Below are 111318 nucleotides of genomic sequence, written 5' to 3'. Positions count from 1 at the left end.
TCGCCTGGGCGAGCCGGCTGCGGAACAGGGTGGCGCGGTCGCGTTTGTCGATCATATCGGGCATCTGGTGATTTTACAGAACATTGGTGATCTTTTCTTGCGTATTCTCTGAATTCCGCACAGGTCTGGCAAGTGCTAATCTATGTTAAGGACCGGAGTAGCAAATGCCCGCAAAGCAAAGAGAAATTGAATGGCCCACCCTGATCTTGCTGGCATTGACCTATTCTGTATGGGGCATGGGTACCGCACTCTGGACGCAAAGCATGCTCTGGTCGGTTCTGCTCGCCGGGATCGCCATCGCGCAATTCTCCTCGCTGCAGCACGAGGCGCTGCATGACCACCCGTTTCGCAGCCCGCTGCTGAACGAGGCGCTGGTCTTTCCGGCGCTGGCGGTCTTCGTGCCCTACCGGCGGTTTCGCGCGACCCATCTGCAGCACCACCATGACCCGGCGCTGACCGACCCCTATGATGACCCGGAATCGAATTATTTCAACCCTGAGGTCTGGGCCCGGCTGCCCGCGCCGCTGCGGGCCTTGCTGCGGGCCAACAACACCCTGCTGGGCCGCGTTCTGCTTGGTCCGGTCATCGGCACCTGGGTCTTCGTGGCCAAGGATATCGGGTTGGCCCGACGTGGGGACCGGGCCGTCCTTGCGGCCTGGGGGCTCAATCTTCTCGGGCTGTTGCCGGTTCTTTTCTGGCTGCACTGGGTGGCGATGCCGGTCTGGGTCTATCTCGTGGCGCTTTATCTGGGCTTTGCCCTTCTCAAGATCCGCACCTTTCTGGAGCATCGCGCCCATGCCGCCTGCCGCGCCCGCACCGTGATCGTCGAGGATCGCGGGCCGCTTTCCCTGTTGTTTCTCAACAACAATCTGCATGTCGTCCACCACATGCACCCGCAGGTGTCGTGGTACAAGCTGCCGGCGCTCTACGCCTCGCGCCGGGCGCATTACCTGCGGCGCAACGATGCCTATGTCTATTCCAGCTATGCCGAGGTGATCCGCCGCTACTTCTTGCGCGCCAAGGACCCGGTGCCGCATCCCTTGTGGCCCGTCCGCCAGCCCGTCGCGCAGGAAACGACGCAGGATTGTGTGCTGGATCAGGATTTACTCCGCGAGGACCGGATGGCATAGGCATGCCATGCATCCTTTCCTGCCCATCACCCTTGTCGCGGCTGCCCTGCAAACCGCAAGATTCTCGCTGCAAAAACAGCTGAAGGTCCTGGGGCTTTCGACATTCTCGGCCACTGCGGCGCGGTTTGTGACGGCTTCGCCTCTGGCGATCATAGCGACGGCGGCGCTGATGTTGTGGCACGGCTACGGCTGGCCGGATCTGGCGCCGGGCTTCTGGGTCTGGGCGCTGGTGGGTGGGGCGGCGCAGATCGCGGCCACCTTCTGCACCGTCTCGCTCTTCGCGCAGCGCAGTTTCGCGGTGGGCATTGCCTTCACCAAGACCGAGGTGCTGCAGGTCGCCCTGTTCTCGGCTGTCTTTCTGGGCGAGGCGGTGTCGGCCTCGGGCTTCGCGGCCATCCTTCTGGGGCTGTTCGGGGTGCTGATCCTGACGCGGCCGAAAGGCGGCTGGCGGGGTGATTTTCTCAACCGCGCCACGCTGCTGGGGCTGGTGGCGGGCGGGCTGTTCGGCGTGGCCTCGGTCGCCTACCGGGCCGCGACCCTGGCGGTCGGGCGCGAGGATGCCTTCTTCCGCGCGGTCTTTGCCCTGGCGGTGGTCACGACGCTGCAGGTGGTGATCCTGTCGCCCTGGTTGCTCCTGTCGCGGCGCGACGAGGTGGCGCGCATCGCCGCCGCCCGCCGCCCGGCCTTCTGGGCGGGGGTGACCGGCATGCTGGCGAGCCTGGGCTGGTTCTGGGCCTTTGCCCTGATGAACGCGGCCTATGTGCGGGCGGTGGGGCAGGTCGAACTGCTTTTCACCCTCGCCGTCTCCACCTATGTCTTCCGCGAAATCCCGTCGCGGCGCGAGCTGTTGGGCATCGCGCTTCTGGCCCTGTCGATCATCGGGATCGTGCTGTCGACCTGATCAGATGAGCCGCCGAAAGGTCGGCACCGGGCCCGCGTTGTCAAAGAAGGGCACGCCGGATTGCGGCACGCCGGCCAGAAGGGCGCGCAGTTCGGCCAGGACGATCTCGGTGATGAAGGGCAGATCGAGGCTGCGGGTCTGCGCGAGATCAACCCATTGCAGATGCGACAATTCATCCTCGGCTGCCGAGAAGTCGTCGGGCGCGCCCGCAAGATCGGCGGCATCGGCCAGCAGAAACCGCGCATCAAAGCGGCGCGCCATGCCGCGCGGCGTGATGGCGCGGAAGATGAAGCGCAAGGGCGCCCCGGGCACAAGGTCAAGCCCGGTCTCTTCGCGCAATTCGCGCCGGGCGGCGGCGATGATGGCGGCTGGCCCCGGGGACCTGGGCCCCGGCACCTCTGCCAAGGGGCAGGCCGCCAGCCGGTCGAGGCATTCCTGCGACAGCCCCAGGCTTTCGGCCGCGTCCTCCGGATCGACCCTGCCGCCCGGAAAGACGAATTTAGAGGGCATGAAGGCCGCGCCGGCCCCCCTTTGCCCCATCAGGACCCGAGGCCCGGCGCCGGTCTGCCGGACAAGCACAAGGCTTGCCGCGGCATGGATCGGCACCTCAGGCATGGCCGGGCAGGGCGGGATCCGCCTTGGGGTTGGCGCCAAAGCCATGCATCCGCTTGGCCCATTGCAGGGCCACGATCGCCCCCTTGAGGCGCGGCAGCAGGATCAGCGACAGCGTCGCGGTGCCCAGGGTGAACATCGTGGCCATCACCATCGGATCGGGGCGCAGCTCGACGAAAGCCCAGTACATCAGCGGCGCCATCAGATGGCCGACGATCAGGATCGTCAGATAGGCCGGGCCGTCATCGGCGCGGTGATGGTAGAAGGCCTCGCCGCAGACCGGGCAATGGTCGCGCACCTTGAGATAGCTTTTGAGCATCGGTCCCGCGCCGCATTTCGGGCAGCGGCAGGCAAATCCTCGGCGCAGGGCGGGCCAGAACGGACGCTCGCCGGTTTCTTCATCGTCGGTCAGCATGACCGGAGCTTTGTGATCAATCATCGCGGGTTCCTTTTCGTGATCCTTATGTAGCGCGCCTGCCGCCAAAAGGTGAGTCCTTCCGGCAGGGGGGTGCTGCTTTGTCGCGGGGTCGCGCACGGTTTCGTGAAAGGTAGGGCGACGGAAAGCCCGCGCCGCCCCGTATCACCTGCATCAAGACCGGGCGACCTGCACGGTCACTAGCAAAGGTGATGAAGATGATTTCGCACAAGAAGCTTGGGTTCGGCATCATGGCAGCTGCGGCAGTCCTGCTCGGCTCGGCGGCGATCGCCGACAACATGCGGCCGATGCCGCCGCATGGCATGGGCATGATGATGGGCGGTTTCGACTTTACCGCAGCCGACACCAACAAGGACGGCAAGGTCTCGCTGGAAGAATTCAACGCCTACCGCGCCGCCAATGCCGCCGGGATCGACACCGACAAGGATGGCAAGATCTCGGTCGAGGAACTGGCCAACATGCGTCTGAAGCAGATGCAGGACGCCGCCACCGCAATGGCGACCCGGATGGTCAAGGAACTCGACACCGACGGCGACGGCAAGCTTTCGGCCGCCGAACTGGTGGCCGGCCCGATGCCGCTGGAGGCCTTCGACCGGGCCGACACCAACCATGACGGCGTGGTCGATCAGGCCGAGGCCGATGCCTTCGCCAAGATGATGCGCCATGGCCCGCGCATGGGCGACCACGGCAAGGGCGGTCACCCCAAGCCTCCGATGCCCGAAGGCGATGAGCCGGGCCCGGACCAGGACGGTAGCGGCGGCAACTGAGCCGCCCTTGCCCACCGCGCGCCGGGTCTTACGTCCCCGATCCGGCGCGCGGGACCATGTGGTGAGCCTGGTCCCGATTGCTGAACCTGTTCCTTGTCTGTATCCCCACGGAATGCATATGCCGCGAGACACATTGGACGAGGTTTCGGACGAGACGCTGCTGGTGCTTTACGCCAATGGCGACCCCGATGCCGCCCGGATGCTGACCAGACGGCTTGCGCCGCGTGCGCTCGGCTATGCGACGCGGCTTCTGACCGACCGGGCCGAGGCCGAGGACGTGACCCAGGAGGCCATGCTGCGGCTGTGGCGGATCGCACCGGACTGGCGGCGCGGCGAGGCGCAGGTCTCGACCTGGCTTTACCGGGTGGTGACCAACCTCTGCACCGATCTGCGCCGGGCCCGGGTCCGCAGGCCGGGCGTGGGGCTGGAAGACGCGCCTGAGGTCGCTTCGGGCGGTGCATCGGCGCTGGCCGGGTTGATCGAGACCGACCGGATGGCGGCCCTGAACGCGGCCCTGGCCTGTCTGCCCGACCGCCAGCGCCAGGCCGTGGTGCTGCGCCACATCGAGGGCCTGTCGAACCCCGAGATCGCCGGTGTGATGGATCTGGGTGTCGAAGCGGTCGAAAGCCTCACGGCGCGGGGAAAACGGGCGCTGACGGCAATTCTGTCGGGCCGCAAGGCGGAACTGGGCTATGAGGGTGAAGAGGAAGAGGTGGGATGATGGACAAGCACATGGATCTGGACGCCTTGTTTGCCGAGGCGGCGGCACGGCCGGCCGAGGTCTCGCCCGATCTGATGGCACGCCTGCTTTCCGATGCCGCAGAAGCGCAGCCGCGGCCGCAAGCCCTTGCTGCGCCACCGGTTTCCGGGTCAGGTCGGCCCAAGGCCGGCTGGCTTGCCACATTGTCCGAGGCGCTGGGCGGCAGGCGGGCCTTGGCGGGCCTGTCGCTGGCCGGGCTGACCGGGCTGTTTCTGGGCGTGGTCCAGCCCGGGGGCGTGCAATCGCTGACCGTGCTGTTGTCGCAAAGCACGGTGACGGCGGACCAGATGGATCTTCTGCCGACGCCGGACACGATCTGGCCCGAAACCGACCGCACGGGGAATTGAGATGACCGAGCCGAACATTCCGCCGCAAGCCGGGCCGCGCTGCAAGGGTCTGCGCTGGGCGCTGGTGGCCTCGCTCGCGGTCAATCTGACCGTGGCCGGGCTGGCGCTGGGCGCCTATCTGCACGGGCCGCCGCCGCCGCATGGCGGCTTTCGCGATCTCGGCTTCGGCCCCTATGACGCCGCCCTGCAGCCGGCCGACCGCGAGGCGCTGCGCGGGGCGATGCGGGCCAAGGCGGGGGATCTGACGGCGCTCCGCGGTGCAATGGCGGCGGACAATGCGGCCATTCTGGCGGCTCTGCGCGCCGATCCCTTCGACCCTGCGCAGTTGAACGCCGCCCTGGGGGCGCAGCAAGAGCATCTTGGCGCGCGGATGAAACTGGGCAGCGACACGATCGGCGCCTATCTCGTCAGCCTTGCGCCGAAAGACCGCGCCAGCTTTGCCGACCGGCTGGAAAAGCGGCTGATGCGCGGGCGCGACACCCCGCCGCCTCCCGGGCCGGAGAACTGACGTCTGAGGCCTCTGCACCGCTGGCCTTTCAGGCCGCGTGGCGGACGATGGTCACCTGATTGCGGCCATGGGTCTTGGAATGCATCAGGGCGCGGTCGGCCTGCGCCACCAGATCGGCCACCGAGGTTGGATCGCTTGGCGCCGCCCCGCCCGTGGTCATCCCGATCGAGATGGTGACCGGCACCCGCATGCCATCGCCCAGCGTGATGGGGGAAAGCTCGATCGTGCGGCACAGGCGTTCGGCCGCGACCTGCGCCTCGCTCAGCAGCGTGTTGGGCAGGGCGATCAGGAACTCCTCGCCGCCGATGCGGGCCAGAAGGTCGGTCGCGCGCAAATTGGCGGCCAGCCGGGTGGCCACCTCGACCAGAACGGCGTCGCCGGCGGCATGGCCCCAGCGGTCGTTGACCGATTTGAAGCGGTCGATATCCACCACCATGACGGCGAATTCATTGCCCCCCGCCCGGGCGCGGTCGGCGATGGCGTTCAGCTGCGCGGTGCCATAGCGGCGGTTGTGCAAGCCGGTCAGCGGATCGAAAACCGCCATCCTGAGGCCGTCCTGCACCGTGGCGCGCATCCGGTCGCCCTCCTGCTTGCGCAGGACCAGGGTGTGGAGGCGCAGGGCCAGTTCCGCCGCAGGGGTCGCGGCATCGACGACATCATTGGCGCCAAGGTCGAAAGCCGTGGCCGCCAGGCCCTGCGGCGCCGCGGCGTTGAAGATGCAGAAGGCCGAATGCCGCGTCGTGCTGCGCGACAAAAGCTCGGACATCATGCGCAGGCCGCCGCCCGTTTCGCCCAGATCGGCGTGGATCAGATAGACATCCGGCACCCGCGCCCCGTGATCGGCATGCACCTCGTCCGGCGCCAGAAGCAGGAAGCGGTCCAGCCCGCTGGCCGCCAGATCGCGGCGCAGCTTCAGCCCCTGTTCGCCCTTGGGCATGATGATGGCGATTTGCCCGGGGATTTCGAACTGCGGCATCGGTTCGGCCAGACCCAGCACCTGCAGGTCATGTTCCGGCGCATGGATCCCGGCCAGATGTTCGCGCGCCCGCAAGAGGCCGCGCAGCCGGGCCAGCAGGGTCTGGTCATCCACCTGGCGGGCCAGAAGATCCTCGGCTCCGGCGCGCAGGGCGGCCATCCGCAGGCCGGCATCGGCCTCTGACGAGAACATCACCACCGGAATGCCGCGGGTCTGGGGATGCGCCTTTAGCGCCTTGAGCACCTCGATCCCGGAGCGGCCCTGCAGGAACATGTGCAGGAGGATGATGTCGGGCACTTCCTGCACCGCAAGCCGCAGGCAGGCCGCGCCCTCCGTGGCCATCACCGTCTGATAGCCGGCGGCGGTCAGTTTGACCTTGAAGACGATGCGGTTTGTCGACACATCATCAACTATGAGGATTTTGCCGATCATCCTGGAATGGCCTACCCAATGCTTGCCCAACGCTCGCCCTAAGCTCGCTTGACCATCACTCTGGGTCTCAAGTGGTTAAGAATTCCTTTCCGACTCCGTAACCAATTCGTGAAAGTTCGAGGCATCCCGTGCAGAACTCCAAGCAAAACGGCCAAATCGGGCGGGAATCCGCCGAAATCATTGCCGCGCAAGCCCTCGCATGGGTCGCAGCCGAGCCAGACCGCATTAACGCTTTCCTTAACCTGAGCGGGCTGTCCCCGGCCGAGCTGATGGCGCAGGCCGCCGATCCGCGGATTCTGGGCGCGGTTCTGGACTATGTCATGACCGAGGACAGCCTCGTCATGGCCTTTTGTGACGAGGCGGGTCTGGCCTATACCGTGCCGCAGGCGGCGCGGGGGGCCTTGCCCGGGGGCGAAGTGTGGCATTGGACTTGAAGACGGGGAAGACAGACAGATGAGCGCGACGCAGATCAGGGCCGTGATCTTTGACAAGGACGGCACGCTCTTTGATTTCAGGTTGAGCTGGGGTGGCTGGACCGCCGCGCTTCTGAAGGATTTGGCGCCCTTCACCCAGGACGATGCGACGACGCTCGCCAAGGCGCTGGGGTTTGAGCCCAAGACCATGGAATTTGCCCCCGACAGCGCGGTGATCGCCCGCACGATGTACGAGATCGCCGAACTGATCCATCCGCATCTGGAGGGGATGACACTGAAATCCCTGATGGCCACGATGGACCGTCTGGGCGTGCTGGCGCCGATGGTGCCCGCCGTGGCGCTGCGCGAGGTCCTGGGCGGCTTGCGGGCGCGCGGCCTGAAGCTGGGCCTTGCCACCAATGACACCGAAGTGCCGGCCCGGGCCCATCTGGACGGTGCCGGGGTGATCGACCTGTTCGATTTCATCGCCGGCTGCGATTCCGGTTTTGGCGGCAAGCCCGCGCCGGGCCAGCTTCTGGCCTTTGCCGCGGCGGTGGGCGTGCCCGCGCGCCAGATCGCCATGGTGGGCGACAGCCTGCACGATCTGGACGCCGCGAAAGCCGCCGGGATGAAAGCGGTGGGTGTCCTGACCGGCCCCGCCTTGCGCGCCACCCTGACCCCGCATGCCGATGTCGTCCTGGGAACGATTGCGGAACTTGGCGGCTGGATCGACGGTCTTCCGAAGGTTTGAACGGCCTCGCACTCAAAAACGACGCTTTCACGTCGCGAACGTGGTGCGCGCCGCAAGACGTTTTCCACCATCCTCTGCGCAAGGACCAAGGGGCCTGACCGCCCGCGACAGGAGGATACGCCGATGACCGAAGAGCCCGCCAAGCGCCGCAGGGCAGGGGGCCGCGCCGGCAACAAAGAGCGTGCCGGCCCTTCCGTCATCGACCAGATGCCGTGGCGGATTCCCGTCAACCCGGACCGCCCGACCGAGCCTCTGGACGCGGACGGCGTCGAGGCGATCCACCGCGGGGCGATGAAGGTGCTGCGCGACATCGGGATCGAGTTCCTGAACCCGACCGCCGTGGATTACCTGCGCGAGGCGGGCTGCATCATCAACGGCACCAACGTCCGGATGGACGAGGATTTCGTGATGGAGATGCTGGCCCGCGCGCCGGAAACCTTCACCATCACCCCGCGCAACCCCGAACGCGAAGTGATCATGGGCGGCAAGCACATGCTCTTCGTCAACGTCTCCTCGCCGCCGAGCTCGTGGGATCTGGAGCGCGGCAAACGCTCGGGCGATTTTGAGACCTTCAAGGATTTCATGCGGTTGACGCAGTATTTCAACTGCATCCACATCGCGGGCGGCTATCCGGTCGAACCGATCGACATTCACCCTTCGGTCCGCCACCTCGATTGCCTGTATGAAAAGCTGACCCTGACCGACAAGGTCGTCCACGCCTATTCCCTTGGCGCCGAGCGGGTCGAGGATGTGATGGAGATGGTCCGCATCGCGGGCGGTCTGACCGAGGAAGAGTTCCAGGCCAAGCCCAGGATGTACACCAACATCAATTCGGTCTCGCCCCTGAAGCACGACTATCCGATGCTGGATGGCGCGATGCGGCTGGCCAAGCGCGGCCAGCCGGTGGTGATCACGCCCTTTACCCTGGCGGGCGCCATGGCGCCGGTCACCATGGCGGGGGCGGTGACGCTGTCCTTGGCCGAGGCTTTGGCCGCTGTCGCCCTGCTGCAATACATCGCCCCCGGCTGCCCGGTGGCCATCGGCACCTTCACCTCCAACGTCGACATGAAATCGGGCGCGCCGGCCTTCGGGACGCCGGAATACATGCGCGCCACCCAGATGACCGGGCAACTGGTGCGCAAGTACAAGCTGCCCTTGCGGTCTTCCGGCGTCTGTGCGGCCAATGTGCCGGACGGGCAGTCGATGTGGGAAACCTCCAACAGCCTCTGGGCTGCGGTGCAAAGCCGGACCAACATGGTCTACCACGCGGCGGGCTGGCTGGAGGGCGGGCTGATCGCCTCGCCTGAGAAGTTCATCATGGACTGCGAGGTCCTGCAGATGATCCAGCGCTATTTCGAACAGGCGACCTTTGCCACCACCGAAGACGATATCGCGATCGAGGCGATCCGCGATGTCGGCCCCTCCGGCCATTACTTCGGCACGCCGCACACCCAGTCGCGCTATTCCACCGCCTTTTACGCGCCCTTCATCTCGGACTGGCGCAATTACGAGGCCTGGCAGCTGGATGGTGCCGTCTGGACCGTCGAGCGGGCGCACAAGATGTACAAGGCCATCATGGCCGAGTTCGTGCCGCCGCCGATGAACGGCGACCATCAGGAAGAGCTGCGCCGCTTTGTCGCCCGCCGCAAACAGGAAGGTGGCGCGCCGACGGACTTCTGAGGCGGCCCAAGGCGCAGGCCCCATTTCCATTTCCCCCGCTTCCGGCCTACACAGGCGCCAAACGGAGGCTGACATGGCAAAGCTACGCTTGATGATGGCGCTGATCGGCGCGCTGGCAGGGGGAAGCCTCTACGCGCTGGGCACCCTGATCGATGCCCAATGGCTGGTCGGCCTGCCGGCGCTGGCTTCGGCCGTGCTGGCGGGGGTGTTCTTCGGCGGGCTCCTGATCCTGACCGGCCCCTTGCCGCTGCACCGGGCCGTGCTTTGGGCGGCGGGGATCGCCCTGGCGGTGACCGGCCTCTTCAGCCTGGCCGACCTGCGCTTTGCCAATCCGGAGGATATCGCGGAGTCGGGCGTCGCCGTGATCAGCCTTGGCGTGCTGATCTGGCTGCCCTGGCCCTTTGTCATCGCGCAGGCGGACCGCGCAAGCGGTTGGCGCGATTACCCCAGCCTGTTTCTGGAAAGCTGGGGCATCGTGGTGCGGATCAGCGTCGCGCTGATCTTCACCGGGATCGTCTGGCTGGTGGTCGCCCTGTCGCAGGCGCTTCTGGGGCTGGTCGGCGTCGGAGTGATTGACCTGGTCTTGAAACAGGACATCGCCCCCTGGCTGATCACCGGGCTTGTGCTGGGCCTGTCGATGGCCGTGGTGAACGAGCTGGCCGACGTGCTGTCGCCAGGGCTGGTCCTGCGGCTGTTCCGGCTTCTGGTGCCGGTGGTGCTGGTGGTGATGGCGGTCTTCCTGCTCGCCCTGCCTTTGCGCGGCTTTTCGACGATCTTCGGGCTGGTATCTTCCACCGCGATGCTGCTGGCCATGGTCGCGGTGGCGGTGACGCTGGTCACCTCGGCGCTGGATCAGGAGGATGCCACGGCGGCGCATTCCGGGCTGATGGTGCAATCGACGCGGGCACTGGCCGCGATTGTCGTGCTGCCGGCGGGGCTTGCCGCCTGGACGCTGGGCCTGCGCGTCACCGACCACGGCTGGACGCCGCCGCGGTTCCTTGCCGCGAGCCTCACGGTTCTGGCCCTGGGCTATGGGCTGGCCTACCTTGCCGCCGTGCTGCGCGGGCGCAACTGGATGGAGCGGATCCGCCAGGCCAACATCTGGCTGGCCCTGACGATGATGGCGCTTTCCGTCCTTTGGCTGAGCGTTCTCAACCCTGAATCCCTCTCTGCCGCCAGCCAGATCGCGCGGATCAGCGACGGGCGTACCAAGGTCGAGGCGATTGATCTGAACGTCTTTTCCCAATGGGGCCATGCCGGGCAGGCAGCCCTCGGCCGCCTGCGCGAGATGGCCAAGACCAATGCGCCCCTCGCCGCCCGCCTGACCGCCGCTGAAACCGCCGAGGCCACCGGCATCCCGGTCCCCGCCGACACCAAGGGCGCGCAGGCGGCGCTTGCGGCCTCGCTGCCCCTGCAGCCCGACACGGCCGCGACCCAGGCCCTGCGGGCGCAAATCCTGGCGGGGGTCTCGCTTTACGACCTGCAGGCCTGGCAATCCGCCTGCGACGCCCGCCTGCCGCAGGGCGGGCCGGGCTGCGTGCTGGTGGTGGGGGATTTCCTGCCCGAAACCCCGGGCGAGGAGGCGATGCTGATCGCCCGCAACCGCGACGGTTATCTGGTGATGCAGGGCTTCAGCTTTGACGGAGCCAACCTGCATTGGCACTCGGTGACCTCGTATCAGGGCAATCTGCCGGGCTTTGACGAGGGTGCGGCCCTAATCGACGGCCTGCAAAAGGCGCCGCCGCCCTTCGCCGCCATGCCGCTGACCCAGATGAAACCGGCCGGTGGTCCGGGGATGGTCTTCGCCCCCTAGGAACCGAGGGCGCCCAAGATCTGAGGCCCCCGGATCCAAGGCCCCCGGATCTGAGGCCGTTGGAAGGTTCTTAACCCCTTGGCCCTAGCATGCAGACAAATGAGGGCACGCATGCTGGGTTTGATCAACCGATCCTTACAGTTCTTCCTGAGCGACACCTACGGGATGTCGCTTTGGGAGGCTGTTGCGAAAGAGGCCGGGATCGCGGTTTCCGGCTTTGAATCCATGCTGTCCTATGAAGACAAGGTGACGGACCGGGTGCTTGATGCGGCTTCGGTCGCCCTGCGCCGCCCGCGGGAATCGCTGATGGAGGATCTGGGCACCTATCTGGTCAGCCATGAAAGCCTGGGCACCGTCCGCAGGCTCCTGCGGTTTTCCGGGGTGAATTTCTACGATTTCCTCAATTCGGTCGAAGAGCTGCCTGAACGCGGCCGCCTTGTCCTGCCGGAACTGGAGCTGCCCGACATGGCGCTGACCGACCTCGGCGGCGGGCATTTCCGCCTGCGCTGCGTCTCGCCGCTCGGGGGGGCGGGGCATATCGTGATGGGGCTTTTGCGGGCGATGGCAGATGATTACGGGGCTTTGGTGCTTCTGGAACATCAGGGCAACGACAAGGGGGCAGAGGTGATCTCGGTGCAGATCGCCGACCAGTCCCTCTACGAGGCGCGGCCGTTCAGCCTTGGCTTGTCGGTGGGGTGAATGATCAGAACCAAGACCGCCCCCTTCCTGCCCATGCCGATCGAGGCGTTTGACCGGCTGATGCCGCTGCATGTCCGGGTCGACGGGACCGGGCGGATCACGGGTTATGGGCCGACGCTGGCCAAGCTGATCTCGGGTCAGGATTTTCTGCATCCGACCGCAGAGGCCCAACCGCAGGAGGAGGCTGCCGCCAAGGGGGCTGCCGAACGTGCGCTGATCGGGCGCCCTTTGCTGGAGGTTTTCGATCTGCGCCGACCCTCCGGCCTGACCACGATTGCCGAACTTGTGGCCCATGCCGGCGAAAGGCTGCGGCTTTCCCTGCGCCATGCCCAGCGTCCGGTGCCGTTTCGCGGCCTTGCCATGCCCTTGGCCCAGGGCGCGGGGATGATCCTGAACCTGTCCTTCGGCATCGGCGTGGTCGATGCGGTGCGCAGTTTCGCCCTGACCGACGGCGATTTCGCCGCCACCGACCTCGCCGTCGAAATGATGTATCTGGTCGAGGCCAAGACCGCCGCGATGGAAACGCTGAAAGGCTTTGCCCTGCGCCTGCAAGGCGACAAGCAGATGGCCGAAACCCAGGCCATGACCGACACGCTGACCGGACTGCGCAACCGCCGCGCTCTGGCTCAGGTCCTGGAACGGCTGACCCGCTCCGGCGTGCCCTTTGGTCTGATGCACATCGACCTCGACTTCTTCAAGGCGGTCAATGACACGCTGGGCCATGCGGCGGGCGACCATGTCCTGCGCTGGGTGGCCGAGGTTCTGAACAAGCAGATCCGCGCCGAAGACACGGTGGCGCGGGTGGGGGGCGATGAATTCGTGGCCGTCCTGCCCGAATTGATCGAACCCGCCCGGCTGGAGTCGATCGCCCGCCGCATCATCGACACCCTGACCCAGCCCATCCCGTTTGAGGATCGCAGCTGCCGGATCTCGGCCTCGATCGGGATCACGACCTCGGTCGCCTATCCGGTGCCCGAGATTGCGCGCATGCAGCACGACGCGGACGAAGCACTTTACGCCTCCAAGCGCGCGGGAAGGGGGCGGGCGCATTTTCACCGGGTGGGCGACGGCACCAATGACCCCGGCCCCTTGCGTGGGCGCCGCAAGGCCTAGGGGCGGAAAGACCCCGAACGCAGATGACCGGTAAAGCCGCTGGCAGATCAGGATGTTAAAGGGGGAAAGTGGCAGCCCGTAGGGGAGTCGAACCCCTCTTACCTGGTTGAAAACCAGACGTCCTAACCGATAGACGAACGGGCCACTGGGGCGCTGATTAAGCGAGGTCGGCGCGGGCTGCAAGAGGGGAAATTGCGGAAAATCGAAGGAATCGCGCGCGGCCGCCCTCGGGCCCCGTCGCCGCTCAGGCCCGGGCCGTCTTGCCGCCCGACAAGAACCGCGCCATGGCGGGGCCGATGAACAGGATCAGCAGGAATCGCGCCATCTGCATCGCCATGACGAAGGGCACATCCACCGGGGCCGAGGCCGCGATGATGGCAACGGAATCGGCGCCGCCGGGGCTGGTGGCCAGATAGGCGGTCAAAGGGTCGATGCCGGCAAAATGCGCGAGGATCCAGGCCGCCACCCCGCAGCTTGCCAGCAGCACCAGGATCGAGGCGAAGACCCGGGGAAAGATCCGCGCCACATGGCTCAGGATCGCGGGCGTGAAGCGCAGGCCGATCGCCCAGCCGATCGCGGCATAGGCCAGCGCCAGCAGCCAGGGCGGCAGGGTGACCTGCACCAGCCCGAGGTGGATCAGCGCCATGCCGCCCAGCATCGGCATGAGAAAGCTGCCGCCCGGCACCCGCAGCCAAAGGCCGCCATAGGCCAGCGCCGCAGCCAGGGCGCAGGTCAGGGCCAGCGAGGCGAGGGGCACCGGCGGAAACCAGACGACGCCGGGACCGGTGCCGGGGGCCACGCCAAAGGCGCGGGCCACCAGAGCCGCCGCGAGGGCGACACAGGCCACGCGCAGATACTGCATGAAGGCGACAAGCCGGATATCGGCGCCATAATCCTGTGAAATCAGTGTCATGACCGAGGCCGCCCCGGGGGCCGAACCCCAGATCGCCGTCGTCCCCGGCAAAAGTCCCGACCGTGCCATCCCCCAGCCCAGCAGCCCCGACATCACCAGCGTCGACAGCGTGCCCGCCACCACGATAGGCCATTTCAGCGCCACTTCCGCCAGAAGCGAGCTTGGCAGGATCGTGGCGATCATCAGCCCGACCACCCCCTGCGACAGGGTCATGGCCGCGCCGGGCAGGGGCACGCCCCGACCGCGCAGCGCCAGAAGGATCGCGGCCCCCATCGGCCCGAGCAACAGCGCCGCCGGCAGGTGCAGGGCCTCGAACCCAGCCGTCAGGGCGCCCGACAGCACCACCAGAAGGCCCCAGCGCAAGGCCATATCGCGCCGGATCGAGGGAGGCATCGTGGTCAATTCGGTCACCCGTTTACCGCTTTGAGCGGCCTAACAGGTCCTTGTCGCCAGCGAAAGCCAGACCGGTGCAAACGGCCCGCGCCGGCGTCCTCAGCGAAAGAAGGGCACCTGGCGGGCGAGGGGCGTCGCCCCGTATTGCGCGAGGAACGCCTGCCACGCGGCGGCGCTGCCCGCGCGGCGCGCGGCGTCGAAGGCCGCCACCGCCGGAGCCTCTGCGCCAGCAGCGGCACGGATCGCGGCCGGCGGGTCGGGATCGGGGCGATTGCGCAGATAGCTGCGCGCGTCTTCGGCAAAGGCATCGTCGGGGTGATGCCACAGAAACATGATCAGCGCGGCACTGCTGTTGGCCGCCAGGGCCTGATCCAGCACCGGGCTGCGCACCCGCTGGCCGGGCGGCCCCTTCTGGTCAATCGGCATCGGTTGCACATCCTTGGGTTGCAAAACACCCTGCTGCGTTGCGGTGTCGCCCGAGCCGAGGGCAGGCCCCGCGCCCCCAGCGGCACAGGCCAGCAAGGCCGTCATCAGGGGCAGGGTGACCATCACACAGAGCCGGCGCATCGGGGGGACCTTTCCATCTGTGCAAGCATTTTACGCGAAATTGTTCAAATTGTTGCGAGAATCAGCTCATTCGTATAAGTTTATTGCGGGGTGGGGGGCTCTATTTTTGAGCAACCAATTGATTTTCATAAGGAGTGTTTCCATCATGGCACATGACGGCGCGTCACGCTTCGATCAATTTTCGGTGTTGACGGACGACCAAGGCGCGAATTTTTCGCGCGGTGATACAGACAGCGGCGCAGATTCGGATCTTGCCGGGCCCCCGGCGGCCGCTGGCGGTTTCGGCCATCCGGGGGCTTTGTCCCTGTCGGAGGACGGCGGCTCGGAAGGGCAGGGCGGCGGCCTTGGCGGGCTGGCCGGGGACGACAATCTGGGGCTGAGCGGCAGCGGCCTTGATGCCGGGCTGACCGAGGTGGTCGCGGCGACGCAATCGCTGTCGGCGGGCACGGCCTCCTGGCTGGTGCCGCATGACATCTCGATTTCCAGCGCGATGGCGGGGACGGCGCTGCAGGGATGCGCTTGCCCGATGTGTGTGGGAGGTTCCGCCAGCGGCACCTCGAATCTTTCGGCGGGGGCCGATGGCCTCGGGGCACCGGGGCCGGCCGGCTCGCTTCAGACCCTGGCGGATTATCTGCGCGTGGGCTTCTGGAGCGATTTCAGCGGCACCGGCTCGCGCTGGTTCAACGTGACCAATTCGGGCACCGGCGCCAACAACGGCACGCTTTATTACAACGTGACGGGGTGGACCGGGTCGCTGACCACGGTCTATGGCACCGAATCCGACAGCAACGGCATCACCGCAGCCCGGGCCGAGATGGTGCGGGCGGCCTTCGCGCTCTACCACGCGGTGCTGGGCATCAACTTTGTCGAGACGACCTCGACCGGCGATGAGGTGGACTTCTTCTTCAAGGATTCCACCTCGGGTCAGGCTTACGAGGCTGAAAAGCTGATGTCGGGCACTGGCGGCGCGATGGATTACTCGGTGATCAACGTCGCCGCGGCCTGGTCGGGCTCCAGTTCCAACATCGGCGGCACCAACGGCTATACCTTCCAGACTTTCCTGCACGAGATCGGCCATGCGCTGGGCCTGGGCCACCAGGGGCTTTACAACGCCGGTTCGGGCAGCCCGACCTATTCCAATTCGGCGCAATGGGCGAATGACAGCTGGCAACAGACGATGATGTCCTATTGGGACCAGTCGGCCAATACCGAGAAATCGACCGATTCCTATGCCCAGCTCGTCTCGCCGATGGCGGTGGACTGGATCGCCCTGAACGCGCTTTACGCGGGCCAGGGCTACGGGACGAGCAATGCCTTCACCGGCAACACGGTCTACGGCGTTGGCACCAATATTTCGGCGGCGACCAGTGCGGCTTTCAACGGGCTCGCCACCTTTGCAGCGACCAATGCCTTCACCCTGGTGGATGGCAGCGGCATCGACACGGTGGACTTCTCGAACTATGCGGCCGACCAGTTCATCAACCTGCAGTTCTCGTCCGCCAGTGCGACCCATGCCACGCTGTCCAGCGTCGGCGGCCTGACGGACAACATGTCGATCGCGGTCGGCACGGTGATCGAAAACGCCACCACCGGCGCCGGCAATGACACGCTTTACGGCAACAGCGTCGCCAACGTGCTGACCGGCAATGGCGGCCAGGACTATATCTTTGCCTATGAGGGCAACGACGCCATCTACGGCGGCACCGGCAATGACACGCTCTTTGGCTATACCGGCGACGACACGATCAACGATGGCTCCGGCAGCGATCAGGTCTATGGCGGCGACGGCAATGATCTGCTGCTGGTCGGCGACAGCTCCTTTTCCGGCGACAGTTTCGACGGCGGCGCGGGCACCGACACGCTCAGCTACGAGCTGCATGACTGGGGTACCGTTGCGGGCGTCGTCTTCGACTTCAACACCCATACCGCCAGCTACAACGGCTTCAGCGAAAGCTTCACCAGCATCGAGATCTTCAAGGGCAGCCAGGGCGACGAGACGATCATCTCGGACGGCGGCAGCGAGATCTTCTACGGCCTCGACGGCAATGACAGCATGGTCTCGGGCATCGGCGGCGAAACGATGTATGGCGGCAACGGCACCGACGTCATCGACCACCGCGCCTTCAACGGCACTTACACCTTCAACATGGCCACCGGCCTGACGAACTTCTTCAACGAGCTCTATCAGGGCTTCGAGATCGTCTATATGGGCAACGGCACCAACACCGTCACCGGCACCTCTGGCGCCGAGACGATCTATGGCGGCACCGGGATCGACGTGATCGACGACGGCGCCGGCGGCGACAGCGTTTACGGCGGCGACGGCAACGACGTCTTCAACGCCGGTGATTCCAGCTTCGGTTCGGGCGATGCCTGGTTCGGCGGCAATGGCACCGACACGCTGAGCTTTGCGGCCTACAGCTGGGGCACGCCCTTCACCCCGGTCGTCTTCAACTTCCTCGACGGCACGGCGAGCTACAACGGCTTTGTCGAGACTTTCGCCAGCATCGAGATCTTCCAGGGCAGCCAGGGCGATGACACCATCATCTCCAACGGCGGCAGCCAGACCTATTACGGCAACGACGGCAACGACAGCATGGTTTCGGGCATCGGCAACGAGACGATGTACGGCGGCAACGGCACCGACATCATCGACCACCGGGCCTGGAACGGCGATTACACCTTCGACATGGGCACCGGCCTGACCAACTTCCCGGAGCTCTATCAGGGCTTCGAGATCGTCTACATGGGCAATGGCACCAATACGGTGACCGGCACCTCGGGCAACGAGACGATCTATGGCGGAACCGGCGTTGACATCATCAACGACGGCGCGGGTGGCGACAGCGTCTATGGCGGCGACGGCAACGACGTCTTCAACGCCGGCGATTCCAGCTTCGGTTCGGGCGACGCCTGGTTTGGCGGCAACGGCACCGACACGCTGAGCTTTGCGGCCTACAGCTGGGGCACGCCCTTTAGCCCGGTGGTCTTCAACTTCCTTGACGGCACGGCCAGCTACAACGGCTTTGTCGAGAGCTTTGCCAGCATCGAGATCTTCCAGGGCAGCCAGGGCGACGACACGATCATTTCCAACGGCGGCAGCCAGACCTATTACGGCAATGACGGCAATGACAGCATGGTCTCCGGCCTTGGCAACGAGACGATGTATGGCGGCAATGGCACCGATGTGATCGACCACCGCGCCTGGGACGGCGACTACACCTTCAACATGGTCACCGGCCTGACGAACTTTGTGGGCGAGCTCTATCAGGGTTACGAGATCGTCTACATGGGCGACGGCAATGATCTGGTGACCGGCACCGCCAGCGACGACGTCATTTATGGCGGGCTCGGCAATGACACGATCAACGCGGGCCTCTCGGGCACGGGCGATCAGGTCTATGGCGGCGACGGGAACGACCGGATCGTGGCGCGGCTCGGCACCTCGACGCTGGATGGCGGCGCGGGCATCGACACGCTGGATACGGCCGCCTTCTCGACCGGGCTTTTGCTCGACATGAACACCGGGGCGACCAATGTGGCCGGGCAGTCCTTTGTCGGCTTTGAAGTGGCCGTGATGGGCAAAGGCAACGATACCGTCTCCGGCTCGTCCAACGCGGACACGATCTATGGCGGGCTCGGCGCCGACAGCATCTCTGGCGGCGGTGGCCGGGATGCGCTTTATGGCGGTGCCGGCGCCGACCTGTTCCACTATGTCTTCGGCGAGGGCTATGACGACATTTACGGCGGCGCCGGGGTCGACAGCGTGGTGCTGGACAGCTTCTTCGGCGACAGCCATGTCATCGACCTCGGGCTTGGAACCTGGGTGGTGGACGGCATCTTCAGCGCCGATATGCAGGGCATCGAACAGGTGACCACCGGCGACGGGGCCGATTCCGTGACCGGGGGTGCCGTCAACAACCTGATCAACCTGGGCATCGGCAATGACACGGCCAATGGCCTTGCCGGCAATGACGTAATCAACGGCGACGCTGGCAACGACCTGTTGCAGGGCGGGGCGGGCAATGACGTGCTGCATGGCGGCACCGACAATGACAATTTGATCGGCAATGCCGGCGACGACACGCTGACCGGCGATGACGGCAATGACACGGTGCAGGGCTCGGACGGCAACGACATGCTGCTGGGCAACTTCGGTAACGATTTCATGCTCGGCGGCATCGGCAACGACACGCTGAGCGGTGGCAATGGCAATGACACGATGGATGGCGGTGACGGCGACGACACCTTCATCTTCCTTGGCGCCTTCGGCACCGACCGGATCACCCATTTTGCCACCGCCGGAACCGCGGAGGTGATCAACTTTGCCGGGGTCGCCGCGCTGACCAGCTTTGCCGATCTGGTGGCCAATCACCTGTCGATGGTGGCGGGCAATGCGGTGATCACTTCGGGCGCCAATACGCTGACGCTGGTCGGCATCCAGGCGGCTGACCTGCTGGCCGATGACTTCGTGTTCTAGGCCCTCGGACGGCGCCTGACTGGCGCTTTCCCGAAAGAACGAACCCCCGGCCCCTTGCAGGGCCGGGGGTTTTCTAATGTCGGTTCGCCTTAAAGCAAAACGTCCTGCGCGCTCAACTGCGCAAGGGTCATGCCCGACAGAGTGATGCTGCCACCGTGAAAGGCGCTGAGGTCGATGAGCAGCCCGCCGGTCACGTCCGAGGCATGCGACACCAGCGTTGACAGATCGGCGATGCCAAAGGCCCGCAGGTTCAGCTTGTCGGCATTATCGGCAAAGTCGGTGATCAGGTCATTGCCGTTGCCGAACGCGAAGAAGAAGGTGTCGGGGTTGCCGCCGCCGGTCATCGTGTCATCGCCGCTGCCGCCGTTCAGCGCATCGGCCCCGGCACCGCCGACAAGCGTGTCATTGCCAAGCCCGCCGCGCAGGGTATCCGCGCCATCGCCGCCGGTCAGAAGGTCATCGCCCGCATCGCCCAGCAGAAGGTCGTTGCCCGCATCCCCCTGCAGGCTGTCGTCGTCGTCACCGCCCGACAGGATGTCATTGCCGAGGTCGCCGAGCAGCGTGTCGCTGCCCGCCCCGCCCAGCAGCCGGTCCTCGTCGCCGCCGCCATTCAGCGTGTCCTCGCCCAGACCGCCGCGCAAGACGTCCAGCCCCAGCCCGCCCAGCATGCTGTCATCCCCGCTGTTGCCCAGCAGAAGGTCATTGCCCAAACCGCCATCCAGCGTCTCGTTCGCCGCGCCGCCGATCAGCTGGTCATTGCCGGCATCGCCGTTGACCTGCCCCTGCGTGCCAAGGGCGCCGCGGAAGATGTCGTCGCCCGAACCCAGCAGGACAGATCCGTTGATCGTGCCGTGGTTGGTCACCCGGTCGAAGCCGGAGCCCCCCTGGATCGCCGTGAAGAAGGCAGAGATCAGCCCTGTATTGGTGACCGTGCAGTTGACGCTGCCCACGCAGAGGATTGCCGTCTGTGCCCCGAGGACCGTGCCGGAGTTCATCACCCCGAGAAGGCCGTCGGTCATCGAGATGGCCGCCCCGTTGGGCGACTCGATGGTGCCGGTGTTGAAGATTTCCGCACTGCCACCGGTCAGCTTGATCGCATCGAGCCGGCCATAGATCTCGCCGTTGTTGGTGATGTTGCCAAAGAAAGAGCCGGCGTTGACGATGGCGGCGGACCGCGCGCTGGTCACGCTCCCCGTGCTGGTGACAAGGATGTCAGGAATGCCCGCCACGCTGATCGCCGCAATGTTCGAGTTGCGCGCCAGGATCGCACCTTCGACGATCACGACCCCGTCGTCCATCGTCAGCGGGGTCTCGGTGTCGGGTGACAGGGTGCTGCCTTGGGCCAGGTAGCCCGTCTCGCCGTTGCCGAGAGTCCGGGCGAGTGTGGAAAAGCCGGTCAGGTTGAAGGAGGTCATCGGATCTATCCTTTTGGCTGGACGTGCAAACGATTGGGCAGTGCAAATGCCGATCAGCCTAGCAAGCTGCCATCAGGACGCAAAGAAATTCCCCAGCCTTGATTGACCTTTTCCGCGCCGATCGGCCCTGCCCAAGGCGCGGCGCCGCGGGCGCCGAATCGTGGAGGGGCACGCCGTGCTCTGGTGCGGAGGAACGCTCATTTCTTGGGCGAGACCTCGTACAGAATCCCATTCCATAAATACGATGGATTTAGACGTGAATTTTTTCTTGCAAATCACTACAAAGACTGTCGTGATATGCGTGTAAGGCGAAGCAACGCCGGAGTTCAGGAGAAGATCATGTTCAGGACCATCACCATCGCCGGGACCATCACCGCCCAGGGCACCCAGGTGCGCGAGCACAATGACGGACGGGTGACGATTTCGACCGGCGTGCAGCAATTCACCGGCTTCCCGGTCCGCCGCATGGTCAAGGGCGCTTTGGCGGCCTTCGTGCTGGGCCTCGCCTTCCTTGGCGGCCAACCGCAGGCGGCCAGCGCGCAATCGCTCCTGAACGTCAGCTACGACCCGACCCGCGAGCTTTACACCGACCTCGACAAGGCTTTCAGCGACTACTGGGTCGCGCAGGGCAACCCCGCGCCCGAGATCAAGGCCTCGCATGGCGGTTCGGGCGCCCAGGCCCGTGCGGTGATCGAAGGCTTGGATGCCCAGGTCGTGACCCTGGCGCTGGCCGCCGATATCGACAAGATCGCCGGCACCGGCAAACTGCCGAAGGATTGGCAGAGCAAGCTGCCGCACAACTCCTCGCCCTATACCTCGACCATCGTCTTCCTCGTCCGCCACGGTAACCCCAAGGGCATCAAGGACTGGCCCGATCTGGTCAAGGACGGCGTCGAGGTCATCACGCCCAACCCCAAGACCTCGGGCGGGGCGCGCTGGAACTACCTCGCCGCCTGGGCCTATGCCGAAAAGGCGGGAATCGACCCCAAGGAGTTCGTGAAATCGATCTATTCCCACGTTCCGGTTCTGGACAAGGGCGCGCGCGACAGCACCACGACCTTCACCCAGCGCGAGATCGGCGACGTGCTGCTCGCCTGGGAGAACGAGGCCTATCTCGCGCAAAAGGAGCTTGGCGCCGATCAGTATGACATCGTGGTGCCCTCGGTTTCCGTTCTGGCCGAACCGCCGGTGGCCCTGGTCGAAGGCAATATCCATGACGATGCGCAAAAGAAGCTGGCCGAGGCCTATCTGAACTTCCTTTACACGCCGGAAGCCCAGGCCATCATCTTCAAGGACTTCTACCGCGGCTGGGACACGTCCAAGGCCGATCCGGCCGATGTGGCGCGCTTCCCCAAACTGGATCTGGTCGACATCAGCCATTTCGGCGGCTGGGCCAAGGTCCAGAAAGAGCAGTTCGCCGACGGCGGCATCTTCGACCAGATCTATACCGCGAACTGAGGCGCCAGATGGGACAGCCAATCGTCCAGCGCTCGCCTATCCCCGGTCTCGGCCTTTCGGCCGGGATCACCCTGACCATGCTGTCGCTGGTCGTCCTTTTGCCGATCGCGGCCCTGCTGATCAAGGGCCTGTCCGCCGGCCTGCCGCAGCTGATCGCCACCGTGAACACGCCGCGGACCTGGGCCGCGCTCTACCTCAGCTTCCGCCTGTCGCTGTTCGCCGCCCTGTTCAATCTGGTCTTCGGGGTGCTTCTGGCCTGGGTCCTGACGCGCTACCGCTTTCCGGGCCGCAAGATCCTTGATGCGGCGGTTGATCTACCCTTTGCCCTGCCCACCGCCGTGGCGGGCATTGCCCTGACCGCGCTTTACGCCCCGAACGGTGCCTTCGGCCATATCGCCAAGGACCTCGGCTTCAAGATCGCCTATACGCAATGGGGCATCCTGATCGCGCTGATCTTCGTCGGCCTGCCCTTCGTGACCCGCACCGTGCAGCCGGTGGTGGAAGAGATCGAGCGCGAGGTCGAAGAAGCCTCCGCCACCCTCGGCGCTTCCCGCGCCTATACGCTGCGCCGGGTGATCCTGCCGATGCTGGCCCCCGCCGCGCTGACCGGCTTTGCCCTGTCCTTGGCCCGGGCGGTCGGCGAATACGGCTCGGTCATCTTCATCGCGGGCAACATCCCGATGAAGACCGAAATCGCCCCCCTGCTGATCGTGATCAAGCTGGAGGAATACAACGACGCCGGCGCCGCCGCGATCGGCATCGCCATGCTGCTGATCTCCTTCGGCATGCTGTTCATCATCAACCTGGTCCAGGTCTGGAGCCGTCGGAGGATTGGTCATGTCTGACATCACAACGGCAAAAGCCTTCCGGTCGGTCACGACCGAGGTGCCCTGGGTGCGCTATACCCTGATCCTTCTGGCGGTGGCCTTCCTCGCCCTTCTGGTCTTTGCCCCCCTGATCACCGTCTTTGCCGAGGCGCTGAAGACGGGCCTTGGTGCGGCGCTGGAGAGCCTCGCCAACCCCGAGGCGACGGATGCGATCAAGCTGACCCTGCTGGTCGCGGTCTTTGCCGTGCCCTTGAACGCGATCTTCGGGGTGGCTGCGGCTTGGCTGATCACCAAGTTCCACTTCCGCGGTAAGGCGATCCTGATCACGCTGATCGACATTCCCTTTTCCGTCAGCCCGGTGGTGGCGGGCCTCTGCATCGTCTTGACCTTCGGCGCCAATTCCTGGGTCGGCGGCTGGCTGGTCGGCCATGGCATGCCGGTGGTTTTCGCGGTGCCGGGGATCATCATGGCCTCGATGTTCGTGACCTTCCCCTTTGTCGCGCGCGAGCTGATCCCAGTGATGATCGAACAGGGCAAGGCCGAGGAAGAGGCCGCGCTGACCCTCGGCGCCTCGGGCTGGAAGGTCTTTTTCACCGTGACCCTGCCCAATATCCGCTGGGCGCTGCTCTATGGCGTGCTTCTGTGCAACGCCCGCGCGATGGGCGAGTTCGGCGCGGTGGCCGTGGTCTCCGGCAAGATCCGCGGCCTGACCGCCACCATGCCGATCACGATCGAGATGATGTACAACGAATATGCCTCGGTCGCGGCCTTTACCCTTGCCGCCGTGCTGGCCCTGCTGGCCCTCGTCACCCTCGCGCTCAAAACCCTGCTGGAATGGCGCTATGCCGATCAGCTTGCCCTGACCCACCGTCATTAGGAGCCTGTCATGCAAATCGAAATCGACGAGATCTCGAAGGAATTCGGCACCACCGCGGCCCTGACGCCGGTGTCCTTGTCCTTGCCCTCGGGCGCGCTGGTGGCGCTTCTCGGGCCTTCGGGTTCGGGCAAGACCACCCTGCTGCGCATCCTTGGGGGCTTGGAGTTTCCGACCTCGGGCCGGGTGCTGTTTGACGGGGCCGATGCGACGGCCCTGACGGTGCAGGAGCGCCGGGCGGGCTTCGTGTTCCAGAGTTATGCCCTCTTCCGCCACATGACGGTGTTTGAGAACATCGCCTACGGCTTGCGCGCGCGCCCCCGCGCCAGCCGCCCGCCGGAGGCTGAAATCTCGCGCCGGGTGACCAAGCTCTTGGAGCTGATCCAGCTGCCGCAGATCGGTTCGCGCTATCCGACCCAGCTGTCGGGCGGCCAGCGCCAGCGCGTGGCTTTGGCGCGGGCGCTGGCGATCGAACCCCGGATGCTGCTGCTCGACGAACCCTTCGGCGCGCTGGATGCCAAGGTGCGCAAGGAACTCCGCCAGGGCCTGCGCGACATCCACGACACCACGGGTCTCACCACGATCTTTGTCACGCATGATCAGGACGAGGCGATGGAGCTCGCCGATCTGGTCGTGGTCATGTCGATGGGCCGGATCGAGCAGATCGGCCGCCCGCAGGACATCCGCGCCCGGCCCGCGACCGAATTCGTGCGCGATTTCCTTGCTGCGTGAAGGGGAATATCCGATGGACCAGATCGACCGACGTATCCTGACCGAGTTGCAGCGCGACGCGACGCTGCCGATCGTGGAGCTGGCGCAGAGGGTGGGGCTTTCCGCCTCGCCCTGCTGGAAGCGGGTTCAGAAGCTGGAAAAGGCCGGGGTGATCACGGGGCGCGTGGCGCAGGTCGATCATGGCAAGGTCGGGCTCGGGCTGACCGTTCTGGTCGAAATATCGGCCACCGAACATTCCGCCGAATGGCGCGACCGTTTCCTTGGCGCGGTGCAGCAATCGCCCGAGGTGATGGAGGTTCTGCGGCTCGGCGGTGACGCCGACTATCTGCTCCGCGTCACCGTGGCCGATACGCAAGGCTATGACGCCTTCTATCGCCGCCTGACCTCGGCTGTGGCGCTAAGGGCGGTGAGTTCGAAGTTCGTGATGGAAGTCGTCCACACCAAGCGCAGCCTGCCGCTGCTGGACGTGGCGTAAGATGGGCAGCATTGCCCATCCTACCGTTGAATGGCGCGCCTCGGATCAGGCGCGCAGGTCTGCCGGGAGCAGGGCGTCGGGCAGGTTCTGATATGCCACCGGGCGCAGCCAGCGCCGGATCGCCATGGTGCCGACCGAAGTTGCGCCGAAGTTGGTCGAGGCGGGGTAGGGCCCGCCATGGACCTGCGCATCCACCACTTCCACGCCGGTCGGGAAGCCGTTGGCGAGGATGCGGCCCGCCTTGCGTTCCAGGATCGGCATCAGGGACTGGGCGATGGCCGTATCGGCCTCGTCCAGGAAGAGGGTGCAGGTCAGCTGGCCTTCAAGGCCCTGCGCGACCTCCTTCAGACCCGCCACATCCTTGACGCGGATGATCAGGCCGAGCGGGCCGAAGACTTCTTGCGACAGCGTGTGGTTGCCGACGAAATCCCCCGCCTTCACTTCGAAGATGTCGGGCGAGGCCTTGCGGTCGGCACTCTCGGTCGCCAGCACTTTCTTCACCCCGGCCTGAGCGGCGATCCGGTCGCGACCGGCGCGGTAGGCGGCAGCGATGCCATCGGTCAGCATGGTCTGCGGGCCGATCTGGGAGGCCGCGACCTTGGCGGTCTCGATGAAGACCTCGGCTTCGGGGCTGTCGATCATCACGGTGATGCCGGGATTGGTGCAGAACTGGCCCGCGCCCATGGTGAGCGAGCCGGCCCAGCCGCGGGCGATTTCCTCACCGCGCGCTTCGATGGCGGCGGGCAGGATGAACATCGGGTTGACCGAGCCGAGCTCGCCAAAGAAGGGGATCGGCTCGGGGCGCTGGGCGCAAAGGTCAAAGAGGGCGCGGCCGCCGAAGAGGCTGCCGGTGAAGCCCACGGCCTTGATCAGCGGGTGCTGGACCAGCGCCTCGCCGATGTCACGGCCCGGGCCTTGCACCATCGAGAAGACGCCCGGGTGCAGACCCAGCGCCTTGATCGCGGCGTCGATGGCTTGCGCCACGATCTCGCCGGTGCCGGGGTGGGCCGGGTGGCCCTTGACGACGACGGGGCAACCGGCAGCCAGCGCCGAGGCGGTGTCGCCGCCGGCGGTCGAGAAGGCGAGCGGGAAGTTCGAGGCGCCGAAGACCGCGACCGGGCCGATCGGGCGCTGCACCATCTTGATATCGGGGCGCGGCGCGGGCTTGCGGTCGGGCAGGGCGGCATCATGGCGGCGGTCGAGATACTCGCCCTTGCGGATATGGCTCGCGAAAAGGCGCAGCTGGCCGGTGGTCCGCCCGCGTTCGCCTTCCAGCCGTGCCGCGGGCAACCCGCTTTCGGCCATGGCAATCGCGGTCAGTTCGGCGCCGCGCGCTTCGATCTCCTCGGCGATCTTTTCCAGAAAGACGGCCCGCGCCTCGCGGCTGAGGGCCGAGAAGCTGGGGAAGGCGGCCTCGGCGCCCTTGACGGCGGCATCGACGTCAGCCGGGGTTCCGGTGGAGAAGCTTTGCGGCTCGCCCGTGGCGGGGAAGGATTGGAAGGTGGCAGGGCTTGCAACCCAGGTGCCAGCAATCAGGTGCTTTCCGGTCAGCATTTTGGTCTCCTTGATCCGGCGGCCGGGGGTTTCGCACCCCCGGACCCCCGTGGGATATTTGGGTCTGAATGAAGGTCAGAGGAAGAAGGCGGGGACAGTTTCTCTGCGCCCCAGCGTCATTGCGTCGGCGACATGGGTCATGGGGGCGAGGTCGACCTCGGACTGGCCCCGGCTGATCAGGTCGGCCATCCGGGCGTAAAGTGCCGGGTATTCGCCCATGATCGAGTTCTCACCCGCCGCTTCGATGCCGTCGATTTCCAGCCGGTTGCCGCCCATCCTGAGGGCGAGCGTGCCCTGGGTGGTTTCAATGTCGAAGTCCCAGGTCTGCGGGCCTTCCTGACGCCAGTCGAAATCGGCGGTGACATTTCCCGAGAAGGTCAGGGCCGCGGCGATGGCGGTCTGGCAGTTTTCCGGGAAGGTCAGCGTGGCTTCGGTCAGGTGGACCGGCTTGGGCAGAATCTCGGTCATGATCGACAGGGCGTTGATGCCTGGATCGAAGACGCCCATGCCGCCGGGTTCAAAGACCCAGTTCTGGCCGGGATGCCAGCGCCGGACATCCTCACGCCAGGTGATGTGGCATTTGGTGATGGTCTTGTCGGCAAGCCAGACCTTGGCTGGAGCCACCGCATAGGCCATCCGGCTGTGCCAGGTGGTGTAAAGCGTCAGGCCCTTGGCCTTGGCCAAAGCCTCCAGCGCATGCACCTCGGCCAGGGTGGCCCCCGGCGGTTTTTCCAGCATCACATGGCGGCCGGCCAGCAGCGCCGCCTCGGCATAGGCAAAGCGCGGCACCGGCGGCACGCAGAGCGAGACTACCGACACATCGGGGCGCGCCGTGAGGAATTCGGCGAAATCGGTGAAGGCTTCGACACCTTCGACCGAACCCTTGCGGCTGATCGTCGCCGCAAGCTCCCAATCCGGGGAATTGGTGATGGCCGGGACATGCTGGTCCACGGCGATCTTGCCCACGCCGACGAGTGCGACCTTCATCAGTGCGAATCCTTGCCAACCGGGTTGCCACGGCAGCCCTTGAGGAAGTCGAGGTCGGCCCCGGTATCGGCGCCCTGCACATGGCGGTGGTGCAGCAGGGCATAGCCCGACTCCGGCGGCACGATCCGGCTTTGCCACTTGGCCAGACGCGCGGCCAGCTCCTCGTCGGAGATGTCGAGGTGCAGTCGGCGGTTCGGCACGTCGAGCTCGATCATGTCGCCGTTCTGGACGACAGCCAGGGGGCCACCGGCGGCGGCTTCGGGCGAGGTGTGCAGGACCACGGTGCCAAAGGCCGTGCCCGACATGCGGGCATCCGAGATGCGGACCATGTCGGTGATGCCCTTGCGCAGGATCTTCGGCGGCAGGCCCATGTTGCCGACCTCGGCCATGCCCGGGTAGCCTTTCGGGCCGCAATTCTTCAGGACCATGACGCAGGTCTCGTCAATGTCCAAAGCCTCGTCGATGATCTTGGCCTTGTAGTCGTCGATATCCTCGAACACCACGGCGCGGCCGCGGTGGGTCATCAGGGCAGGTGTGGCGGCCGAGGGCTTCAGAACGGCGCCCTTGGGGGCCAGGTTGCCCTTGACCACGACCACGCCGCCCGATTGGGTCAGCGCCTTTTCGGCCGGCAGGATGACGTCTTCGTTGTGGTTGGTCACGTCCTTGACCTGATCCCAGGCGGTCTGGCCCGAGACGGTCAGCGCATCCTTGTGGAGAAGGCCCGCTTCGCCCAGCCGTTTGATGACGACGGGCAGGCCGCCGGCATAGAAGAACTCTTCCATCAGATACTTGCCCGAGGGCATCAGGTTCACGATCGTCGGCACATCGCGGCCGCAGCGGTCCCAGTCTTCCAGCGTCAGGTCAATGCCAACCCGTCCGGCGATGGCCAGCAGGTGGATGACGGCATTGGTGGAACCGCCGATGGCCGCATTGGTGCGGATCGCGTTCTCGAAGGCTTCTTTCTTCAGGATGTCGGAGGGCTTCAGATCGTCCTTGACCATCTGCACGATCCGCCGCCCGGTCAACTGCGCCATCACCCGGCGCCGGCTGTCAACGGCGGGGATTGCGGCATTGCCCGAGAGGGCCATGCCCAGGGCTTCCGCCATCGAGGCCATAGTGGAGGCCGTGCCCATCGTGTTGCACGAGCCGGGCGAGCGGCTCATCGAGGCTTCGGCCTCGACAAACTCTTCCTTGGTCATCGTCCCGGCCTTCACAGCCTCGGAGAATTTCCACAGGTGCGTGCCCGAGCCGACCCGTTCGTTCTTGTAATAGCCGTTCAGCATCGGCCCGCCGGTGACGACGATCGAGGGCAGGTCGGTAGAAGCCGCCGCCATCAGAAGCGAGGGCGTGGTCTTGTCGCAGCCGACCAAGAGCACGCAGCCGTCCATCGGCTGGCCGCGCATCTGTTCTTCCACCGCCATGGCGGCGAGGTTGCGGAACATCATCGCGGTCGGGCGGAAGGCGCTTTCCGAGGTGGAAAACACCGGCACTTCGACCGGGAAGCCACCGGCCTCGTAAATCCCGTTCTTGACGCGTTGGGCCAAGTCATTCAGGTGCGCGTTGCAGGGCGTCAGTTCCGACCAGGTGTTCAGGATGCCGATCACCGGGCGCCCGTCGAACAGGTCCGGCGGGAAGCCCTGATTTTTCATCCAGCCCCGGTGATAGATATTGTCCTTCGAGGTCCCGCCAAACCAGGTTTGCGAGCGGAGTTTGCGGGGCCAGGCGGCGGGTTTGAAGGTCATTTCATCCTCACAGAGGTTTCACTGTGGTCGTGCCCGGTTGGGCAGGCGCGAAGGTCAGGGGGTTGGTCAGCGACAGACCGAACTCGGCGACTTCGATCTCGAAGACATCGCCGGCTTGGGTCTTGATGCCATCGGCAAAGGACAGGGTTGCGGTGCCGAAGAAGTGGACATGCAGATCGCCGGGCTGACGGAAGAGGTCGTATTTGAAGTGGTGGTGTTCGAGGTTGGCGAAAGTATGCGACATGTTCGCCTCGCCCGACAGGAAGGGCTTCTCCCAGATCACCTTGCCATCGCGGCGGATCCGGCTGGCGCCGCGGATGTCGGCGGGCAACTCGCCCACCAGGATCTCGGGGCCATAAGACGCCTCGCGCAGCTTGGAATGGGCGAGCCAGAGGTAGTTGACCCGCTCGGTCACATGGTCGGAGAATTCGTTGCCAAGCGCCCAGCCGATCCGGTGGACCGTGCCATCGGGGCCGACGATATAGATGCCGGCCAGTTCGGGCTCTTCGCCGCCATCCTCGGCAAAGCCGGGGGCGGTCAGGGGGGCGCCGGGGGCCACGGCGGCACTGCCGTTGCCCTTGTAGAACCACTCGGGCTGGGCGCCGACGGAGCCTGCGGCGGGGCGGCCACCCTCCAGACCCATGCGGAACATCTTCATGCTGTCGGTCAGGGTCTCGGCCCCGTCCAGTTTCGCATGCATCGCATCGCGGGCGGAAGCCGAGCCAAGGTGCGTGAGCCCGGTGCCGGTCAGATGCAGATGCGCGGCATCCGGGTGGGTGACGGGCAGCAGGAGCCGGCCTTCCGCGGCGGCGGCGGCCAGATCGACCTCCTTGCCCAGACCCTTGGCCTTCACTTCGGCGGCCAGATCATGGCCGGCGGCAATCGCCGACAGGGCCAGATCATAGACCGAGGTCGCCCCCTTGACGGCCCGGGCCACTGATCCCTCGCGGGCAACCACAACCAGACCGCTGGCGGTTTGAATTTGAGACAGATGCATGGCAGACCTTACTTGGATTTGTTGTAAACGTCGAAGATCACGGCGATCAGCAAGACCAACCCCTTGATCATCATCTGGTATTCAATGCCCACGCCGAGGATCGACATGCCCATGTTCATGACACCCATGATCAGCGCACCGACCACGACGCCCACGATCTTGCCCGAACCGCCCGTCATCGACGCGCCGCCGATGAAGACCGAGGCGATGGCGTCCAGCTCGAACCCGGTGCCCGCCTTCGGCGTGGCCGAGTTCAGACGCGCCGTCACCACCATGCCGGCCAAGGCCGCCAGAACGCCCATGTTGACGAAGCAGAAGAACACCAGACGGTCGGTGCGGATGCCGGACAGTTTCGCGGCCTTCTCGTTGCCGCCCAGGGCATAGATGCGGCGACCGGGCGTCGTGTTCTCGGTGAAGAAGGCGTAAAGGATCGTCAGAATGACGAGGATGACCATGACATCCGGCAAGCCGCGGAAATAGGCCAGCTGCCAGCCGACAAAGGCCACCCCGGCCGAGATGATCACGCTGCGGCCGATGAAGAAGCCCATCGGTTCCGGCTCGGTGCCGAATTCCATGTCGCGCGCCCGGGCCCGGAAGCCGGCCCAGAAGGTCGCCATGATCGCGACCAGGATGGCGGCCAGCGCCAGCCCGTTGGGTTTGCCGATGCCGAAGATATCGGGCACGAAGCCGTTGGCCATCGCCTGGAAAGCCGGAGGGAAGGGGCCGATGTTCTGCCCGCTCAGAAGCCACATCGTGGCGCCGCGGAACACCATCATGCCGGCCAGGGTCACGATGAAAGACGGGATGCGCCAATAGGCCACCCAATAGCCCTGCATGGCGCCGATCAGACCGCCGACCACCAGGGTCGCCGGGATCACCACGTAAAAGGGCAGGCCAAGGTTGATCGTCATCCAGGCCGAGGCCGCCCCGGTGAAGGCCGCAACCGAGCCGACCGACAGGTCGATATGGCCCGAGACGATGACCAGAAGCATCCCCAGCGCCAGAATGATCACATGGCCGTTCTGCAGGAAGATGTTGGTGATGTTGGCCGAGTTCAGGAAATCCTTCCCGTCCATCTTCAGCATGACGGTGAAGAACACCACGATGGCGACCAGCGCCAGCAGCATGCCGTTCTCGCGCAGGTGGCCGCCCAGAATGGCGCCCGTGCCCTTGCCCTCTTTTGTTGCAGCCATCATGCCACCATTCCCCCGCTTTGCGCTTCGCTCTCGCCATGGCCCTTCAGGATCAGGCTCATGATCTTTTCCTGGTTGGCTTCCTCGCGGGACAATTCGCCCACAAGCTCGCCCTCGGACATCACGTAGATCCGGTCGCACATGCCCAGAAGCTCGGGCATTTCCGACGAGATCATCACCACGCCGCGCCCCTGCGCGGCCAGTTCGTTCATGATGCCGTAAATTTCAAACTTGGCCCCCACGTCGATGCCGCGTGTCGGCTCGTCGAGGATCAGCACCTGCGGATCGGCGAACAGCCATTTCGACAGCACGACCTTCTGCTGGTTGCCGCCCGACAGGTTCACCACCTTCTGGTTCACATCCGGAGTGCGGATCGCCAGCGCCTTGCGGTAATCCTCGGCCACCTTCTGCTCGCGCGGGTGGTTCAGGATGCCGTTCTTCGAGATGCCGAAGAGGTTGGCCAGGCTGATGTTGCGCAGGATCGGCTCTTCCAGGATCAGGCCCAGCGTCTTGCGGTCTTCCGTCACATAGGCCAGCCCGGCCTTGATCGCCTTCGAGACGGTCGAAGTATCGGCGACCTTGCCGCCGATCGTGACTTGGCCCGAGATGTTGCGGCCATAACTGCGCCCGAAGATCGACATGGCAAGCTCGGTCCGGCCCGAGCCCATCAGGCCCGCGATGCCCACGATCTCGCCCTTGCGGACGGTGAAGTTCGCCTTCTTGATCATCTGGCGCTGCAGCTGCTCGGGATGCCAGACTGACCAGTCCTTGACCTCCATCAGCGTGTCGCCGATCTTCGGCGTGCGTTCGGGATAGCGGTGCGCCATGTCGCGGCCCACCATGTCGCGGATGATCCGCGCTTCGGAGATGTCGTCGGCATTCAGCGTCGAGACGGTCGCCCCGTCGCGGATCACCGTGATGCTGTCGGCCACGCGCGAGATCTCGTTCAGCTTGTGGCTGATGATGATCTGGGTAACCCCTTGATTTTGCAGTTCCAGCATCAGGTCGAGCAGCTTCTGGCTGTCGTTTTCCTGCAAGGCGGCGGTGGGTTCGTCCAGGATCAGAAGCCGCACATCCTTGGCCAGGGCCTTGGCGATCTCGATCAACTGTTGCTTGCCCACACCCAGCTTTTCAATCTTGGTGCCCGGCGGTTCGTCAAGGCCGACCTTCTTCAGAAGCGCCTCGGTCTTCTGGAAGGCGAGGGGCCAGTTGATCACGCCATTGGTCGCGATCTCGTTGCCCAGAAACAGGTTTTCGGCAATCGACAGAAGCGGCACCAGCGCCAGCTCCTGGTGGATGATGATGATGCCCTTCTCCTCGCTGTCGCGGATCGAACGGTTCTCCAGCAATTTGCCGTCGTAAAAGATTTCACCGCCATAGGAGCCCACGGGATAGACCCCGGACAGCACCTTCATCAGCGTTGATTTGCCCGCGCCGTTCTCGCCGCAGATCGCGTGGATCTCGCCGGCCTTGACGGTCAGATTGACGTGATCCAGGGCGCGCACGCCGGGGAAAACCTTGCTGATCCCGCGCATTTCGAGAAGTGTCGACATTCATTCCCCCGCATGAGGCCCCGATGAAGGGCAACATGGCCGCCGCCCGAAACAGGGCTGCGGCCATGATCCGTCTTTCAGTCTAGCAGATTACTTCAGCTGGTCAGCGGTATAATAACCCGAACCGACGAGGACGGCCTCGTAGTTCGACTTGTCAACCGGAACCGGCTTCAGAAGGTAGGACGGCACGACCTTGACGCCGTTGTCATAGGTCTTGGTGTCGTTGACTTCCGGGGTGCCGCCCGACAGGACGGTGTCAACCATGGCCACGGTGACCTTGGCCAGTTCGCGGGTGTCCTTGAAGATCGAGGAATACTGCTCGCCCGCGATGATCGACTTGATCGACGGGATTTCGCAGTCCTGACCGGTGACGATCGGCATCTTCAGATCGCCCGAGCCGTAGCCCACGCCCTTGACCGACGACAGGATGCCGATCGACAGGCCGTCGTAGGGCGACAGCGCCGCATGCAGCTTCTTGTCGCCGTAGTTGGAGGACAACAGGTTGTCCATCCGGGCTTGCGCAACCGAACCGTCCCAACGCAGCGTGCCGCAGACCTTCATGTCCATCTGACCCGACGGCACGGCGATCTCGCCGGCGTCGATCATCGGCTTCAGGACCGACATGGCGCCGTCGAAGAAGAAGAAGGCGTTGTTGTCGTCCGGCGAACCGCCGAACAGTTCGACGTTCCACGGCTTCACGTCCGGGAAACGCTCTTTCAGGCCGTTGACCAGCGAGGTCGCCTGCAGCACGCCAACCTGGAAGTTGTCGAAGGTGGTGTAGTAGTCAACGTCGCCCGACTGACGGATCAGACGGTCATAGGCCACGACCTTGATCCCGGCGGCTTTGGCGTTGGCCAGCGCGTTCGACAGGGTGGTGCCGTCGATCGCGGCGATGATCAGGGCTTTGACGCCCGAGGTGATCATGTTCTCGATCTGGCTCAGCTGGGTCGGGATATCGTCTTCGGCATATTGCAGGTCCGCGTCGTAACCGGCGGCCTTGAATTGAGCGACCATCGATTCGCCGTCATGGATCCAGCGGGTCGAGGATTTCGTCGGCATCGCGATACCGATCGTGCCCTTGCTGGCGCCGAAAGCCGGCATGCCAATGATCGTCGTGGCCGAAGTCGCGCCAACCAGCGCCAGAAGCGCACGTCTAGAAATATTCATGAGTAGTCCTCCCAGGCCGCAACCCTCTTGCGGCGAAAACCTTACGAAACGGCGGTTTTTCCGTCGTCTTCGTCTGGCGACAGTTGCAACGCCACAGTATATCAGTCAAATGATGTTTTAGAATGAAAACATGGCGAATTGGTTATGTCGCAAGTCCATCGCTCGGATTCTCTGCTGCGCAAGGGGCTGAAGTTCAGCCACCTGCGGCTTTTGGCGGCGCTGGCGGAATCCGAACAGCTGACCCGGGCGGCCAGCCTGATCGGCATCTCGCAACCCGCCGCCTCGCGCCTCGTGGCCGAGATCGAGGGCATCATCGGCGCCGCCGTCCATGAACGCACCGGCCGCGGGGTTGGCCTGACGGCGATGGGCCGGGCCCTGGCCCTGCGGGCGCAGCGCGTCCGGCTGGAGCTCGACGATGCCGCCCGCGACCTGGCCGAGATCGCGATGGGCGGGGTCGGCCATGTCCGCATCGGCGCCGTGACCGGCCCGGCGCTCGACCGCGTGCTGCCCGCCCTGCAGGATGAGGCCTTCCATCACCCCAACGTCACGGTGGAGGTTGTGGTCTCGCCCTCCGATGTGCTTTGCGACCAGCTGCTGGCCGGGCGTCTGGATTTCGCCGTCGGCCGCCTGCCGGAAGGCCCGCGGACCGAGGCGCTGACCTTCGTGCCGATCGACGTGGAGCCGGTGGCCCTGATGGTGCGGCGCGACCATCCTCTGCTCGCGCAGAACACCGTCCTGCAGGCGAGCGAGACCCTGGCCTATGAATGGGTGATGCCCGGCCCGGAATCGCTCCTGACCCGCAGCGTGCAGGCGCGGCTGCACAGTCTCGGCCTGCCCAAGCCGACCCAGCGGCTCTGGACCGCCTCGTTCCTCCTGACGCTCGCCATGCTGCACAAGTCCGACGGCATCGCCGCGATGTCGCGCGCCTCGGCCGCGCAGTTCGCCACGGGCGAGGGCGCGGCCTTCGCGCTTCTGCCCATCGACCTTGGCATCGAGGTCGAACCCTTCGGCCTGATCACAAGGGAGAAGGTCTCGCTGACCGCCGCCTCGCAGCGCCTGGCCGACCTGATCCTGAAAGTGCCGGACTAGCGCGCGAAACGGTCCGGGGAAAGCTGGGCCACAAGGCCCGCCTCCAGCTCCGGTGTCCGCCCCAGCACCAGATCGGCGACAAGCTGGCTGGCGGCGGGCGAGGTCTGAAAGCCGTAACCGCCTTGCCCCGCCAGCCAGATGAAGGACGGCTCCACCACGTCCGGCCCGATCACCAGCACCCGGTCCGGGGCAAAGGTCCTGAGGCCCGCCCAGGAGCTGAGAAGCCGTGTGACAGGCTCCGTCACCATCTCCTCATAGCGCGCCAGACCCTCGGCCAGCACCATGTCATCGGCCCAGGCGTCATGCGGGTCCATTGGATGCTCCTCGGCGGGCGAGACGATCAGCGCCCCGGCGTCGGGCTTGGCATACCAGCTTTCGCCGCAGCCGAAGATCATCGGCCAGTTCGAGACGTCATGCCCCCCCGGCGCCGGAATCCGCGCCATCGAGCGGCGGTTGGGCTGAAAGCCCAAGGGCGCCATCCCGGCCAGCTTCGCCACCTCATCGACCCAGGCCCCTGCCGCGTTGATGAGCAGCCGTGCCGTAGTCTCCTGCCCGCCCGCCGTCACCCGCCAGCCGCCCGCGATCTTGGCAATCGCGGTGACCTTGGCCCCGGTGCGGATCTCCGCGCCATGCGACCGCGCGGTGCGGGCAAAGCCCTGCAGCAACAGGTCGGTGTCAATGTCCCAGGCATGGTCGGCCAGCGCCGCAAAAGCCACCCGCTCGGGGTTCAGGATCGGCACCAGCGCTCTGGCCTCGGCCACCGAAATCGCGGCAACGCCCAGATCCGCAATTTCGCGAGCGAAGTCCTCGGCCTGATCGGCCCGGCCCAGCACCATCAACCCGCGCGGCGCCAGAACCCCCGGCAGGCCGCGCAGGTAATCGCCCGAGGCCATCGACAGGCCCACCACCGGCGCCAGCCCATAGCGCGGCTCATAAAGCGCTGCCGAACGCCCCGAGGCATGATGCGCCAGCGCCGCCTCGGCCTCCAGCAGCACGACCTTGCCCGCGGGCGCCAGCCGCGCCGCTGCCGAAACCCCGGCAATGCCGCCGCCGATGATCAGGAATTCCGCGTCCATGTTGATCCCCATTTTCGCCAAGTCCTTCCACGCTTTGCCCGCGGACACAAGCGGGGGGCGGTGGCAGGGAAGATGGGCAGATTGCCCATCCTACCGCCCGACCGGTCGCCCCCCGATCCGGCGCCCCCCCCGTTGCGCTTTGCCCAAATACTCCCGCCGGAGGCGCAGGCCGCCCAAAGGCGCCGCCCTGTCCGGTAGGATGGGCAATATGCCCATCTTCCCAAACCAAAAAGGCCCGCACGGGGCGGGCCTTTCGGGCTATTCTCGAACCGTCTTACGAGGCGCTTTCGACGCCCTTGACGAACCAGTCGATCACCGCAAGGTCGGCCAGCGCCATCACCTCGCCCTCCTTCACGCGCAGCTTGCCGTCTTGGTCGTAGATCGGGCCGGTGAAGATGTCGTAGGTCCCGGCCTTGTAGCCCGCCTGCACGTCGTCGGCGAGCTTCGCCACATCGGCCGGCACATCCTTGGAATAGGGCGCGATGACCACGGTGCCTTCCTTGAAGCCATCCCAGGTGTCGGCCGATTTCCACGACCCGTCGAGGATCGCCTTGGCGCGCTCGACGTAATAGGGGCCCCAGATGTCCTCGATCGCGGTCAGATGGGCGTTCGGCGCGAAGGAGGACATGTCCGCCCCCTGACCAAAGCCATGCAGGCCCTTCTGCTCCAGAATCTGCAGCGGGCCGGGGCTGTCGGTGTGGGTGGTGACGATGTCACAGCCCAGGTTGATCAGCGTCTCGGTCGCGGCGGCTTCCTTCGGCGGGTCGAACCAGCTGTCGATCATGACAAGCTTCACGGTCGCCTTCGGGTTCTGCTTTTGCGCCGCCAGGCAGAAGGAGTTCACGCCCAAGACCACTTCCGGCACCTTGTAGGAGCCGAGGTAGCCCAGCACGCCATCCTTCGACAGCTTGCCCGCGATGGTGCCCAGAACCGCCCGGCCCTCGTGGAATTTCGAGTTGTAGGTCGCCACATTGTCGGCCCGCTTGTAGCCGGTGCAATGTTCGAACTTCACATCCGGGAACTCGCCCGCGACCTGCAGGGTCTGGTCCATGTAGCCGAAAGAGGTGGTGAAGATCAGCTTGCAGCCCTGCTGGGCGAGGTCACGCATCACCGGGATCGCCGAGGCGTCTTCGGCGACATTCTCGACATAGATCGTCTCGACCTGATCGCCCAGCTCGCTTTCGACCTGCTCGCGGCCCTTGTTATGCGCCCAGGTCCAGCCGTAGTCGCCGATCGGCCCGAGGAAGACGAAGCCGATCTTCACCTTGTCGGCGGCCAGCGCGGGCTTGGCGAGGGTGGAAAGGGCGGCAACGCCGGCCCCTTTCATCAGCGTGCGCCGAGAGATTTTGGTCATCAGACTCTCCTGTTGGTTTCTTATTAGGATGATGGAAGGAACGGTTTGCCAAGGCAAGCGGGCGCATTGGCCCCCGCCGTGCCGCGAGACGAGATGAAAGACAGGGCAACCACGGTCATGGCATAGGGCATAGCGGCCCAGAACTGACTGGGCAAGAACGAGAATCCTGCGGCTTTGGCGTAAAGCTCCAAGGCCATCAGGATGCCGAAGAAATAGGCGCCTGCCAAGAGCCGCCCGGTGCGCCAGCCGGCAAAGACCACCAGCGCCAGCGCGATCCAGCCGCGCCCGGCCGTCATCTTCTCGGCCCACATCGGGGTAATCACCATGCTGAAATAGCAGCCGCCGATCCCCGCCATGGCGCCGCCGAAGGCGATGGCGGCATAGCGCACCCGGATCACCGAATAGCCGATGGAATGGGCCGAAAGGTCGTTTTCCCCCACCGCGCGCAGGATCAGCCCGGCGCGGGTGGATTTGAGGAACCAGGCCGTCAGCGGCACCATGATCAGGGCGAAATAGACGATGGGTGAATAGCCGAAGAACAGCTGCCAGACCGGGTCTTTCGCCAGGCTCGCCGGAAAGATCGACAGGAAGGGCACCACGATCCGCCCGGTGAAGCTCAAGCCCAGAAGCGAGGAAAGGCCTGTGCCAAAGATCGTCAGCGCCAGCCCGGTCGCGACCTGGTTTGAGTTTAGCTGCAAGACCAGCACCGCAAACAGCATGCTCGCCAGCGCCCCGCCTGCGGCAGCGCCCAGGACCCCCATCCACGGGTTGAAGGTCATCACCGTCACCGCAAAGCCGGAAATGGCGCCCACCAGCATCATCCCCTCGACCCCGAGGTTGAGGACGCCGGATTTCTCCACCACCAGTTCCCCCAATCCCGCCAGCAGGATCGGCGTGGTCAGGCCGACCACGGTGATGATGGCCGGAATGCCGTAAGTTACGAAGAATGCGAGGATTTCGCCAAAGGACATCTCAGACCCCCGCCTTGGTTGCATGTTTGGCCGAAGGCACCAGCTTGACCCGGTAGCGCACCAGAATGTCGCTCGCCAGAATGAAGAACAGCATCATCGCCTGGAAAATCCCCGCCGTGGAGTTCGGGATATGAACCGAGGTCTGCGCCATCTGCCCGCCGACGTAAGTCACCGCCAGAACCGTCCCGGCCAGCAGGCATCCCAGGGGGTTCAACCGGCCAAGGAAGGCCACGATGATCGCGGTAAAACCATAGCCCGAGGCGAAGCCAAGGTCGATCTTGTGCAAGACGCCGGCAAACTCCAGCCCGCCCGCCAGCCCCGCCATGGCGCCGCTCAACGTCAGCGTCGCCCAGATCGTCCGCTTGGCATCAAACCCGCCATGCCGCGCCGCGATAGGGGAGGAGCCTACGACCCGGACCTGATAGCCGAACTCCGACCGCGCCATGATCACCCAGAAGACGAAGGGCAGGATGAGTGCCACCAGCACGCCCAGATGCACGGTCGAACCGGGCCAGACCGGTAGGCTCTGGCTGTCGGCCAGGGGCGCCGTCGCCGGGAAGTTGCGGCCGTTGGGGTCTTTCCACGGGCCGCCGACCAGATAGCCCAGCACCTGCAACGCGACATAGGTCAGCATCAGGCTCGACAGGATCTCGTTCACGTTGAACCTTGTGCGCAAAAGCGCCGGGATCGCCGCCCAGACCCCGCCGCCGATCACCCCGGCGAGGATCATCAGCAGCACGACGAAGAACCCGCCGGTCTGTCCAAAGGCGATGCCGACCCCCGCCGCACACAGCGCGCCGATGACATACTGCCCCTCGGCCCCGATGTTCCAGACCTGCGCCCGGTTGCCGATCGCCAGCCCCAGCGCGATGATGATCAGGGGCGCGGCCTTCAAGGCCACATCCTGCCATTTGTAGCTGTTGAGCAGGGGCGACAGGAAGATATCCACCACCGCCCGGAAGCCATGGATGCCGATCAGGTCAAAGACCACGATCCCGATCAGCATGGTCAGCACGACCGAGGCGACCGGCGTGATCACCAGCATCGCCATCGAAGGCTCGCGGCGTTTTTCCAGCTTAATGCGCATGGGCGAGGTCTCCGGTTGCGGTTTCGCCGTGGATGCCGCCCATCAACAGGCCGATCTCGTCAATCTTCGCATCGGACACCTTCATCGGCTTGGACAGACGCCCGCCGTTGATCACGGCCAAGGTGTCGCAAAGGCTGAGCAATTCATCCAGATCCTGACTGATCACCACGATGGCCGATCCGGTCGCGGCAAGGTCCACCAGGGCCTGATGGATGGCCGAGGCCGCGCCCGCATCCACGCCCCAGGTCGGCTGGCTGACCACCAGAACCTGCGGCTTTTGCAGGATCTCGCGGCCCATGATGTATTTCTGCAAATTCCCGCCCGACAGGCTTTCGGCCATGGCCCCCGGCCCGGTGGCCTTGACGGCAAAGGCCTCGATCACCTCGCCGGCATAGGTCCGCGCCGCCCTGGGGTCGATCAGCCCGGCCCGCACCATGCCCAGACGGTCCCGCGCGGTCAGGATCGCATTGTCGGCAAGGCTGAAGACGGGCACCGCGGCATGGCCATTGCGCTCCTCGGGCACCGAGGCGACGCCCTTGGCCCGCCGGTCACGCGCCTTCATCTGGCCCAGTTCGGCGCCATCGACGCTGACGCAATCGGCCTTCACATTGGGCTCCTCGCCCGACAGGGCCAGCAAAAGCGCGTTCTGCCCATTGCCAGCAACGCCGGCGATGCCGAAAATCTCCCCGGCGCGGACGGTAAAGCTGATGTCCTTCAACGCCGTGCCGAAAGGCCCGTCGGCGGGCATCGACAAGGCCTTGACCACCAGCTTGGCCGGACCAAAGGCGCGCCCGTCGCCACGCTGAATGTCCTTCAGACTGCCGCCGATCATCTTTTCCGCCATCGAGCGGCTGGTTTCCACCTTCGGATCGCAGGTATCGACCAGCTTGCCACCCCGCAGGATGGTCGCCGTGTCGCACAGGGCTTTGATCTCATGCAGTTTGTGGCTGATATAAAGGATCGAACACCCCTCCGCCGCCAGCTTGCGCAGGACCACGAACAGCTGTTCCACCTCCTGCGGGGTCAGGACCGAGGTCGGCTCGTCCATGATCAGAAGCTTGGGGTTCAGCAGCAGCGCGCGGACGATCTCGATCCGCTGGCGTTCGCCCACCGACAGGGTGGAGACGATGCGGTGCGGCTCCAGCTTCAGCCCGTACTGGCCCATCACGGCGAGAATCTTGCTTTCCAGCTCCCGCGCCGGGATCTTGGCATCCATGCCAAGGGCGATGTTCTCCAAGACCGTCATCGCCTCGAACAGGCTGAAATGCTGGAAGACCATGCCGATGCCAAGCTTGCGGGCGGCCTTGGGGTTGGCGACCGTCAGCGGCTGGCCATCCCAGCGGATCTCGCCCTCATCGGGCTGCATGATGCCGTAGATCATCTTGACGAGGGTGGATTTGCCCGCCCCATTCTCGCCCAACAGGGCATGGATCTCGCCCGGTTTGACCGAGAAGCTGACATGGTCATTGGCCAGAACCCCGGGAAACCGCTTGGTGATGCCGGTCAGCTGAAGGCGGGCGTCAGGGCTTTGCATCGGCACTCCGTGGGTCAGGGCAGGTCGTGAAGGCCCGAAGGCGCAGGACTTGGGCAGGGTCGGAACGGGTCAGGGATTGAAAAGTGATGACCAAAGCCGACGTTCTTGTATATGTAGCCGGAATTTGAAGCAGCTTCATGAAAGCGGTACAAGTCGGCACGGCCCGGCGCCGCCCTTCCGCCGCTGTCCCGCCAAAGCCATGCTTTTCCCAAGAAAATCCCCCGAAAGCCGCTGGTTCAGCCGTCTTTTGCGGCTGTTTTCTGCGGCAAGGGTAGACCGGAACCCCGCCGCGAAACAAGGTCTTCCCGCGGACGCCTCGTGATATCTGCCCAAGTTGAGGGCAATTGCCCGAAATCCGGGCGCCCGCAGTTTGGCGCCACGGATCGCCGGACTTGCCAGAGGCGGCAAAGGCGGCAAATCTTGCCAAAACCCCGAAGGGAGACACCCATGCCCGCAGCCGAACTTGACCACGAAGCCTTCCTGCGCCGCGCCATCGCCGAATCCGCCAAGGCGCGGGAGGCGGGCAACCATCCTTTCGCCTCGATCCTCGTCGGGCCGGATGGAACCGTGCTGATGACCCAGCACAATGCCTATATGCCTGACCATGACATGACCGGCCATGCCGAACGCGTGCTGATGACCCGCGCCTCGACCACGCTGCCGATGGAACTGCTGAAGGAGTGCACGATCTACACCTCCGCCGAGCCCTGCGCGATGTGCGCCGGGGCGATCTACTGGACCGGGCTGAAGCGCGTGGTCTTCGGCCTGACCGAGAAGGATCTGAAAGCCATCACCGGCGACCACCCCGAAAACCCGACCCTGGACCTGCCCTGCCACGTCGTCTTTGCCGCCGGCCAGCGCCAGGTCGAGGTGATCGGCCCGATGCTCGAGGCCGAAGCCGCCGCGGTCCACGAAGGCGCCTGGGATTAGGCAAGATGGGCAATATTGCCCATCCTGCGGTTGCATGCCAAGCTTGATGGATGATTGTCCCGTTTCTTCTTCTGGTGATTTCCCTCGCAGGCCTGCTGTGCGCATGGGCCGGCTACCTGCCGCCGGACCGGATCTGGCTCTCGGCGCTTGGCATCCTGGGCAGCCTCTTTGTTCTGCTGGTCCGCGCCCGGTCGCGGCGCCCGGTGCCGGCCCCGTCCAAGGCCCGCTGGATCATGGTCGACGGCTCCAACGTGATGCACTGGAAGGACGGCACGCCGCAGATCGCCACGCTGCGCGAGGTGCTGGACCGGCTCGCCGCCCTCGGCTTCACCCCCGGCGTAGTGTTCGACGCCAATGCCGGCCACAAGCTGGTCGGCCGTTACCTGCATGACCATGCCCTGGGCCAGCTGCTGGGCCTGCCCGAGGAGCGCGTCCTTGTGGCCGACAAAGGCACCCCGGCAGACCCCCTTCTCCTCGCCTCGGCCCGCGATGCGGCGGCGATGATCGTCACCAACGACCGCTACCGCGACTGGGCCGAGACCCATCCCGAAGTCGCCACCCCCGGCCACTTGATCAGGGGCGGTTATCGGGATGGCCAGCTCTGGCTCGATCTGGAGCGGGGGGCGCGGTAGTCAGGCGCAAAACCCGCCGCCGCATCCAGCTTTTCCGGTCTGCCGTCCAGATACAATGGCCCGATCCTTGGGGCGCTGCGGGCGATAATCTTGCCGCAGCGGATGGCGGCGGGTTTGATGGGATTGAGGCACAGCGCCTGGGCCGGGACGCGCGCAGGCTTTCTACCCAACCGTTGGGCAGGACGCCTTGTAGTCCGCTTGCGCCACAGAAAGGCCCTCTGCGCTGTAGTGGCCTGCGAGCATGTGATACATTGCAGGCGCAAGCTGGGCAGGATCCTGATCCACCCCGATTTCCTGGTGAACAAAGTCGGCCCAGGCATATCTCTCAGCCGGGCATGGCATGCAGTCGCCCCGTTTCAAAGCCTGCTGAAGAACGGCTGTCACGTAGGCCAGGGTCGCGTGGCTTTTGTCCCTATCCATGCCACCCCGCCCAACAAACGCACTTGGGATGTCGATGGGTTTGCAGTGTTCATCCGACTGTGGCGAAGCCACGCCGGCTTGCGCAAGCGTTGAAAAGGCCAGTAGAGAAGCGGTCAACAGAGCTGTGCGGGTGGCCATGGCAATCCCTCCAAAGACAGTTCAGCCGATGCGGGGGGCGGGCGTCGCGCATCTTCGGCTCACTCAATAAACGATATCAAATCAATATCTTGCCCGTCGATCTTCATATCATTTCCCTTCTCCCTCTCCGCGATTCGTCAAATCATGGTTAACGCAGCCTTTTTGCCCCGCGCGTAGAGACGGAAGGAAGACCGAAGCAAGACGCAAAGCAGACCGAGGTTTTGCGTCCAGGGCAAAGGATTAACCCAACGCCCGCAAGGACTTGGGTCCCTCAATACTCCGGCGCAAAGCCCGTTGCGGCGTCGACGGCCCCCGGTCTTCCCTCCAGAAACAACTGCCCGATCCTTGGGGCGGTGCGGGCGATGATCTTGCCACGACGGATCACCGCGAGTTTCACCGCTTTCAGGCGCAAAGCCTCGGCCGGGTCGCGGGCCTGCAACAGGACGAGGTCGGCGTGGCAGCCCGGGGTCAGGCCATAGCCCTCCAGCCCCATGGTCTTGGCGGAGTTGGTGGTAATCGCCTGAAAAATCGCGGATTTCTCGTCCAGACCGGCCATTTGCGCGACATGGATCGCCATATGCCCGACCTCCAGCATGTCGCCCGAGCCCATCGAATACCAGGGGTCCATCACGCAATCATGCCCGAAGGAGACGTTGATCCCCGCCGCCATCAGCTCCTTCACCCGGGTCATGCCGCGCCGCTTGGGATAGGTGTCGTGGCGGCCCTGCAGCATGATGTTTATTAACGGATTGGGGATAACGTTCATCTCAGCCTCGGCGATCAGGGGGATCAGCTTGGAGACATAGTAATTGTCCATCGAATGCATCGAGGTCAGGTGCGAACCTGCGACGCGGCCCTGCAGGCCAAAGCGGACGGTCTGCGCGGCCAGGGTTTCGACATGGCGGCTCATCGGGTCGTCGGTCTCGTCGCAATGCATGTCCACCGGCAGGCCGCGGTCGGCAGCGATCCGGCACAGCGCCTCGACCGAGGCGCGGCCGTCTTCCATCGTGCGCTCGAAATGCGGGATGCCGCCGACGATGTCGACGCCCATATCCAGCGCCCGGTTCAGGGAGGCGACGCCCTCTTTGGCGCGGTAATAGCCGTCCTGCGGGAAGGCCACGAGTTGCAAATCAAGGTAGGGGGCGACCAGGCGTTTGACCTCCAGCATCGCCTCGACCGTGACCAGACGCGGGTCGGAGGTGTCGACGTGGGTTCGGACGGCCAGCAGGCCCTGCGTGACGGCGAGGTCGCAGTATTTCAGGGCGCGGGAGACGAGGGCCTCGACGGTGAGAGAGGGGCGCAGTTCGCCCCAAAGCGCGATACCTTCCAGAAGCGTGCCGGAGCGGTTCATCCGGGGCAGGCCAAGCGACAGGGTCGCGTCCATGTGGAAGTGGGGGTCGATGAAGGGCGGGGTGACGAGGCGGCCGGTGGCGTCGATTTCCGTGGCCGCTTCGGCGTCGATCCTTGGGGCGACCTCGGCGATTTTGCTGCCTTGGATGGCGATGTCTTGGGCTTTGCGTCCGTCGGGCAGATTGGCTTGGCGCAGGATCAGGTCGAACATGTTTGGCCCCTTGGGTTTGGCCTGACTTTGCGGGGATGGCTGGGCCGCGTCAAGCCGGGATTGCACGCATGCAAGGTCTGGTAGTACGTTGATATTGCTATGTTTTTCTGAAATCCTTCATCTTTTGTTACCCCGCGGGTGCGCCTTGCACAGCTCAGCGGGCCCGCGCCGCGACCTCGGGCCTTGCAGCCTTCAAGAAGGCGGTGGCGACGCCGAGGGCGATGGCTTGGGGATGTTTGCCAAGGGCGGGGTCGCCGATCGGGCAGGTGATGCGGGCGATCTCGGCGGGGCTATGACCCAAAGCGGTCAGGCGCGTGCGGAAGCGGGCCCATTTGGTGGCGCTGCCGATCAGGCCACATCGGGAAAAGCCATGATTTAGAAGGCGATGGCAGAGTTCGAGGTCGAGCGTGTGGGAAAAGGTCAAGATCAGATGCTCGGCATCTACGGGGGCGAGGGCCACGGCGAGGGCCGGATCGGGGGCGGGAAGGGTGGTGACGCCGGGCGGCAGCGCCTCGGGGAAGCGGTCGGGGGCGATGTCGATCCAGGTGATCGACAGGTCGGGCAGCGGGGCCATGACGGCGGCAATCGCGCGCCCGACATGGCCTGCGCCCCAGAGCCAGAGTTGGCGGGTCGGGGTCGCGAAAGGCTCGACCAGCCAGCCTTGCAGGAGTTGGGTTTGCGGCAGGATGCCTTGGGCGCGCGCCCGGTCCAGCAGGCGCTTGACCGCGAGGGGCATGGGGGAGCCGTCGAGGCTGCGGGCGAAAATGGGGCCCTGGGGGAGGGTTGCGGCCTCAAACACCTCGGTCACGAGGGTCACCGCGCCGCCGCAGCATTGGCCGAGCGCGGGGCCGAGGGGGATGCGGGTGGTTGTGGTTGTGGTGGCCTTGCGGGCGGCGAGCGTGGCCTGATGCTCCAAAGCGCCGCCGCCGATGGTGCCGGATTGTCCATCCGCCCAGACCAGCATGGCCGTCCCCGTCTCTCGCGGGGCGGAGCCGTCGTGAGCGGCGATCACCACGCGGGCCACCTTGCCATGGGCGTGGACGGCTTCGGTCAGGGCGGCGAGGTCAAGCATCGCGCAGCCTTGTAACGGCGGCCAGCACCCGCTCTGCCGTGGCAGGGGCGTCGAGGGCGGGATAGGCGGTGCCGCAGGCGGAAATGGCGTGGGAGAGGGCCATCAGGGCCGAGATTCCGAGGTTGAAGGGCGGCTCGCCCACGGCCTTGGACTTGCCCACGGTGTCCTCGATATTCGGGTCGGTCCAGAGGGTGACGTTGAAGATGTCGGGCCGGTCCGAGACGGCGGGGATCTTGTAGGTGCTGGGCGCATGGGTGGTCAGCTGGCCCTTGGCATCCCAGACCAGTTCCTCGGTGGTGAGCCAGCCGGCGCCTTGTACATAGGCGCCCTCGATCTGGCCGATATCCAGAGCGGGGTTCAGGGAATTGCCGGTGTCGTGCAGGATATCGACGCGCAGGATGCGGTTTTCGCCGGTCAGCGTGTCGATGACGACCTCGGTGATCGCGGCGCCATAGGCGAAGTAGAGGAAGGGGCGGCCCTGGCCCTTGATACGGTCCCAGGTGATCTTGGGCGTCGCGTAAAAGCCTGTGGAACTTAGGGAAATCCGCGCCTGATAGGCCCAGTTGACGGCGCGGGCGAAGTCGTAGGATTCAGCCCCGACACGGATCATGCCATCCTGGAAGCGGACGGTTTCGGGTTTGACCTGATGCTTTTCGGCGAGGAAGGCGGCGATGCGGTCGCGGATGGTGATGGCGGCGTTTTCGGCCGCCTTGCCGTTGAGATCGCTGCCGGAACTGGCGGCGGTGGCCGAGGTGTTGGGCACTTTGGCGGTGTCGGCGGCGGTGATTTTCACCTGGGCGGCGGTCAGGCCGAAGACCTGGGCGGTCACCTGGGCCACCTTCTGGTTCAGGCCCTGTCCCATCTCGGTGCCGCCGTGGTTCACGATGACCGAGCCGTCCTGATAGACATGGACCAGCGCCCCGGCCTGGTTGAGCCAGGTCAGGGTGAAGGAGATGCCGAATTTGACCGGGCTGACGCCGATGCCCTTTTTCAGGATCGGCGAGGCGGCGTTGAAGGCAGCAATGGCGGCCTTGCGCTGGGTGTAGTCGGCGGATTTCGTGAGGTTTGTCAGGATCTTGTCGGTGATGGAATCCTCCACCTCCATCCCGTAGGGGGTGGTTTGCGGCTTTGCGCCCATGGGGGCGTAGAGGTTGCGCTGCATGACCTCCACCGGGTCGAGGCCGAGGGTATGGGCGAGGTGGTCGATGACCCGCTCGATGCCGATCACACCTTGCGGGCCGCCGAAGCCGCGGTAGGCGGTGGCGGATTGGGTGTTGGTCTTCAGACGGTGGGATTCGATGCGGATGTTCGGGATCCAGTAGCAATTGTCGGCGTGCAGCATGGCGCGGTCGGCCACGGCGAGCGACAGGTCCTGGCTCCAGCCGCAGCGAAAGAGGTGCTGGAAGTCGACCGCGATGAGGCGGCCATTGGCATCGGCGCCGGCCTTGTAGCGGATTTTCAGGTCGTGGCGCTTGCCGGTGATCACCATGTCATCGTCGCGGTCGTAGCGCATCTTGCAGGGCTTGCCGGTGGCATGGGCGGCCAGCGCACAGGCGACGGCGAGGGCGTTGCCCTGGGATTCCTTGCCGCCGAAACCGCCGCCCATCCGGCGCATCTCGACCCGGACGGCGGACATCGGCAGGTGCAGGGCATGGGCGACTTTGTGTTGTATTTCCGTGGGATGCTGGGTGGAGGAGATGACATGCATGCCATCCTCCTGCGGGATGGCAGCGGCGACCTGGCCTTCAAGGTAGAAATGTTCCTGCCCGCCGACCTCGAAGCTGCCTTCGACCACGGTGTGGGCTTGTGCCATGGCGGAGAGGTCGCCGCGGGTCCAGAGGATCGGGCCCTGTTCAAAGCGGGAGTTGGCGGCGAGGGCCTCTTCGACGGTCAGGAGGGCGGGGAGGTCCTTGTAGGTGATCTTGGCGAGGCGGGCGGCTTTGCGGGCTTGCAGGTGGGTTTCGGCCACGACGAGGAAGATGGCCTGGCCGGCGTAATGGACGTGGCCCAGGGCGAGGAAGGGCTCGTCATGGGTGGAGGGGGAGGTGTCGGGCATGTCGGGAAAGTCGGCGGCCGAGAAGACGGCGACGACGCCGGGGGCTGCGCGGACCGGGGTGAGGTCGAGGCTGGTGATTTCGGCATGGGCATGGGTCGACAGGCCGAAGGCGAGGTGGAGCGCGCCCTGGGGCAGGGGAACGTCATCGACGTAGCGGGCCTGACCGGTGACGTGGAGGGGGGCGGAGTCATGCGGGAGGGCGGCACCGATGGTCATGGCTGCACCTCCAGCACGTTGACGGGGGTTCCGGCGAGGTCGTGGAAATAGCGGGTGAGCAGGTTCTGTGCGGTCTGCAGGCGGTAGGCGGCAGAGGCGCGCATGTCACTCAGGGGTTGGAAGTCGGTGGCGAAGGCGGGGAGGGCTTTGGTGACGGTGTCGAGCGTCCAAGGTTGGCCGGTGAGGGCGGCCTCGACCGCGGCGGCGCGTTTGGGGATGCCGGCCATGCCGCCGAAGGCGATGCGGGCCTCGGTCACCGTGCCACCTGCGAGGGTCAGGTTGAAGCAGCCGCAGACAGCGGAGATGTCCTGATCGAAGCGTTTGGAGATCTTGTAGCAGCGCAAATTCGGGGCGTTTTCGGGGATCGAGATCCCGGCGACGAATTCCGAGGGGCGGCGGTCTTGCTTGCGGTAGTCGAGGAAGAAGTTTTCCAGGGGGATCGAGCGCATCTCGTCGCCGCGGCGCAAATGGAGCGTGCAGCCGAGCGCGATCAGCGCGGGCGGGCCGTCGCCGATGGGCGAGCCATTGGCGATGTTGCCGCCGATGGTGGCGGCGTTCCTCACCTGGGTGGAGGCGTAGCGGCGCAGCATCTCGGCGAAGGAGGGGTGGAGGGGGAGGAGCGCCTTGCGCAGGGTCTCGATCGTGACACCGGCGCCGATGTGGCGCTGGCCGCCTTGACGCTCGATATGGGCCAGGTCCTCGATGGCGCCGAGGAAGGCCACGGGCGAGAGGTGGCGCAGCTGCTTGGTGACCCAGAGGCCGACATCGGTGGCGCCAGCGATCAGGGTGGCTTCGGGGTTCTGCAGATACCAGTCGGCGAGGGCGTCACTGGTTGTGGGGCGGAAGACGGGGGGGCTGCTCGCCCCCGCCGTTGGAGCAGAGCCGGGGGGGCTACTCGCCCCCGCCGTTGGAGCAGAGCCGGGGGGGCTACTCGCCCCCCCGGGGCCCCCCTCGCCAAGGGGACTTTCCGTCCCCTTGGGAACCCCGGAGGATATTTGGGCCAAAATGAAAGGCTTGTCGGTTTGGAGCCAGCTGGGGATGGCGGCGGTCTCGGCGGCTTTGGCGGCGCGGATGATCGGGGCATAGCCGGTGCAGCGGCAGAGGTTGCCGGCCAGGGTCGTGTCGTGGTCGGTGTCGGCGTTCAGATGCGCGGTGGCCATCGAGACGACGAAGCCGGGGGTGCAGAAGCCGCATTGGCTGCCGTGGTGGGTGACCATCGCCTCTTGCACGGGGTGGGGTTCGCCTTTCGGGCCGGTCAGACCCTCGACCGTGCGGACGGCTTTGCCTTCAAGCTGCGGCAGGAAGAGGATGCAGGCGTTCAGGGCGCGGGAGCCGGTCTCATCCGTCACCATGACGGTGCAGGCGCCGCAGTCGCCCTCGTTGCAGCCTTCCTTGGTGCCTTTCAGGCCTGCGGTTTCGCGCAGGTGATCGAGCAGGGTCTGGGTCGGGTCCACGTCGGAGAGGTGGACGGGGGCTCCGTTCAAGAGAAACGCGATCTGAGCCATGATATGTCCTGCCGCTTTCCGTGCAATCCTTCAGGCCCCCCGATGCGGCGGAAAGGGGCCGGGCTTTGCGGGTGATTGAAGGACAGGCGGGGGGCCATGTCCAGCGGAACCTTTCACGCGGGCGCGAAAGCTCTTTCCGGCTTTGGGGGAGAATGGCGGGAAATTGGGCAAAGGCGCGGGCAGCGGTTTTCATTCGGGCCCCGGCTGGCTAGATTGCGGCGATGAGCAAGCCCCGATTCATCCACCTGCGCGTCCATACCGAACACTCCCTTCTGGAAGGGGCGGTTCCGGTCAAGAAGCTGATCAAGCTGGCCAAGGCGGCGGAGATGCCGGCGGTCGCCGTCACGGACACCAACAACATGTTCGCGGCGCTGGAGTTTTCCGTCAGCGCCCTGGGCGAAGGGGTGCAGCCGATCGTGGGCTGTCAGGTCTCGGTCACCTATGAGGTGGCGGCCCCAGGCGAGAAGGTGAAGGGGCCGGCGCCGGTGGTTCTTCTGGCGCAGAGCGAGGCGGGCTACCTCAACCTTATGAAGCTGAACTCCTGCCTTTACATCGACAAGGGCGGGGCCCTACCGCAGGTGACTTTGGAGGATCTGGACCGCCATGCCGAAGGGCTGATCTGCCTGACCGGGGGGGCGGACGGGCCCTTGGGGCGCATGGTTCTGGCAGGCCACCTGCCGAAGGCGCGGGCTTTGCTGGAGCGCTGGGCTGCGGCCTATCCGGGGCGCTTGTATGTCGAGTTGCAGCGCCATCCGGGGGAAGGTGGCGCCTTGCCGGAAGGGGAGGCCGCATCCGAGGCGGCGATGGTCGATCTGGCCTATGATCTGGGCCTGCCGCTGGTTGCCACCAACGACGTCTATTTCCCGAAGTCGGACATGTATCTGGCGCATGACGCGATGATCTGCATCGCCGAGGGGGCCTATGTTGACCAGACGCAGCCGCGCCGCCGCCTGACCGCCCAGCATTACTTCAAGTCGGAAGCCGAGATGGCGACCCTCTTCGCCGACCTGCCGGAAGCGCTTGAGAACACGGTGGAAATTGCGCAGCGCTGCGCCTTTGCCACCTACAAGCGCAAGCCGATCCTGCCGAAATTCGCCGATGACGAGGTGCAGGAACTGCGCCGTCAGGCCAATGAGGGGCTGCAGGCGCGGCTGGCGATCATTCCCCATGCTGTGACGCCGGAGGAATATCAGGCGCGTCTGGATTTCGAGCTGAACATCATCGAGAAGATGGGGTTTCCGGGCTATTTCCTGATCGTGGCCGATTTCATCAAATGGGCCAAGGATCATGGGATTCCGGTGGGGCCGGGGCGGGGCTCGGGGGCCGGGTCCTTGGTCGCCTATGCGCTGACCATCACCGACCTTGACCCTTTGCGCTATGCCCTGCTGTTCGAGCGCTTCCTGAACCCGGAACGGGTGTCGATGCCCGACTTCGACATCGACTTCTGCATGGATCGCCGGGAAGAGGTGATCCGCTATGTGCAGGAGAAATACGGACGCGAGAAGGTGGCGCAGATCATCACCTTCGGGGCCTTGCTGTCCAAGGCGGCGGTGCGCGACGTGGGCCGGGTTCTGCAGATGTCCTATGGGCAGGTCGACCGGCTGTCGAAGATGATCCCGGTCGAGGGGGTCAAGCCGGTTTCGATCACCAAGGCCCTGGCCGACGAACCCCGCCTGCGCGAGGCGGCCAAGGAGGAGGTCGTGGGGCGCTTGCTGGGCTTTGCCGAGCAGATCGAGGGGCTGTACCGCAACGCCTCCACCCACGCCGCGGGGGTGGTGATTGGCGACCGGCCCTTGGACGAATTGGTGCCCCTGTATCAGGACCCAAGGTCGGACATGCCGGCCACCCAGTTCAACATGAAATGGGTCGAAGCGGCCGGGCTGGTGAAGTTCGACTTCCTGGGTCTGAAGACGCTGACGGTGATCCAGAACTGCATGGAGCTTCTGGGCCTGCGCGGGATTTCCTTTGATATCAACCTGATCCCGCTGGATGATAAACCATCTTATGAACTTTACGCCTCGGCCAAGACGGTGGCGGTGTTCCAGGTGGAAAGCTCGGGCATGATGGATGCGCTGCGGCGCATGAAGCCGACCTGCATCGAGGATATCGTGGCTTTGGTGGCCCTGTATCGCCCCGGCCCGATGGAGAATATCCCGACCTATTGCGAGGTGAAGAACGGGCTGAAGGATCTGGAATCGATCCATCCGACGATCGACCATATCCTGAAGGAGACTCAGGGCATCATCGTTTATCAGGAACAGGTGATGCAGATCGCCCAGGTGATGGGCGGCTATTCCCTCGGTGGGGCCGACCTTCTGCGCCGGGCGATGGGGAAAAAGATCGCTGAGGAAATGGCGAAAGAGCGGCCCAAGTTCATCGAGGGCGCCTTCAAGACCCATGGCGTGCCGAAGGAGAAGGCCGGTGAGGTCTTTGACCTTCTGGAGAAATTCGCCAATTACGGTTTCAACAAGAGCCACGCGGCGGCCTATGCGGTGGTGAGCTATCAGACCGCTTACCTCAAGGCCAATTACCCGGTCGAATTCATGGCCGCCGTGATGAACTGCGACTTGCACCTGACCGACAAGCTGGCGGTCTACAAGCGCGAGGTCAACAAGCTGGGGATCGTCACGGTGGCGCCCTCGGTCAACACCTCGCTGGCCAAGTTCACCGTGCGGGACGGCAAGGTGATCTATGCGCTGGGTGCCTTGAAGGGCGTCGGGGTCGAGGCGATGCAGCTGATCGTGGCGGCGCGCGGCGCCAAGCCCTTCGCGACGCTGTTCGATTTCGCCCGAAGGGTGGACATGAAGCGCGTGGGCAAGCGCCCGCTGGAAATGCTCGCCCGCGCCGGGGCTTTCGACGAGCTGGACCAGAACCGCGCCCGGGTGTTCGAAGCATTGGATCCGCTGGTCGCCTATTCGGCGGCGATCCATGAGGCAAAGGCCTCCAACCAGGTCTCGCTGTTCGGCGACAGTGGCAGCGACATCCCCGAGCCGCGCCTGCCCTTCCGCGACGACTGGCTGCCGGTGGAGCGGCTGGGGCAGGAGCATCAGGCGATCGGCTTCTACCTGTCGGGCCACCCGCTGGACGATTACATGTCGGCGCTGAAGCGCAAGGATGTGAAGACGCTAACCGAGATCACGGCGCTGGCCGAACGGGGGCCTTTGGTGGCCAAGATCGCAGGCTCGGTCTCGGCCAAGCAGGAGCGCAAGTCGGCCAAGGGCAACCGTTTTGCCTTTGTCAGCCTGTCGGACCCGACCGGGCTTTACGAGGTGACGGTGTTCTCCGACACGCTGGAAGCGGCGCGCGACAACCTTGAACCCGGGATGAACGTGGTCCTGACGGTCGAGGCCAATCTGGAAGGCGACACGCTGAAACTTCTGGCCCGCGCCGCCCAGCCGATCGACCAGGTGGCCGCCGATGCCGGGGCGCAGGCGATCCGCGTCCACCTGAACCGGGTGGAGGCGATCCCCTCGCTGGCCGCGCTTCTGGCCAAGGTCGAGGGGCGCAACAAGGCGCAGATCACGCTGTGCGTGCCAGATGACCAGGGCCGCGAGATTGATCTCACGCTGCCAGAACCCTATCCCCTGACCCCGCAGATCCGCGGTGCCATCAAGGCGATGAGCGGCGTGGTCATGGTGGAAGAGGTCTGACGGTTTCCCCGGGCTGCGACCCACTTTGCGATCATATTTGTCATTGCAATCCGATGGTTGAGAAAAACCTCCTCCGGGTCAAGTCCGCTTGAAAATGAACCGCTTCGGGCGCAAAATATGCGGACTTGCTCACGTCACACGAACTTAGGGGAGGAACACATGGTTATTGTAAATCGTCGGTCTGCCCTTGCATTCGGTTCTGTTGGTCTGGCAACCGCTGCGGCATCGCCGCTTGTTCTGCTTTCCGCGCCGGCTTGGGCCGATTTTGCCCCGACATACGGGCCCACCGATGGGGTCGAGGTCAGCCCGGGCGTACGCTGGGTGCAACTGGGTGAAGTGGAATCCCAAATCGACGCCTATTCCAAAGTCATGTTCGGCGATGCCATCTATCAACCGGGGGCGATTGACCCGATCGATCAGCCGGTGATGGAAACCGACATGTTCTGCTACATCCTGCAGAGCGACTTCGAGATCACGAAGAAGGGTCTGGCGCCCTATATGGTCAAGCAGGGTCAGGCCTACACCTGCGGCAAGGGCAAAACCGACCGTGGCCACAACGTCGGTGCCGGGGTCGGCATCATGCGGGTTTCGATGCTGATGCCTGCCTAGGCCCACCCGTTCCGAAGCCGGAGGGCGGAAGACCCTCCGGCGACCTCACCAATGCGGCGGGCGCACATTGGCCTCCGGGGCGCCGCCGCCGGAGGCTTCGCGCTCGGCCTCACGCTCGGCCAGAAGGCCCACGAGCCGGGTCAGGCGGTCGATCTCGCGGCCCTGGGCTGTCACCATGTCGGACAGATCCTCCACCGCGCGGATCAGATGTGCCGCCTTTTCCTCCAATGCCTCAAACCGGTCCATCTTCTTGCCCCTTCATTCAGACCCAAATATCCCGCGGGGGTCCGGGGGTGTGAAACCCCCGGCTGCCTGCCAAAGGCGCCCCCGCGGTCCTTGAAGCGCGCCCGCCCCTCCGCTATGGAACCCCCAACCAGAGAAGGGGCTACCCATGGCACAGGACAAACCCGCCCGCCGCCCGCGCGCCGAAACGCCGAAGGGCTTTCGCGACTATTTCGGCGCGGAAGTCACCGAACGCAAGCAGATGCTCGACAAGGTGGCAGAGGTTTATCATCGCTATGGCTTTGACCCGCTGGAAACCAGCGCTGTCGAGACGGTCGAGGCGCTGGGCAAGTTCCTGCCCGACGTGGACCGCCCGAACGAGGGCGTCTTTGGCTGGCAGGATGAGGATGCCGATTGGCTGGCGCTCCGCTATGACCTGACCGCCCCTCTGGCACGGGTCGCGGCGCAGTATCGCAACGATCTGCCCTCGCCTTACCGCCGCTATGCGATGGGGCCGGTCTGGCGCAATGAAAAGCCGGGTCCGGGGCGGTTCCGCCAGTTCTATCAATGCGACGCCGACACCGTTGGCGCGCCCTCGGTGGCTGCCGATGCCGAGATTTGTGCGATGCTGTCCGATGCCTTGGAGGCCGTGGGGATCGACCGGGGCGATTACGTCGTCAAGGTCAACAACCGCAAGGTTCTGAATGGCGTGATGGAGGTGGCCGGCGTGCTCGACCCCTCCGACCCGACGCGGTTCTATGAGGAGCGCGGCATCGTCCTGCGCGCCATCGACAAGATTGACCGGCTCGGCGATGCAGGCGTGCGCGCGCTTCTGGGCGAGGGGCGCAAGGACGAGAGCGGCGATTTCACCAAGGGCGCGGGGCTGTCGGCGGAGCAGGCCGAGGTCGTGATGGGCTTCACCTCGGCCCGGCGCGACAGTGGCGCCGCCACCGTGGCGCGGCTGCGCGAGCTGATCGGGGCTTCGGCGCTTGGCGCGGAAGGCGTGGCGGAGCTGGAGACGATCGCCGAACTGCTGGACCGGCAGGGCTATGGCGCGGACCGGATCCTGCTGGATCCGGGCGTCGTGCGGGGCTTGGGCTATTACACCGGGCCGGTGTTCGAGGCCGAGCTGACCTTTGAAATCTTCGACGAGAAAGGGCGCAAGCGCTCCTTCGGTTCGGTCGCGGGCGGCGGGCGCTATGACGATCTGGTCAAGCGCTTTACCGGGCAGACGGTGCCGGCCACGGGCGTCTCGATCGGGGTGGACCGGCTTTTGGCTGCTCTGCACGCCAAGGGTCGGGTCTCGGTCGACACGGCGGGGCCGGTGGTGGTCACCGTGATGGACCGCGAGCGGATGGCCGATTACATGGGGATGGTGGGCGAGCTGCGTCAGGCGGGGATCCGGGCGGAGGTTTACCTCGGCAACCCGAAGAACTTCGGCAACCAGTTGAAATATGCCGACAAGCGCCAGTCGCCCATCGCGGTGATCCAGGGCGGCAACGAGGCGGAGAAGGGTGTGGTCATCCTGAAGGACCTGATCCTTGGCGCCCAGATCGCCCAGAACGCCACGCTGGAGGAATGGAAGGACCGCCCCGCCCAGGTCGAGGTGCCGCGCGGCGATCTGGTCGCGGCGGTGCGGCGGATGCTGGCGCAATGACGGTCCGGACCGAACCCGCGAAGGCGGCGGTCCGCGCCGAGGCGGAGCGGATCTTCGCGGCCTTTCAGGCGGCGGGCGCGGTGCCGGTCGAGGCCGATATCCTGCTGCCGGCGGGCACGCTCCTCGACCTTTACGGCGAAGATATCCGCGCGCGGGCCTACGTCACCACCGACCCTTTGCGTGGCGAGATGATGTTGCGCCCCGACTTCACCGTGCCGGTCGTGCAGGCCCATATGGCCGACGGGGCGGAGCCCGCGCGCTACTGCTACCGGGGCGAGGTCTTCCGCAAGCAGGATCACCTCGGCAACCGCGCCAGCGAGTATATCCAGGTCGGCTTCGAGGTCTTTGACCGCGAGGCGCCGGAAGCGGCGGATGCCGAGGTTTTCGCCCTGTTCCGCGATGCCCTGGCCGGGCTGCCGCTGCGGGCGGTGACCGGGGATATCGGCATCCTGATGGCCGCCGTGCGCGGCCTTGACACGACCGCGCGGCGCAAGGCCGCCCTTCTGCGTCATATCTGGCGGCCGCAGCGTTTCCGCGCCCTGCTCGACCGCTTTTCGGGCCGGGCGGCCATGCCCGCGGCGCGCAGCGCCTTGCTGGAACGGTTGGCGGCGGGCTCGCCTGCGGCATTGATCGCCAGTGCGGGGCCGATGATCGGCTTGCGCAGCGCCGAGGAAATCGCGGCGCGGGCCGAGGCCCTGCTGGAGGATGCCGGTGCCGCGCCGATCTCGGCGCTGGAGGCGGCGATGCTTTATGACCTTTTGCAACTGCAGGCCCCGGCTGGCGCGGCCCTGACCCATTTGCGCGGCATCTCGGCCCATCTGCCCGCCATCGTGCCGGCGGTGGACCGCTTTGCAACCCGGCTGGAGGCTTTGGCCGGGCATGGGGTCGAGGTCAAGACCCTCGCCTTCGAGGCGAGCCATGGCCGCACCGCGATGGAATACTACGACGGCTTCGTCTTCAGCTTTGTGGCCGGATCGCTCGGGGGTGAGGATGTCGTGGCCTCGGGCGGGCGATACGATGCCTTGACGGCGGTCTTGGGGCAGGGGCGGTCGATCCCGGCGGTGGGCGGCATCGTGCGACCTCACCTTGTGGCGGCTTTGCGGGGAGAGGTCTGATGGTTAAGATCGGGGTGCCATCCAAAGGCCGGTTGATGGAGAAGACCTTCGAATGGTTCGGGGCGCGGGGCCTCAAAATGGCCAAGACCGGGTCGGAGCGCGAATATGCCGGCGTCGTCGAAGGCGTGGACGGGGTGGAACTGGTCATGCTCTCGGCCGGCGAGATCCCGAGGGAACTGGCGGCGGGGCGGATCGATCTGGGCGTGACGGGCACCGACCTTGTGCGCGACAAGCTGGCGGATTGGGACCGGCAGGTGTCGGAAGTGGCGGCCCTGGGCTTTGGCCATGCTGACCTCATCATCGCGGTGCCGGTGGCCTGGATCGATGTCGACACGCTGGACGATCTGGACGCTGCGGCGGCGGCGTTCCGGGCGAAGCACGGCTTCCGGCTGCGGATTGCGACGAAATACCACCGTCTGGTGCGCGATTACCTGACGGCAGAGGGCGTGGCGGATTATCAGCTGGTCGACAGCCAGGGGGCCACCGAAGGCACGGTCAAGAACCTGACGGCGGAGGCGATTGCCGATATCACCTCCTCGGGGGAGACCTTGCGGGCCAATCACCTGAAGGTGCTGAGCGATGCGGTGATCCTGCAAAGCCAGGCGATGCTCTACCGCTCGGCTGCGGCGCAGGGGGCGGAGGTTTCGGCGGTTTTGGGCAAGATCGGCTTCTGACGGCTTGCTTGGCCGGCGGCCGGGGGCTGTCTGCCCCCGGACCCCCGAGGATATTTATGGACCAATGAAGGGGGCGGGGGTCAGCCCTTGCGGCTGGCCATTGCGACGCCGGTGGCAGCGAGCGCCATGCCGAGCCAGCCCAGGGGGGGCATGACCTCGCCCAGCAGGGGCCAGGCGAAGAGGGCGGAGAGCGGCGGGACGAGGTAGAAGAGGGCGGAGACGCGGCTGACCTCGCCCACGCGGATCATCGCGAGGAGCAGGCTGAGCGCCAGAAGCGAATTGCCGAAGATCAGATAGGCCATGACCCAGATGAACTGCGGGTCCCAGTCGATCTGCAGATTCTCGGTGAACAGGGCCAGGGGCACGGCGAAAAGCGCGCCCACGCCGTACTGGATCAGGTTGGCGGTGACCGGATGGTGGCTGACGCCGAATTTCTTCTCATACAGCGTGCCGCCGGTGATGCCGAGCAGGGCGAGGACCGTGCAGGCCAGGCCAAACGGGCTTTCGGCGGCGATTTTCGAGCGGGCGAGGATCACCACGGCGGCCCCGGCGAGGCCCAGGGCGAGGCCGATCCAGCCTTTGCGCGAGACGGTTTCCCCCACCAGATAGGGCGCAGTCAGGGCCACGAGGATCGGCTGCAGGCAGACGATGATCGAGACCGCGCCCGCCGAGACTCCGCTTTTGAAGGCGACATAGCAAAGCGCGAAATAGACGATCTGGATCAGGAAGCCCACGACGGCGATGTCCCAGGCCGCGCGCCAGGTTTTCGGCAGCGGGGGGCGCAGGATCAGGGCGATCGGGATCAGGAGCACCACCAGCAAGACATAGCGCAGGGCGAGGATCGTCAGCGGCTGGGCATGTTGCAGGCCCAGTTTGGCGATGCCAAAGCCCGCCGACCACAGAAGCAGGAAGATGAACGGGGCGGCGACGAGCCAGAGGGGGCGTTTCATCCCGCCTGTCTGCCAGCCCCGCTCGCCAGGTTCAAGTCAGCGCAGGCCGATTTCAGCCAGCGCCAGGGCCAGGGCCGGGGGCAGCACGTCGTCCAGCGCCCGCCCCTTGGGCAGATCGGGCGGGCAATCCTCGGCGGGGAAATAGCGCCAGCCCTGGAAGGGGCGGCGCGGCGCGGCCTCGGTGCGGATCACCTCGGGGTCGAGGAGGATGCCGCAGCGCAGGATGCCGTCGGCGCCCTCGACCCTCTCCAGCCCGACGATGGCCTGGCGGGCGAGGATGACGCCCTTGATCACCCAGTAGAGCGAGCCGCCGGGGACGATCTCGTCCTCGCGTTTCGGCCACATGCGGGTGACGTGGCGGCGCACCCCGCCGGGGCGGGTCGAGGGGTTGGCATGATGCCAGGCGATGAGGTCTTCGACCGAGTCGCAGCCGACGCAGAGTTTCAGGATGTTGAGTGCCATGGCCCTATCATAGGGCCGATCCGCGCGGCCTCAAGGCTTGGCGGAGAAGGTGGCAGCCAGCCGAAACAGAATGTGATATCGTCTTGCCGAGGCCGCGCCGGGGGCGTATCTGGTGTATTCCTCTGACCCTCCCCACCATACATCGATAAGGTTCCGCCATGTCCTCATTTTCCGCCCCCATCGCCGAGCAGATCTGGGACATGAAATACCGCCTGAAAGAGGCCGATGGCAGCGCCGTCGATGCTTCGGTCGAGGACACCTGGCGCCGGATTGCAAGGGCTTTGGCCGTGGTCGAAAAGGACCCGGCGGTCTGGGAAGAGCGGTTTTATGGCGCTTTGGAAGGGTTCAAGTTCCTGCCCGCCGGCCGGATCACCGCCGGGGCGGGCACGGGCCGGGCGGTCACCCTGTTCAACTGCTTTGTGATGGGCACGATTCCCGATACGATGGCGGGGATTTTCGACGCGCTGAAAGAGGCCGCGCTGACCATGCAGCAGGGCGGCGGGATCGGCTATGACTTCTCCACCATCCGGCCGCGCGGCGCCGAGGTGAAGGGCGTGGCGGCGGATGCCTCGGGGCCCTTGAGCTTCATGGATGTCTGGGATGCGATGTGCCGGACCATCATGTCGGCAGGCTCGCGCCGCGGGGCGATGATGGCCACGATGCGCTGCGACCACCCGGATGTGGAGGCCTTCATCGAGGCCAAGAAGGATCCGGCCCGGCTGCGGATGTTCAACCTGTCGGTGCTGATCACCGATCCCTTCATGGCGGCGGTCAAGGCCGACCAGCCCTGGGAATTGCAGTTCGAGGGCAAGGTCTACAAGACCCTGCCGGCGCGCGATCTGTGGAACAAGATCATGCGCAACACCTATGATTTTGCCGAGCCGGGCGTGATCTTCATCGACCGGATCAACAAGGCCAACAACCTGTCCTATGTCGAACAGATCGCCGCCACCAACCCCTGCGGCGAGCAGCCCCTGCCGCCCTATGGCGCCTGCCTTCTGGGCAGCATCAACCTGCCGACGCTGGTGTCGGGGGCCTTTACCGCCAAGGCGAAGCTGGATGTGACGGCGCTGGACGATCTGGTGCGGATGGCGATCCGGATGATGGACAACACGGTCGATGCCAGCCGCTTCCCCTTGCCGCAGCAGGAGGCCGAGGCGCAGGCGAAACGGCGGATCGGGCTGGGGGTCACCGGGCTCGCGGATGCCTTGCTGATGGTGGGCCTGCGCTACGGCTCGGCCGAGGCGGCCAAGCAGACCGAGGTCTGGATGCATGCGATCGCGCGGGCGTCTTATCTGGCCTCGGTTGACTTGGCACAGGAAAAGGGTGCTTTCCCGCTGTTCGACGCGGAGCCCTATCTGTCGAGCGGCAACATGATGGCGATGGATGCGGATGTGCGCGATCTGGTGGCCAAGCATGGCATCCGCAACGCGCTGCTGACCTCGGTCGCACCTACGGGCACGATCAGCCTTTATGCGGGCAATGTCTCCTCAGGGATCGAGCCGGTCTTTGCCTATGCCTATACCCGCAAGGTCCTGCAGAAGGACGGCAGCCGCACGGAAGAGGAGGTCGTCGATTACGCCGTCCGCCTGTGGCGCGAGCTGCACGGCGATGCGCCTTTGCCGGATTACTTCGTGAATGCGCAGACGCTGCCTCCGCTGGACCACGTCCGGATGCAGGCGGCGGCGCAGAAGTGGATCGATTCCAGCATCTCCAAGACCATCAACTGCCCGGAAGACATCAGCTTTGAAGCGTTTCAGGAGGTCTATATGGCCGCCTGGGATCAGGGTTGCAAAGGTTGCACCACCTATCGGCCCAATGCGGTGACGGGTTCGGTCCTGACGGTCAGCGAAAGCTCGGACAAGACCCCGGCCGAGGCGCCGCAGACCACCAAGGGTGCCGAGGTGGTCTATTTGTCGGACCCGCTCGACCGGCCCTCGGCGCTGGAGGGCAATACCTACAAGGTCAAGTGGCCGGGCAGCGAACATGCGCTGTACATCACGGTCAATGACATCGTGATCGCGGGGCATCGCCGGCCCTTCGAGGTCTTCATCAACTCCAAGAACATGGAGCATTTCGCCTGGACCGTCGCCTTGACGCGGATGATCTCGGCGGTGTTCCGGCGCGGCGGGGATATCTCCTTCGTCGTCGAAGAGCTGAAGGCGGTGTTTGATCCGCGCGGCGGGGCCTGGATGGAGGGGCGGTATATTCCGTCCATCCTCGCGGCGATCGGCGGGGTGATCGAGCGGCACCTGATCACCATCGGCTTCATCGCGGGCGAGGGACTGGGGCTGAAGTCCGACCCCAAGGCCGAGGTCATGGTGATGGGACAGGCGCCGCGCGGGCCGGCCTGCCCGAGCTGCGGCTCTTACGCCTTGCAGATGAAGGAAGGCTGCATGACCTGCAACGACTGCGGCCACAGCAAATGCGGCTGACGGCGGCGTGAATCCATGCATCGCCCGGCAGAACTGCCGGGCGACATGAGAAATTCTTGGAAAACCGGGTGGGCCTGCGCTAGGTAAGGGTGATGGATCGCGCGCAGAGCACAGAGGCCAGTTCAGACTGGCACGACAGGGCGGAGGATTTGATCGCCTGCCCGCAATGCGATGTGCTGCATCTGCGCGTGGCGGTCCCGAACGGGCAGCGCGCCCGGTGCCGACGCTGCCGGACCGTGCTGATGGCGCCGCGCGGCTATACCTATCTGCGCGCAGTCGCCTTGTCGGTCACGGTGGTGATCCTGATGGTCAGCGCGATCTTCTCGCCCTTCCTCACCATCTCGGCGGCGGGGAGTTCGCGGACCACTTCGGTCTACGAGGTGCCGCTGGCCTTTTCGCACGGCATCCTTTTGCCGCTGGCCTTTGTGGTGCTGGCGATGGTGGTGCTGTTCCCGGTCATGCGGGCCTCGGCGCTGATCTATGCGATCTGGCCCCTGGCCCATGACCGCCGCGCCTTTTCCCATGCCGCCGATGCGCTGCGGCTGGCCAACCGCCTGCAGCCCTGGTCGATGGCCGAGATCTTCGTCTTCGGCACCTCGGTGGCGCTGGTCAAGGTGGCGGGCCTTGCGACCGTGGGGCTTGGCCCTGCCTTCTGGTCCTTTTGCGGGCTGGTGCTGCTGATTACCGTCAATGACAATTCCCTTTGCAAATGGACCTTATGGCAAGCCCTGGAAGACCAGACGAATTCCTGACCGCAGAACAGGCGGGGCTGATCGGCTGCCGGACCTGCGGGCGGGTCTGGCCGCAGGGCACCCATGTCTGCGGGCGCTGCGGGGCGGGGCTGGTGGACCGGCGCGAGGGGCGCAGCCTGCAGCATGTCTGGGCCTGGCTTATTGCCGGGCTGATCGCCTATGTGCCGGCCAACCTGTACCCGATGCTGAACACCTCCACCCTCCTGGACCAGAGCCACAGCACGATCCTCGGCGGGGTGGTCGAGCTGACCAAGCATGGCAACTACGGCATCGCCCTCATCGTCTTTGTCGCCAGCGTGCTGATTCCGATCGGCAAGTTCATCGCCATCGCCTGGCTCGCGATCAGCATCGTCAATCCGCGCGTCATAGGCACGCACCGCCACCTGCATCTGTTGCACGTTGTCGAATTCATTGGCCGCTGGTCGATGGTGGACGTCTTTGTTGTGGCCATCCTCTCCGCGCTGGTGCAACTGGGAGTCGTGGCCTCTATTCACCCCGGTCCGGCAGCCGTGTCCTTCTGCCTGTCGGTCGCCTTCACAATGGTGTCAGCGCAGAGTTTCGATCCGCGCCTGATCTGGAACAGCAGGAAACCCCGCAGCCTTGACTGACAAGCTCTCTCCCGAACCGCTCGCCCTGGGGCCCGCAAAGCGGCCGTTCTGGACCCGGATCTCGCTGGTCTGGCTGGTTCCGGTGCTGGCGCTGATCGTCTCGCTTGGCGTGGCCTGGCGCACCTTCGAGGACCGTGGCACCCTGATTGAGGTGGTCTTCCCTGACGCCTCGGGGCTGGAGGTCGGCAAGACCGTGCTGAAATTCCGCGAGGTCGATGTCGGCAAGGTCGAAAAGATCGGCTTCAACGCCGATCTGAGCCAGGTCGTCGTCTCGATCCGCGTCGACAAGGACGTGGCGCCTTTCGTCGATGCCGACAGCAGCTTCTGGCTGGTGCGGCCGGAACTGACGACCAGCGGCATCTCGCGGCTGGACACGGTGCTGTCGGGCGTCTTCATCGAGGGGCTGTGGGATGCCACGCCGGGCGTTCTGACCACGCGCTTTGCCGCGCTGAAGGACGCCCCCCTGGCCCGCACGCCGGGCGAGGGCACCTGGATCACGCTGTTCAGCGAAGATGGCGGCTCGCTCGCCGAGGGGGCGCCGGTGATCTACCGGGGCATCAAGGTCGGCCAGCTGCGCAATCTGCGCCTGAACGAGGCTTCGGCCGGGGTGCAGGTCGATGCTTTCATCAAATCGCCCTATGACGAGCGGCTGACCTCCACCTCGGTATTCTGGGACACCTCGGGCTTTTCGGTCTCGTTCGGGTCGGAGGGCCTGAAGCTGAATGTGCGCAGCGTCGCCTCGCTGATCCAGGGCGGGGTCGAATTCTCCACGCTGGTCTCCGGCGGCAAGCCGGTCGAGGCGTCGCACCAGTACCGGCTGTTCAGCGACGAGGCTTCGGCCCGCTCCAGCGTGTTCAACGATGCGGTCTCGGCCCCGGTCAATCTGGCGCTGCTGCTGGACGGCTCGATCCGCAACATCGCGGTGGGCACCGCCGTCACCTATCGCGGCCTGCCGGTTGGCGAGGTCGAGGGCCTGCATGTGCGGGCCGACCAGACCCCGGGCGGGGTGCAGGTCTACCGCCAGGAGGTCGATTTCAAGATCAACGGCGAGAAGATGGGCCTGCCGGATGGCGTGACGCCGAAAGAGGTCATGGACTTCATGAAGACCCAGGTCGAGCAGGGCCTCAGGGCGCGTCTGGTCAGCACCGGCCTTTTCGGTGGCAAGCTCGAGATCGAGCTGACCGTGCTGCCCGATGCCAAGCCCGACAAGATCCTGTTTGCTGATGGCGAAATTCCGGTCATGCCCAACATCGAGCCCAAGGTGGCCGATTTCAGCCAGGTCACTGGCGACATCCTGAACCGGGTCCAGAAACTGCCGGTCGAGGATCTGATGCAATCGGCGATCCGCGTGCTGGATTCGGCCAATCTGTTCATCGCCAAGGACGGCACCCAGAAGGCACCCGAACAGCTGACCGCGCTTCTGGGCGATCTGCGCGGCTTTGTCGGGTCGGAGGATGTGCAGGCGGTGCCGGGCGCGCTGCGTGGCGGGCTCGACAATGCGCAGTCCATTCTGGGCGATCTGAAGAAGGCCGATGTCGCCGGGCAGCTGACCACCACGGTCGACACGCTCAAGACCGCGGCCAGCGCCTTCACCGAGGCGACCAAGGGCGTGCCGGCGCTGGTCGATCAGGCCAAGGCCTTCGCGGCCAAGCTGAACGAGCTGCCGATGCAGGACCTGGCCGCTTCGAGCAAATCCACGGTCGAGGCGATCGGCAGCTTCATGCGGGCGGACGGGATGCAGCAGGTTCCGGCCTCGCTCGGCGCGGCGCTGACCTCGTTTGGCCAGACGCTGGACGATCTGCGCAAGGGCGGGGCGGTGACCAACCTCAATGCCGCGCTCGAGTCCGCGCGCCATGCCGCCGAGACCGTGGCCAAGTCCACCGACCAGCTGCCCGAGGTGATCGACCAGCTGAAGGCGGCCGCGGCCAATGTGAACCGTCTGGCCGCAGGCTATGGCGCAAACTCGGATGTCGGGAAGCTGGTGCAGACCATGCTGCGCGAGATCCAGCGGACCGCGGCGGCGGTCGGATCGACCGCCAAGACCATCGAACGCAACCCGCAATCCTTCCTCTTTGGCCGATAGGGCATGACATGACCGGATACCGCTTCGCCCTCCTGATCCCCGCGGCCTGTGCCCTGGCCCTTGCCACCGCCTGCGCCAAACCGGAGAAGACCGGGCATTACCTGATCGACGGCCCGACGCTGTCGCGGCATCTGCCCGACCGGCTGGGCCGCGTCATGATCAAGGATGTCGTGCTGCCGCAATATGCCTCGGGACAGGAGATCGCCTATCAGACGCCGGACGGCGCCCTGCGCAGCCGGCCCGACCAGATCTGGGCCGATGATCCGGTCCATGCCGTCACGGGGTTCCTGGCGAACCAGATCACCGCCGTCAGTGGTGCGACGGCGATTGCCGAACCCTGGCCCTTCAACGACCCGCCCCAACGCCAGGTCGAGGTCCGCATCGCGCGGATGTTGGCCGGATCCGATGGCATCTTCCATCTGTCGGGGCGCTATTTCGTGACCTCTGACCAGGGCTCGGATCTTGTGCGCAACTTCGACATCAGCCTCGCCATCGGCGCGCCGGGGCCGGGGGCGATTGCGGCGGCGCAGTCGCAGGCCCTGCAGAAGCTGGCCGAGAAGATCGCCGCCGTCTCGAACTGAGGGCGCAGGACATGAAAAAGGCCCCCGGTGCGGAACCGGGGGCCTTTTCCTTTTGAAAGAGGGGCTTACCAGATGCCGGTGTTGCCCATGCTGAGCCAGGGCTCTTGCGGTTCCAGGCTGCCGTTCATCTGCAAAAGCTCGATCGAGACATTGTCGGGGCTGCGCACAAAGGCCATGTGGCCGTCGCGCGGCGGGCGGTTGATCGTAACCCCTGCGGCCTGCAGCTTGGCGCAGATCTCGTAGATGTTCTCGAACTCATAGGCCAGGTGGCCGAAATGCCGGCTGTCGGAGGGCAGGCCTTTGTCGCCATCCCAGTTGTAGGTCAGTTCGACCGGCGCCTCGGGCTGGCCGGGCGGGGCCATGAAGACCAGGGTGAAGCGGCCCTTCTCGTTCTCATAGCGGCGGATCTCTTCCAGACCCAGAAGCTTGTAGAAGGCGATGGATTTCTCAAGGTCCAGCACGCGGACCATGGTGTGCAGATAGCGCAGTTTCATCGGATTTCCTTTTGCCGTGCGACCGCGGAGGCCGCGGGGTTGCATGGCGGGCAACCTAGCAGCAAAGCCCCGGAAAACCAGATCAGAAGCGCGATTTGACCGAAAGGCTGAGGCCCACCGTCTGGCTGTCGTACAGCGAGATATTGCTGTCGTTGCGCGAGAAATCCAGCGACAGGACCGGGGCGAAGCCCAGATAGCTGATCTTGGCGACCTGCGCCGACAAGCTCGCCGCCCATCGCAGATCCTGCCGCCCGGTCGCGGTATAGGGCGAGGCTGCGTAATCCGCCCCGCGCAGCGACAGGCTGCCCCCGAGGTCCAGCCCGAGGATCGGCGCCTTGGCTTGCCAGCCAAGTGCCAACGTCGCCTCGGCATGGTCGATCCCGATGTCATCCGAGACGATCCGCGCCACGCTGACGCTGCCCTGCCAGCTGTCGCCCTTGGGCCCCTGCTTGGAGAGGACCGCCCCCAACGCTGCCTCGGTCGAGGAGGACAGCGCCAGATCCAGCCGGTTCTGTCGGGTCACCTCGAAGGAGAAGCTGCCGCGCCCGCCCGCCACCGGACGCTCCAGCGTGAGCTCGCCGGCAAGGCTGTTGGACAGATCCGCCCCGCCATACCAGGTGTGGCCGGCGGTCAGGCCGGCCGTGGTCAGGCCGATGGGCAGGGCGAATTCGCGCTCCACTCCGGCCTCGATATGGCTGAGGGCGTAATCGCCGTTCCGCGCCATCGGCGCCTTGGCCCGCGCCGCATCGGACAGAAGCACGCTTTGCTGGCTGAAGGCAAAGTTCAGCGCGGTGACCCCCGCGGTGGTGTCGGACAGGCGGTATTTGCCCTGCATCCCGAAACCGAGCGACAGGCCCGACAGCGCCTGCGCATCGCCCGACAGGACAAAGGGGATGCCCTGATATTCGAACAGCGGATCGCGCGCCCCGCCGTTCACATTGTCCGAGGGCCGGACCGAGAGATCGAATTGCAGGTTCAGCGGGTTCTGGCCGCGCACATAATCGAAATCCTGCAGGGCCTGCTGGCGGGCGGCGGAATTGGGCGCATCCTGCACGGCACGGCGCAGCCAGAACTGCGCCCTTGTCCGGTGACCCTGCAGCGACAGCGCCTGGGCGACGGCGCTGGCGGCGGTATAGCGTTCACCTTCGGTATCGGCCTTGGCCCAGGCCTGCCGGGCGGCGGCCTCGCTGTCGGGCAGGCGCTGCAACATGCGCAGGGCCTGCGCCTTCAGGGCATAGGCCGAGCTGTCATCGGGGTCGCGCGCCAGCAGGGCCTCGGCAATGCCCAGGCCTTGTTCGGCATAGCCGCGCGCCAGGGCCTCGATGCCAAAGGCCCGCATCTGGTCGACGGTCAGGACGGCGGGCTTGGCTTGCGCGGGCAGGGTCACGGGAAGCCCCGCGCCCAGGCCCGTCAGCACCGCCGCAACCGCGGCCCACCGCAGCAAGCGGTTCACTTGCGGTACAGGATGAAGCCACCGGTTTCGCGGCCCTGATCGCCATTGATCGTCGAGTTGACGACCAGCACGCCCACGACCTCGTCCTTGCCCCCCGTGGTGGCATCGCCCGACAGCACGCCATAATAGGTGCCGGTTTCAAAGTCGACCGGCTTGCCGCCGGAGTCGACCGTGCTGTTCAGCGTGCCCGTCATCTCGCCGTTGTTGTCCATCACCCCCGGGCCGACCTTGAACTGCAAGACCGGCAGGGCCACCATATCGACATCCGGCTTCTTGTCGGCATTGATCGCGGAGACCACGCTGGCGGTGATGTCGGTGCCATTCAGGTCAAAGATCTTGCGGTCCGAAACCGTGCCCCGGATCACCGCGCCATTGGCGTTGTTCGACTCGGCCGAGGACGAGGACCCGAAGTTGATCGCCATCTCCATCTTGCCCGTGGTGTAATTCAGCGTGGGCGAAGTGTCGGAATCGCGCAGGCCCGCGTAATCGCCGGCGTAATAGGCCTCGCCCGATTTCGGCAGGGTCACGCCATTGCCCTCGGCCCGCTTGTAGATGAAGCCGCCAAAGCCATAGTTCACATAGGCCCCGGTCCGCACGATGGCAAAGCTGTTGCCCGTCTTGGACTCGCCATAAAGCGCCCGGTACGAGAACTGGTTGATCGGCGTGCCGGTCACATCGTCCTTGTAGATCTTCGGGCCCGCAAAGACCTTGGCCGGCCCGAGGGTCGGCTTCTTGGTATCGGGTTTGTAGACATTGTTGCCGTCGAAGGCGATGTTCTCGACGGTGAAGGTCTTGGCCACCGGATCATAGGTGAAGCCCTGGGCATAGCCGTTGCCCGTCACTTTCGCCCCGCCCGGACCCTCGTTCTCCTTCTCGGTGCGGGTGATCTCGGAGCTCGCGCTTGGCTTGGTGGTGCCCGGCAAGGTCGCTATCGACGCATCCGAGGAGGAATCGCCACCCGAAGAGCCGCTGTCCGACTGAAACGGCTTGCCGCTGCATCCCGCCAGCACCAGGGCGGCCAGGATCGAGGTTTTAAGAGCCGACATACTGCCTCACATGTTTTTTCTGATTTTGACGCCACTTTGCCGGATATGTCGGAAAAGGTCAAAATTCCCCGTGGCTTGGCCCGAAAATCACCGCCGCGTGATGCCGCGTTGCACCACCACACCCATTGTGGTTCCTAAGCCCGCCTCCACCAGATAGAGTGGGGTCCGACTCATGTTTTGCTTAACCCTACCGAAAGGCCGCCCGCCATGCCGCTGACCCCTGACCAGCTTGCCGAAATCGAGGCCGCCCGCGCCACCCCGCGCCTGACCTACCGCGCGGTCAGCGAGGGGATGGAGGCGCATCTTTACAAGGCCAATCCGGTGCTGGACCACGGCCTTGTCCGCGTCATCGACTACATGGGCGACGATGCGGCCATCGTGCAGGCGGCCCGGGTCTCCTATGGCGCGGGCACCAAGCATGTCTCCAACGACGAGGGGCTGATCCGCTACCTGATGCGGCACTGGCATTCGACCCCTTTCGAGATGTGCGAGATCAAGCTGCACGTCAAACTGCCGGTCTTCGTCGCCCGCCAGTGGATCCGCCACCGCACCGCCAACGTCAACGAATACTCGGCGCGCTATTCGATCCTGGATCGGGAGTTCTACATCCCCCAGCCCGAACAGCTGGCCGCGCAAAGCACGGTCAACAACCAGGGCCGCGGCGCCGTGCTGGAAGGGGCGGAAGCGGCCCGCGTCCTCGACATGCTCAAACGCGACGCGGCGACCAGCTATGACCATTACGAGGCGATGCTGAGCCAGGAGGGCCAGCAGGGCCTCGCCCGCGAATTGGCGCGGATGAACCTGCCGATGAACATCTATACCCAATGGTACTGGAAGGTGGACCTGCACAACCTGTTCCACTTCCTGCGCCTGCGCGCCGACGCCCACGCCCAATACGAGATCCGAGTCTATGCCGACGAGATCTGCCGCCTGGTGAAAGACTGGGTGCCCTTGGCCTATGCCGCGTTCGAGGACTACCGGATGGGCGGGGTGACCTTGAGCGGGAAGGCGGTTGAGGTGTTGAAGCGGAGGCTGGCTGGGGAAGCGGTGGATCAGGTTGCCAGCGGCATGAGCAAGGGCGAGTGGCGGGAGTTTGTGGAGGTTTGGGGTGGGTGAAGCTAAAAATCGAAAATTGAACGACCGCACGTATGGCCGCATTCCGAAAGGGGGCTATGGTGTAGTTCTTACGCCAAATGTCTCACTTGGGCCCGGTAACATCGTTAATTCTGAAATTATTGATCCCTTGACGTTGCGTCGGTCGCTCCTTTTGTCGGATAAAATCTGTATTCCTAAGAACAACGCGTTTCGTTTGCCGGATACACCCGAGGATGAGTTTCTGAAAGCAGCAGGAATTCTTGATACTCCAGTTGTGCCTCATCCGGGCGGACCGCTTGATCGGATTTTCCGCGAAGTTCAAACGGCTGCATTTGAACTCAAGGACGGCTTATTTCCTGGGCGCTGGGCGATGGCAGACTTTGAGACAATAGATGAACTTCCGGAGCGGGGAGCGGTGTTTACCCCGGGCAGAGGCTGCCTAATCACATTGCAACGCGCCATTCCTGTTCCTGTAGGCGAAACTTCCCTCGAAGATGTTTTACATTTCAAAGAAAAACACCGTGATGAAATCGTTGAACTTCAGATTGAGCTCAACTCGATATACGATAGAATTCTGAATTCGGCGGATTCGGATATGGCGCTTTCAACCGCTCTCACGTCCATTGGATCCAAGTGCGATGCAGCAATTCGCGTCGCTGCTGAAGCTCCGATCAAGTTTCGCCTATCCGATGTTGGGCTTGGTTTTGCCATCCCGATATCAACAATATTCGCCATCGCCAATGGCGGACTTCTATCTCAAATTATTGCGGGAGGCGTGCATTTACCCGGTATGAACTCCATTGCCAGCAGTCTGCTCCCCCTAATTTCGGTTCAAGCTGGATTTGGTTTGAAAAGGCGTAACTGGGGGGATAGCCCATTTCGGGTTATCGGCAAAGCTCACGGTGAACTTGGATTTCGGTAGCCGCCGTAGGGTGCGTGATTTCACGCACCTCACCTGCGATGATGCATTAAATCACCCACTCTACCGTTTCTCCCCCGATTTGTCCCGCGACAAATCGGGCCGCGCCTGCCTGCCCTCGGGCAGGCGCGATACCGCGCCCACCCCAGGCAGGCGCGTCCCGATTAAGCGGGCCTCGCGCCAAGCCCAACCCCTCTTGGTCTGCGGCTTTCAGCCTTCGACCAAGGGGCCGGGTGGCCTTCCACTGGAAGGCCACCTGATCGGCCCCTCGGCGCTGGTTCTGTGGGTGGGGCGCTCAGGGGATCGCAAGGAATAACCCCGCCACTCGGGCGGGGTTCGGGTTCCTGGATCAGTTCCCGGTCTCGACCCGGATCTTGCGCACCTGATCGGCGGTCAGGTAGCCGGTGACCCTCAGGCCCTCGTCGCCCTGCCAGCGGGCGATGGCGCTGCGGGAGTTCTGGCCGAAGACGCCATCCGCGCCATAGGTGTTGTAGCCAAGGCGCGTCAGGCGGCGCTGCAGGTCGATCTTCTCATAGGTGGTCAGGCTCAACAGGCTCTCTTGCAGCGCGGCATTGTCGCCGGCGCCGGGCTGCGGGTTGGGTTGGACCACGGTGCCGGCCTGTTGCGCGATCAGGTTGACCTGCGCGCCGGTGAGATAGCTGGTGCCGCTCATCCGGTTGGCCACCTGCCATTTGGCAATCGCGCCGCGGGTCTTCGACCCCCAGAGCCCGTCCGGCGTGCCGGTGGGATAGCCGATCTTGTTCAGCTGGGCCTGGATATTGACCCGCTGGGTGCGCGACAGGCCAAGCGAGGCCTCGATTTGGGCGGCGGAATAGGCGCCGCCGGTGCCATTGTTACCGCCGGTGGGCGGCGGGGTCACCACGGTGCCCTGCAGCAGGCTGTTGGCCTGGGCCAGCGTCAGATAGGCGGTCGCGGTCTGGCGGTTGCGCGCCTGCCAGTTGGCAATCGCGGTGCGGGTGTTGTAGCCCCAGACTCCATCGGCGCCATGGGTGTCAAAGCCGAGCGAGGTCAGCCGGCGCTGGATCGTGACCTTCTGCGCGTAGCTGAGGCCAAGGGACGCCTCCTCCTGTGCGGCCGACAGGCTGCCGCCGCCGGTGACCGGGGGCTGGGTGCCCGTGCCGGGGGTGACGGTGGCGCCGAGCCGGGCCAGCGCGTTCAGCGCGTTGCCGCGGTAGATGCCGTTCGGGAACTGGGCGAGATAGCTGCGGTAGGCGCTGACGGTGTTGGCGTTCTGCGCCGCGACATAGGCGCGTTTGTCGAGCTCCTGAGTGAGCAGGCTTTGCGCCACGCCATTGACCACGTCGCCAAGGTTGCTTTGGGCGTGAAGGGGGGCTGCGAGGGAGAGGCTGGAGGCCAGCATCAAGGGCAGGGCAAAGTTCCGCATCGGAGACACCTTTCGAAGGAAACGGCCATCGTGGCCATCCGGAGTACGGAAGCACAACGCGCGAGACGGCGTTTGGTTGCGTCGATTGTGCGATCGCTGTCACGAAAGGGTGGCGGGGCTGCTTGACAGCCGCAGGCAAAGCGTTACGCCTGCCGCAGATGCTGCCGGCCGCGCCGGAAAACACCGAGAGGGAGCCTCACGCCATGATCGTTTACGGAATCTCCACCTGCGACACGACCAAGAAGGCGCTGAAGGCGCTGGAGCGGGCCGGCAAGGATGTGACCTTCCGCGACGTGCGCGCGACCCCGCTGAGCGAGGCCGAGATCGCGGCGATTGTGCAGGAGTTCGGCGACCGGGCCGTGAACAAGCAGTCCACGACCTATCGCGGCTTTTCGGCCTTCTTGCGCGAAAGCGAACCAGAAGCGCAGATCGCGGCCCAACCCACCGTGATGAAGCGCCCCATCATTCAGGACGGGGCCACCTGGTTCCTTGGTTGGGACGCTGATACGGAAGCGAGAACAACGGCTTAAAGCAGCCGCAGGTCGCCCGCCGATTGCTTGCCGTCACGGCCTGACTGCAGCTCGAACCCGATCTTCTGATTCTCGTTCAGCCCTTTCATTCCGGCGCGTTCCACCGCCGAAATATGCACGAACACGTCCTTGCCGCCGTCATCGGGCGCAATGAAACCATAGCCTTTGGTCGCGTTAAACCACTTCACGGTGCCCGTCGGCATGCCGCTTCTCCCATCTTAACCCTCCCGGGGCGATATTGCGCCGGGCCGTGCGGCCAGATCTTTCACGGTCTTCACGAAGGGAGCCGGGCAGAAAACTGTCGTCACTGGGGTCGATGATGCCAAAGGTAAAACGAAAATCAAGCGTGAACCTTGAAAACAAGGCGCTTTTGGGCAGTTTAAGGACGTTTTTGGCACGAGGCGGCCGCCAATCACGGGCGGCGGGGGCGCGGGAGCGGCCCTTCCGAGGCGAAACGAGGCCTGTCGCCTGCTGATTCCACGGGCGCGCGGGGCGAAAACGCAGCCGCAATCGTGGCAGAAAAAAGCCCCGCCCGGGCGGTTCACCGGGGCGGGGCGCTGTCTTGACCGGCCTCAGGAGGCGGGGGGCAGGGCGGCAAACCCGAGGTCGGAGAGCGCCGCATCCAGGCTCATCTGCTCGGTCCGGCTTTCGCCGAGACGGCGGACCGAGACGCTGCGCTCCTCCACCTCTTTCATGCCGATGGCGAGAAGGACCGGCACCTTGCCCAGCGAATGTTCGCGGACCTTGTAGTTGATCTTCTCGTTGCGCACATCGGCTTCCGCCCGCACGCCGGCCTTGCGCAGGGCATTCACGACCTCATGCACATAGGGATCGGCGTCCGAGACGATCGAGGCCACGACGACCTGGCGCGGGGCCAGCCAGAAGGGCAGCTTGCCGGCGTAGTTCTCGATCAGGATGCCGATGAAGCGCTCGAAAGACCCCAGAATCGCACGGTGCAGCATATAGGGCCGATGCTTGGCGCCATCCTCGCCGACATATTCCGCGCCAAGGCGGGTCGGCAGGTTGGGGTCGACCTGGAAGGTGCCGCACTGCCATTCGCGGCCAATCGCATCGGTCAGCTTGAAGTCAAGCTTCGGGCCATAGAAGGCGCCGTCACCGGGGTTGATCTGGTAGGGCAGGCCGAGCTTCTCGATGGCATTGGTCAAGGCGCCCTCGACCTTGTCCCAGGTCTCGTCCGAGCCGATGCGGACATCGGGGCGGGTCGAAAGCTTGATGTCGAACTTCGGGAAGCCGAGGTCTTTGTAGACGCTGGACAGAAGCGCGATGAAGCTGGCGCATTCGCTTTCGATCTGGTCTTCGGTGCAGAAGATATGCGCGTCGTCCTGCGTGAAGCCGCGCACCCGCATCAGGCCATGCATCGAGCCAGACGACTCGTAGCGGTGGCAAGAGCCGAACTCGGCCAGGCGCAAGGGCAGGTCGCGGTAAGACTTGATGCCCTGATTGAAGATCTGCACATGGCAGGGGCAGTTCATCGGCTTCAGCGCGTTGATCCGCTTTTCCTTGGCGCCGTCCTCGTCCACTTCGACGATGAACATGTTCTCGCGGTAGGCTTCCCAATGGCCGGACTTCTCCCACAGGATGCGGTCCACCACTTGCGGCGTGCGGATTTCCTTGTAGCCCGCCGTGCGCAGGCGACCGCGCATGTAATCCTCCAGCGTGCGCCAGATTTGCCAGCCGTTCGGGTGCCAGAAGACCATGCCGGGGGCTTCGTCCTGCAGATGGAACAGCTCCATCTCGCGGCCAAGCTTGCGGTGGTCGCGCTTGGCGGCCTCTTCCAGCATGGTGAGGTGGGCTTTCAGGTCGTCGCGGTTCTTGAAGGCGAGGCCGTAGATGCGCTGCAGCATGGGCCGCGTCGCATCGCCCAGCCAATAGGCCCCGGCGACATGGGTCAGCTTGAAGGCATCGGCGGGCACCTGGCCCGTATGCTGCAGGTGTGGGCCGCGGCAAAGGTCCTGCCAATGGCCGTGCCAGTACATCCTGAGGTCTTCGCCCTCGGGGATGCGGTTGATCAGCTCGATCTTGAAGGGCTCGCCGCGTTCCTCGTAATAGGCCAGCGCCCGGGCGCGCGGCCAGACCTCGGTGCGGACCGGGTCGCGGGCGTTGATGATCTGCTTCATCTTGGCCTCGATCTGGCCAAGGTCGTCGGCCGAGAAGGGCTCGGCGCGGTCGAAGTCGTAGAACCAGCCATAGTCGCGGACCGGGCCGATGGTGACTTTGACGTCGGGCCAGATCTCCTGCACGGCGCGGGCCATGATATGGGCGCAGTCGTGGCGGATCAGCTCCAGCGCCTGGGCATCGTCGGCCATGGTGTGGATCGCGATGGCGGAATCCTTCATGATCGGCCATTGCAGGTCGTAATGCTGGCCATCGACAGTGGCGCTGATCGCCTTCTTGGCGAGGCCGGGGGCGATGGAGGCTGCAACCTCGGCAGCGGTCACACCGGCGGAATACTCGCGGCGCGCACCATCGGGAAATGTCAGGGAAATCTGTGACGTATGGGGCATCTGGCCCTCTCCTCGTCGTTTTGGCGCCTACGAAGCGCCCGGTTGCGGGTTGGTCCGGGCGTTCTGCCGGGAAGGCGGGCGGTTGTCAATCGCGGCGGGGGTCGTAGGATGGGCAATCTGCCCATCTATCCGGAAAGTGACCGATGACCCAACCTGACCATCTGCAGACGCCCGAGGGCCGCGACCTCGCCTATCACCAGAGCGTGGGGCAGGGGCCGGGGATCGTCTTTCTCGGCGGCTACCGATCCGATATGGGCGGCACCAAGGCGATGGCGCTGGAGGCATGGGCCAAGGCCGAGGGCCGCGCCTTCCTGCGCTTTGACTATTCCGGTCATGGCCAATCGGGCGGCGATTTCAATGATCTGGGGATTGGCGACTGGTTTGCCGATGCGAGAGCCGCCCTTGCCCTGACGCAAGGCCCTCAGGTTCTGGTCGGCTCGTCGATGGGGGGCTGGATTGCGCTGCTCCTCGCCCGCGCCTTGCCAGAACGGGTGGCGGGTCTGGTCGGCATCGCCGCCGCTCCGGATTTCACCGAGGACAGCGTGCTGCCCAGCCTGACGGCGGCGGAACAGGTCCAGATGGCCACACGCGGGTTGATCGAGCGGCCCTCGGCCTATTCGGGCGAACCCTATGTTTTTACGGCGAAGTTGATAGAGCAAGGGCGCGCGCATCTGGTGTTGCGCACGCCCCTTGATCTGCCGCTTCCGGTGCGGTTCCTGCAAGGCTCCGCCGATGAGGATGTCCCGCCTTCGGTCGCGATCCGGCTTTTCAACCATGCGCGGGGCGGGGATATCCGGCTGACCCTGATGCAGGGCGCCGACCATCGCTTCTCCTCCCCCGAGGCGCTGCGCCTGATCGAGCGCAGCGTCGCAGAGGTCTCTGCCTAGCCCTTGTTGGCTTGACGGATCGGGGTGACATTGCCCGGGTTGGGCGCCGCCGCCGGGGTCGCAGCGGGTGCCTGCGCCGCAGGCGCAGTCGTTTGCGGGGCGGTTTGCGGTGCCGCCGGGGGCACCGGAGCCGGCGCGCTTTGCGCCACGGCCGGAGCCGGAGCAGAGGTCGTCACGACCGGGGCAGGGGCCGCCGGGGTAGGGGCCGCCGGCGTTGCAGCCGCCGGCGCTGCAGTGGTCGGGGTTGCCGCAACCGGGGCCGGTGTCGTCGCGGCCGGGGTTGCGGGTTTGTCCGCGACGGGCGCAGGCTTGGCCACAACCGGCGCTGCCGTGACGGCGGGCTTTGCTGCTTCGACGGGTTTGGCCTCAAGCGGCTTGGCCTCGACCGGTTTGACTTCAACCGGTTTGACTGCAGCCGGTTTCGCTTCCACTGCTTTCGCTGCAGCCGGCTTCACTTCAGCCGGCTTCACCTCAACCGGCTTTGCGGCCGGCTTCTCTGCAGCGGGTTTGGGCGCGGCGGCTTTCTTCACGACCGGCTTGGCTGCGGCCTGGGCTGCGACGGCGAGTTTCTGTTCGGGCTTCTCGGCGGGCTTTTCGACAAGCACCTCGGCAGGCTTGGCGGCGGGTTTCTCAAGGCTCGACGACTTGACGAAAACCGCGTGCTGTTCGGCGCTGGCCGGGGCGGGGGCGGCGAGCTTGGCCGGAGCGGGCTTTGCCGCGCCGGAATGTTTGTCGATGAAGCCCAGAACCAGCGGGCGGATGTTCAGGCGCCAGCTTTGGCCGGCGAAGATGCCGTAGTGGCCGGCGCCGGGCTCCAGATGCTGGGCCTTCATCGCTTCGGGCAGGCCGGGCAGCATGTTCAGCGCGGCCACGCATTGGCCGGGGGCCGAGATATCGTCCTTCTCGCCCTCGACCGTCATCACGGCGACGCGCTTGATCGCGCCCAGATCGACCTGCTTGCCGGCCACGACGAATTCGTTCTTGGCAATCTCGCGGTTCTTGAAGATCCGCGACACGGTCGAAAGATAGAACTCCGCCGTCATGTCCATGACCGAGAGGTATTCGTCATAGAAGCGGTTGTGGGCGTCCTGATCCGAAGCCTCGCCATGCACCACGCGCATGATCTGGTCGGAAAACGCCTTGGAATGGCGTTCGGCATTCATCGAGATGAAGCCCGCCAGCTGCAACAGGCCCGGATAGACCAGACGCCCGGCGCCCTTGTATTTGAAGCCGACGCGCTGGATCGCCATTTCCTCAAGCTGCCCCATCGTCACGCGGCGGCCAAAATCGGTCACATCGGTCGCGGCGGCATCGGGGTCGATCGGGCCGCCGATCAGGATCAGGCTGCGCGGCTGCGCTTCGGGGTCCTGCCCGGCCAGATAGGCGGTGGCGGCCAGCGCCAGGGGTGCGGGCTGACAGACGGCGATCACATGGGTATCCGGCCCGAGGTGGCGCATGAACTCCACGAGATAGAGCGTGTAATCCTCGATATCGAACTTGCCGGCGCTGGCGGGAATGTCGCGCGCATTGTGCCAGTCGGTCACATAGACCTCGGCATCGGGCAAGAGGCTGGTCACGGTGGAGCGCAGCAGCGTGGCATAGTGGCCCGACATCGGCGCCACGACCAGAAGCTTGCGCTTCATCGGCGCGCGCCGGCGGACCTTGAAATGGATCAGGTCGCCGAAGGGCTTGGCGATTTCGACCGCCACATCGACCAGGTGGTCCTGGCCGGTGGGCCCGACGATCGAGCGGATGCCCCAATCGGGCTTCACGCTCATCCGGCCAAAGCTGCGCTCGGCGACTTCTCCCCAGGCGGCCGTGAGGCTGAGCATCGGGTTAACCGAGAGGGCAAACGCCGGGTAGGAGGCAATTGCCCTTGCGCTGGCGCCCGCCCACTCCGTGGTGTTGCGAAAGCTTTCCATCCAGTCGTATGTGGCCATATACTTCATCTGGCGTCCTTATGTGGTTGGCGTCCCGGCCCTATGGTCGCGATGCGGGGAGGGGGCGGAAAATGCTGCACAGCAGCGAGAATAGGGGCGAAAAGGCATCATGACAACTGACGAGATTGACGCACAAGCAAAGTTGACGCGGTTGACCGAAAATCTTGCCCGGGTGGAGGCTCTTTCGGCAAGGTTGATGCAGGCGATGGCGGCGCGCAAGCCGCATGACAAGGCGCTGGATGGGCCCAATCAGGAGCTGTATGTGAAGGCTGCCGCCGCCTATTTGGCCGGAATGATGCAGAATCCTGCCCGGATGATGGAACAGCAGGTCGGCTACTGGGGCAAGACGCTGAAGAATTATGTCGAGGCCCAGCAGGCCCTGATCAAGGGCGAGACGCCGGCCGCGGATCCCGCGCCAAAGGACCGCCGTTTTGCCAATCCGGTCTGGGATACCAATCCCGCCTTCCACTATCTGAAGCAACAATACCTGTTGAACGTCGAATCAGTGCAGAGCGCCATGTCGGACATGGACACGCTGTCGCCCGACGAACGCAAGCGGGTGGAATTCTTCACCCGCCAGCTGGTCGACATGATGGCGCCGACCAACTTCCTCGGCACCAATCCCGATGCGCTGGAAAAGGCCGTGGCGACCGATGGCGAAAGCCTGGTGCAGGGGCTGGAGAACCTCGTGCGCGACATCGAGGCGAGCAATGGCAACCTGCAGGTCACCCTCGCCGACCCCGAGGCCTTCACCATCGGCGTCAATATCGCGACCACGCCCGGCGCGGTGGTGTTTCGCAACCACATGTTCGAGCTGATCCAGTACACGCCGGTGACCGAGACGGTCTACAAGACGCCGCTGCTGATCTTCCCGCCCTGGATCAACAAATACTACGTCATGGACATGAAGCCCGCCAACAGCCTGATTCGCTGGGTGGTGGAACAGGGCTTCACGCTCTTCGTCGTCTCCTGGGTCAACCCGGATGCGGCCTATGCCGACATCACGATGGACGACTACATCCGCGACGGCTTCCTCACCGCCATGGCCGAGACGCGCCGCGCCACCGGCGAGAAGCAGATCAACTGTGTGGGCTATTGCATTGCCGGCACCACGCTGGGCCTGACCCTGTCGCATCTGCACCGGGCGGGCGACAAGACGGTCAAGAGTGCGACCTTCTTCACCACGCTCACCGATTTCTCCGACCCGGGCGAGGTCGGGGTCTTTCTGGCCAATGACTTCGTCGACGGGATCGAGAGGCAGTCCAGTTCCGACGGCATCCTCTCCAAATCCTTCATGGGGCGGACCTTCAGCTTCCTGCGTTCCAACGACCTGATCTTCCAGCCGGCGATCAAGAGCTACATGCTGGGCGAGCAGGCGCCGGCCTTCGATCTGCTGTTCTGGAACGGCGACGGCACCAACCTGCCGGCCAAGATGGCAGTCGAATATCTGCGCGGGCTGTGTCAGGGCGACGGCTTTGCCAAGGGCACCTTCAAGGTCTTCGGCAAGGAGGTCAGCCTCTCCGAGGTGACGGTGCCGCTTTGCGCCGTGGCCTGCGAGACCGACCACATCGCGCATTGGAAGGGCAGCTTCAACGGCGTCCGCCAGATGGGCAGCCCCGACAAGACCTTCATCCTGTCGCAGTCGGGCCATGTCGCGGGCATCATCAACCCGCCCTCCAAGGGCAAATACGGCCATTACACCAATGCGGGCGCGATGGGCACGGCCGAGGACTGGTACAAGGGCGCCACCTTCACCCAGGGCAGCTGGTGGCCGCGCTGGCGCGACTGGCTGGCCGAAAGGTCCGGTCCGCAGATCCCCGCACGCGAGCCCGGCGACGGTCCGTTGCCGGTGCTGTGCCCGGCGCCGGGCACCTATGTCCGGGGAGAGGCCGCGGCCTGACCGCGCCCGGATCACCGCACGAGCTGACAGTCGCGAATACAAGCTATGCGCGACTGTCATCGCTGCGTCGCAGAATTTTTACTTGAAATGCTGCACTGCAGCATGTATATATCCTCCACAGGAAACGGGATTGGACCCGCTTCATAAGGAGAATATGAAATGACCAAGGCCCCTGATTTCACCAAAGTGATGCAAGACATGATGGCGTCCTTCCCGGTTGACGCCTCTGCCTTCCAGAACGCCTTCAAAACCCAAGCCGCCTTCAGCGAGAAGCTGACCAAGGTCGCGCTGGAAGCTGCTGAAAAGTCGACCGAAATCTCGTCCAAATGGGCGAAGGACGCGCTGGCCAAGCTGACCGTCGTCTCCAAGGCCAAGACCGAGCCGGCCGACTACACCAAAGCCGCCACCGATTTCGCTTCGGCCGCTGCCGAAATGGCGTCCGAGCACATGGCTGCCTTCGCTGAAGTCGCCAAGAAGGTCCAGATGGACACCGTCGAGCTGCTGCTGGCCGCTGGCAAGGACGCTTCGGTCGAAGCGACCGCTGCCGTGAAGAAAGCCACCGAAGAAGTGACCGCCGTGGCCAAGAAAGCCGCGACCGCTGCCACCGCCGCGAAATAATCGCGACAGGCTTTAAAGATAGCGTTGAAGAGGGGCGGGCTGCAAAGCCTGCCCTTTCTTTTGTTCTGCACCTCGCCTAAGCTTCTCTGCACCGCAATACATTCGGGGGAGTTTCATATGGCCGAGACCGCTAAACCGTTGTTGATCAAGCGCTATGCCAGCCGCCGTCTCTACAACACCGAAACTTCGGACTATGTGACCCTGGAAGATATCGCGGGCTTCATCCGCTCGGGCCGCGAAGTGCAGATCATCGACCTCAAATCCGGCGACGACCTGACCCGGCAATATCTGCTGCAGATTGTGGCCGAACACGAATCGAAGGGTGATACGGTCCTGCCGACCAACGTTCTGACTGATCTGGTGCGCTCCTACACCTCCAACATCCAGTCGGTGGTGCCGCAGTTCCTCGCCGCCAGCTTCGAGATGCTGCGCGAGGGCCAGTCCAAGATGGTCGAAAACCTGACCGCCATCCCCAATCCCCTGACCGCGATGCCGGGCTTTGATGCGATGCGCAAGCAGCAGGAAGCCTTCATGAAGACGATGATGGGCGGTCTGCCCTGGGCCAGCGGCGGCACGACGCCCGAGGCCGAATCACCAACCGAGTCGCCCGAGGATCTGGCCGAGATCAAGCGCCAGCTGGCCGAGTTGCAGAAGAAACTGTCCAAGCTCTGACGGTTGGTCGCAGCCCGTCCGAGCCCCTTTTGAAGCGGAGAGCGAATGCCCGATCCTCAGGGACGCGTGACCCTTTGGGGGATCGAATGCTTTCTGGCCGTGGCCGAAGAGGGTGCGATTTCCGCCGCCGCCCGCCGGCTGGAGGTCAGCCCCTCTGCCATCAGCCAGCAGATCACCGGGCTTGAAGCCGCCTTGGGGGCGATTCTGCTGGACCGCTCGGCCCGCCCGATGGGCCTGACCCCCGGTGGCCAGATGTTCCGCCGCCACGCCCAGACCATCCTGAACGCCGAGGCCGAGGCCCGCGCCGACCTCGCCGTGGCCGATCTTTCCGGACTGACCACCCTGCGCCTCGGCATGATCGAGGATTTCGACGCCGAGGTGACGCCCGCCTTGCTGACCACCCTGGCGCATGACCTGCGGGGCTGCCGCTTTCTTCTGGAAACCGGCCCCAGCCACCGCCTGCTCGACCAATTGGAAGCGCGGGCGCTGGATGTGGTGGTGGCTGCCGATCAGGGCACCGAGGGCGGCGCCGAAGGCTGGCGCGAGGTGCATCCCCTGATGTCCGAACCCTTCGTCGCCGTCCTGCCCAGGGGCCGCAACCCCGAGGCCGGTCTCGCCGACCTGCCGCTGATCCAGTACACCGCACGCCACCTGATGGGCCGCCAGATCGCGGCGCATCTGGCGCGGCAAAACCTGCGCCCGGCGCATCGCTTCGAACTCGACAGCTATCACGCGATCCTGGCCATGGTGGCCGGGGGGGAGGGCTGGACGATCCTGACCCCCTTGGCCCTGCACCATGTCGCCCGCTTCCGGGCGTCGATCACCGTCTCGCCCTTGCCCTTCGCCCCGCTCGAACGCAGCCTGTCGCTTTCGGCGCGGGCCGGGGTGCTGCGCGACATCCCGGGGCAGGTGGCGGCGCGTTTGCGCGGGTTGGTGGATGACCGGGTGATCAAACCGGCGCTGGCCGATTGGCCCTGGATGGCCGGCAGCCTGCGCCTGCTTTAGTCGGTAGGATGGGCAATCTGCCCATCTTCGGGTTCAGCCCTTCACGTCCAGCGCAGCGGCGGTGAGTGCGGCGGCGATGAAATCCAGTTCGGCCTCGGTCAGGCGCGTCGGAAGGCGCACGTCGCAGGCGCGCATCAGCATGGCGCGGGTCTGCGGCAGTTCGGGCGCCTCGCCGAGGAACTGCCAGTTCCAGAAGGCGCGGGCGTTGTCCTCCGACAGGCCAAAGACCTGTACCGAAACGCCGCGCCGCTTCGCCTCGGTCTGGAAGCGCCGGGCTTCGGCATCGCTCCAGTCGCCTTTCAGGTTGAACTGGATCGAATCAGGGGCGCGCTCTTCGGGCGCCAGAGCCTCGGGAACCGCCAACCAGGGGCTCTCGTTCAGCCGTGCGGCCACCCGGTCATGGCCGATGCGACCTTTGGCCACACGGCCCGCCACTTCGGGCAGTTGCGGCCGGATCACTGCGGCCGAGAGGTTCTGCATCCGCATGTTGTAGAGCGGCAGCCGGTTTTGCCAGAGCATGTAGCTGTTCTGCAGGCCCGGGTGCTTCTTCCAGTTATGCTCGTAAGCGCCCGACATGATCACCGCGCGGGCTGCCAACTCCGGGTCGTCGGTGATCAGCATCCCGCCTTCGCCGGAGTTCACCATCTTGTAGGACTGAAAGCTGAAACAGCCGATCTTGCCAATCGTGCCGATCTTGCGCCCGTGCCATTCGGTGCCGAGCGAATGCGCCGCATCCTCGACCACCGGGATCCCCGCCGCATCGCAAAGCGCCAGGATCGCATCCATGTCCGAGGTATGGCCGCGCATATGGCTGATCAGCACTGCATCGGCGCCCGGCAGTTTGGCAGCGAAATCCGCCATGTCGACGCGGTAGTTGCTGCCCACTTCGACCAGCACCGGCACGCAATCGGCATGGATCACCGCCGAGGGGACGGCGGCGAAGGTGAAAGCCGGGATCAGCACTTTCGCGCCGCGCGGCAGGTCCAGCGCCTTCAAGGACAGAAACAGCGCCGCCGAACAGGAGGACACCGCCAACGCATAACGCGCGCCCATCAGCTCGGCAAATTCCGCTTCGAGCAGCGCCACCGGCGCACCCTCGGGTGCTGTGTAGCGGAAGAGGTCGCCCGAGATCAGCAGCCTCTCGATTTCGGCCAATGCCCCGGGCGGGATCGGTTCGGCATCGTAGACATTGGGGGCGAGGGCTTGTCCGTCGGGGGCCATGGTTGCAGCTTTCCTGAAACTCTTCTTCAGGAAAGATTAAACTGCGCCAAGGTGACACGCCAGTGACATTTCGGCGCCATCGGCGAATTCCGCCGATGAAACCGGTTGATCCCGGGTCAGACCCCCAACCTGTCGCGCATCGAATACCAGGTCATCGCAAGCAGCAGCATCGGCCAGCGCAGGGCCGCCCCGCCCGGGAAGGCCGTTTGCGGCACCGAGGCCATGAGGTCAAAGCGCTCGGCCCGTCCGGCGACGGTCTCGGCCATGATCTTGCCGGCCAGTGTTGCCATCGCCACGCCGTGCCCCGAATAGCCCGAGGCCGACAGGATATTCTGGCCCGGGCGGGCAAAGCAGGGCATCCGGTTCATGGTGATCGCCAGCGTCCCGCCCCAGGCATAGTCGATCCGGGTGTCCTTCAGCTGGGGATAGATGCTCAGCATCGGCTTGCGCACGGTGCGCAGGATGTCGGGGAAGCGGTAGCCATAGCTTTCGCCGCCGCCAAACAGCAGGCGGTTGTCCTCGGACAGGCGCCAGTAGTTCACCACGAACTTGGTATCGGCCACCGCCACCGGACGCGAAAGGATCTCGGCGGCGCGGGAGCCCAAGGGCTCGGTCGCGAGGATGAAATTGTTGATCGGCATCACGCGGGCGGCCACTTTCGGCTCCAGCCCGCCGAGATAGCCGTTGCAGGCCAGGATGACATGGCTGGCCCGGACCTGACCCTGCGCCGTGCGCACCAGAGGCTTGGCCCCCGGTTCGATCGCCACCACTTCCGCGCGTTCATGCAGGACGGCCCCGGCAGCGCGCGCCGCTGCGGCCAGCCCCAGCGCATAGTTCAGGGGATGCACATGGCCGGCGTCGGTGTCCAGAACCCCGCCCTTGAAGGCCTTGGAGCCGATCAGCCCTTCGATCGCCTTGCCTTCAAAGCGTTCGAGGTGGCTGTAGCCGTAGTCGCGCTCCAGCTTGTCGGCATAGGCCATGGTGTCGCGCACTTCGCCTTCGCGCCAGCAGGCGGTGGCCACGCCGGAGTGGAAGGTGACGGGCATCGCATGGGTCTTGATCAGCGACTTGACCAGATCCTTGGCCTCTTCGGAGAGGGCCCAAAGCCGGTGCGCCGCCTCGGCGCCGACCTCGGCCTCCAGCCAGTCCTGGTCCTGACGCTGCCCCGAGCCCACTTGCCCGCCGTTGCGGCCAGAGGCGCCGAAGCCGATCCGCTGCGCCTCCAGCAGCACGACCCGATAACCCTTTTGCGCCAGATGCAGCGCCGCTGACAGGCCGGTATAACCGCCGCCGACGATGCAGACATCGGCCTGAACCTCGCCTTGCAGCGCGGGCAGGGCGGCGAAAGGTGTCGCCGTCGCAGCATAAAACGACGGGGGATATTCCCCCGCCTTGTCGTTCACATGCAGCAGGTTCATACGTTCAACAACAGATGCTGACGCTCCCAAGGGCTGATGACCTGCAGGAACTCTTTGTATTCATTGCGTTTGACGGAATCGTAGACCTTGCAGAAAGCCTCGCCCAGCACTTCTTTCAGCGCCGCATCCTCGTCCAGCAAATCAAGCGCGTCGCCAAGGTTGGTCGGGATGTCGTCGCTGTCGATATAGGCCGAGGCCTTGAACTCCGGTCGCGGCTGCTTCTTCTCCATCAGGCCGAGATAGCCGCAGGCCAGCGTCGCCGCGATGCCGAGATAGGGGTTGCAATCCATCCCCGGCAGGCGGTTTTCCACCCGGCGCCCCGAGGGGCTGCTGATCGGAATCCGCAACCCGGTGGTGCGGTTGTCGCGGCCCCATTCCAGGTTGATCGGGGCGGCAAAGTCCGGGACGTAGCGGCGGTAGCTGTTCACATAGGGTGCCAGAACGGCAATCGCGCCGGTCAGGTGGTTCTGCATGCCCGCGATGAAGTGGAAGAAGGCTTCGGTCTCCTCCCCCTTCTTTTCCGAGAAGATGTTCTTGCCGCTTTTGGTGTCCACGACCGAAGTGTGGATATGCATGGCCGAACCCGGCTCTCCGGCGATCGGTTTGGCCATGAAGGTGGCAAAGCAGTCGTGGCGGAGTGCTGCTTCGCGGATCAGGCGCTTGAAGAAGAAGACGTCATCAGCCAGGCGCACCGGATCGCCGTGTTCGAGGTTGAGCTCGATCTGGCCGGCGCCGCCCTCTTGCAGGATACCGTCAATCTCCAGACCCTGCGCCTCGGCATAGTCGTAGATGTCGTCGATGACCTTGCCATATTCATCGATGGCCGACAGTGAATAGGCCTGCTTGCCCGCCGCCTTGCGGCCCGAGCGGCCCATCGGCGCCTCGACTGGCATGTTGGGGTCGATGTTGCGGGCGGTCAGGAAGAACTCCATCTCCGGCGCCACAACCGGGGTCCAGCCCTGATCGTTGTAAAGCTTCACGATCCGCTTGAGAACATTGCGCGGGCTGAAGGGGATCGGGTTGCCGTCCTGGTCCATCGCGTCATGGATGACCTGCAGCGTCACATCTGCCGTCCAGGGCGCGGCGGTCGCTGTGGAATAGTCGGGGACCATATACATGTCCGGCTCGGTGAAAGCATCGAAAGGGTTGTCGGCCCATTCGCCGGTGATGGTCTGCAGGAAGATCGAGTTCGGCAGGAAGTAATTGGTCTGCTTGCCGAATTTCGCGGCGGGCATGGCCTTGCCCCGGGCCACACCGGCAATGTCGCCGATCACGCATTCCACTTCATCAACACGGCGGCTGCCAATATATTCTTTTGCTGCCTCAGGCAGTTGGTCGGTCCATTTGGACATAGGTCACACTTGTTGTGGCGGCGCAGGCTTCAGGCCCGCGCCATGGTGAAAAACTCGGCAATCTGGTCGGCCATGGTCTTGTCATTAAGGGGCAGGGTCAGCCGCCCGGTGGCCTCGGCCATCAGGTCATCGGGCACCAGGCCCTTGCCGCGCGTCTTGATCAGGCCGTCGATGAATTCGGGCTGGAATTCGGGATGGGCCTGCACGGTGAAGGCCCGGTCGCTGTAAAGAAGGGCGGCGTTCTCGCAAAATTCGTTGCTGGCGACGACCTGGGCATCGTCGGGCACCACGGTCACCTGATCGCGGTGCCAGGCGTTCAGCCGCAGTTTCTGGCCGCCGAAGTCATAGTCGGTCGCCCCTACGGCCCAGCCCCCGGCATAGCGTTCAACCTTGCCGCCCATGGCTTGCGCCACGATCTGGTGGCCAAAGCAGATGCCGACAATCGGCACATGCGCCCAGTAGGCGTCGCGGATGAAATTCTCCAGCGGCGGGATCCAGGGGTGATCCTCGTAAGCGCCGTGGCGCGAGCCGGTGATCAGCCAGCCCTCGCAATCCAGCACCGAGGCCGGAAACTCGCCCTCGACCACGCGGTAGGTTTCAAAGGTGAAGCCGTGGCCCGCCAGAAGCCGGGCGAACATGTCGGGGTAATCGCCCATCTCCGCCGAGAGGACTTCGGGCGCAAGGCCGGTTTGCAGGATGCCGATTTTCATGATGGGTCCGGTTGCTGATGCGCAAGCCTAACGCAGCGCCCCCCCATATGGTCAAGGGGGGCGTGCCGTGATTTGATCAAACAGTGTCGAGGTAAAGCTCGACCTTCTCGGAATCCGACAGCTCGTCGAGGTAGTGCAGTTCCTGCCGCTTGGTCGAGATCAGGTTCTTGATCAGTTCGGGATGGATGAAGCGCGAGACGATCGGGCTTTGCTCCAGCGCGTCGATGGCGACCTCCCAGGTCTCGGCGATCTGCGGCAGGCCTTCGACGGCATAGGCATTGCCGACGATCGGGCTCGGCGGTTCCATCTCGCCCTCGATCCCGTCCAGGGCCGCACCCAGAATGGCGGCGAGCATCAGATAGGGGTTCACGTCGCCCCCCGCCACGCGGTGTTCGATCCGCCGCGCGCCGGGGTTGCCGGCCGGGATGCGGATCGCGGCGGTGCGGTTCTCGTAGCCCCAGCAGACGGCGGTGGGGGCATGTTTGCCCGGCACCAGACGTTCATAGCTGTTCTGGTGCGGCGCGAAGATCAGCGAGGAATCCCGCATCGCATTCAGACAGCCGGCCACGGCCTGTTTCAGCATCGCTGTGCCCTTGGGCCCGCCGGAGTCGAACACATTGCGCCCCGCCTCGTCGATCAGGCTGAAGTGGGTGTGCAGACCCGAGCCGGAATATTCCGGATAGGGCTTGGCCATGAAGCTGGCGGCAAAGCCGTGGCGCCGGGCGAGGCCCTTGACCAGCAGCTTGAAGAGCCAGGCATCGTCGGCGGCGCGCAGGGCGTCGTCGCAGTGCATCAGGTTGACTTCGAACTGGCCCAGACCGGTTTCCGAAGTCGAGGTATCGGCCGGAATGTCCATCGCTTCACAGGCGTCATAGAGGTCGGTGAAGAAAGTGTCGAACACGTCCAAAGCCCGGATCGACAGCGTCTCGGCTGCTTTCCGGCGCTTGCCCGAACGCGGCGAGGGCGGCACCTGCAGCGATTTGCCCGAGTCGTCGATCAGGAAGAACTCCAGCTCCATCGCGCAAACCGGGGTCAGGCCCCGCGCCTTGAAGCGGTTGACCACGGCCGACAGCGCATGGCGCGGGTCGCCTTCGTAAGGCGTGCCGTTTTCGCGGAACATCCAGATCGGCAGCAAAGCCGTCGGCGCCTCGAGCCAGGGCATCGGCATGAAGCCGCGCTCGGTCGGTTTCAGAACGCCATCCTGGTCGCCCTGTTCGAAGACGAGCGGAGAATCGTCAATATCCTCGCCCCAGATGTCGAGGTTCAGTACCGAGAAGGGGAAGCGCGTCCCGTCCTTCACGATCTTGTCCGCGAAGCGTGCGGGGACCCGTTTGCCCCGCGCCTGCCCGTTGAGGTCCGCCGCGGCCACGCGGATTGTCCGGACGTCCGGGTGTTTTCTAAGCCAGTCCTTCATCATGTCACATCGGAAGGGCAGCCCGCCGCCCACACTTGGCCGCCCGGTGAGGGGAGGTCCAGCAGGCGGGTCGGATCATGCCCTTGATCCATCCCTTTTTGTCGATCCCGGCAGAGGTCGGCATGACTTCCGCGCAATTTGATCAAATGTGAGGATAGGGGGCGCGGACGATTCCGGCAAGGAAAATCGGCATATTGTTCGGAAGCGGGGGGCCAGCCCCCCGCACCCCCCGGGATATTTGGGTCTGAATGAAGGAATTTCAGGCGGTTTGTGGCGGCGTATAGCCGAGGTCTTCCGGGGTCGGCGGGGTGGGAACCGCCAGATAGGATTCGGGCGGAATCCGAACCAGACCACGCAGGCGCAGGGTGTCGCGGTCTTCTGGGGTGAGGGACGCGATGGCATCCGAGATGACGGTGAACATCAGTTCGGCATCGCGGCCAAGGCCGGTGATATAGGGCAGGCCGGGGGTCGGCTCGGTCTGGCCCACGACCTTGAGGCCTTTGGCGAAGGCCTCCCACTCGGCAATCATGCTCCAGGTCACCGCGTCGATGGCGGCGATTTCGGCCAGGCCCTCGGCCACGGCGCGGGCCGAGGCGAGGTGGCCGCCGGTCTTCAGATGCGGCAGAAGGCGCATGTCATGGGCGATCGCGTGGTTCTGCGGCGCGGCCCAGCCCGATTGCGAGAGGTCTTCATTGAAGGCGAGGCCCGCGCCGTGGAAATCGGGCAAGGTGTTGCGCGGGTCGCTGGTGCGGGCCACGAAGATCGAGCGGTAATGGCCGGGGGCGCAACCCGCCACCTCGTAATCCGGGGTGCCGATCAGGGTGACATTGCCATGCAGCTTGGCGCGGTAGGGGAAGCCGCAGGTCTGCGACAGGAGGAGATCGGGCGACTCCCACGCCTGCCAATAGGCCCCGGCGCCGCGGGTCAGGCCGTCGGGCGCGTCAAGGCCAGCCTTGCGCAAGCCATCGCGGATCAGCGCCCAAAGCCGGTCATTCGCCGGCTGGCATTCGGTGCGGTCATACATTCCAAGGGAGGCGATCATGGCATCTGCGCTTTCTGTCTGGCGAGGGCGGATTCGACGTCCGTCAGGCCGAGAAGGCCCGCGACCAGCCGCAAGAGCCGGTCTTCCTCGGCGTCGCGCTGGCCATCGGCGAGGGCCACCGACCAGAGCGCCTCGACCAGGGCCTTGCGGGCCTCGAGCGGCACCGCCTCTTTCAGAGCGCGGGTGAAGCGGACGGTGTCGGGGGCGAGCGTCTCCACCGTTTCGGCCTCGCACCGCAGGGCGAGGGCCGCCTCGGGCGTCATGGCGTAGCGAGTGGCCAGGATGCGGTCGATCCGGGCCAGTTCCGGCCCCGAGGCAAAGCCATCGGCCCGCGCCACACGCACGAGCAAGGCGGCCAGCGCCAGCTGTTCATCCGGCACAGGCAGGCGGGAGGGGGCGGGGCCGAAGAGGCGGTCAAGAAAGCTCATGACCCGAACATAGGCCGCACTTTACGCGCTGCCAATGGCGCGATCCAGGTTCTAGCGGCGGTGGGCTTCAAAAATCGCGTGAAGGCGGGCGGCTTCCTCGGCCATGCCATAGGGCGGGTTGACCACGAACATGCCCGAGCCCGCCATCCGGTGCCCTTCACGCATCGGCGGAAAGCGCACCTCTGACACCAGGGCGTCGGGAAAGTCGCGGGTCAGGGCGGCGAGCATCGGCACATGCGGGATATCCAGCAGGATCGGATACCAGAGGGCGATAATGCCGACATTCCAGCGCTTGACCACCTTGGCGATCAGCTTCGGGATCGCCTCGTAATCGGCCTTCACCTCGTAGGAGGGGTCGATCAGCATCAGGCCCCGGCGCGGGGTCGGGGGCGTCAGGGTCAGCGCCGCCTCCAGCCCGTCGATCTGGCGGATATGGGCGCCATAGGGGGCAAGATTGGCCTCCAGCGCGCGAAACTCCTGCGGGTGCAGCTCGCAGAGGTGCATCACATCGCCGGGCCGCAGCGAGAGGGCCGCGACCAGGGGCGAGCCGGGGTAGAAGCTCGGCCCATGGGCGGCGCGCACCTCGGCCAGACGGCGGCGGTAGGGGTGGCTCTCGGGCAGCCAGACCTCGGCCCTTGCGATGCCGCCTTCGGCCTCGCCGGTCTTGGCCGATTCCGGCGCCGTCAGGTCATAAAGCCCGCGCCCGGCGTGGGTCTCGATATAGGACAGCGGCTTGTCCTTCTGCGTCAGATATTCCAGCGCCCAGGCCAGCAGGGCGTGTTTCTGAACGTCGGCAAGGTTGCCCGCGTGATAGGCGTGTTGATAAGACAGCATGGCCCCGCCTAGCCCAACTGCGACCCTGCGTCCAGCGGGCATCTGAGGTCAGGGTTTCGGGTTGAAAGCGGCCTTGCGACGCCTTACCTACACAAAGCCGTTATCCAGGAGAACCCGATGGACATGATCACACCCGAAGCTTTGACAGCGTTGTTGGGGGTGATCGGCATCGATCTGGTACTGGCGGGGGACAATGCGATCGTGATCGGCATGGCCGCCGCCGGCCTGCCGCGAGAGCAGCGGACCAAGGCGATCATCATCGGCGTCCTCGCCGCCACGGTCTTGCGCATCGTCTTCGCCCTCGCCGCGACCCGGCTTCTGGCGATCACCGGCCTGTCGCTGGCCGGCGGCATCCTGTTGCTCTGGGTCTGCTGGAAGATGTGGCGCGAGCTGCGTCAGGGCCATGCCGCCGATGACGCCGCCGAAGCGCTTGCCGACGCCGACCTGAACGCCGACGGCGCGGTGGCCAAGGATGCGCCGCGCAAGAGCTTCGGTCAGGCCGCCTGGCAGATCGTGGTGGCCGACGTCTCGATGAGCCTTGATAACGTGCTGGCCGTGGCCGGGGCCGCGCGCGAGCATCCGGGGGTTCTGGTCTTTGGTCTGGCCCTGTCGGTCGCGCTGATGGGCCTGGCCGCCTCCTTCATCGCGGGGCTTTTGAACAAGCACCGCTGGATCGCCTTCGTCGGCCTCGCCATCATCCTTTATGTGGCGCTGCACATGATCTACGAGGGCATGCATCAGGTCATGCCCGCTGTCACCGGTTGATTGCACGGGTTTGCACGCGTGCAAGCCTGTTTAACCATCAGATTTCACAAGATTAAATCGGTAGCGTTAACCTTTCGGTAACGCCACCACGGCCTATTGCGCGCGCAGGCAGCCCTGGCCGTCCACCACTTCGAGCCCCTTGGCGCGGTAGTCGCGCAGGGCCACGCGGGCGGCGAGGTCGATCAGGCAGTCCATCTCATCCTCGCGGTCGGGGTTCGGCGTCTCGAGCACGGCGCGGACGCCGAATTGCGGCGTGCCATCGTCGGGGAAGGCGTAGCTTTCCAGTGAGAGCCCGACCGTGGCAGTGACCCTGTAGATCCAGAGCTTCTGCGCCCCGGCCCCCACCCAGCGCCCATTGTCGCCGCCCGTCTCGATATTGGCCACCAGATCCGCCCCCGGCCCGGACTTGGCCTGCATCCCCGAGGCCTTCAGCACCTTGGCCAGCGGCGGCACCAGATAGCGCCCATAGCCACTTGCATATTGGCTGGAGGAGAGCTGGATGATGTAGCTTTTGCCCGCAAGCGGGGCGGCCTGGGCGGGACAGGCGAGGAGGGCGAGGAGGACAAGGGCGCGCATGGGGGGAGTGTAGCATCAGACGAAGATTTGGCAAATCCGCCCCGCCGGGCTGCTATCCCGTGCTTTGGATCAGAGACCGGGGGCCGAAAAGGGGGCCTGCCAGTGGCAGGACCCCCGGCCCCTCGGCCGAAGGCGCAAGCCGCAGGCCGAAGGTCGGGTGGGGCTATCACGACCTGAGGGATGCGCCTGACTTGGCGGGCGCGAATGCGCCTGCCGGGGGCAGGCAGGCGCATCCCGACTTGGCGGGGCCAAGCCGGGGGAAGGATCCCACAGCTTCAGTTTGAACCGGGGCAGGCTTCCACAATCGGTTTACAGTTAAAGCCTATTCAGATTTAGCTATTTTTTCTTGCCAAGTATCGGCAAGAAATGTCGCCATTGTACCGGCAAGATTTACGGCTAGGGTTGCATGCCTTTGCGAAGGTCGGCTTCTAATGGGGCCGACGCTATGAGCGTCGCCAAGTTTGTTCCGAATGGAACCAATCGTTTCAACTACAGACTGGCAACTACCCAAAATTTGCTTGAAAGCCTGTTCAGTGTGCTGGTCCGGCGCCAAATTCAATAGCCCGCTTGTCTTCCGATATAGCTTTGTTAAGTCATCATCTTCAGAATATGCTTGATCACACGATATAATAATCGTCTTGCAAATATCTTCTAACAATGTCCTCGCGAGCGTTATTGCTCCATCGGGGTCGTTGTCTCGCCGGTTTAGTGCGCTTTGCCAACGGTCTGAGACGATCTTTGATCCCAATCGTGCAAGGGATTTGCTATTGATTTCGTCAGAGGGAGATGAACTCGTATTTTCTTTCAAGGATTGAACGAGTTCATCAGACTCGACCATTGAGTTGAGCCGTCCGGCAACGTCAAACAATTGACTATCAGGCACAGCATCCAGTCGCTTCTTGGCGTAACGGAATTTTCCGTTGAAAGCCTCTTGCTCACTACCGGCAGCTAAACCAATGGCTGAGCAAATAGACGGAACGCTGTAGGACTTTTCAGCTGCTATCACGTCCGCCAAAAGCTTTCTGAACGCTGCCGGATGCATAAGTTTTCCCCTCTAAACCAACCGCTCCTGCTCCTTCGCCGCCCGCACGAAATCGGCAAACAGCGGGTGCGGGGCGAAAGGCTTGCTTTTCAGCTCCGGGTGGAACTGGACGCCGATAAACCACGGGTGGTCCTTGACCTCGACGATCTCGGGCAGTTTGCCGTCCGGGCTCATGCCGGAGAAGATCAGGCCCTTGTCTTCCAGCTGGTCGCGGTAGCGCAGGTCGACTTCGTAGCGGTGGCGGTGGCGTTCCTCGATATTGACCGCGTTATAGACGGCGGAGACGTGGCTGCCGGGCTTGAGGTTGGCGGTATAGGCGCCAAGCCGCATCGTGCCGCCCTTGGCGTCCGAGGCCTTGCGGGTCACCATGTGGTTGCCCTGCACCCATTCCTTCAGGTGGTAGACGACGGGGGTGAAGCGTTTGCCGCCGACCTCGTGGTCGAACTCCTCCGACCCCGCATCATTGACGCCGACGAGGTGGCGCGAGGCCTCGATCACCGCCATCTGCATGCCGAGGCAGATGCCGAGGTAGGGGACCTTCTTTTCGCGGGCGAATTGGGCGGCCTTGATCATGCCTTCGGTGCCACGCTCGCCAAAGCCGCCGGGGACGAGGATGGCGTGGAAGTCTTCCAGATAGGCGGCGGGGTCTTCGCGTTCGAAGATCTCGGAATCCACCCATTCGGCCTTGACCTTGGTGCGGTTGGCCATGCCGCCATGGGTCAGCGCCTCGGCTATGGATTTGTAGGCGTCTTCCAGCTGGGTGTATTTGCCGACCACGGCGACGCGGACCTCGCCCTCGGCATGGGTCAGGCGGTCCATCACGTCTTCCCAGCGCGACAGGTTGGGTTTCGGCGCCGGGGAGATGCCGAAGGCGTCCAGCACGGCCTGGTCGAGGCCGGCGCGGTGATAGGCGAGGGGGGCCTCGTAGATCGTCTTCAGGTCATAGGCCGGGATCACATGCTCTTTGCGGACGTTGCAGAAGAGGGCGATCTTTTCCAGCTCGCGGTCCGGGATCGGGTGTTCGGAGCGGCAGACCAGGACATCGGGGGCGAGGCCGATCGACTGGAGTTCCTTGACCGAGTGCTGGGTGGGTTTGGTCTTCAGTTCGCCTGAGGCCGACAGGTAAGGCAGCAGCGTCAGGTGCATCAGGATCGACTGCCCGCGCGGGCGTTCGTGGATGAACTGGCGGATGGATTCGAAGAAGGGCAGGCCCTCGATATCGCCGACGGTGCCGCCGATCTCGCAGAGCATGAAATCGACCTCGTCCTGGCCGATGCGCAGGAAGTCCTTGATTTCATTGGTGACGTGCGGAATGACCTGGATGGTCTTGCCGAGGTAGTCGCCGCGGCGCTCCTTCTCCAGCACGTTGGAATAGATCCGGCCGGAGGAGATGCTGTCGGTCTGGCGCGCGGAGACCCCGGTGAAGCGTTCGTAATGGCCAAGGTCGAGGTCGGTTTCGGCGCCGTCGTCGGTGACGAAAACCTCGCCGTGTTCGAAGGGCGACATCGTGCCGGGGTCGACGTTGAGGTAGGGGTCAAGCTTGCGCAGGCGGACGGTGTAGCCGCGGGCTTGCAAGAGGGCGCCAAGGGCGGCCGAGGCGAGGCCCTTGCCGAGGGAGGACACAACGCCACCGGTGATGAAGATATAGCGTGCCATTGAGGCCCCCGTGTTAAACGCGATTCGGTATGGCGGAATCGCAGCACCACGGGAGTTGATGCATAGGGCATTTCCGCCCAATGCGCAACCGGACCGCTAGATGCTGTCGAACCTTACGTCAGGTCGTCAAAGGATAGTGGTCAGTTCGAGGCTTTCGGCGGGGTCGCCGGCGCGTCCGTGGTGACGGGCGGCAGGGCGGTCAGCGGGGCGGTGGTGCTCGGCGCGGGCAGCGTCGGTTCGGGCAGCGTGCCGCCGATCTGGTCGATCACCGAAGACGAGGCGCTGTCACGCGCGGCAAGCACGGTCAGCGTGATCGAGGTGGCGATGAAGAGGCCTGCGAAAATCCAGGTCACCTTGGCCAGCGCCGTGGCCGCCGAGCGGCCCGAGACGACGCCGCCGGTCGAGCCCATGCCGAGCCCGCCGCCTTCCGACCTTTGCAGAAGCACCACCCCGATCAGGAGCAGAGCCAGAATGAGGTGGATGGCGAGGATGACGTTTTCCATGCGGACAGGCCTTTCGGGGTGACGCGCCTATCTAGGCGGATGCGCGCAGGCCTGCAAGCCCTTCGGCACCCTCAACTCCCATTCCCGCGCTATTCGGGGCTGGTGCAGACGGCGGAGAGTTTGTTGCCGTCCGGATCGCGCACATAGCAGGAATAGAAATTCTCGGCATAGCGCAGGCCGGGGGCGCCCTCGTCGCTGCCGCCATGGGCCAGGGCTGCGGCGTGGAAGGCCTCCACCGCGGCGCGGGTCGTGGCGGTCAGGGCCAGCATCGTGCCATTGCCACGCGTCGCGGGCTGGCCGTCATAGGGGGCGGTGATGTAAAGGCCGGGGTCGGTATCGCCGGGCGCGCCATAGCCCGCCTCGGTCTTGCCCTCGGCCACCACGGTCAGGCCGAGCGTCGCCAGCGTCGGGTCATAGAAGGCCCGGGCGCGGGCGAGGTCATTGGTGCCGAAGGTGGCGTAGTAAAGCATGGCGGTCTCCCGGGGTTTCTGGCCAGAGTGTCAGGCCAGAGTGTCAGGCTGCACGAAATCTCACCATGACTGTGCGCCTGTGGAGGTTTGAAGCATAGGAGCCCGGTGTTAGCTATAGGCCATGGAACAGAATCCCTCTCAGCTTTGCAGAAAACTGACAGCCGATCTGGTGGCGCGTCTGCCGGAGTCTGTCCCCGACCCCGGTCCGATGGATGCGGAGCGGGCGGGGATGCGCGACAACTTCTGCGCCACCGCCGAAGCGCGCCGTATCCTCAGCGAATTGCCCGAGGATGGCAGGCTCTGGGTCTTTGCCTTCGGCTCGATCCTGTGGAAGCGTCGCTTCACCGTGGGCGAGGAGCGCCCGGCCGAGGTCGAGGGCTGGCAGCGCAAGTTCTGCCTTGGCCCCGACACCCGCTATCGCGGCAATCCGGAGGCGCCGGGGGTGATGCTCTCGCTCGACGTTGGCGGCCATTGCGGCGGCAAGGTGCTGGAAATGGTGGAAGAGGGGCGCGAGGCGGCGCTGATCAACCTCTTGGAAAACGAGCCGCCTCTGCCCACGGTCTGGCTGAACGCCCAGACGCCGGAGGGTCCGGTCCGCGCGATTGCCTTCGTGATGGAGCGCAACTTTCGCGGCTATCTTGGTGATCTCTGCGAGGATGAGGTGGCCGACCGGCTCGCCTCGGCGGTGGGGATGTGGGGCTCGATGGCGGCCTATCTGATGAACACGGTGCGGCATCTGGAAGAGATGGGCATCGAGGACAGCTACCTCATCCGGATGGAGCGGCTGGTGGCCGAAAGGCTGGCGGCCAGGGCAGGCTAGGCCCGCGTTGCTTTTGTCCGGCGTTTCCGTAAGCTTTCAAGGGCCGTGCCAGGGGGCGCGGCCTTTTGGATGACGGAGAGATTGATGGCAACGGCTTCCTTGGCGCGGGTGCGCTTTGCCGGCGTGATTCTGGGGCTTCTGGGTCTGGCGCTTCTGGCCGGGGGCTTTGCCTTCGTCTGCCTGGCGCTGCATTGGCCGATGCCGAACTGGGTTCCGGCGGAATACCGGGTGGTGCCGCAGGGCACGGCGCTGGCGCTTGACGCCCTGCGCGATACGCCGCTCGGCCTCGGCGCGGGCTTTCTGGTGGTGTTCGGCGGGCTGGCCTGTCTTAACGGGCTTTACATGATGACGCAGGGGCGGCGCTCCTGGCTTCTGGTCGTGCCGATGGTGGTGATGTTTGCGGTGGCTGTCGTGGTGGCGGTGCTGCTGCCGACCCCGCCCGGCTGAGGCCGCGGGCCGAGACAGGGCGCCACACCGTGCAGTTTCCTGTTTCGCCGCCCGTCCCCTGCGTCTATACGGTGCGCGGTTTACCTGCCGAAAGGGTCCAAGATGGCAAATGTGGTGGTTGTCGGCGCACAATGGGGCGACGAGGGCAAAGGCAAGATCGTGGACTGGCTGTCCGAACGCGCCGATGTGATCGCGCGCTTTCAGGGCGGGCATAACGCGGGCCATACTCTGGTCATCGACGGCAAGGTTTACAAGCTGAGCCTTCTGCCCTCGGGCATCGTGCGCGGCGGCAAGCTGAGCGTCATCGGCAATGGCGTGGTGGTCGATCCCTGGCACCTGGTGACCGAGATCGCCAAGCTGCGCGAGCAGGGGGTGGAGATTTCGCCCGAGAACCTGATGCTGGCCGAAAACGCCAGCCTGATCCTGCCGATCCATGGCGAGCTCGACCGCGCGCGCGAAGGCCAGACCGGGGTGGCCAAGATCGGCACGACGGGCCGTGGCATCGGCCCGGCCTATGAGGACAAGGTCGGCCGCCGGGCGATCCGTGTCGCCGACCTTGGCGATGAGGCGACCCTGGTGGCCCGGGTGGACCGTCTGATCGGCCACCACGACGCTTTGCGCCGGGGGCTCGGTGTCGATCCGGTCGACCGCGATGCCCTGCTGGCGGCCTTGCACGCCATCGCGCCGCAGGTCCTGCCCTATGCGCAGCCGGTCTGGAAGGTGATGAACGACGCCCGCCGCGCCGGCAAGCGCATCCTGTTCGAGGGCGCGCAGGGCGCTTTGCTGGATATTGACTTCGGCACCTATCCCTTTGTGACCTCGTCGAATGTCATCGCGGGGCAGGCGGCGACCGGGGTGGGTCTCGGGCCGACGGCGATTGATTTCGTCCTTGGCATCGTCAAGGCCTATACGACCCGCGTTGGCGAAGGCCCTTTCCCGGCCGAGCTGAAGGATGCCGATGGCGAGCGTCTGGGCGAGCGCGGCCATGAGTTCGGCACCGTGACGGGCCGCAAGCGCCGCTGCGGCTGGTTCGATGCGGTGCTGGTGCGTCAGACCTGTGCGACCTCCGGCGTTTCGGGGATCGCCCTGACCAAGCTGGATGTGCTGGACGGGTTCAAGACGCTGAAAATCTGCGTCGGCTACGAGCTTGATGGCAAGCGGCTCGACCATCTGCCGACCGCCGCCAACGCGCAGGCGCGCTGCACGCCGATCTACGAAGAGATGGAAGGCTGGGACGAAAATACCGCCGGCGCCCGCTCCTGGGCGCAGCTGCCGGGGGCGGCGATCAAATATGTCCGCCGCATCGAGGAACTGATCCAGTGCCCGGTGGCGCTCTTGTCCACCTCGCCCGAGCGCGACGACACGATCCTTGTCACCGATCCTTTCGCGGATTGACCCCATGGCCCTGTCCTACAAAACCCGGCGCAGGCTGGCGCTTCTGGTGCTCTGCGTCGGGTTGCCGGCCTATATCGTGCTGGCGGTGACGCTGGTTAGCCTGATCGAGCGGCCCTCAGCCCTGGTCGAACTGGCGATCTATGTCGGCCTCGGGTTCCTCTGGATGCTGCCGCTCAGGCGGTTGTTCCTGGGGATCGGCCAGGCCGACCCCGAGGCGCCGCAGGACGGGCGGAAATGACGACAGGCGGAAGGGCAACCTTCCGCCTGATTTCGTTTTGAACGGTTCCGCTCACCGCGCCGATCACTGCGCCTGGCGCCGCGCCTCGGTCAGGATCGGCGAGCTTTCGGCCATCACATATTGCCCGCGCTTTGTCTTGGTCAGGCGACCGTCGCGGAGCAGGCGGCCAAAGCCGCGCAGGCTGTCCTCGCGGACGGTTTCCGGGGCGTGGCCGGGCAGCGATTCGATCTGGCTGAACAGAAGCGGGCGGGTGAAGCTTTCCTGGCCGAGGACGAGGGTGCAATAGGCCCCGGCCGCCTCGATCAGATCCTGCATCGAGGTGGCGCCGAGGGCATCGGCAAACTCCTGGAAGCTTTGCTTGCCGGGGTCGGCGAAGACATTGGTCACATCCTCGGGGCGGCGGTCGTCGGCGTCGGCCATGCGCAGGGTGACGGCCTCGATCGTGGCGCGGTTGGCGGCGCTGGCGCCATGCATGCCAGAGGTCACCCGGCGCGGGCGCACGGGTTGCACGGCTTGCGGGCGGATGGCGGATTCGGGCGTGCGGTCGATGCGCTGCGAGGAGACCAGAACCAGCGGCGCCGGGCGTTCGCCCGAGGACGGGCGCACCACCTGGTTGAGGTCCTGACGGTAGGGGTCCATCCGCTCTGCATCGGGCTTGGTCGCGTTGGGATTGATCCGGCGTTCGGCGACGGTGGCCAGAACGGCGGCTTTCAGATGGGCGATGGCCGAGCGGCGGCGCTTGGTCTCGGGCACTTCAAATTCGGTATTTGCCTTTTCCAGCAAGCGGTTGACCGCCGCTTCGCCGGTCTCGACAGCCGGAAGGCGGTGCGGTTCGGCCTGCGGTTCGGCGTGCGGCGCGTCTTGCGGTGCCTCTGCGGCGAGGACCTCCTCTGCCGGCAGTTCCGCTGCCACGGGTTCCGCCATCTTCGGTTCGGCAACCTGATCTTCGGCAACCTGATCTTCGACAGTCTGGTCTTCGGCGGTCAGAACTTCAGAGGTCAGATCTTCGGCGGCCTGCAGTTCGGTCGCTTCCGCTGCAGTGGCGGGGGCCTCTGCCGGTGCGGCTTCGGTCGGGGCCAGTTCTGCCTGCAGGGCGGCGAGTTCGCTTGCCAGATCGGCTTCGGCTTCCGGGCTCAAGGGCGCCGCGTGCGGGGCCGCGTCCGCAGCGTCCGCGACGGGACGTGCGGCGTTGTCGGCGGGGGCAGGGGCGGTGGGCACGGTGTCCAGACGGCGGATCTTGATGACCCGCGCCCGGGCGCGCTGGATCCGCTCGGCCACGACGATCGACGGCAGAACCACCTCGGCCTCGGCACGGGTTTCGGCGGGGGCTTCGGCAAGAACTTCGGCGGGGACGGTTTGAGCGGGCGTTTCAGCCTCAACTGCCGCCGCGATCTCGGCGTCGATTTCGGCGTCAAGGTCTGCATCAAGCTGCGCAGCGGCGATCTCGGCCTCGATTTCGGCCATCGCCGCGGCGGTCACGATGGCTTCTGCCGGGGGTTCGACTGCTTCGGCGTCCGCCGCTTCGGATGCCACGACTTCGGATTGGCCGACTTCGAATTGGGCGACTTCGGATTGGGCGGCGTCCGGTGCGGCGGCTTCGACCGTCTCGGCCTCGGTCGCGGCAAATTCCGCTTCGGGGAAGCTGTTGGAAAGGGCCGCTGCGCCGATCTGGTCGTAATCCTCGATCAGGGCGCGGTCTTCGGCGGGGCTGTCCTCGGGCAGGATGTCGTCGAAACCGGCGTCGAAGTCGTCGGCCGCGGCAAGCTCTGCGGCGGGTTTGGTCTGGGCATCCGACAGGTCGACAGCCAGCTGGTCATCGCCGGAGCCGAAACCGGCCAGCGTCTCGCGGATCGAGGCGGTCAGCGAGTCGAGCGCCAGGGCTTCGGCCACAGCGGGTGCCGCGGTTTGCGGTGCTGCGGCGACGGTGACTTGCGGGGCGGGTTCGGGGGCAACGGCTTCGGCGGCAGCCGGCTCGACAGCAACGGAGGCGGCCTCTTTTGCGGCAAGGAGGCTGGCCTTGCGTGCCCGGCGCTGTTCCTTCAGGGCGGCTCTTTCCTGATCGGCGAGCGCCTTGGCGGCCCGGGCCTCATCGGCCCTTGCCTCGTCGGCGGCGGGCGCCGGTTCCTGATCCTCGGCATAGTCCTGCAGCGCGGCGGCGGGTGCGACAGGGGCCACGACAACGGCTTCGACTGCGGGCGCGCTGACCGGGGCGGGCTGCGGCCTTGCACTTTGCGCCTGGGCGGCGCGCAACCGCGACAGGCGGACGGCGGCGGATTCGATGGCGGGGGCAGCCTCGGCGGCGCTGGCCAGAACCGGCGCGGCGGGCAGGGGGGCTGCGGGCGGGGCCGCAACCGGAGCAGCTGCGGCGACAGGCGGGGCCGGGGGCTGGGCGGAGACCGGGGCAGAGGCGAAGGTGACCTTGGGGGCCACCCCCTCATCGGCGCGCAGGACAAGGCCGTTCTCGCCAATCTTGGCCTCGACCCGGCGCTGGATCTCGCGCTCGGCGATGCGGTGCAGCATGGCGGCGTCGGGGGTGGGCGGCTCGGCCCCGAAATAACGGTCCTCGGCGGCGAGGTCGCGGAAATACTCGGCAATCGCCTTCATCGTGTTGAAAGGATCGTCGAACCCCTCCAGCGTGCAGCTGAAGGTTCCGTAAGATACCGTAAGAATTTTACTCGCACCATTCATCGGATGCTCGCCTTCTGCCAAACTCGATGGGGCCTAGATGCCCGAATCCTTGTTCTATTCCGTGGACAAAACAGGGTGATTTGATGGATTGATTGTGTTCAAGGCCCCTCTTGATTGCCGTAATTCAAAGGACAATATCAGCATGCCAAAGGTTATTGTCCAATCAACACAGGGCGTGACTTTGGCGGGCGGCGGGCGGATTTCAGCCTCCTTGCTGGCGCAGGCGCGACTTTTTGCGCCGATTCTGGTGGCGGCGGACGGCGGCGCGGACCGTTTGCTGCGTCTGGGCGCAGAGCCGGAGGCGGTGATCGGCGATTTCGATTCGGTCTCGCCCGCGGCGCAGAAGCGGCTGGCCGGCAGGTTATACCCGATTCCCGAACAGGCGACGACGGATTTCGACAAGGCCCTGCGCTCGATTTCGGCGCCCTTCGTGCTGGGGCTTGGCTTTGCCGGGCAAAGGCTGGACCATGGGCTGGCGGTGCTGACCGGGCTGGTGAGCCATCCGGGCAAGCGCTGCCTGATCCTGAGCGGGTCAGACGTGACCTTCCTTGCGCCGCGCGATCTGAAGCTGACCCTGCCGGTCGGCTCACGCCTGTCGCTGTTCCCGATGGGGCCGGTGGAGGGCGAAAGCGAGGGGCTGCGCTGGCCCTTGCAGGGGCTGAAATTCACCCCTGCCGGGATCATCGGCACCTCGAACGAGGTGTCGCAGCCTCAGGTCCGGTTGCGGTTCAACGCGGACCTGATGCTGGTCATAATGCCTCGGGCAGGTTTGGCTGCGGCATTGGATGGGCTGCTGAGCGGTGCTCGTGCCGGATGATGTAAAGCCCGGCGCCCGAGATGAGGGCGATGCCGACCCAGGTCAGCGCATTGGGGAAGTCGCCGAAGATCGCATAGCCGAGGAAGACCGCCATCGGCAGCTCCAGGTAATGCAGCGGGGCGAGGGTGGCGGCGGGGGCGTATTTCATGGCCACGGTCATGCAGAGGTGGCTGACCGCAGCCCAGAAGCCGACGCCGAAGAGATAGGCCCAGTTGACCAGATCGGGCGAGACCGGGTCAAGCTCGGACACGCCCGAGCCGTTGAAGGCCCAGAGCAGCGGCAAGCAGACCAGCGACCCTGCGATCGAGGTGTGCAGTTGCATCGTCACCGGATGGACGCGGTTCGACATGGCCTGGGTCGCCATCTCGTAGAAGGAGAAGGACACCGCGCAGCCGAGGGGGAAGAGGGCGACGAGGCCATAATGGCTGAGCGACGGCTGGATCACGAAAAGCGCGCCGCCAAAGCCCACGATCGAGGCATAGACCCGGTTGCGCCCGACCGGGTTGCCGAAAATGATCTTGCCGAGGAACATCAGGATGAAGGGCATGACGAAGACGATGGCGATGGCATCGGCGATCGGCATGTACTGCACGGCGGCGACAAAGCAGTAGGTCGACAGGATCAGGCAGATGGCCCGCAGGGAAAGCAGGGTCAGATCGCGCCGCGATGCCCGCCAGTCGAGCCGCAGGGCCAGGATGATCGGCAACATGCAAAGCCCCTGGAACACAAAGCGAGCGGCGGTGATCTGGCCGACCGGGATCTGTGCCGTGGCCAGTTTGGAACAGGCATCCAGCAGGGGCGCGAAGATGCAGAAGGCCACCATCAGAAGGGCGCCGCGGAGGGTGTCATTTGCTTTCATTGCGCCCGCCTACAGGAGGGGCGGGGCAAGGGTCTAGCGCGATTCCGACCTGTCGCGCGGTGGTTTGGCTAGACGATCAGAAAATCGAAAGCGTCAAGATCGGGCGCCCCGGTCAGGGTGGCGATCAGGGTGGTCCTGCCCGCCGCGGTGCCATTTGCGTCGAAATAGAACTGCCCGGTGGTGGTGTTGTAGATGATGCGGGTGTCGAGTGTGCCGCCATCGGCCACCGCACCCGTGGCATTGGCGAGAAACCGGTCGGCAAAGGCGATGGCACCGTCCAGCGCGCCAAAGCGGCTTTGGTCCAGGCGGATCAGATCGCTGTCATGGGTGAAGTCGGCGATGACATCGCGGTCGACCGTCCGGGTCTGCAGCACGAAGGTATCCGCCCCCTGGCCGCCGGTCAGCCGGTCGATCCCCTGACCGCCGTCAAGCCTGTCGTCGCCGCCGCCGCCGCGCAGCGTGTTGGCGAATTCGTTCCCCGTGAGGGCCAGGCCGGTGGCGCCGGCATTGGCAAAGAGCCGTTCGATCCGCTGGAGCGCGGCAAGGCTGTAGTCGGTGCTGGCATAGACCGTGTCGAGGCCGCCATCGGGCACGATGTTGGCGTCACCCGGGTCGATCACCATGTCACCGGCCGAATCCACATAGTAGCGGTCATCGCCCAGACCGCCGGTCATCGTGTCATTGCCGCCGCGCCCGTCCAGGGTCGTCGTACCACCCGGCCCGCGGCCGCTGGTCAGGTGATCATCCTGTGCGCTGCCCAGAAGCATGTCGGTCGAACCGCTGCCGACCAGGCTCACGCCCTGGGTCGCGTCGCGCGCGTCCAGCACCTCGATCTCTGGCGGAGAGCCGATGAGATGGGTGAGGACGTTGAAGCTGATGGTCGTCAGGATCGTGTCCCTGCCGCCGTTCGGGTCTTCGTAGACCCGGTCCGCGCTGCTGCCGACATGGATCGTATCATTGCCCAGCCCGCCAAAGAACGTGTCCGCCCCGGTGCCACCGTCCAGCACATCCGCGCCGGCATTGCCGAAAAGCGCGTCATTGCCGCCACCGCCCAGGAGGGTGCATCCGCTTTCCGAGGCCGCCAGCGTGTCGTCCCCGGTGCCGCCGTCAAGCAGGTCCTTGCCCAGTTCATGTGCGGAGCCGCCGCTCAGGGCATCGTTGCCGCCGCCGCCATAGATCCTGTCCGCGCCCGCCCCGCCGACCAGATTGTCCTGACCGCCGTAGCCGTGGATCGTGTCATTGCCCTCGAGCCCCGAGATCGCATCGCGTCCGGCAAAGCCCTGCAGCAGGTCATTGCCCTGCAGCAGGACGTCCACGGTGCTGGCGCCGATGGGAAAGGCGAAAGCGGCGCTGGGGACAGACTGGATGGCGCTGATCGTGTCGATCAAGGTTCCGTCGACCATGCGGTTCAACGAGGTGATCTGCGTGGCGGCGCCGGTATAATTGCCAAAATCGTCGAAGACGAAAGCGCCGAAGATGTTCAGCGTGTAGCTCAGACCGAATGTCGGGGTGATCGTGTAGACGAGCTGCGTGGCCGAAGACAGTTCGCTGTGGAAGGCAATCCCGGCCCCGCTTGAAATGAAGAGGATCGGTGTCAGCCCGGTCGGCGGTGTCTCGGCCGGTTGGGTGATGTGGCCCGAGCTATGGGTATAAATGGCCATGGCCCTGCCATCCTGTCCGATGTGAAGCTGGCTTGCGATCCACGCAGTCTGATCAATTTCTAATCAGTCGCGGGCCGCTGCGTCAATCGTGACGCAGGGCTGCCGTCCTCACCCCCGCAATCAGCAGTTCGGGACGTTGACCGCAAGGCCGCCGAGCGAGGTTTCCTTGTACTTCTCATGCATATCCTTGCCGGTCTGGCGCATGGTCTCGATACAGACATCGAGGGAGACGAGGTGCTGGCCATCGCCGCGCAGCGAGAGGCTCGCCGCCGAGACGGCCTTTATGGCGCCGAGGCCGTTGCGCTCGATGCAGGGCACTTGCACCAGACCCTTGACCGGGTCGCAGGTCATGCCAAGGTGATGCTCCAGCGCGATTTCCGCCGCGTTTTCAACCTGTTCGACCGAGCCGCCCAGAACGGCGGCAAGGGCGGCTGCGGCCATCGCGGCGGCAGAGCCGACCTCGGCCTGACAGCCGCATTCCGCGCCGGAAATGCTGGCGTTGTGCTTGCAGAGCCCGCCGATGGCCGAAGCGGTCAGCAGGAATTCCGCGATTCGGGCGGTCGAGGCGCCCGGCACATGGTCAAGATAATAGCGCAGCACGGCGGGGAGGACACCTGCAGCCCCATTGGTCGGCGCCGTGACGACCTGACCCCCGGCGGCGTTTTCCTCGTTCACCGCCATGGCATAAAGGCTCATCCAGTCGTTGATGACATGGGGCGCGGTCATGTTCAGGCCACGTTCGGCGATCAGCGCGTCATGGATGCCCTTGGCACGGCGCCGGACTTTCAGACCGCCGGGCAGGATCCCTTCGCCCAGCATGCCGCGCGAGATGCAGTCGTTCATCACCTGCCACAGACGGGCGATGCCCTTGTCGATCTCGGCCTGCGAGCGGAATTTCAGCTCGTTGGCGAGCTTCATCTGCGCGATGGTCAGGCCGGACTTGGCGGCCATCTCCATCATTTCGGCGGCAGTTTCAAAGGGATAGGGCACATCGGCGCGGGCCTTGGCCTTCTTGCCGCCCGCCTCGGCCTGCTCGGCCGCGGTCAGGACGAAACCGCCGCCGATCGAATAATAGGTCTCTTCCAGGATGACGTCGCCCTGCGCATCGGTGGCCTTGATGATCATGCCATTGGCATGGCCGGGCAGCGAGGGGCCATAGTCGAAGGTCAGATCCTTCTTGGGATCAAAGCGCAGCTCGGGCAGGCCGGGCGGGGTCAGCCGGTGGGTGGCGCTGATCGCGGCCAGGGTTTCCTCGGCCTTGGCGGCGTCATAGGTCGCAGGCTCGAACCCCGCGAGGCCAAGGATCGTGGCGCGGTCGGTGGCATGTCCCACCCCGGTGAAGGCGAGCGAGCCGTGGAGCGAGGCCTTCAGCCCCGCCGCATGGAAGGGCGATTTGCGCAGGGTGTCGAGGAAGCGCGCCGCGGCCATCATCGGCCCCATCGTATGCGAGGAAGAGGGGCCGACGCCCACCTTGAACATGTCAAAGACGGAAAGAAACATCACGGCCCCCGGAAGTTGAGCCGCGACTATGACAGCCGCCGCCGCGCAGACCAGTCCAAAAACGACGCGTTTTGCCCTGAATGGCCCGGGTCCCGGTGCTGTGATGCGGCGGCGTTCAGCAAGTCTTAATCCTCCTGCGCGATGAAGGAGGCAGGAGGTTCAAGATGCCGCTCTGGTTCTGGCTGTTCCGTTTCATCGCCCCCTGTGCCGGATTGGCCGGCCTCTGGCGCGCGCCGGGTTTGGCGCGGCAGAAGCCTGCCTGGCGTGCGGGGGCCAGGCGCTCAGCCTTCCTTCGCCACCGCCTGGATCACCGAAGGCCGCGCCGCCATCATCGCGCGATGCGCCAGAACGCGGGGCAGGGCGCTGGTGTCGACGCCGTCGCCCTCGATCCAGGTCGCAAGCGTGTAAAGATAGGGATCGGCCACCGAATAATCGGCCCCCATCACGAAAGGGCCGCCTGTCGCGGCCAGCATCGCCTCGACCATGGCAAAGCCCGCCGTCACGGTCTGCGGCACTTTCTGCTTCAGGGCGAGGATGGCCGCCGGATCATCGGTCCAGCGGCTGCCCCGAGGGCCATGGGCATGCGCGACATGCAGGGTCGAGGCGAGGAAGCAGTTGAATTCCTGCATCTTGGCAAAGGCGAAAGCATCAGCCGGGGCAAGGTGCGCCTGCGGGAAGCTTTGCGCGATGTAGGTCAGGATCGCCGGCGTCTCGGTCAGGATGCCCCCCGGGGTGGCAAGCGCGGGCACCCGACCCTTGGGGTTGATCGCAAGATAGGTCGGGCTGGTCTGCTCGGCCTTGGAAAAGTCGATCCGGTGCAGATCATGCGGTGCGCCGGCGTCGATCAGGGCGATATGGCTGGCCAGCGCGCAGGTCCGCGGCGTGTAGTAAAGCGTCAGCATCTGTTGTCTCTCCGATGGGGGAAGGGGCGCGGTGCGGCGGGGCCTCAGGCGCCGATATGGGTGAAGATTGCCGGGCCGAGGGTCTCATTTCCGGCCACGGCAAGGGCTGCGGCTGTGGTTTCCAGCGCCTGCAGGATCGGCCGCAGCGCCGGAAGATCCTCGGCCGCAATGCGGGCCGGATGGCCGGGCGGGAAGTCCGAAAGCCAGCGGACCAGGACCGCCACATAATAACCGAGCGCCGAGGGCCGCGCCGAAAGCCAGTCCGGCGCCTCGGCGGCGACCATGGCATCGAGAAGTGCGAACTGCTCCTTCAGGGCCGCCCCGGCGCGTTCCACCACCTGCGCCGTGCAGGCCGGGCCGGCGATGCGGTCGGGGTAGAAGGCCTGCAGGATCGTCGGATGCAGGTTGGTCGAGGTGAAGAAGAACCATTTCAGAAATGCCGCCCGCGCCGCACTGTCGGGCGCCGGGGCCAGGCCGGGGTGGCGGTCGGCGAGGTAGAGCAGAATTGCCGCCGTCTCGAACATCGGTCCGTCCGGCGTCTCCATCGCCGGGATCTTGCCCAGGGGATGCAGCGCCCGGTAGGCCGGGCTGTCGAGCGCGCCGCCCGGCCGGTCGATCAGCACCTCCTCGAAGGCGGCGCCGGTCTCGCGCAGCACCAGGCTGACGATGGTCGAGGCCGAATCGGGCCAGTAATGCAGCTTGTAGAGGGCTTGGGTCATGGCGGCTCCTTGGATTGCGCGCAGGTTACGAGGGCGGGGCGCAAGAACAAGGTGCAAAACCGACATGGCGGCTCGTCCGCGGCGACCTTGGCCGGGTATTGCCGAAAGGCGCGAATTTCGCTGAAATGTTCCGGTTTTGTTTACGCGGTTTTAACCCGGGCAGCGCCAGGATCATCCCATCCGACACACCACCAGAATGGAGGTTCCCATGCGCCTGATCCCGATCGTTCTTGCTTTTGTGCTGCCCTTTGCCGCCCAGGCCGCGCCGCTTTTGCCCGAGGCTTTGATCCAGACCATCAAGGCCGATCCGGCCCGCTATCTTGAYCGCACCGCCAGCCTGATCGCGGCCTATGGTGCGGGCGATGGCATCACGGAAGATCAGGTCAACACCAGTCTGGCGCTGGTGCGGGCCAGGGCGCGGGCTGCGGCGATCGTGCCGCTGCTGATGGCCGATCTGGATGGCGACGGCGCGGTCACGCGTGCGGAGGTGACGGGGGCCGAGGCGACCCTGGCCAGCGCCGCGCGCGACCGGCTGGAAGCGGTCTTCGTCACGGCCGATGCCGATGGCGATGCGGTAGTTTCCGCCGCCGAACGCGCCGATCTCGGCGAGGTTGCGGCGCTGGCCGCGCTCACCCCCTCGGCGATGGCGCAGGCCAAGATATTGATGGGGTTTGATGCCGATGGCGACGGCAAAGTCACTTTGGCCGAGGTGCGCCAGGGTCTGGCGGGCCTCGGCCTCGTGTCCTGACCTGCGGCTCAGGTCAGCACGAAATCCCACAGGAGCTTGAGGTTCAGCGCCACGATCACCACCGCCACCAGCCAGGCGAGTGCCCCGAGCCAGCGCGGCGCCACCAGCTCGCCCATCTTGGCGCGCGAGGCGGTGAACATGACCAAAGGCACCACCGCGAAGGAGAGTTGCAGGCTCAGGACCACCTGGGTCAGGATCAAAAGCCGCCCGGTGCCCTCGGCGCCGTAAAAGATCGTCACCCCGGCGGCGGGCAGGATCGCGATGCCCCGGGTGATCAGCCGGCGCAGCCAGGGGGCGAGGCGGATCTGCAGGAAACCCTCCATCACCGCCTGTCCGGCCAGGGTGGCGGTGACGGTGGAGTTCAGCCCGCAAGCCAGCAGCGCCACGGCAAACAGCATCGGTGCGATGCCCGCGCCGAGCAGTGGCCCGAGAAGCTTGTGGGCGTCGCTGAGCTCGGCCACCTCGGTCTGGCCAGACGCATGGAAGGAGGCGGCGGCGAGGATCAGGATCGCGGCGTTGATCGACAGCGCGAACATCAGCGCCACGGTGGAATCGATGGTGGCAAAGCGCAGCGCCTCGCGCTTCTCCTCGATGCCATCGCCCCAGTTGCGGGTCTGGACGATGGCGGAGTGGAGATAGAGGTTGTGCGGCATCACCGTGGCGCCGAGAATACCGAGCGCCAGGTACAGCATTTCGGGGTTGTGCAAGATCTCGGTCGTCGGGGCAAAACCGTGCAGGACGGCGGCCCAGTCGGGGTTGGCCAGCACGATCTGGATGCCGAAACAGACGGCGATCAGGGCGAGAAGGGCCACCACGAAGCCTTCCAGCTTGCGGAAACCGCGGCGTTGCAGCCAGAGGATCAGGAAAACGTCGAGCGCGGTGATCAGGACGCCAAGCTCCAGCGGGATGCCGAACAGAAGGTTGAGGCCGATCGCGGTGCCGATTACCTCGGCCACGTCGGTGGCGATAATCGCGACCTCGGCGGCAAGCCACAGGGGGATGGTGACAAGGCGCGGGAAGGCGTCGCGGCAGGCCTGGGCCAGATCGCGGCCCGAGCCGATCGCCAGCCGGGCCGACAAGGATTGCAGCACGATGGCCATCAGGTTCGACAAGAGCGCCACGAACAGCAGCACATAGCCGAACTTCGACCCGCCGGCGAGCGAGGTCGCCCAGTTGCCCGGGTCCATGTAGCCCACGGCGACCATATAGCCCGGCCCGAGGAAGGCGAGGAAGCGCTTCCATGGCGTGGCCCCCAGCTTGATCGAACGGTGCACGTCCGACAGGGCGGCATCGCCGCGCGCGCTGCGCCAGCCGACCTTGCTGGCCGGGTCGAGCCGTCCGGAAGGGGGGATCTTGAGCGAAGGTTCGGGAATGTTCACGATGGGTCGCGCCTGTGAATGAGAATTATTCTCAATGTAGGTGACCCGCCTCACATGTCAAGCGTCGCAATAGGGCGGGGCGCCTGTGGTGGCGGTTTCCGCTCGCCCCCGGCGGAGGCTTTGCTATAAGCGACGCAGACCATAAGGAGCCTGCCATGCCCGCTGATCTTTCGCCCATCGACAAGGCCAAGTTTGTCGCCGCCAAACGCGCGGTGGACTATGTGCAGTCCGGCATGAAGGTCGGCCTCGGCACCGGATCGACCGCGGCCTGGATGGTGCGCTGTCTGGGCGAACGGGTGCGCGAGGAGGGGCTCAAGATCGTCGGCGTCCCGACCTCGACCCGCACGGCGGAGCTGGCGCGGCAACTCGGCATTCCGGTGACCTCGCTCGACGATGCCAAATGGCTGGACCTGACGATCGACGGCGCCGACGAGTTCGACCCGCAGCTGGCGCTGATCAAGGGCGGCGGGGCGGCGCTGTTGCAGGAAAAGATCGTGGCCACCGCCTCGGACCAGATGATCGTGATCGCGGATGCCGCCAAGGAGGTCGCCCAACTTGGCGCCTTCCCGCTGCCGGTCGAAGTGATCCCCTTCGGCTGGCAGACCACCAAGGCGCTGATCGAAGAGACTCTGGTCGCGCTGGACGTGATGAACCGCGAGGTTTCGCTCAGGATGAACGGCGACCGGCCGCTTCTGACCGACGAAAGCAACTATATCGTCGACCTGCATCTGAAGCGGATCGGCAACCCGCGCCAGCTGGCGCTGGTGCTGAACCAGATCCCCGGGGTGGTTGAAAACGGGCTTTTCATTGATATCTGTGATATCGTCGTGATCGGCCATCCCGATGGCCGGGTCACCGTGCGCGACATCAACGAAGGCACCGAGACCGACAGCCGGATCGAATTCGCGCCCTCGGACAATATCTTCAGCGATCTGGGAGACTGACGTGGCTTTTGACTACGACCTTTTCGTGATCGGCGGCGGCTCGGGCGGGGTGCGGGCGGCGCGGATCGCCTCGGCGGAGGGCGGCGCGAGGGTCGGTCTGGCCGAGGAAAGCCGGATGGGGGGCACCTGTGTCATCCGCGGCTGCGTGCCGAAAAAGCTGATGGTCAATGCCTCGTC

The 111318-nt window shown here is 65.2% G+C and carries 101 protein-coding genes, 1 tRNA gene and 1 pseudogene (2 of these 103 running past the window's edge); 48 read left to right on the top strand and 55 right to left on the bottom strand.

Annotation, left to right across the window (positions count from 1 at the left end; translation table 11 throughout):
• Positions 1-64 carry the 5' end (the start) of a helix-turn-helix domain-containing protein gene (locus AC1DVR_RS08960; protein WP_478000207.1) on the bottom strand. 785 nt of this gene lie to the left of the window's left edge, so 64 of the gene's 849 nt are visible here — the first part of the coding sequence; it begins with the start codon at positions 62-64; the stop codon falls past the left edge of the window.
• A gap of 172 nt (positions 65-236) precedes the next feature.
• Here AC1DVR_RS08960 and AC1DVR_RS08955 point away from each other — a divergent pair, with 172 nt between their 5' ends.
• Both AC1DVR_RS08955 and AC1DVR_RS08950 read left to right on the top strand, forming a co-directional pair.
• Entirely contained in the window at positions 237-1130 is an 894-nt protein-coding gene (locus tag AC1DVR_RS08955; RefSeq protein WP_478000206.1) for a fatty acid desaturase, read from the top strand.
• Between the two features lie 7 nt (positions 1131-1137).
• Positions 1138-2031, top strand: coding sequence for an EamA family transporter (locus tag AC1DVR_RS08950; protein ID WP_478000205.1), 894 nt, complete (start codon positions 1138-1140; stop codon positions 2029-2031).
• Here the strand turns inward: AC1DVR_RS08950 and AC1DVR_RS08945 are convergent, their stop codons facing one another.
• Positions 2032-2646, bottom strand: coding sequence for an NUDIX domain-containing protein (locus tag AC1DVR_RS08945; RefSeq protein WP_478000347.1), 615 nt, complete (start codon positions 2644-2646; stop codon positions 2032-2034).
• Positions 2639-3082, bottom strand: coding sequence for a DUF983 domain-containing protein (locus AC1DVR_RS08940; protein ID WP_478000204.1), 444 nt, complete (start codon positions 3080-3082; stop codon positions 2639-2641). Before AC1DVR_RS08940 ends, AC1DVR_RS08945 begins: the two co-directional genes overlap by 8 nt.
• Positions 3083-3270: 188 nt before the next feature.
• Between AC1DVR_RS08940 and AC1DVR_RS08935 the strand changes: the two genes are divergently transcribed.
• From AC1DVR_RS08935 to AC1DVR_RS08920, 4 genes are all read left to right on the top strand, one after another.
• Positions 3271-3846, top strand: a complete 576-nt coding sequence (locus tag AC1DVR_RS08935; protein WP_478000203.1) for an EF-hand domain-containing protein — start codon at positions 3271-3273, stop codon at positions 3844-3846.
• Positions 3847-3958: 112 nt separating this feature from the next.
• Positions 3959-4567, top strand: a complete 609-nt coding sequence (locus AC1DVR_RS08930) for an RNA polymerase sigma factor (RefSeq protein WP_478000202.1) — start codon at positions 3959-3961, stop codon at positions 4565-4567.
• A complete protein-coding gene (locus AC1DVR_RS08925; protein WP_478000201.1) occupies positions 4564-4953 on the top strand; it encodes a dihydroorotate dehydrogenase in 390 nt (129 codons plus the stop codon). The genes AC1DVR_RS08930 and AC1DVR_RS08925 overlap by 4 nt, the downstream gene beginning before the upstream one ends.
• A gap of 1 nt (position 4954) precedes the next feature.
• Positions 4955-5461 (top strand): periplasmic heavy metal sensor, encoded by a 507-nt coding sequence (locus AC1DVR_RS08920; RefSeq protein WP_478000200.1) that lies wholly within the window; start codon positions 4955-4957, stop codon positions 5459-5461.
• A gap of 28 nt (positions 5462-5489) precedes the next feature.
• On the opposite strand, the gene AC1DVR_RS08915 is transcribed toward AC1DVR_RS08920, so the two are convergent.
• On the bottom strand, positions 5490-6869 hold the full coding sequence (locus tag AC1DVR_RS08915) for a diguanylate cyclase (RefSeq protein WP_478000199.1): 1380 nt from the start codon (positions 6867-6869) through the stop codon (positions 5490-5492).
• Between the two features lie 128 nt (positions 6870-6997).
• Between AC1DVR_RS08915 and AC1DVR_RS08910 the strand changes: the two genes are divergently transcribed.
• The 6 genes from AC1DVR_RS08910 to AC1DVR_RS08885 all read left to right on the top strand — a co-directional run bounded on the left by AC1DVR_RS08910 (position 6998) and on the right by AC1DVR_RS08885 (position 13338).
• Positions 6998-7303, top strand: coding sequence for a DUF3572 domain-containing protein (locus tag AC1DVR_RS08910; protein WP_478000198.1), 306 nt, complete (start codon positions 6998-7000; stop codon positions 7301-7303).
• 19 nt (positions 7304-7322) lie between these two features.
• The gene (locus tag AC1DVR_RS08905; RefSeq protein ID WP_478000197.1) at positions 7323-8033 is read left to right on the top strand and encodes an HAD family hydrolase; all 711 of its coding nucleotides are present in this window, start codon (positions 7323-7325) and stop codon (positions 8031-8033) included.
• 123 nt (positions 8034-8156) lie between these two features.
• Positions 8157-9713 carry a trimethylamine methyltransferase family protein gene (locus tag AC1DVR_RS08900; protein WP_478000196.1) on the top strand — a complete coding sequence of 519 codons (1557 nt, stop codon included), beginning with the start codon at positions 8157-8159 and terminating at the stop codon, positions 9711-9713.
• A gap of 73 nt (positions 9714-9786) precedes the next feature.
• Positions 9787-11526: a DUF4153 domain-containing protein gene (locus AC1DVR_RS08895; RefSeq protein ID WP_478000195.1), complete on the top strand. Its 1740-nt coding sequence runs from the start codon at positions 9787-9789 to the stop codon at positions 11524-11526.
• 111 nt (positions 11527-11637) lie between these two features.
• Positions 11638-12225 (top strand): heme NO-binding domain-containing protein, encoded by a 588-nt coding sequence (locus tag AC1DVR_RS08890; RefSeq protein ID WP_478000194.1) that lies wholly within the window; start codon positions 11638-11640, stop codon positions 12223-12225.
• Positions 12226-13338: a diguanylate cyclase gene (locus AC1DVR_RS08885; RefSeq protein ID WP_478000193.1), complete on the top strand. Its 1113-nt coding sequence runs from the start codon at positions 12226-12228 to the stop codon at positions 13336-13338. It begins immediately after the preceding gene.
• 69 nt (positions 13339-13407) lie between these two features.
• Here AC1DVR_RS08885 and AC1DVR_RS08880 read toward each other — a convergent pair.
• The 3 genes from AC1DVR_RS08880 to AC1DVR_RS08870 all read right to left on the bottom strand — a co-directional run bounded on the left by AC1DVR_RS08880 (position 13408) and on the right by AC1DVR_RS08870 (position 15211).
• Positions 13408-13482: transfer RNA gene (locus AC1DVR_RS08880), tRNA-Glu, on the bottom strand.
• A gap of 100 nt (positions 13483-13582) precedes the next feature.
• Complete coding sequence (locus AC1DVR_RS08875) at positions 13583-14644, bottom strand: AbrB family transcriptional regulator (RefSeq protein ID WP_478000346.1); 1062 nt, start codon at positions 14642-14644, stop codon at positions 13583-13585.
• A 99-nt stretch (positions 14645-14743) separates the two neighbouring features.
• Positions 14744-15211 carry a hypothetical protein gene (locus AC1DVR_RS08870; protein WP_478000192.1) on the bottom strand — a complete coding sequence of 156 codons (468 nt, stop codon included), beginning with the start codon at positions 15209-15211 and terminating at the stop codon, positions 14744-14746.
• Between the two features lie 145 nt (positions 15212-15356).
• Between AC1DVR_RS08870 and AC1DVR_RS08865 the strand changes: the two genes are divergently transcribed.
• A complete protein-coding gene (locus AC1DVR_RS08865; RefSeq protein WP_478000191.1) occupies positions 15357-19691 on the top strand; it encodes a M10 family metallopeptidase C-terminal domain-containing protein in 4335 nt (1444 codons plus the stop codon).
• An 89-nt stretch (positions 19692-19780) separates the two neighbouring features.
• Here AC1DVR_RS08865 and AC1DVR_RS08860 read toward each other — a convergent pair whose 3' ends face one another.
• Entirely contained in the window at positions 19781-21106 is a 1326-nt protein-coding gene (locus AC1DVR_RS08860) for a calcium-binding protein (RefSeq protein ID WP_478000190.1), read from the bottom strand.
• A gap of 339 nt (positions 21107-21445) precedes the next feature.
• Between AC1DVR_RS08860 and AC1DVR_RS08855 the strand changes: the two genes are divergently transcribed.
• The 5 genes from AC1DVR_RS08855 to AC1DVR_RS08835 are packed head-to-tail and all read left to right on the top strand — an operon-like array spanning position 21446 to position 25472.
• Positions 21446-22564, top strand: a complete 1119-nt coding sequence (locus AC1DVR_RS08855) for a sulfate ABC transporter substrate-binding protein (RefSeq protein ID WP_478000189.1) — start codon at positions 21446-21448, stop codon at positions 22562-22564.
• Positions 22565-22572: 8 nt separating this feature from the next.
• Positions 22573-23409, top strand: a complete 837-nt coding sequence (gene cysT, locus AC1DVR_RS08850; RefSeq protein WP_478000188.1) for a sulfate ABC transporter permease subunit CysT — start codon at positions 22573-22575, stop codon at positions 23407-23409.
• A complete protein-coding gene (gene cysW, locus AC1DVR_RS08845; protein ID WP_478000187.1) occupies positions 23402-24268 on the top strand; it encodes a sulfate ABC transporter permease subunit CysW in 867 nt (288 codons plus the stop codon). Before cysT ends, cysW begins: the two co-directional genes overlap by 8 nt.
• Positions 24269-24277: 9 nt before the next feature.
• On the top strand, positions 24278-24997 hold the full coding sequence (locus tag AC1DVR_RS08840; RefSeq protein ID WP_478000186.1) for a sulfate/molybdate ABC transporter ATP-binding protein: 720 nt from the start codon (positions 24278-24280) through the stop codon (positions 24995-24997).
• A 13-nt stretch (positions 24998-25010) separates the two neighbouring features.
• Entirely contained in the window at positions 25011-25472 is a 462-nt protein-coding gene (locus AC1DVR_RS08835; protein WP_478000185.1) for an Lrp/AsnC family transcriptional regulator, read from the top strand.
• Between the two features lie 45 nt (positions 25473-25517).
• Here AC1DVR_RS08835 and AC1DVR_RS08830 read toward each other — a convergent pair whose 3' ends face one another.
• From AC1DVR_RS08830 to chvE, 7 genes are all read right to left on the bottom strand, one after another.
• A complete protein-coding gene (locus AC1DVR_RS08830; RefSeq protein WP_478000184.1) occupies positions 25518-27026 on the bottom strand; it encodes an aldehyde dehydrogenase (NADP(+)) in 1509 nt (502 codons plus the stop codon).
• Between the two features lie 75 nt (positions 27027-27101).
• On the bottom strand, positions 27102-28013 hold the full coding sequence (locus AC1DVR_RS08825; RefSeq protein ID WP_478000183.1) for a Gfo/Idh/MocA family protein: 912 nt from the start codon (positions 28011-28013) through the stop codon (positions 27102-27104).
• Positions 28013-29755 (bottom strand): L-arabinonate dehydratase, encoded by a 1743-nt coding sequence (araD, locus tag AC1DVR_RS08820; RefSeq protein WP_478000182.1) that lies wholly within the window; start codon positions 29753-29755, stop codon positions 28013-28015. The genes AC1DVR_RS08825 and araD overlap by 1 nt, the downstream gene beginning before the upstream one ends.
• Before the next feature lie 7 nt (positions 29756-29762).
• Complete coding sequence (araD1, locus tag AC1DVR_RS08815) at positions 29763-30752, bottom strand: AraD1 family protein (protein WP_478000181.1); 990 nt, start codon at positions 30750-30752, stop codon at positions 29763-29765.
• An 8-nt stretch (positions 30753-30760) separates the two neighbouring features.
• The gene (mmsB, locus tag AC1DVR_RS08810) at positions 30761-31948 is read right to left on the bottom strand and encodes a multiple monosaccharide ABC transporter permease (RefSeq protein ID WP_478000180.1); all 1188 of its coding nucleotides are present in this window, start codon (positions 31946-31948) and stop codon (positions 30761-30763) included.
• Positions 31945-33498, bottom strand: a complete 1554-nt coding sequence (gene mmsA, locus AC1DVR_RS08805) for a multiple monosaccharide ABC transporter ATP-binding protein (RefSeq protein WP_478000179.1) — start codon at positions 33496-33498, stop codon at positions 31945-31947. Before mmsA ends, mmsB begins: the two co-directional genes overlap by 4 nt.
• A gap of 90 nt (positions 33499-33588) precedes the next feature.
• Positions 33589-34599, bottom strand: coding sequence for a multiple monosaccharide ABC transporter substrate-binding protein (chvE, locus tag AC1DVR_RS08800; RefSeq protein ID WP_478000345.1), 1011 nt, complete (start codon positions 34597-34599; stop codon positions 33589-33591).
• Between the two features lie 210 nt (positions 34600-34809).
• Here chvE and AC1DVR_RS08795 point away from each other — a divergent pair, with 210 nt between their 5' ends.
• Entirely contained in the window at positions 34810-35754 is a 945-nt protein-coding gene (locus AC1DVR_RS08795) for a LysR substrate-binding domain-containing protein (protein ID WP_478000178.1), read from the top strand.
• Here the strand turns inward: AC1DVR_RS08795 and AC1DVR_RS08790 are convergent.
• From AC1DVR_RS08790 to AC1DVR_RS08770, 5 genes are all read right to left on the bottom strand, one after another.
• On the bottom strand, positions 35751-36830 hold the full coding sequence (locus AC1DVR_RS08790; RefSeq protein WP_478000177.1) for an NAD(P)/FAD-dependent oxidoreductase: 1080 nt from the start codon (positions 36828-36830) through the stop codon (positions 35751-35753). The genes AC1DVR_RS08795 and AC1DVR_RS08790 overlap by 4 nt on opposite strands.
• A 274-nt stretch (positions 36831-37104) precedes the next feature.
• Complete coding sequence (locus AC1DVR_RS08785; RefSeq protein WP_478000176.1) at positions 37105-38184, bottom strand: BMP family ABC transporter substrate-binding protein; 1080 nt, start codon at positions 38182-38184, stop codon at positions 37105-37107.
• 23 nt (positions 38185-38207) lie between these two features.
• Complete coding sequence (locus AC1DVR_RS08780; RefSeq protein ID WP_478000175.1) at positions 38208-39155, bottom strand: ABC transporter permease; 948 nt, start codon at positions 39153-39155, stop codon at positions 38208-38210.
• A gap of 1 nt (position 39156) precedes the next feature.
• Positions 39157-40242 carry an ABC transporter permease gene (locus tag AC1DVR_RS08775; RefSeq protein ID WP_478000174.1) on the bottom strand — a complete coding sequence of 362 codons (1086 nt, stop codon included), beginning with the start codon at positions 40240-40242 and terminating at the stop codon, positions 39157-39159.
• A complete protein-coding gene (locus AC1DVR_RS08770; protein ID WP_478000173.1) occupies positions 40232-41776 on the bottom strand; it encodes an ABC transporter ATP-binding protein in 1545 nt (514 codons plus the stop codon). Before AC1DVR_RS08770 ends, AC1DVR_RS08775 begins: the two co-directional genes overlap by 11 nt.
• A gap of 447 nt (positions 41777-42223) precedes the next feature.
• On the opposite strand from AC1DVR_RS08770, the gene AC1DVR_RS08765 reads away from it, so the two are divergent.
• Entirely contained in the window at positions 42224-42706 is a 483-nt protein-coding gene (locus tag AC1DVR_RS08765) for a nucleoside deaminase (RefSeq protein ID WP_478000172.1), read from the top strand.
• A 50-nt stretch (positions 42707-42756) separates the two neighbouring features.
• Positions 42757-43338: an NYN domain-containing protein gene (locus AC1DVR_RS08760; protein WP_478000171.1), complete on the top strand. Its 582-nt coding sequence runs from the start codon at positions 42757-42759 to the stop codon at positions 43336-43338.
• A gap of 162 nt (positions 43339-43500) precedes the next feature.
• Here the strand turns inward: AC1DVR_RS08760 and AC1DVR_RS08755 are convergent, their stop codons facing one another.
• From AC1DVR_RS08755 to AC1DVR_RS08735, 5 genes are all read right to left on the bottom strand, one after another.
• Positions 43501-43896 (bottom strand): hypothetical protein, encoded by a 396-nt coding sequence (locus tag AC1DVR_RS08755; protein ID WP_478000170.1) that lies wholly within the window; start codon positions 43894-43896, stop codon positions 43501-43503.
• A 271-nt stretch (positions 43897-44167) separates the two neighbouring features.
• Positions 44168-45457 carry an amidohydrolase family protein gene (locus AC1DVR_RS08750; RefSeq protein ID WP_478000169.1) on the bottom strand — a complete coding sequence of 430 codons (1290 nt, stop codon included), beginning with the start codon at positions 45455-45457 and terminating at the stop codon, positions 44168-44170.
• Between the two features lie 154 nt (positions 45458-45611).
• Entirely contained in the window at positions 45612-46529 is a 918-nt protein-coding gene (gene xdhC, locus AC1DVR_RS08745) for a xanthine dehydrogenase accessory protein XdhC (protein ID WP_478000168.1), read from the bottom strand.
• The gene (gene xdhB, locus AC1DVR_RS08740; protein WP_478000167.1) at positions 46522-48801 is read right to left on the bottom strand and encodes a xanthine dehydrogenase molybdopterin binding subunit; all 2280 of its coding nucleotides are present in this window, start codon (positions 48799-48801) and stop codon (positions 46522-46524) included. The genes xdhC and xdhB overlap by 8 nt, the downstream gene beginning before the upstream one ends.
• Positions 48798-50306 carry a xanthine dehydrogenase small subunit gene (locus AC1DVR_RS08735; RefSeq protein ID WP_478000166.1) on the bottom strand — a complete coding sequence of 503 codons (1509 nt, stop codon included), beginning with the start codon at positions 50304-50306 and terminating at the stop codon, positions 48798-48800. The genes xdhB and AC1DVR_RS08735 overlap by 4 nt, the downstream gene beginning before the upstream one ends.
• Before the next feature lie 221 nt (positions 50307-50527).
• Between AC1DVR_RS08735 and dnaE the strand changes: the two genes are divergently transcribed.
• Together dnaE and AC1DVR_RS08725 are read left to right on the top strand one after the other, a co-directional pair.
• The gene (gene dnaE, locus AC1DVR_RS08730; RefSeq protein ID WP_478000165.1) at positions 50528-53956 is read left to right on the top strand and encodes a DNA polymerase III subunit alpha; all 3429 of its coding nucleotides are present in this window, start codon (positions 50528-50530) and stop codon (positions 53954-53956) included.
• 336 nt (positions 53957-54292) lie between these two features.
• Positions 54293-54565: a hypothetical protein gene (locus AC1DVR_RS08725; RefSeq protein ID WP_478000164.1), complete on the top strand. Its 273-nt coding sequence runs from the start codon at positions 54293-54295 to the stop codon at positions 54563-54565.
• Positions 54566-54610: 45 nt separating this feature from the next.
• Here the strand turns inward: AC1DVR_RS08725 and AC1DVR_RS08720 are convergent, their stop codons facing one another.
• Complete coding sequence (locus AC1DVR_RS08720; RefSeq protein WP_478000163.1) at positions 54611-54811, bottom strand: SlyX family protein; 201 nt, start codon at positions 54809-54811, stop codon at positions 54611-54613.
• 145 nt (positions 54812-54956) lie between these two features.
• Here AC1DVR_RS08720 and hisS point away from each other — a divergent pair, with 145 nt between their 5' ends.
• The 3 genes from hisS to hisG are packed head-to-tail and all read left to right on the top strand — an operon-like array spanning position 54957 to position 58233.
• Positions 54957-56444: a histidine--tRNA ligase gene (gene hisS, locus AC1DVR_RS08715; protein WP_478000162.1), complete on the top strand. Its 1488-nt coding sequence runs from the start codon at positions 54957-54959 to the stop codon at positions 56442-56444.
• Positions 56441-57559 carry an ATP phosphoribosyltransferase regulatory subunit gene (locus AC1DVR_RS08710; protein WP_478000161.1) on the top strand — a complete coding sequence of 373 codons (1119 nt, stop codon included), beginning with the start codon at positions 56441-56443 and terminating at the stop codon, positions 57557-57559. The genes hisS and AC1DVR_RS08710 overlap by 4 nt, the downstream gene beginning before the upstream one ends.
• Positions 57556-58233, top strand: a complete 678-nt coding sequence (hisG, locus tag AC1DVR_RS08705; RefSeq protein WP_478000344.1) for an ATP phosphoribosyltransferase — start codon at positions 57556-57558, stop codon at positions 58231-58233. Before AC1DVR_RS08710 ends, hisG begins: the two co-directional genes overlap by 4 nt.
• A gap of 80 nt (positions 58234-58313) precedes the next feature.
• Here the strand turns inward: hisG and AC1DVR_RS08700 are convergent, their stop codons facing one another.
• A complete protein-coding gene (locus AC1DVR_RS08700) occupies positions 58314-59183 on the bottom strand; it encodes a DMT family transporter (protein ID WP_478000160.1) in 870 nt (289 codons plus the stop codon).
• 36 nt (positions 59184-59219) lie between these two features.
• Entirely contained in the window at positions 59220-59645 is a 426-nt protein-coding gene (locus AC1DVR_RS08695; RefSeq protein WP_478000159.1) for a DUF1489 family protein, read from the bottom strand.
• Between the two features lie 158 nt (positions 59646-59803).
• Between AC1DVR_RS08695 and AC1DVR_RS08690 the strand changes: the two genes are divergently transcribed.
• The 5 genes from AC1DVR_RS08690 to AC1DVR_RS08670 all read left to right on the top strand — a co-directional run bounded on the left by AC1DVR_RS08690 (position 59804) and on the right by AC1DVR_RS08670 (position 66104).
• Positions 59804-62080 (top strand): adenosylcobalamin-dependent ribonucleoside-diphosphate reductase, encoded by a 2277-nt coding sequence (locus tag AC1DVR_RS08690; RefSeq protein WP_478000158.1) that lies wholly within the window; start codon positions 59804-59806, stop codon positions 62078-62080.
• A 92-nt stretch (positions 62081-62172) separates the two neighbouring features.
• The gene (locus tag AC1DVR_RS08685; protein ID WP_478000157.1) at positions 62173-62832 is read left to right on the top strand and encodes a paraquat-inducible protein A; all 660 of its coding nucleotides are present in this window, start codon (positions 62173-62175) and stop codon (positions 62830-62832) included.
• Positions 62799-63440 carry a paraquat-inducible protein A gene (locus AC1DVR_RS08680; RefSeq protein ID WP_478000156.1) on the top strand — a complete coding sequence of 214 codons (642 nt, stop codon included), beginning with the start codon at positions 62799-62801 and terminating at the stop codon, positions 63438-63440. The genes AC1DVR_RS08685 and AC1DVR_RS08680 overlap by 34 nt, the downstream gene beginning before the upstream one ends.
• Positions 63433-65523, top strand: coding sequence for an MlaD family protein (locus AC1DVR_RS08675; protein WP_478000155.1), 2091 nt, complete (start codon positions 63433-63435; stop codon positions 65521-65523). Before AC1DVR_RS08680 ends, AC1DVR_RS08675 begins: the two co-directional genes overlap by 8 nt.
• Positions 65524-65531: 8 nt before the next feature.
• On the top strand, positions 65532-66104 hold the full coding sequence (locus tag AC1DVR_RS08670) for a PqiC family protein (protein ID WP_478000154.1): 573 nt from the start codon (positions 65532-65534) through the stop codon (positions 66102-66104).
• A 65-nt stretch (positions 66105-66169) separates the two neighbouring features.
• Here AC1DVR_RS08670 and AC1DVR_RS08665 read toward each other — a convergent pair whose 3' ends face one another.
• The 3 genes from AC1DVR_RS08665 to AC1DVR_RS08655 all read right to left on the bottom strand — a co-directional run bounded on the left by AC1DVR_RS08665 (position 66170) and on the right by AC1DVR_RS08655 (position 69097).
• Entirely contained in the window at positions 66170-66598 is a 429-nt protein-coding gene (locus AC1DVR_RS08665; protein WP_478000153.1) for a VOC family protein, read from the bottom strand.
• Positions 66599-66680: 82 nt separating this feature from the next.
• A complete protein-coding gene (locus AC1DVR_RS08660) occupies positions 66681-68042 on the bottom strand; it encodes a tetratricopeptide repeat protein (protein WP_478000152.1) in 1362 nt (453 codons plus the stop codon).
• 5 nt (positions 68043-68047) lie between these two features.
• Positions 68048-69097: a hypothetical protein gene (locus tag AC1DVR_RS08655; protein ID WP_478000151.1), complete on the bottom strand. Its 1050-nt coding sequence runs from the start codon at positions 69095-69097 to the stop codon at positions 68048-68050.
• Between the two features lie 207 nt (positions 69098-69304).
• Here AC1DVR_RS08655 and thyX point away from each other — a divergent pair, with 207 nt between their 5' ends.
• Together thyX and AC1DVR_RS08645 are read left to right on the top strand one after the other, a co-directional pair.
• Entirely contained in the window at positions 69305-70213 is a 909-nt protein-coding gene (gene thyX, locus AC1DVR_RS08650; RefSeq protein WP_478000150.1) for an FAD-dependent thymidylate synthase, read from the top strand.
• On the top strand, positions 70206-71114 hold the full coding sequence (locus tag AC1DVR_RS08645; protein ID WP_478000149.1) for a DUF6236 family protein: 909 nt from the start codon (positions 70206-70208) through the stop codon (positions 71112-71114). Before thyX ends, AC1DVR_RS08645 begins: the two co-directional genes overlap by 8 nt.
• Positions 71115-71460: 346 nt before the next feature.
• On the opposite strand, the gene AC1DVR_RS08640 is transcribed toward AC1DVR_RS08645, so the two are convergent.
• Complete coding sequence (locus AC1DVR_RS08640) at positions 71461-72516, bottom strand: peptidoglycan-binding domain-containing protein (protein ID WP_478000148.1); 1056 nt, start codon at positions 72514-72516, stop codon at positions 71461-71463.
• 203 nt (positions 72517-72719) lie between these two features.
• Between AC1DVR_RS08640 and AC1DVR_RS08635 the strand changes: the two genes are divergently transcribed.
• Positions 72720-73046 (top strand): arsenate reductase family protein, encoded by a 327-nt coding sequence (locus tag AC1DVR_RS08635; RefSeq protein ID WP_478000147.1) that lies wholly within the window; start codon positions 72720-72722, stop codon positions 73044-73046.
• Here the strand turns inward: AC1DVR_RS08635 and AC1DVR_RS08630 are convergent.
• Both AC1DVR_RS08630 and thrS read right to left on the bottom strand, forming a co-directional pair.
• On the bottom strand, positions 73043-73249 hold the full coding sequence (locus tag AC1DVR_RS08630; RefSeq protein ID WP_478000146.1) for a cold-shock protein: 207 nt from the start codon (positions 73247-73249) through the stop codon (positions 73043-73045). The genes AC1DVR_RS08635 and AC1DVR_RS08630 overlap by 4 nt on opposite strands.
• Before the next feature lie 369 nt (positions 73250-73618).
• Positions 73619-75571, bottom strand: a complete 1953-nt coding sequence (gene thrS, locus AC1DVR_RS08625; RefSeq protein WP_478000145.1) for a threonine--tRNA ligase — start codon at positions 75569-75571, stop codon at positions 73619-73621.
• A gap of 143 nt (positions 75572-75714) precedes the next feature.
• Between thrS and AC1DVR_RS08620 the strand changes: the two genes are divergently transcribed.
• A complete protein-coding gene (locus AC1DVR_RS08620; protein ID WP_478000144.1) occupies positions 75715-76458 on the top strand; it encodes an alpha/beta hydrolase in 744 nt (247 codons plus the stop codon).
• Positions 76459-77138: 680 nt separating this feature from the next.
• On the opposite strand, the pseudogene phaZ reads toward AC1DVR_RS08620, so the two are convergent.
• Positions 77139-78407: pseudogene (gene phaZ / locus AC1DVR_RS08615) on the bottom strand (polyhydroxyalkanoate depolymerase); the annotation flags it as partial.
• A gap of 100 nt (positions 78408-78507) precedes the next feature.
• Between phaZ and AC1DVR_RS08610 the strand changes: the two are divergent.
• The 4 genes from AC1DVR_RS08610 (at position 78508) to AC1DVR_RS08595 (ending at position 82593) form a co-directional block, all read left to right on the top strand.
• Entirely contained in the window at positions 78508-80298 is a 1791-nt protein-coding gene (locus AC1DVR_RS08610) for a PHA/PHB synthase family protein (protein ID WP_478000143.1), read from the top strand.
• Between the two features lie 159 nt (positions 80299-80457).
• Entirely contained in the window at positions 80458-80916 is a 459-nt protein-coding gene (locus AC1DVR_RS08605; RefSeq protein WP_478000142.1) for a Phasin, read from the top strand.
• A gap of 117 nt (positions 80917-81033) precedes the next feature.
• On the top strand, positions 81034-81588 hold the full coding sequence (gene phaR / locus AC1DVR_RS08600) for a polyhydroxyalkanoate synthesis repressor PhaR (protein ID WP_478000141.1): 555 nt from the start codon (positions 81034-81036) through the stop codon (positions 81586-81588).
• Positions 81589-81633: 45 nt separating this feature from the next.
• Positions 81634-82593, top strand: coding sequence for a LysR family transcriptional regulator (locus tag AC1DVR_RS08595; protein WP_478000140.1), 960 nt, complete (start codon positions 81634-81636; stop codon positions 82591-82593).
• Positions 82594-82626: 33 nt separating this feature from the next.
• Here the strand turns inward: AC1DVR_RS08595 and AC1DVR_RS08590 are convergent, their stop codons facing one another.
• The 8 genes from AC1DVR_RS08590 to AC1DVR_RS08555 form a co-directional block, all read right to left on the bottom strand.
• On the bottom strand, positions 82627-83814 hold the full coding sequence (locus tag AC1DVR_RS08590) for a DegT/DnrJ/EryC1/StrS family aminotransferase (protein ID WP_478000139.1): 1188 nt from the start codon (positions 83812-83814) through the stop codon (positions 82627-82629).
• 116 nt (positions 83815-83930) lie between these two features.
• Positions 83931-85232, bottom strand: coding sequence for an NAD(P)/FAD-dependent oxidoreductase (locus AC1DVR_RS08585; protein WP_478000138.1), 1302 nt, complete (start codon positions 85230-85232; stop codon positions 83931-83933).
• Positions 85229-86584, bottom strand: a complete 1356-nt coding sequence (locus AC1DVR_RS08580; protein WP_478000137.1) for a glutamine synthetase family protein — start codon at positions 86582-86584, stop codon at positions 85229-85231. The genes AC1DVR_RS08585 and AC1DVR_RS08580 overlap by 4 nt, the downstream gene beginning before the upstream one ends.
• A 29-nt stretch (positions 86585-86613) precedes the next feature.
• A complete protein-coding gene (locus AC1DVR_RS08575) occupies positions 86614-87294 on the bottom strand; it encodes a type 1 glutamine amidotransferase (RefSeq protein ID WP_478000136.1) in 681 nt (226 codons plus the stop codon).
• A 76-nt stretch (positions 87295-87370) separates the two neighbouring features.
• Positions 87371-88708 (bottom strand): glutamine synthetase family protein, encoded by a 1338-nt coding sequence (locus tag AC1DVR_RS08570; protein WP_478000343.1) that lies wholly within the window; start codon positions 88706-88708, stop codon positions 87371-87373.
• Between the two features lie 259 nt (positions 88709-88967).
• A complete protein-coding gene (locus AC1DVR_RS08565) occupies positions 88968-89750 on the bottom strand; it encodes a phosphate/phosphite/phosphonate ABC transporter substrate-binding protein (RefSeq protein WP_478000135.1) in 783 nt (260 codons plus the stop codon).
• Positions 89747-90178, bottom strand: coding sequence for a tellurite resistance TerB family protein (locus tag AC1DVR_RS08560; RefSeq protein ID WP_478000134.1), 432 nt, complete (start codon positions 90176-90178; stop codon positions 89747-89749). Before AC1DVR_RS08560 ends, AC1DVR_RS08565 begins: the two co-directional genes overlap by 4 nt.
• 51 nt (positions 90179-90229) lie before the next feature.
• On the bottom strand, positions 90230-91012 hold the full coding sequence (locus tag AC1DVR_RS08555) for a 23S rRNA (adenine(2030)-N(6))-methyltransferase RlmJ (RefSeq protein ID WP_478000133.1): 783 nt from the start codon (positions 91010-91012) through the stop codon (positions 90230-90232).
• Between the two features lie 117 nt (positions 91013-91129).
• On the opposite strand from AC1DVR_RS08555, the gene AC1DVR_RS08550 reads away from it, so the two are divergent.
• On the top strand, positions 91130-91777 hold the full coding sequence (locus tag AC1DVR_RS08550; RefSeq protein WP_478000132.1) for a TerC family protein: 648 nt from the start codon (positions 91130-91132) through the stop codon (positions 91775-91777).
• A 93-nt stretch (positions 91778-91870) separates the two neighbouring features.
• On the opposite strand, the gene AC1DVR_RS08545 is transcribed toward AC1DVR_RS08550, so the two are convergent.
• From AC1DVR_RS08545 to AC1DVR_RS08525, 5 genes are all read right to left on the bottom strand, one after another.
• Positions 91871-92353 (bottom strand): hypothetical protein, encoded by a 483-nt coding sequence (locus tag AC1DVR_RS08545; protein WP_478000131.1) that lies wholly within the window; start codon positions 92351-92353, stop codon positions 91871-91873.
• Between the two features lie 322 nt (positions 92354-92675).
• Positions 92676-93395, bottom strand: coding sequence for an abortive infection family protein (locus AC1DVR_RS08540; protein WP_478000130.1), 720 nt, complete (start codon positions 93393-93395; stop codon positions 92676-92678).
• A 12-nt stretch (positions 93396-93407) separates the two neighbouring features.
• On the bottom strand, positions 93408-95051 hold the full coding sequence (locus tag AC1DVR_RS08535; RefSeq protein WP_478000129.1) for a CTP synthase: 1644 nt from the start codon (positions 95049-95051) through the stop codon (positions 93408-93410).
• Positions 95052-95191: 140 nt separating this feature from the next.
• Positions 95192-95554 (bottom strand): preprotein translocase subunit SecG, encoded by a 363-nt coding sequence (gene secG, locus AC1DVR_RS08530; RefSeq protein ID WP_478000128.1) that lies wholly within the window; start codon positions 95552-95554, stop codon positions 95192-95194.
• Positions 95555-95643: 89 nt separating this feature from the next.
• Positions 95644-96024 (bottom strand): VOC family protein, encoded by a 381-nt coding sequence (locus AC1DVR_RS08525; RefSeq protein WP_478000127.1) that lies wholly within the window; start codon positions 96022-96024, stop codon positions 95644-95646.
• Positions 96025-96145: 121 nt separating this feature from the next.
• Here AC1DVR_RS08525 and AC1DVR_RS08520 point away from each other — a divergent pair, with 121 nt between their 5' ends.
• The 4 genes from AC1DVR_RS08520 (at position 96146) to AC1DVR_RS08505 (ending at position 98924) form a co-directional block, all read left to right on the top strand.
• On the top strand, positions 96146-96844 hold the full coding sequence (locus AC1DVR_RS08520; RefSeq protein WP_478000126.1) for a gamma-glutamylcyclotransferase: 699 nt from the start codon (positions 96146-96148) through the stop codon (positions 96842-96844).
• A gap of 84 nt (positions 96845-96928) precedes the next feature.
• A complete protein-coding gene (locus AC1DVR_RS08515) occupies positions 96929-97291 on the top strand; it encodes a hypothetical protein (RefSeq protein ID WP_478000125.1) in 363 nt (120 codons plus the stop codon).
• Positions 97292-97393: 102 nt separating this feature from the next.
• Positions 97394-98686, top strand: a complete 1293-nt coding sequence (locus AC1DVR_RS08510; RefSeq protein WP_478000124.1) for an adenylosuccinate synthase — start codon at positions 97394-97396, stop codon at positions 98684-98686.
• 4 nt (positions 98687-98690) lie between these two features.
• Positions 98691-98924 (top strand): DUF2842 domain-containing protein, encoded by a 234-nt coding sequence (locus AC1DVR_RS08505; protein ID WP_478000123.1) that lies wholly within the window; start codon positions 98691-98693, stop codon positions 98922-98924.
• A gap of 63 nt (positions 98925-98987) precedes the next feature.
• Here the strand turns inward: AC1DVR_RS08505 and AC1DVR_RS08500 are convergent, their stop codons facing one another.
• Entirely contained in the window at positions 98988-101612 is a 2625-nt protein-coding gene (locus AC1DVR_RS08500; protein WP_478000122.1) for a hypothetical protein, read from the bottom strand.
• Between the two features lie 142 nt (positions 101613-101754).
• On the opposite strand from AC1DVR_RS08500, the gene AC1DVR_RS08495 reads away from it, so the two are divergent.
• Complete coding sequence (locus AC1DVR_RS08495; RefSeq protein ID WP_478000121.1) at positions 101755-102429, top strand: thiamine diphosphokinase; 675 nt, start codon at positions 101755-101757, stop codon at positions 102427-102429.
• On the opposite strand, the gene AC1DVR_RS08490 is transcribed toward AC1DVR_RS08495, so the two are convergent.
• From AC1DVR_RS08490 to AC1DVR_RS08470, 5 genes are all read right to left on the bottom strand, one after another.
• Positions 102362-103288: a DMT family transporter gene (locus tag AC1DVR_RS08490; protein WP_478000120.1), complete on the bottom strand. Its 927-nt coding sequence runs from the start codon at positions 103286-103288 to the stop codon at positions 102362-102364. The genes AC1DVR_RS08495 and AC1DVR_RS08490 overlap by 68 nt on opposite strands.
• A 68-nt stretch (positions 103289-103356) precedes the next feature.
• Positions 103357-104949, bottom strand: a complete 1593-nt coding sequence (locus AC1DVR_RS08485) for a hypothetical protein (RefSeq protein WP_478000119.1) — start codon at positions 104947-104949, stop codon at positions 103357-103359.
• A gap of 120 nt (positions 104950-105069) precedes the next feature.
• Positions 105070-106449, bottom strand: a complete 1380-nt coding sequence (locus AC1DVR_RS08480; protein WP_478000118.1) for an L-serine ammonia-lyase — start codon at positions 106447-106449, stop codon at positions 105070-105072.
• 281 nt (positions 106450-106730) lie between these two features.
• Entirely contained in the window at positions 106731-107351 is a 621-nt protein-coding gene (locus tag AC1DVR_RS08475; RefSeq protein WP_478000117.1) for a glutathione S-transferase family protein, read from the bottom strand.
• Positions 107352-107395: 44 nt separating this feature from the next.
• Positions 107396-108070, bottom strand: a complete 675-nt coding sequence (locus AC1DVR_RS08470) for a glutathione S-transferase family protein (RefSeq protein ID WP_478000116.1) — start codon at positions 108068-108070, stop codon at positions 107396-107398.
• A gap of 208 nt (positions 108071-108278) precedes the next feature.
• Between AC1DVR_RS08470 and AC1DVR_RS08465 the strand changes: the two genes are divergently transcribed.
• Positions 108279-108818 (top strand): EF-hand domain-containing protein, encoded by a 540-nt coding sequence (locus AC1DVR_RS08465; protein WP_478000115.1) that lies wholly within the window; start codon positions 108279-108281, stop codon positions 108816-108818.
• Between the two features lie 8 nt (positions 108819-108826).
• On the opposite strand, the gene AC1DVR_RS08460 is transcribed toward AC1DVR_RS08465, so the two are convergent.
• Positions 108827-110197, bottom strand: coding sequence for an Nramp family divalent metal transporter (locus tag AC1DVR_RS08460; RefSeq protein WP_478000114.1), 1371 nt, complete (start codon positions 110195-110197; stop codon positions 108827-108829).
• A 155-nt stretch (positions 110198-110352) separates the two neighbouring features.
• Here AC1DVR_RS08460 and rpiA point away from each other — a divergent pair, with 155 nt between their 5' ends.
• Positions 110353-111141 carry a ribose-5-phosphate isomerase RpiA gene (rpiA, locus tag AC1DVR_RS08455; RefSeq protein ID WP_478000113.1) on the top strand — a complete coding sequence of 263 codons (789 nt, stop codon included), beginning with the start codon at positions 110353-110355 and terminating at the stop codon, positions 111139-111141.
• 1 nt (position 111142) lies between these two features.
• Positions 111143-111318, top strand: partial view of a glutathione-disulfide reductase gene (gene gor / locus AC1DVR_RS08450; protein WP_478000112.1) — the start only. 1192 nt of this gene lie beyond the right edge of the window; only the first 176 of its 1368 coding nucleotides appear in the window; its start codon is at positions 111143-111145; the stop codon falls past the right edge of the window.

The organism is Rhodobacter sp. P2_H5 (assembly GCF_056403335.1).
The sequence above is the reverse complement of the archived record's forward strand: the minus strand, read 5'-3'. Positions and strand labels throughout refer to the sequence as shown.

Excerpts from the sequence above, each read along its gene's own strand:
- AC1DVR_RS08950 (WP_478000205.1), top strand. The coding sequence starts at position 1,138 with ATGCATCCTTTCCTGCCCATCACCCTTGTCGCGGCTGCCCTGCAAACC.
- AC1DVR_RS08770 (WP_478000173.1), bottom strand. The coding sequence starts at position 41,776 with ATGCAAAGCCCTGACGCCCGCCTTCAGCTGACCGGCATCACCAAGCGG.
- AC1DVR_RS08780 (WP_478000175.1), bottom strand. The coding sequence starts at position 39,155 with ATGTCCTTTGGCGAAATCCTCGCATTCTTCGTAACTTACGGCATTCCG.
- AC1DVR_RS08525 (WP_478000127.1), bottom strand. The coding sequence starts at position 96,024 with ATGCTTTACTACGCCACCTTCGGCACCAATGACCTCGCCCGCGCCCGG.
- AC1DVR_RS08515 (WP_478000125.1), top strand. The coding sequence starts at position 96,929 with ATGGCAACGGCTTCCTTGGCGCGGGTGCGCTTTGCCGGCGTGATTCTG.
- chvE (WP_478000345.1), bottom strand. The coding sequence starts at position 34,599 with ATGCCGGCTTTCGGCGCCAGCAAGGGCACGATCGGTATCGCGATGCCG.
- AC1DVR_RS08535 (WP_478000129.1), bottom strand. The coding sequence starts at position 95,051 with ATGGCACGCTATATCTTCATCACCGGTGGCGTTGTGTCCTCCCTCGGC.
- AC1DVR_RS08555 (WP_478000133.1), bottom strand. The coding sequence starts at position 91,012 with ATGCTGTCTTATCAACACGCCTATCACGCGGGCAACCTTGCCGACGTT.
- cysT (WP_478000188.1), top strand. The coding sequence starts at position 22,573 with ATGGGACAGCCAATCGTCCAGCGCTCGCCTATCCCCGGTCTCGGCCTT.
- AC1DVR_RS08870 (WP_478000192.1), bottom strand. The coding sequence starts at position 15,211 with ATGCGCCGGCTCTGTGTGATGGTCACCCTGCCCCTGATGACGGCCTTG.
- AC1DVR_RS08490 (WP_478000120.1), bottom strand. The coding sequence starts at position 103,288 with ATGAAAGCAAATGACACCCTCCGCGGCGCCCTTCTGATGGTGGCCTTC.
- rpiA (WP_478000113.1), top strand. The coding sequence starts at position 110,353 with ATGCCCGCTGATCTTTCGCCCATCGACAAGGCCAAGTTTGTCGCCGCC.
- AC1DVR_RS08590 (WP_478000139.1), bottom strand. The coding sequence starts at position 83,814 with ATGGCCCCCGACGGACAAGCCCTCGCCCCCAATGTCTACGATGCCGAA.
- AC1DVR_RS08605 (WP_478000142.1), top strand. The coding sequence starts at position 80,458 with ATGACCAAGGCCCCTGATTTCACCAAAGTGATGCAAGACATGATGGCG.
- AC1DVR_RS08920 (WP_478000200.1), top strand. The coding sequence starts at position 4,955 with ATGACCGAGCCGAACATTCCGCCGCAAGCCGGGCCGCGCTGCAAGGGT.
- araD (WP_478000182.1), bottom strand. The coding sequence starts at position 29,755 with ATGACCTTCAAACCCGCCGCCTGGCCCCGCAAACTCCGCTCGCAAACC.
- AC1DVR_RS08670 (WP_478000154.1), top strand. The coding sequence starts at position 65,532 with ATGACCGGATACCGCTTCGCCCTCCTGATCCCCGCGGCCTGTGCCCTG.
- AC1DVR_RS08690 (WP_478000158.1), top strand. The coding sequence starts at position 59,804 with ATGTCCTCATTTTCCGCCCCCATCGCCGAGCAGATCTGGGACATGAAA.
- AC1DVR_RS08915 (WP_478000199.1), bottom strand. The coding sequence starts at position 6,869 with ATGATCGGCAAAATCCTCATAGTTGATGATGTGTCGACAAACCGCATC.
- AC1DVR_RS08940 (WP_478000204.1), bottom strand. The coding sequence starts at position 3,082 with ATGATTGATCACAAAGCTCCGGTCATGCTGACCGACGATGAAGAAACC.
- AC1DVR_RS08620 (WP_478000144.1), top strand. The coding sequence starts at position 75,715 with ATGACCCAACCTGACCATCTGCAGACGCCCGAGGGCCGCGACCTCGCC.
- xdhB (WP_478000167.1), bottom strand. The coding sequence starts at position 48,801 with ATGACCATCGGTGCCGCCCTCCCGCATGACTCCGCCCCCCTCCACGTC.
- AC1DVR_RS08565 (WP_478000135.1), bottom strand. The coding sequence starts at position 89,750 with ATGATCGCCTCCCTTGGAATGTATGACCGCACCGAATGCCAGCCGGCG.
- araD1 (WP_478000181.1), bottom strand. The coding sequence starts at position 30,752 with ATGCATCTGTCTCAAATTCAAACCGCCAGCGGTCTGGTTGTGGTTGCC.
- AC1DVR_RS08505 (WP_478000123.1), top strand. The coding sequence starts at position 98,691 with ATGGCCCTGTCCTACAAAACCCGGCGCAGGCTGGCGCTTCTGGTGCTC.
- AC1DVR_RS08520 (WP_478000126.1), top strand. The coding sequence starts at position 96,146 with ATGGAACAGAATCCCTCTCAGCTTTGCAGAAAACTGACAGCCGATCTG.
- hisS (WP_478000162.1), top strand. The coding sequence starts at position 54,957 with ATGGCACAGGACAAACCCGCCCGCCGCCCGCGCGCCGAAACGCCGAAG.
- AC1DVR_RS08550 (WP_478000132.1), top strand. The coding sequence starts at position 91,130 with ATGGACATGATCACACCCGAAGCTTTGACAGCGTTGTTGGGGGTGATC.
- AC1DVR_RS08495 (WP_478000121.1), top strand. The coding sequence starts at position 101,755 with ATGCCAAAGGTTATTGTCCAATCAACACAGGGCGTGACTTTGGCGGGC.
- phaR (WP_478000141.1), top strand. The coding sequence starts at position 81,034 with ATGGCCGAGACCGCTAAACCGTTGTTGATCAAGCGCTATGCCAGCCGC.
- AC1DVR_RS08935 (WP_478000203.1), top strand. The coding sequence starts at position 3,271 with ATGAAGATGATTTCGCACAAGAAGCTTGGGTTCGGCATCATGGCAGCT.
- AC1DVR_RS08575 (WP_478000136.1), bottom strand. The coding sequence starts at position 87,294 with ATGAAAATCGGCATCCTGCAAACCGGCCTTGCGCCCGAAGTCCTCTCG.
- AC1DVR_RS08765 (WP_478000172.1), top strand. The coding sequence starts at position 42,224 with ATGCCCGCAGCCGAACTTGACCACGAAGCCTTCCTGCGCCGCGCCATC.
- AC1DVR_RS08885 (WP_478000193.1), top strand. The coding sequence starts at position 12,226 with ATGATCAGAACCAAGACCGCCCCCTTCCTGCCCATGCCGATCGAGGCG.
- AC1DVR_RS08895 (WP_478000195.1), top strand. The coding sequence starts at position 9,787 with ATGGCAAAGCTACGCTTGATGATGGCGCTGATCGGCGCGCTGGCAGGG.
- AC1DVR_RS08545 (WP_478000131.1), bottom strand. The coding sequence starts at position 92,353 with ATGCGCGCCCTTGTCCTCCTCGCCCTCCTCGCCTGTCCCGCCCAGGCC.
- dnaE (WP_478000165.1), top strand. The coding sequence starts at position 50,528 with ATGAGCAAGCCCCGATTCATCCACCTGCGCGTCCATACCGAACACTCC.
- AC1DVR_RS08560 (WP_478000134.1), bottom strand. The coding sequence starts at position 90,178 with ATGAGCTTTCTTGACCGCCTCTTCGGCCCCGCCCCCTCCCGCCTGCCT.
- AC1DVR_RS08695 (WP_478000159.1), bottom strand. The coding sequence starts at position 59,645 with ATGGCACTCAACATCCTGAAACTCTGCGTCGGCTGCGACTCGGTCGAA.
- AC1DVR_RS08785 (WP_478000176.1), bottom strand. The coding sequence starts at position 38,184 with ATGACCAAAATCTCTCGGCGCACGCTGATGAAAGGGGCCGGCGTTGCC.
- AC1DVR_RS08475 (WP_478000117.1), bottom strand. The coding sequence starts at position 107,351 with ATGCTGACGCTTTACTACACGCCGCGGACCTGCGCGCTGGCCAGCCAT.
- AC1DVR_RS08905 (WP_478000197.1), top strand. The coding sequence starts at position 7,323 with ATGAGCGCGACGCAGATCAGGGCCGTGATCTTTGACAAGGACGGCACG.
- AC1DVR_RS08540 (WP_478000130.1), bottom strand. The coding sequence starts at position 93,395 with ATGCATCCGGCAGCGTTCAGAAAGCTTTTGGCGGACGTGATAGCAGCT.
- AC1DVR_RS08945 (WP_478000347.1), bottom strand. The coding sequence starts at position 2,646 with ATGCCTGAGGTGCCGATCCATGCCGCGGCAAGCCTTGTGCTTGTCCGG.
- AC1DVR_RS08760 (WP_478000171.1), top strand. The coding sequence starts at position 42,757 with ATGATTGTCCCGTTTCTTCTTCTGGTGATTTCCCTCGCAGGCCTGCTG.
- AC1DVR_RS08500 (WP_478000122.1), bottom strand. The coding sequence starts at position 101,612 with ATGAATGGTGCGAGTAAAATTCTTACGGTATCTTACGGAACCTTCAGC.
- secG (WP_478000128.1), bottom strand. The coding sequence starts at position 95,554 with ATGGAAAACGTCATCCTCGCCATCCACCTCATTCTGGCTCTGCTCCTG.
- AC1DVR_RS08900 (WP_478000196.1), top strand. The coding sequence starts at position 8,157 with ATGACCGAAGAGCCCGCCAAGCGCCGCAGGGCAGGGGGCCGCGCCGGC.
- AC1DVR_RS08855 (WP_478000189.1), top strand. The coding sequence starts at position 21,446 with ATGTTCAGGACCATCACCATCGCCGGGACCATCACCGCCCAGGGCACC.
- mmsA (WP_478000179.1), bottom strand. The coding sequence starts at position 33,498 with ATGTCGACACTTCTCGAAATGCGCGGGATCAGCAAGGTTTTCCCCGGC.
- AC1DVR_RS08510 (WP_478000124.1), top strand. The coding sequence starts at position 97,394 with ATGGCAAATGTGGTGGTTGTCGGCGCACAATGGGGCGACGAGGGCAAA.
- AC1DVR_RS08865 (WP_478000191.1), top strand. The coding sequence starts at position 15,357 with ATGGCACATGACGGCGCGTCACGCTTCGATCAATTTTCGGTGTTGACG.
- AC1DVR_RS08750 (WP_478000169.1), bottom strand. The coding sequence starts at position 45,457 with ATGTTCGACCTGATCCTGCGCCAAGCCAATCTGCCCGACGGACGCAAA.
- AC1DVR_RS08830 (WP_478000184.1), bottom strand. The coding sequence starts at position 27,026 with ATGCTGACCGGAAAGCACCTGATTGCTGGCACCTGGGTTGCAAGCCCT.
- AC1DVR_RS08930 (WP_478000202.1), top strand. The coding sequence starts at position 3,959 with ATGCATATGCCGCGAGACACATTGGACGAGGTTTCGGACGAGACGCTG.
- AC1DVR_RS08585 (WP_478000138.1), bottom strand. The coding sequence starts at position 85,232 with ATGAACCTGCTGCATGTGAACGACAAGGCGGGGGAATATCCCCCGTCG.
- mmsB (WP_478000180.1), bottom strand. The coding sequence starts at position 31,948 with ATGATGGCTGCAACAAAAGAGGGCAAGGGCACGGGCGCCATTCTGGGC.
- AC1DVR_RS08955 (WP_478000206.1), top strand. The coding sequence starts at position 237 with ATGGGTACCGCACTCTGGACGCAAAGCATGCTCTGGTCGGTTCTGCTC.
- AC1DVR_RS08595 (WP_478000140.1), top strand. The coding sequence starts at position 81,634 with ATGCCCGATCCTCAGGGACGCGTGACCCTTTGGGGGATCGAATGCTTT.
- AC1DVR_RS08630 (WP_478000146.1), bottom strand. The coding sequence starts at position 73,249 with ATGCCGACGGGCACCGTGAAGTGGTTTAACGCGACCAAAGGCTATGGT.
- AC1DVR_RS08610 (WP_478000143.1), top strand. The coding sequence starts at position 78,508 with ATGACAACTGACGAGATTGACGCACAAGCAAAGTTGACGCGGTTGACC.
- AC1DVR_RS08665 (WP_478000153.1), bottom strand. The coding sequence starts at position 66,598 with ATGAAACTGCGCTATCTGCACACCATGGTCCGCGTGCTGGACCTTGAG.
- AC1DVR_RS08860 (WP_478000190.1), bottom strand. The coding sequence starts at position 21,106 with ATGACCTCCTTCAACCTGACCGGCTTTTCCACACTCGCCCGGACTCTC.
- AC1DVR_RS08685 (WP_478000157.1), top strand. The coding sequence starts at position 62,173 with ATGGATCGCGCGCAGAGCACAGAGGCCAGTTCAGACTGGCACGACAGG.
- AC1DVR_RS08835 (WP_478000185.1), top strand. The coding sequence starts at position 25,011 with ATGGACCAGATCGACCGACGTATCCTGACCGAGTTGCAGCGCGACGCG.
- AC1DVR_RS08700 (WP_478000160.1), bottom strand. The coding sequence starts at position 59,183 with ATGAAACGCCCCCTCTGGCTCGTCGCCGCCCCGTTCATCTTCCTGCTT.
- AC1DVR_RS08710 (WP_478000161.1), top strand. The coding sequence starts at position 56,441 with ATGACGGTCCGGACCGAACCCGCGAAGGCGGCGGTCCGCGCCGAGGCG.
- AC1DVR_RS08720 (WP_478000163.1), bottom strand. The coding sequence starts at position 54,811 with ATGGACCGGTTTGAGGCATTGGAGGAAAAGGCGGCACATCTGATCCGC.
- AC1DVR_RS08890 (WP_478000194.1), top strand. The coding sequence starts at position 11,638 with ATGCTGGGTTTGATCAACCGATCCTTACAGTTCTTCCTGAGCGACACC.
- xdhC (WP_478000168.1), bottom strand. The coding sequence starts at position 46,529 with ATGCTTGACCTCGCCGCCCTGACCGAAGCCGTCCACGCCCATGGCAAG.
- AC1DVR_RS08925 (WP_478000201.1), top strand. The coding sequence starts at position 4,564 with ATGATGGACAAGCACATGGATCTGGACGCCTTGTTTGCCGAGGCGGCG.
- AC1DVR_RS08470 (WP_478000116.1), bottom strand. The coding sequence starts at position 108,070 with ATGACCCAAGCCCTCTACAAGCTGCATTACTGGCCCGATTCGGCCTCG.
- AC1DVR_RS08795 (WP_478000178.1), top strand. The coding sequence starts at position 34,810 with ATGTCGCAAGTCCATCGCTCGGATTCTCTGCTGCGCAAGGGGCTGAAG.
- AC1DVR_RS08875 (WP_478000346.1), bottom strand. The coding sequence starts at position 14,644 with ATGCCTCCCTCGATCCGGCGCGATATGGCCTTGCGCTGGGGCCTTCTG.
- cysW (WP_478000187.1), top strand. The coding sequence starts at position 23,402 with ATGTCTGACATCACAACGGCAAAAGCCTTCCGGTCGGTCACGACCGAG.
- AC1DVR_RS08755 (WP_478000170.1), bottom strand. The coding sequence starts at position 43,896 with ATGGCCACCCGCACAGCTCTGTTGACCGCTTCTCTACTGGCCTTTTCA.
- AC1DVR_RS08840 (WP_478000186.1), top strand. The coding sequence starts at position 24,278 with ATGCAAATCGAAATCGACGAGATCTCGAAGGAATTCGGCACCACCGCG.
- AC1DVR_RS08635 (WP_478000147.1), top strand. The coding sequence starts at position 72,720 with ATGATCGTTTACGGAATCTCCACCTGCGACACGACCAAGAAGGCGCTG.
- thyX (WP_478000150.1), top strand. The coding sequence starts at position 69,305 with ATGCCGCTGACCCCTGACCAGCTTGCCGAAATCGAGGCCGCCCGCGCC.
- AC1DVR_RS08790 (WP_478000177.1), bottom strand. The coding sequence starts at position 36,830 with ATGGACGCGGAATTCCTGATCATCGGCGGCGGCATTGCCGGGGTTTCG.
- AC1DVR_RS08480 (WP_478000118.1), bottom strand. The coding sequence starts at position 106,449 with ATGTTTCTTTCCGTCTTTGACATGTTCAAGGTGGGCGTCGGCCCCTCT.
- AC1DVR_RS08640 (WP_478000148.1), bottom strand. The coding sequence starts at position 72,516 with ATGCGGAACTTTGCCCTGCCCTTGATGCTGGCCTCCAGCCTCTCCCTC.
- AC1DVR_RS08825 (WP_478000183.1), bottom strand. The coding sequence starts at position 28,013 with ATGAAGGTCGCACTCGTCGGCGTGGGCAAGATCGCCGTGGACCAGCAT.
- AC1DVR_RS08680 (WP_478000156.1), top strand. The coding sequence starts at position 62,799 with ATGGCAAGCCCTGGAAGACCAGACGAATTCCTGACCGCAGAACAGGCG.
- thrS (WP_478000145.1), bottom strand. The coding sequence starts at position 75,571 with ATGCCCCATACGTCACAGATTTCCCTGACATTTCCCGATGGTGCGCGC.
- AC1DVR_RS08775 (WP_478000174.1), bottom strand. The coding sequence starts at position 40,242 with ATGCGCATTAAGCTGGAAAAACGCCGCGAGCCTTCGATGGCGATGCTG.
- AC1DVR_RS08570 (WP_478000343.1), bottom strand. The coding sequence starts at position 88,708 with ATGAAGGACTGGCTTAGAAAACACCCGGACGTCCGGACAATCCGCGTG.
- AC1DVR_RS08485 (WP_478000119.1), bottom strand. The coding sequence starts at position 104,949 with ATGGCCATTTATACCCATAGCTCGGGCCACATCACCCAACCGGCCGAG.
- AC1DVR_RS08735 (WP_478000166.1), bottom strand. The coding sequence starts at position 50,306 with ATGGCTCAGATCGCGTTTCTCTTGAACGGAGCCCCCGTCCACCTCTCC.
- AC1DVR_RS08655 (WP_478000151.1), bottom strand. The coding sequence starts at position 69,097 with ATGTCGGCTCTTAAAACCTCGATCCTGGCCGCCCTGGTGCTGGCGGGA.
- AC1DVR_RS08580 (WP_478000137.1), bottom strand. The coding sequence starts at position 86,584 with ATGTCCAAATGGACCGACCAACTGCCTGAGGCAGCAAAAGAATATATT.